At 65.9% G+C, this 110,732-nt stretch carries 109 protein-coding genes (1 of these 109 running past the window's edge); 42 read left to right on the plus strand and 67 right to left on the minus strand.

The features are described from left to right. Positions 1 to 98: 98 nt before the first annotated feature. From CupriaWKF_RS28470 to CupriaWKF_RS28500, 7 genes are all read right to left on the minus strand, one after another. A complete protein-coding gene (locus CupriaWKF_RS28470; RefSeq protein WP_276101758.1) occupies positions 99 to 1,100 on the minus strand; it encodes a tripartite tricarboxylate transporter substrate binding protein in 1,002 nt (333 codons plus the stop codon). Positions 1,101 to 1,156: 56 nt separating this feature from the next. Beyond that, positions 1,157 to 2,026 (minus strand): amidohydrolase family protein, encoded by an 870-nt coding sequence (locus tag CupriaWKF_RS28475; protein ID WP_276101759.1) that lies wholly within the window; start codon positions 2,024 to 2,026, stop codon positions 1,157 to 1,159. Then, positions 2,023 to 2,946 carry an SMP-30/gluconolactonase/LRE family protein gene (locus CupriaWKF_RS28480; RefSeq protein ID WP_276103264.1) on the minus strand — a complete coding sequence of 308 codons (924 nt, stop codon included), beginning with the start codon at positions 2,944 to 2,946 and terminating at the stop codon, positions 2,023 to 2,025. Before CupriaWKF_RS28480 ends, CupriaWKF_RS28475 begins: the two co-directional genes overlap by 4 nt. A 24-nt stretch (positions 2,947 to 2,970) precedes the next feature. Continuing rightward, positions 2,971 to 3,942: a tripartite tricarboxylate transporter substrate binding protein gene (locus CupriaWKF_RS28485; protein ID WP_276101760.1), complete on the minus strand. Its 972-nt coding sequence runs from the start codon at positions 3,940 to 3,942 to the stop codon at positions 2,971 to 2,973. Between the two features lie 79 nt (positions 3,943 to 4,021). Then, positions 4,022 to 4,963, minus strand: a complete 942-nt coding sequence (locus CupriaWKF_RS28490; protein WP_276101761.1) for a hydroxyacid dehydrogenase — start codon at positions 4,961 to 4,963, stop codon at positions 4,022 to 4,024. Next, positions 4,960 to 5,655 carry an RraA family protein gene (locus CupriaWKF_RS28495; protein ID WP_276101762.1) on the minus strand — a complete coding sequence of 232 codons (696 nt, stop codon included), beginning with the start codon at positions 5,653 to 5,655 and terminating at the stop codon, positions 4,960 to 4,962. Before CupriaWKF_RS28495 ends, CupriaWKF_RS28490 begins: the two co-directional genes overlap by 4 nt. 48 nt (positions 5,656 to 5,703) lie before the next feature. After that, entirely contained in the window at positions 5,704 to 6,666 is a 963-nt protein-coding gene (locus tag CupriaWKF_RS28500) for a tripartite tricarboxylate transporter substrate binding protein (RefSeq protein WP_276101763.1), read from the minus strand. A gap of 161 nt (positions 6,667 to 6,827) precedes the next feature. Between CupriaWKF_RS28500 and CupriaWKF_RS28505 the strand changes: the two genes are divergently transcribed. After that, complete coding sequence (locus CupriaWKF_RS28505; protein ID WP_276101764.1) at positions 6,828 to 7,556, plus strand: IclR family transcriptional regulator; 729 nt, start codon at positions 6,828 to 6,830, stop codon at positions 7,554 to 7,556. A 362-nt stretch (positions 7,557 to 7,918) separates the two neighbouring features. Further along, a complete protein-coding gene (locus CupriaWKF_RS28510; RefSeq protein ID WP_276101765.1) occupies positions 7,919 to 8,857 on the plus strand; it encodes a patatin-like phospholipase family protein in 939 nt (312 codons plus the stop codon). Positions 8,858 to 8,868: 11 nt separating this feature from the next. On the opposite strand, the gene CupriaWKF_RS28515 is transcribed toward CupriaWKF_RS28510, so the two are convergent. From CupriaWKF_RS28515 to CupriaWKF_RS28540, 6 genes are all read right to left on the minus strand, one after another. After that, the gene (locus CupriaWKF_RS28515; RefSeq protein ID WP_276101766.1) at positions 8,869 to 9,867 is read right to left on the minus strand and encodes a tripartite tricarboxylate transporter substrate binding protein; all 999 of its coding nucleotides are present in this window, start codon (positions 9,865 to 9,867) and stop codon (positions 8,869 to 8,871) included. A gap of 51 nt (positions 9,868 to 9,918) precedes the next feature. After that, positions 9,919 to 11,718: an acyclic terpene utilization AtuA family protein gene (locus tag CupriaWKF_RS28520; protein ID WP_276101767.1), complete on the minus strand. Its 1,800-nt coding sequence runs from the start codon at positions 11,716 to 11,718 to the stop codon at positions 9,919 to 9,921. Continuing rightward, positions 11,715 to 13,715 (minus strand): acetyl-CoA carboxylase biotin carboxylase subunit, encoded by a 2,001-nt coding sequence (locus CupriaWKF_RS28525; RefSeq protein WP_276101768.1) that lies wholly within the window; start codon positions 13,713 to 13,715, stop codon positions 11,715 to 11,717. The genes CupriaWKF_RS28520 and CupriaWKF_RS28525 overlap by 4 nt, the downstream gene beginning before the upstream one ends. Positions 13,716 to 13,745: 30 nt before the next feature. Further along, a complete protein-coding gene (locus tag CupriaWKF_RS28530) occupies positions 13,746 to 14,591 on the minus strand; it encodes an enoyl-CoA hydratase-related protein (protein WP_276101769.1) in 846 nt (281 codons plus the stop codon). A 34-nt stretch (positions 14,592 to 14,625) separates the two neighbouring features. Then, on the minus strand, positions 14,626 to 15,786 hold the full coding sequence (locus CupriaWKF_RS28535; protein ID WP_276101770.1) for an acyl-CoA dehydrogenase family protein: 1,161 nt from the start codon (positions 15,784 to 15,786) through the stop codon (positions 14,626 to 14,628). 73 nt (positions 15,787 to 15,859) lie between these two features. Next, a complete protein-coding gene (locus CupriaWKF_RS28540) occupies positions 15,860 to 17,479 on the minus strand; it encodes a carboxyl transferase domain-containing protein (RefSeq protein ID WP_276101771.1) in 1,620 nt (539 codons plus the stop codon). 146 nt (positions 17,480 to 17,625) lie between these two features. On the opposite strand from CupriaWKF_RS28540, the gene CupriaWKF_RS28545 reads away from it, so the two are divergent. From CupriaWKF_RS28545 to CupriaWKF_RS28555, 3 genes are all read left to right on the plus strand, one after another. Continuing rightward, the gene (locus tag CupriaWKF_RS28545; protein WP_276101772.1) at positions 17,626 to 18,369 is read left to right on the plus strand and encodes a helix-turn-helix domain-containing protein; all 744 of its coding nucleotides are present in this window, start codon (positions 17,626 to 17,628) and stop codon (positions 18,367 to 18,369) included. A 176-nt stretch (positions 18,370 to 18,545) separates the two neighbouring features. Then, on the plus strand, positions 18,546 to 18,956 hold the full coding sequence (locus tag CupriaWKF_RS28550) for a FixH family protein (RefSeq protein ID WP_276101773.1): 411 nt from the start codon (positions 18,546 to 18,548) through the stop codon (positions 18,954 to 18,956). Continuing rightward, positions 18,953 to 20,239: a cytochrome c peroxidase gene (locus CupriaWKF_RS28555; RefSeq protein ID WP_276101774.1), complete on the plus strand. Its 1,287-nt coding sequence runs from the start codon at positions 18,953 to 18,955 to the stop codon at positions 20,237 to 20,239. Before CupriaWKF_RS28550 ends, CupriaWKF_RS28555 begins: the two co-directional genes overlap by 4 nt. Here CupriaWKF_RS28555 and CupriaWKF_RS28560 read toward each other — a convergent pair. From CupriaWKF_RS28560 to CupriaWKF_RS28580, 5 genes are all read right to left on the minus strand, one after another. Further along, on the minus strand, positions 20,227 to 21,036 hold the full coding sequence (locus CupriaWKF_RS28560; protein ID WP_276101775.1) for an AraC family transcriptional regulator: 810 nt from the start codon (positions 21,034 to 21,036) through the stop codon (positions 20,227 to 20,229). The two genes, CupriaWKF_RS28555 and CupriaWKF_RS28560, sit on opposite strands and share 13 nt — an antisense overlap. A gap of 397 nt (positions 21,037 to 21,433) precedes the next feature. After that, a complete protein-coding gene (locus CupriaWKF_RS28565; protein WP_276101776.1) occupies positions 21,434 to 22,132 on the minus strand; it encodes a hypothetical protein in 699 nt (232 codons plus the stop codon). Between the two features lie 214 nt (positions 22,133 to 22,346). Further along, positions 22,347 to 23,009, minus strand: a complete 663-nt coding sequence (locus tag CupriaWKF_RS28570) for an Hpt domain-containing protein (protein WP_276101777.1) — start codon at positions 23,007 to 23,009, stop codon at positions 22,347 to 22,349. Positions 23,010 to 23,021: 12 nt separating this feature from the next. Continuing rightward, complete coding sequence (locus CupriaWKF_RS28575) at positions 23,022 to 23,645, minus strand: response regulator transcription factor (protein WP_276101778.1); 624 nt, start codon at positions 23,643 to 23,645, stop codon at positions 23,022 to 23,024. A gap of 225 nt (positions 23,646 to 23,870) precedes the next feature. Beyond that, positions 23,871 to 25,901, minus strand: coding sequence for an ATP-binding protein (locus tag CupriaWKF_RS28580; RefSeq protein WP_276101779.1), 2,031 nt, complete (start codon positions 25,899 to 25,901; stop codon positions 23,871 to 23,873). Between the two features lie 262 nt (positions 25,902 to 26,163). On the opposite strand from CupriaWKF_RS28580, the gene CupriaWKF_RS28585 reads away from it, so the two are divergent. The 3 genes from CupriaWKF_RS28585 (at position 26,164) to CupriaWKF_RS28595 (ending at position 29,021) form a co-directional block, all read left to right on the plus strand. Continuing rightward, on the plus strand, positions 26,164 to 28,002 hold the full coding sequence (locus CupriaWKF_RS28585) for an ATP-binding protein (protein WP_276101780.1): 1,839 nt from the start codon (positions 26,164 to 26,166) through the stop codon (positions 28,000 to 28,002). Between the two features lie 421 nt (positions 28,003 to 28,423). Then, positions 28,424 to 28,675, plus strand: coding sequence for an isochorismatase (locus tag CupriaWKF_RS28590; protein WP_276101781.1), 252 nt, complete (start codon positions 28,424 to 28,426; stop codon positions 28,673 to 28,675). A 91-nt stretch (positions 28,676 to 28,766) separates the two neighbouring features. After that, positions 28,767 to 29,021, plus strand: a complete 255-nt coding sequence (locus CupriaWKF_RS28595) for a translation initiation factor 1 (protein WP_276101782.1) — start codon at positions 28,767 to 28,769, stop codon at positions 29,019 to 29,021. Between the two features lie 50 nt (positions 29,022 to 29,071). Here CupriaWKF_RS28595 and CupriaWKF_RS28600 read toward each other — a convergent pair whose 3' ends face one another. From CupriaWKF_RS28600 to CupriaWKF_RS28610, 3 genes are all read right to left on the minus strand, one after another. Beyond that, entirely contained in the window at positions 29,072 to 29,428 is a 357-nt protein-coding gene (locus tag CupriaWKF_RS28600; protein ID WP_276101783.1) for a hypothetical protein, read from the minus strand. Between the two features lie 84 nt (positions 29,429 to 29,512). Beyond that, positions 29,513 to 29,797, minus strand: a complete 285-nt coding sequence (locus tag CupriaWKF_RS28605; protein ID WP_276101784.1) for a hypothetical protein — start codon at positions 29,795 to 29,797, stop codon at positions 29,513 to 29,515. Positions 29,798 to 30,284: 487 nt separating this feature from the next. Next, positions 30,285 to 31,187, minus strand: a complete 903-nt coding sequence (locus CupriaWKF_RS28610; RefSeq protein WP_276101785.1) for a LysR family transcriptional regulator — start codon at positions 31,185 to 31,187, stop codon at positions 30,285 to 30,287. Positions 31,188 to 31,302: 115 nt separating this feature from the next. On the opposite strand from CupriaWKF_RS28610, the gene CupriaWKF_RS28615 reads away from it, so the two are divergent. The 6 genes from CupriaWKF_RS28615 to CupriaWKF_RS28640 all read left to right on the plus strand — a co-directional run bounded on the left by CupriaWKF_RS28615 (position 31,303) and on the right by CupriaWKF_RS28640 (position 35,756). Continuing rightward, positions 31,303 to 32,292, plus strand: coding sequence for a 2Fe-2S iron-sulfur cluster-binding protein (locus tag CupriaWKF_RS28615; protein ID WP_276101786.1), 990 nt, complete (start codon positions 31,303 to 31,305; stop codon positions 32,290 to 32,292). Positions 32,293 to 32,341: 49 nt separating this feature from the next. Beyond that, on the plus strand, positions 32,342 to 33,595 hold the full coding sequence (locus tag CupriaWKF_RS28620; protein WP_276101787.1) for an aromatic ring-hydroxylating dioxygenase subunit alpha: 1,254 nt from the start codon (positions 32,342 to 32,344) through the stop codon (positions 33,593 to 33,595). 4 nt (positions 33,596 to 33,599) lie between these two features. Continuing rightward, positions 33,600 to 34,070: an aromatic-ring-hydroxylating dioxygenase subunit beta gene (locus CupriaWKF_RS28625; RefSeq protein ID WP_276101788.1), complete on the plus strand. Its 471-nt coding sequence runs from the start codon at positions 33,600 to 33,602 to the stop codon at positions 34,068 to 34,070. Between the two features lie 23 nt (positions 34,071 to 34,093). Continuing rightward, positions 34,094 to 34,408, plus strand: coding sequence for a non-heme iron oxygenase ferredoxin subunit (locus tag CupriaWKF_RS28630; protein WP_276101789.1), 315 nt, complete (start codon positions 34,094 to 34,096; stop codon positions 34,406 to 34,408). A 75-nt stretch (positions 34,409 to 34,483) separates the two neighbouring features. Further along, positions 34,484 to 34,705, plus strand: a complete 222-nt coding sequence (locus tag CupriaWKF_RS28635; protein ID WP_211950750.1) for a DUF3820 family protein — start codon at positions 34,484 to 34,486, stop codon at positions 34,703 to 34,705. A 166-nt stretch (positions 34,706 to 34,871) separates the two neighbouring features. Further along, a complete protein-coding gene (locus tag CupriaWKF_RS28640; protein WP_276101790.1) occupies positions 34,872 to 35,756 on the plus strand; it encodes an oxaloacetate decarboxylase in 885 nt (294 codons plus the stop codon). A gap of 13 nt (positions 35,757 to 35,769) precedes the next feature. On the opposite strand, the gene CupriaWKF_RS28645 is transcribed toward CupriaWKF_RS28640, so the two are convergent. The 4 genes from CupriaWKF_RS28645 to CupriaWKF_RS28660 are packed head-to-tail and all read right to left on the minus strand — an operon-like array spanning position 35,770 to position 39,786. Further along, complete coding sequence (locus CupriaWKF_RS28645; RefSeq protein WP_276101791.1) at positions 35,770 to 36,831, minus strand: VWA domain-containing protein; 1,062 nt, start codon at positions 36,829 to 36,831, stop codon at positions 35,770 to 35,772. Then, entirely contained in the window at positions 36,828 to 37,859 is a 1,032-nt protein-coding gene (locus CupriaWKF_RS28650; RefSeq protein ID WP_276101792.1) for a DUF58 domain-containing protein, read from the minus strand. The genes CupriaWKF_RS28645 and CupriaWKF_RS28650 overlap by 4 nt, the downstream gene beginning before the upstream one ends. Next, a complete protein-coding gene (locus CupriaWKF_RS28655; protein WP_276101793.1) occupies positions 37,837 to 38,850 on the minus strand; it encodes a MoxR family ATPase in 1,014 nt (337 codons plus the stop codon). Before CupriaWKF_RS28655 ends, CupriaWKF_RS28650 begins: the two co-directional genes overlap by 23 nt. 12 nt (positions 38,851 to 38,862) lie before the next feature. Further along, complete coding sequence (locus CupriaWKF_RS28660; protein ID WP_276101794.1) at positions 38,863 to 39,786, minus strand: trypsin-like peptidase domain-containing protein; 924 nt, start codon at positions 39,784 to 39,786, stop codon at positions 38,863 to 38,865. A gap of 75 nt (positions 39,787 to 39,861) precedes the next feature. On the opposite strand from CupriaWKF_RS28660, the gene CupriaWKF_RS28665 reads away from it, so the two are divergent. The 5 genes from CupriaWKF_RS28665 to CupriaWKF_RS28685 all read left to right on the plus strand — a co-directional run bounded on the left by CupriaWKF_RS28665 (position 39,862) and on the right by CupriaWKF_RS28685 (position 44,827). Then, complete coding sequence (locus CupriaWKF_RS28665; RefSeq protein ID WP_276101795.1) at positions 39,862 to 40,926, plus strand: VWA domain-containing protein; 1,065 nt, start codon at positions 39,862 to 39,864, stop codon at positions 40,924 to 40,926. Between the two features lie 136 nt (positions 40,927 to 41,062). Next, on the plus strand, positions 41,063 to 41,830 hold the full coding sequence (locus CupriaWKF_RS28670) for a ParA family protein (protein WP_276101796.1): 768 nt from the start codon (positions 41,063 to 41,065) through the stop codon (positions 41,828 to 41,830). Between the two features lie 94 nt (positions 41,831 to 41,924). Next, the gene (locus CupriaWKF_RS28675; protein ID WP_276101797.1) at positions 41,925 to 42,539 is read left to right on the plus strand and encodes a TetR/AcrR family transcriptional regulator; all 615 of its coding nucleotides are present in this window, start codon (positions 41,925 to 41,927) and stop codon (positions 42,537 to 42,539) included. Between the two features lie 119 nt (positions 42,540 to 42,658). Further along, positions 42,659 to 43,627 (plus strand): tripartite tricarboxylate transporter substrate binding protein, encoded by a 969-nt coding sequence (locus CupriaWKF_RS28680; protein ID WP_276101798.1) that lies wholly within the window; start codon positions 42,659 to 42,661, stop codon positions 43,625 to 43,627. A gap of 9 nt (positions 43,628 to 43,636) precedes the next feature. Next, entirely contained in the window at positions 43,637 to 44,827 is a 1,191-nt protein-coding gene (locus tag CupriaWKF_RS28685; RefSeq protein WP_276101799.1) for a M24 family metallopeptidase, read from the plus strand. A gap of 77 nt (positions 44,828 to 44,904) precedes the next feature. Here the strand turns inward: CupriaWKF_RS28685 and CupriaWKF_RS28690 are convergent, their stop codons facing one another. Continuing rightward, on the minus strand, positions 44,905 to 45,708 hold the full coding sequence (locus CupriaWKF_RS28690) for a BPL-N domain-containing protein (RefSeq protein WP_276101800.1): 804 nt from the start codon (positions 45,706 to 45,708) through the stop codon (positions 44,905 to 44,907). Positions 45,709 to 45,787: 79 nt separating this feature from the next. Further along, positions 45,788 to 46,261 carry an Lrp/AsnC family transcriptional regulator gene (locus CupriaWKF_RS28695; protein WP_276101801.1) on the minus strand — a complete coding sequence of 158 codons (474 nt, stop codon included), beginning with the start codon at positions 46,259 to 46,261 and terminating at the stop codon, positions 45,788 to 45,790. A 410-nt stretch (positions 46,262 to 46,671) separates the two neighbouring features. Here CupriaWKF_RS28695 and hppD point away from each other — a divergent pair, with 410 nt between their 5' ends. The 5 genes from hppD (at position 46,672) to CupriaWKF_RS28720 (ending at position 52,683) form a co-directional block, all read left to right on the plus strand. Further along, the gene (gene hppD, locus CupriaWKF_RS28700; protein WP_276101802.1) at positions 46,672 to 47,751 is read left to right on the plus strand and encodes a 4-hydroxyphenylpyruvate dioxygenase; all 1,080 of its coding nucleotides are present in this window, start codon (positions 46,672 to 46,674) and stop codon (positions 47,749 to 47,751) included. Between the two features lie 140 nt (positions 47,752 to 47,891). Next, complete coding sequence (locus tag CupriaWKF_RS28705; protein WP_276101803.1) at positions 47,892 to 49,277, plus strand: amino acid permease; 1,386 nt, start codon at positions 47,892 to 47,894, stop codon at positions 49,275 to 49,277. A gap of 119 nt (positions 49,278 to 49,396) precedes the next feature. Further along, entirely contained in the window at positions 49,397 to 50,596 is a 1,200-nt protein-coding gene (locus CupriaWKF_RS28710; RefSeq protein WP_276101805.1) for an amino acid aminotransferase, read from the plus strand. A gap of 231 nt (positions 50,597 to 50,827) precedes the next feature. After that, positions 50,828 to 51,622, plus strand: a complete 795-nt coding sequence (locus CupriaWKF_RS28715; protein ID WP_276101806.1) for an SDR family oxidoreductase — start codon at positions 50,828 to 50,830, stop codon at positions 51,620 to 51,622. Positions 51,623 to 51,852: 230 nt separating this feature from the next. Then, the gene (locus tag CupriaWKF_RS28720; protein ID WP_276103266.1) at positions 51,853 to 52,683 is read left to right on the plus strand and encodes a MipA/OmpV family protein; all 831 of its coding nucleotides are present in this window, start codon (positions 51,853 to 51,855) and stop codon (positions 52,681 to 52,683) included. A 227-nt stretch (positions 52,684 to 52,910) separates the two neighbouring features. Here CupriaWKF_RS28720 and CupriaWKF_RS28725 read toward each other — a convergent pair whose 3' ends face one another. Next, positions 52,911 to 53,090 carry a hypothetical protein gene (locus CupriaWKF_RS28725; RefSeq protein WP_276101807.1) on the minus strand — a complete coding sequence of 60 codons (180 nt, stop codon included), beginning with the start codon at positions 53,088 to 53,090 and terminating at the stop codon, positions 52,911 to 52,913. A 281-nt stretch (positions 53,091 to 53,371) separates the two neighbouring features. Between CupriaWKF_RS28725 and CupriaWKF_RS28730 the strand changes: the two genes are divergently transcribed. From CupriaWKF_RS28730 to CupriaWKF_RS28740, 3 genes are all read left to right on the plus strand, one after another. After that, entirely contained in the window at positions 53,372 to 53,845 is a 474-nt protein-coding gene (locus CupriaWKF_RS28730; RefSeq protein ID WP_276101808.1) for a hypothetical protein, read from the plus strand. A 204-nt stretch (positions 53,846 to 54,049) separates the two neighbouring features. Then, entirely contained in the window at positions 54,050 to 54,379 is a 330-nt protein-coding gene (locus tag CupriaWKF_RS28735) for a DUF3175 domain-containing protein (protein WP_276101809.1), read from the plus strand. A gap of 27 nt (positions 54,380 to 54,406) precedes the next feature. Next, on the plus strand, positions 54,407 to 55,438 hold the full coding sequence (locus CupriaWKF_RS28740) for a class I fructose-bisphosphate aldolase (protein WP_276101810.1): 1,032 nt from the start codon (positions 54,407 to 54,409) through the stop codon (positions 55,436 to 55,438). Positions 55,439 to 55,448: 10 nt separating this feature from the next. Here the strand turns inward: CupriaWKF_RS28740 and CupriaWKF_RS28745 are convergent, their stop codons facing one another. Further along, positions 55,449 to 55,982, minus strand: coding sequence for a cytochrome b/b6 domain-containing protein (locus CupriaWKF_RS28745; protein ID WP_276101811.1), 534 nt, complete (start codon positions 55,980 to 55,982; stop codon positions 55,449 to 55,451). Between the two features lie 25 nt (positions 55,983 to 56,007). After that, positions 56,008 to 56,274, minus strand: coding sequence for a PepSY domain-containing protein (locus CupriaWKF_RS28750; protein WP_276101812.1), 267 nt, complete (start codon positions 56,272 to 56,274; stop codon positions 56,008 to 56,010). 263 nt (positions 56,275 to 56,537) lie between these two features. Between CupriaWKF_RS28750 and CupriaWKF_RS28755 the strand changes: the two genes are divergently transcribed. Both CupriaWKF_RS28755 and CupriaWKF_RS28760 read left to right on the plus strand, forming a co-directional pair. Continuing rightward, positions 56,538 to 57,167, plus strand: coding sequence for a hypothetical protein (locus CupriaWKF_RS28755; RefSeq protein WP_276101813.1), 630 nt, complete (start codon positions 56,538 to 56,540; stop codon positions 57,165 to 57,167). Then, the gene (locus tag CupriaWKF_RS28760) at positions 57,148 to 57,762 is read left to right on the plus strand and encodes a hypothetical protein (RefSeq protein WP_276101814.1); all 615 of its coding nucleotides are present in this window, start codon (positions 57,148 to 57,150) and stop codon (positions 57,760 to 57,762) included. The genes CupriaWKF_RS28755 and CupriaWKF_RS28760 overlap by 20 nt, the downstream gene beginning before the upstream one ends. Before the next feature lie 97 nt (positions 57,763 to 57,859). Here the strand turns inward: CupriaWKF_RS28760 and CupriaWKF_RS28765 are convergent, their stop codons facing one another. From CupriaWKF_RS28765 to CupriaWKF_RS28840, 16 genes are all read right to left on the minus strand, one after another. Continuing rightward, positions 57,860 to 58,339, minus strand: a complete 480-nt coding sequence (locus CupriaWKF_RS28765) for a nuclear transport factor 2 family protein (protein WP_276101815.1) — start codon at positions 58,337 to 58,339, stop codon at positions 57,860 to 57,862. A gap of 10 nt (positions 58,340 to 58,349) precedes the next feature. Further along, positions 58,350 to 58,952 carry a TetR/AcrR family transcriptional regulator gene (locus CupriaWKF_RS28770; protein ID WP_276101816.1) on the minus strand — a complete coding sequence of 201 codons (603 nt, stop codon included), beginning with the start codon at positions 58,950 to 58,952 and terminating at the stop codon, positions 58,350 to 58,352. A 122-nt stretch (positions 58,953 to 59,074) separates the two neighbouring features. Further along, on the minus strand, positions 59,075 to 59,842 hold the full coding sequence (locus CupriaWKF_RS28775) for an IclR family transcriptional regulator (protein ID WP_276101818.1): 768 nt from the start codon (positions 59,840 to 59,842) through the stop codon (positions 59,075 to 59,077). Between the two features lie 44 nt (positions 59,843 to 59,886). Further along, complete coding sequence (locus tag CupriaWKF_RS28780; protein ID WP_276101819.1) at positions 59,887 to 61,044, minus strand: CoA transferase; 1,158 nt, start codon at positions 61,042 to 61,044, stop codon at positions 59,887 to 59,889. 13 nt (positions 61,045 to 61,057) lie between these two features. After that, a complete protein-coding gene (locus tag CupriaWKF_RS28785) occupies positions 61,058 to 62,224 on the minus strand; it encodes an acyl-CoA dehydrogenase family protein (RefSeq protein ID WP_276101820.1) in 1,167 nt (388 codons plus the stop codon). Positions 62,225 to 62,245: 21 nt separating this feature from the next. Then, positions 62,246 to 63,226, minus strand: a complete 981-nt coding sequence (locus CupriaWKF_RS28790; protein ID WP_276101821.1) for a tripartite tricarboxylate transporter substrate binding protein — start codon at positions 63,224 to 63,226, stop codon at positions 62,246 to 62,248. 91 nt (positions 63,227 to 63,317) lie between these two features. After that, the gene (locus CupriaWKF_RS28795; protein ID WP_276101822.1) at positions 63,318 to 63,707 is read right to left on the minus strand and encodes a cupin domain-containing protein; all 390 of its coding nucleotides are present in this window, start codon (positions 63,705 to 63,707) and stop codon (positions 63,318 to 63,320) included. Between the two features lie 118 nt (positions 63,708 to 63,825). Further along, entirely contained in the window at positions 63,826 to 64,419 is a 594-nt protein-coding gene (locus CupriaWKF_RS28800; protein ID WP_276101823.1) for a uracil-DNA glycosylase family protein, read from the minus strand. 120 nt (positions 64,420 to 64,539) lie between these two features. Beyond that, the gene (locus CupriaWKF_RS28805) at positions 64,540 to 65,286 is read right to left on the minus strand and encodes an SDR family NAD(P)-dependent oxidoreductase (protein WP_276101824.1); all 747 of its coding nucleotides are present in this window, start codon (positions 65,284 to 65,286) and stop codon (positions 64,540 to 64,542) included. A gap of 1,050 nt (positions 65,287 to 66,336) precedes the next feature. Then, positions 66,337 to 67,497: a porin gene (locus CupriaWKF_RS28810; RefSeq protein ID WP_276101825.1), complete on the minus strand. Its 1,161-nt coding sequence runs from the start codon at positions 67,495 to 67,497 to the stop codon at positions 66,337 to 66,339. A gap of 151 nt (positions 67,498 to 67,648) precedes the next feature. Further along, a complete protein-coding gene (locus tag CupriaWKF_RS28815) occupies positions 67,649 to 68,497 on the minus strand; it encodes a TauD/TfdA family dioxygenase (RefSeq protein WP_276101826.1) in 849 nt (282 codons plus the stop codon). Between the two features lie 12 nt (positions 68,498 to 68,509). Then, complete coding sequence (locus tag CupriaWKF_RS28820; protein ID WP_276101827.1) at positions 68,510 to 69,490, minus strand: tripartite tricarboxylate transporter substrate binding protein; 981 nt, start codon at positions 69,488 to 69,490, stop codon at positions 68,510 to 68,512. Between the two features lie 62 nt (positions 69,491 to 69,552). Next, positions 69,553 to 70,524 (minus strand): quinone oxidoreductase, encoded by a 972-nt coding sequence (locus tag CupriaWKF_RS28825; RefSeq protein WP_276101828.1) that lies wholly within the window; start codon positions 70,522 to 70,524, stop codon positions 69,553 to 69,555. Positions 70,525 to 70,590: 66 nt separating this feature from the next. Beyond that, positions 70,591 to 71,337 (minus strand): SDR family oxidoreductase, encoded by a 747-nt coding sequence (locus CupriaWKF_RS28830; RefSeq protein WP_276101829.1) that lies wholly within the window; start codon positions 71,335 to 71,337, stop codon positions 70,591 to 70,593. A gap of 105 nt (positions 71,338 to 71,442) precedes the next feature. After that, positions 71,443 to 72,501 carry a 3-keto-5-aminohexanoate cleavage protein gene (locus tag CupriaWKF_RS28835; protein WP_276101830.1) on the minus strand — a complete coding sequence of 353 codons (1,059 nt, stop codon included), beginning with the start codon at positions 72,499 to 72,501 and terminating at the stop codon, positions 71,443 to 71,445. A gap of 101 nt (positions 72,502 to 72,602) precedes the next feature. Next, the gene (locus CupriaWKF_RS28840) at positions 72,603 to 73,538 is read right to left on the minus strand and encodes a 3-keto-5-aminohexanoate cleavage protein (RefSeq protein ID WP_276101831.1); all 936 of its coding nucleotides are present in this window, start codon (positions 73,536 to 73,538) and stop codon (positions 72,603 to 72,605) included. Between the two features lie 163 nt (positions 73,539 to 73,701). Here CupriaWKF_RS28840 and CupriaWKF_RS28845 point away from each other — a divergent pair, with 163 nt between their 5' ends. Beyond that, on the plus strand, positions 73,702 to 74,736 hold the full coding sequence (locus CupriaWKF_RS28845; protein WP_276103268.1) for an AraC family transcriptional regulator: 1,035 nt from the start codon (positions 73,702 to 73,704) through the stop codon (positions 74,734 to 74,736). Positions 74,737 to 74,857: 121 nt separating this feature from the next. Here CupriaWKF_RS28845 and CupriaWKF_RS28850 read toward each other — a convergent pair whose 3' ends face one another. The 6 genes from CupriaWKF_RS28850 to CupriaWKF_RS28875 all read right to left on the minus strand — a co-directional run bounded on the left by CupriaWKF_RS28850 (position 74,858) and on the right by CupriaWKF_RS28875 (position 82,923). Beyond that, positions 74,858 to 75,859, minus strand: a complete 1,002-nt coding sequence (locus CupriaWKF_RS28850; RefSeq protein WP_276101832.1) for an NAD(P)-dependent alcohol dehydrogenase — start codon at positions 75,857 to 75,859, stop codon at positions 74,858 to 74,860. Positions 75,860 to 76,024: 165 nt separating this feature from the next. Beyond that, entirely contained in the window at positions 76,025 to 79,351 is a 3,327-nt protein-coding gene (locus tag CupriaWKF_RS28855) for an error-prone DNA polymerase (protein ID WP_276101833.1), read from the minus strand. Further along, positions 79,348 to 80,955: a DNA polymerase Y family protein gene (locus CupriaWKF_RS28860; protein ID WP_276101834.1), complete on the minus strand. Its 1,608-nt coding sequence runs from the start codon at positions 80,953 to 80,955 to the stop codon at positions 79,348 to 79,350. Before CupriaWKF_RS28860 ends, CupriaWKF_RS28855 begins: the two co-directional genes overlap by 4 nt. Then, the gene (gene imuA / locus CupriaWKF_RS28865; RefSeq protein WP_276101835.1) at positions 80,888 to 81,751 is read right to left on the minus strand and encodes a translesion DNA synthesis-associated protein ImuA; all 864 of its coding nucleotides are present in this window, start codon (positions 81,749 to 81,751) and stop codon (positions 80,888 to 80,890) included. Before imuA ends, CupriaWKF_RS28860 begins: the two co-directional genes overlap by 68 nt. Before the next feature lie 162 nt (positions 81,752 to 81,913). Beyond that, complete coding sequence (locus CupriaWKF_RS28870; protein WP_276101836.1) at positions 81,914 to 82,366, minus strand: VOC family protein; 453 nt, start codon at positions 82,364 to 82,366, stop codon at positions 81,914 to 81,916. Positions 82,367 to 82,509: 143 nt separating this feature from the next. Beyond that, positions 82,510 to 82,923, minus strand: a complete 414-nt coding sequence (locus tag CupriaWKF_RS28875; protein ID WP_276101837.1) for a DUF427 domain-containing protein — start codon at positions 82,921 to 82,923, stop codon at positions 82,510 to 82,512. Between the two features lie 231 nt (positions 82,924 to 83,154). On the opposite strand from CupriaWKF_RS28875, the gene CupriaWKF_RS28880 reads away from it, so the two are divergent. Beyond that, positions 83,155 to 83,436, plus strand: coding sequence for a hypothetical protein (locus tag CupriaWKF_RS28880; protein WP_276101838.1), 282 nt, complete (start codon positions 83,155 to 83,157; stop codon positions 83,434 to 83,436). A gap of 90 nt (positions 83,437 to 83,526) precedes the next feature. After that, positions 83,527 to 84,393 carry a hypothetical protein gene (locus tag CupriaWKF_RS28885; protein WP_276103270.1) on the plus strand — a complete coding sequence of 289 codons (867 nt, stop codon included), beginning with the start codon at positions 83,527 to 83,529 and terminating at the stop codon, positions 84,391 to 84,393. Positions 84,394 to 84,435: 42 nt separating this feature from the next. Here CupriaWKF_RS28885 and CupriaWKF_RS28890 read toward each other — a convergent pair whose 3' ends face one another. Then, positions 84,436 to 84,915 carry an SgcJ/EcaC family oxidoreductase gene (locus tag CupriaWKF_RS28890; RefSeq protein WP_276101839.1) on the minus strand — a complete coding sequence of 160 codons (480 nt, stop codon included), beginning with the start codon at positions 84,913 to 84,915 and terminating at the stop codon, positions 84,436 to 84,438. A gap of 355 nt (positions 84,916 to 85,270) precedes the next feature. On the opposite strand from CupriaWKF_RS28890, the gene CupriaWKF_RS28895 reads away from it, so the two are divergent. Then, entirely contained in the window at positions 85,271 to 86,149 is an 879-nt protein-coding gene (locus tag CupriaWKF_RS28895; RefSeq protein ID WP_276101840.1) for a sterol desaturase family protein, read from the plus strand. Between the two features lie 110 nt (positions 86,150 to 86,259). Here the strand turns inward: CupriaWKF_RS28895 and CupriaWKF_RS28900 are convergent, their stop codons facing one another. After that, the gene (locus CupriaWKF_RS28900) at positions 86,260 to 86,862 is read right to left on the minus strand and encodes a glutathione S-transferase family protein (protein ID WP_276101841.1); all 603 of its coding nucleotides are present in this window, start codon (positions 86,860 to 86,862) and stop codon (positions 86,260 to 86,262) included. A gap of 233 nt (positions 86,863 to 87,095) precedes the next feature. Between CupriaWKF_RS28900 and CupriaWKF_RS28905 the strand changes: the two genes are divergently transcribed. Further along, the gene (locus CupriaWKF_RS28905; protein ID WP_276101842.1) at positions 87,096 to 87,725 is read left to right on the plus strand and encodes an FMN-binding negative transcriptional regulator; all 630 of its coding nucleotides are present in this window, start codon (positions 87,096 to 87,098) and stop codon (positions 87,723 to 87,725) included. Between the two features lie 280 nt (positions 87,726 to 88,005). Then, on the plus strand, positions 88,006 to 89,082 hold the full coding sequence (locus tag CupriaWKF_RS28910) for a BON domain-containing protein (protein ID WP_276101843.1): 1,077 nt from the start codon (positions 88,006 to 88,008) through the stop codon (positions 89,080 to 89,082). Between the two features lie 109 nt (positions 89,083 to 89,191). Here the strand turns inward: CupriaWKF_RS28910 and CupriaWKF_RS28915 are convergent, their stop codons facing one another. From CupriaWKF_RS28915 to CupriaWKF_RS28925, 3 genes are all read right to left on the minus strand, one after another. Beyond that, the gene (locus CupriaWKF_RS28915) at positions 89,192 to 89,560 is read right to left on the minus strand and encodes an SRPBCC family protein (RefSeq protein ID WP_276101844.1); all 369 of its coding nucleotides are present in this window, start codon (positions 89,558 to 89,560) and stop codon (positions 89,192 to 89,194) included. 211 nt (positions 89,561 to 89,771) lie between these two features. Next, a complete protein-coding gene (locus CupriaWKF_RS28920) occupies positions 89,772 to 91,142 on the minus strand; it encodes an APC family permease (RefSeq protein ID WP_276101845.1) in 1,371 nt (456 codons plus the stop codon). Between the two features lie 115 nt (positions 91,143 to 91,257). Continuing rightward, on the minus strand, positions 91,258 to 92,064 hold the full coding sequence (locus CupriaWKF_RS28925; protein WP_276101846.1) for a lysozyme inhibitor LprI family protein: 807 nt from the start codon (positions 92,062 to 92,064) through the stop codon (positions 91,258 to 91,260). Between the two features lie 307 nt (positions 92,065 to 92,371). Between CupriaWKF_RS28925 and CupriaWKF_RS28930 the strand changes: the two genes are divergently transcribed. Further along, positions 92,372 to 92,935, plus strand: a complete 564-nt coding sequence (locus CupriaWKF_RS28930) for a hemerythrin domain-containing protein (protein ID WP_276101847.1) — start codon at positions 92,372 to 92,374, stop codon at positions 92,933 to 92,935. 26 nt (positions 92,936 to 92,961) lie between these two features. Here CupriaWKF_RS28930 and tolA read toward each other — a convergent pair whose 3' ends face one another. Both tolA and CupriaWKF_RS28940 read right to left on the minus strand, forming a co-directional pair. Continuing rightward, positions 92,962 to 93,750 (minus strand): cell envelope integrity protein TolA, encoded by a 789-nt coding sequence (gene tolA / locus CupriaWKF_RS28935; protein ID WP_276101848.1) that lies wholly within the window; start codon positions 93,748 to 93,750, stop codon positions 92,962 to 92,964. Between the two features lie 245 nt (positions 93,751 to 93,995). Then, positions 93,996 to 94,166: a hypothetical protein gene (locus tag CupriaWKF_RS28940; RefSeq protein ID WP_276101849.1), complete on the minus strand. Its 171-nt coding sequence runs from the start codon at positions 94,164 to 94,166 to the stop codon at positions 93,996 to 93,998. 310 nt (positions 94,167 to 94,476) lie between these two features. Here CupriaWKF_RS28940 and CupriaWKF_RS28945 point away from each other — a divergent pair, with 310 nt between their 5' ends. Further along, positions 94,477 to 95,715 carry an MFS transporter gene (locus CupriaWKF_RS28945; protein ID WP_276101850.1) on the plus strand — a complete coding sequence of 413 codons (1,239 nt, stop codon included), beginning with the start codon at positions 94,477 to 94,479 and terminating at the stop codon, positions 95,713 to 95,715. A 3-nt stretch (positions 95,716 to 95,718) separates the two neighbouring features. Next, on the plus strand, positions 95,719 to 96,447 hold the full coding sequence (locus tag CupriaWKF_RS28950; protein WP_276101851.1) for a hypothetical protein: 729 nt from the start codon (positions 95,719 to 95,721) through the stop codon (positions 96,445 to 96,447). 30 nt (positions 96,448 to 96,477) lie between these two features. On the opposite strand, the gene CupriaWKF_RS28955 is transcribed toward CupriaWKF_RS28950, so the two are convergent. The 5 genes from CupriaWKF_RS28955 to CupriaWKF_RS28975 form a co-directional block, all read right to left on the minus strand. Continuing rightward, positions 96,478 to 97,242, minus strand: coding sequence for a fumarylacetoacetate hydrolase family protein (locus CupriaWKF_RS28955; RefSeq protein ID WP_276101852.1), 765 nt, complete (start codon positions 97,240 to 97,242; stop codon positions 96,478 to 96,480). Positions 97,243 to 97,300: 58 nt separating this feature from the next. Then, a complete protein-coding gene (locus CupriaWKF_RS28960) occupies positions 97,301 to 98,749 on the minus strand; it encodes an MFS transporter (RefSeq protein WP_276101853.1) in 1,449 nt (482 codons plus the stop codon). 113 nt (positions 98,750 to 98,862) lie between these two features. Further along, the gene (locus CupriaWKF_RS28965; protein WP_276101854.1) at positions 98,863 to 100,362 is read right to left on the minus strand and encodes an amidase family protein; all 1,500 of its coding nucleotides are present in this window, start codon (positions 100,360 to 100,362) and stop codon (positions 98,863 to 98,865) included. An 80-nt stretch (positions 100,363 to 100,442) separates the two neighbouring features. Then, positions 100,443 to 101,747, minus strand: a complete 1,305-nt coding sequence (locus CupriaWKF_RS28970) for an MFS transporter (protein ID WP_276101855.1) — start codon at positions 101,745 to 101,747, stop codon at positions 100,443 to 100,445. Positions 101,748 to 101,950: 203 nt separating this feature from the next. After that, positions 101,951 to 103,171, minus strand: coding sequence for an aminotransferase class V-fold PLP-dependent enzyme (locus tag CupriaWKF_RS28975; protein ID WP_276101856.1), 1,221 nt, complete (start codon positions 103,169 to 103,171; stop codon positions 101,951 to 101,953). A 180-nt stretch (positions 103,172 to 103,351) separates the two neighbouring features. Here CupriaWKF_RS28975 and CupriaWKF_RS28980 point away from each other — a divergent pair, with 180 nt between their 5' ends. The 3 genes from CupriaWKF_RS28980 to CupriaWKF_RS28990 all read left to right on the plus strand — a co-directional run bounded on the left by CupriaWKF_RS28980 (position 103,352) and on the right by CupriaWKF_RS28990 (position 106,607). After that, positions 103,352 to 104,080 carry a GntR family transcriptional regulator gene (locus CupriaWKF_RS28980; protein ID WP_276101857.1) on the plus strand — a complete coding sequence of 243 codons (729 nt, stop codon included), beginning with the start codon at positions 103,352 to 103,354 and terminating at the stop codon, positions 104,078 to 104,080. Between the two features lie 153 nt (positions 104,081 to 104,233). Beyond that, a complete protein-coding gene (locus tag CupriaWKF_RS28985; protein WP_276101858.1) occupies positions 104,234 to 104,500 on the plus strand; it encodes a hypothetical protein in 267 nt (88 codons plus the stop codon). 400 nt (positions 104,501 to 104,900) lie between these two features. After that, on the plus strand, positions 104,901 to 106,607 hold the full coding sequence (locus CupriaWKF_RS28990) for an ABC transporter ATP-binding protein/permease (protein WP_276101859.1): 1,707 nt from the start codon (positions 104,901 to 104,903) through the stop codon (positions 106,605 to 106,607). Positions 106,608 to 106,634: 27 nt separating this feature from the next. Here the strand turns inward: CupriaWKF_RS28990 and CupriaWKF_RS28995 are convergent, their stop codons facing one another. Both CupriaWKF_RS28995 and CupriaWKF_RS29000 read right to left on the minus strand, forming a co-directional pair. Continuing rightward, entirely contained in the window at positions 106,635 to 107,216 is a 582-nt protein-coding gene (locus CupriaWKF_RS28995; protein WP_276101860.1) for an HD domain-containing protein, read from the minus strand. Between the two features lie 124 nt (positions 107,217 to 107,340). After that, on the minus strand, positions 107,341 to 109,140 hold the full coding sequence (locus CupriaWKF_RS29000; protein WP_276101861.1) for a sulfatase-like hydrolase/transferase: 1,800 nt from the start codon (positions 109,138 to 109,140) through the stop codon (positions 107,341 to 107,343). A gap of 263 nt (positions 109,141 to 109,403) precedes the next feature. On the opposite strand from CupriaWKF_RS29000, the gene CupriaWKF_RS29005 reads away from it, so the two are divergent. After that, positions 109,404 to 110,246 (plus strand): N-acyl homoserine lactonase family protein, encoded by an 843-nt coding sequence (locus tag CupriaWKF_RS29005; protein WP_276101862.1) that lies wholly within the window; start codon positions 109,404 to 109,406, stop codon positions 110,244 to 110,246. A 28-nt stretch (positions 110,247 to 110,274) separates the two neighbouring features. Here CupriaWKF_RS29005 and CupriaWKF_RS29010 read toward each other — a convergent pair whose 3' ends face one another. Further along, positions 110,275 to 110,732 carry the final stretch of a DNA polymerase II gene (locus CupriaWKF_RS29010; RefSeq protein WP_276101863.1) on the minus strand. It continues 1,918 nt past the right edge of the window, so only the last 458 of its 2,376 coding nucleotides appear in the window; its start codon lies off the right edge, out of view; its stop codon occupies positions 110,275 to 110,277.

Consider the following 110,732-nt stretch of genomic DNA (forward strand, 5'->3'; position numbering starts at 1 on the left):
CCGTAGGCCGCTTCAAAGGTCAGGCAGCCTGTCGGTTAATTGCGCAATTGCGGCACCCAGGCCCGGGATGCCTCGATGAGGGACGAACCGAACACCGCTTACTCCAGCGTGATATTGGCGGCCTTGGCCACGCGGCTCCACTTGGCGATGTCAGCCCTCTGGACCTCGGTCAACTTCTCGGGCGGACCACCCACGATCCTGATGCCGAGCTTTCCTAGCTGCGCCTTGACCTCCGGGTCCTGCAACGCACGATTGATCTCGGCATTCAGCCGCCGCACGATGGCGGGCGGTGTGCCCGCGGGTGCGAATACGCCCTGCCATTGCTCGGCCTCGAAATTCGGCACGCCCGCCTCGGCCATTGTCGGCACATCCGGCAGGCTCGGCACGCGCGCAGCCGTGGCTACCGCCAGCGCACGCAGCTTGCCGGCCTTTACATGCGGCAGGATCGGCGCCGTAGGTGCAAACATGAAATCGACGTGGCCGGCCATCACGTCCTGGATCGCCGGAACATCGCCCTTGTAGGGCACGTGGGTCATCCGCACGCCCTTCTGCTCCTTGAGCAGTTCGGCGGACATCTGCAGGATGGTGCCGCTTCCACCCGACGCATAGCTGACGGCGTCGGGCTTGCGCTTTGCGGCCGCGATCAGGTCGCTGACGTTCTGATAGGAGCTGTTCGGTCCGACGATCAGCACACTCGGGATCGTTCCATACAGCGCCACCGGCGTGAACGCCTTTACAGCGTCATACGGCAGCTTCGGGTTCAGCGCCGGATTGATCGCGTGCGATGCGGTGGACGCGCCCAGCAGCGTGTAGCCATCTGGCGCGGAGCGCGCGACGAATGCCGAGCCAATGGCACCCGTGGCACCAGGGCGGTTCTCCACGACGATGGTCGTATGGAGCGCCTGTCCGACTTTCTGTGCGATCAGTCGCGCCAGGATGTCGGTCGTGCCGCCCGCCGGATATGGCACGATGTAGTTGATCACCTTGTTGGGCCAGTCCGTCTGTGCACGCGCGGTCGTTGCGCACAGCGATGCGGCGGCGATGAGCGCGACGGCACAGAACGTTTGCATGCGCATCGGCTGGAACAGCTTGTGGAACATCTTTGTCTCCAATACTTTCTTGCTATCTGAATTGGCCGCGCTCTGGCCGACCGAAGTCATGCAGGTTTGGCGTCGGGGAACCCGTAGAGCACCTGCGGATTGCTGACCAGCACGCGCTGGGTGGCGGCCTCTATCGAATCGCACCAACGCAAGAACGTTTGCAGCACCGTCCGGTCGTCGATCGGTTCCCCTCCTTTTGCATGCACGGAGGGGTGCGGCCAGTCCGATCCCCAGACCACGCGCTCTGGTGCCAGCACCATGTAGCGCACGGCCAACGTACGCATATCGCCGTAATCCGGCGCCCCTTCGCGGGACTCAAGGTACGGCCCGGACAACTTGACCCACGCCTTGCCCGCCGACACCAGGTCGGCAATCACGCGGTATGCCGGTTCGGCTCGTGGCGTACCCAGCCGCAGATGACCGTAGTGATCGAAGACGAGCGGCACCGGCAGGCTGGCCAGTTTTCCGCCGATGTCGGGCAACCATTCCGCCGGCAAGTTGAGCTGGACATGCCATCCGAAGGCAGCGATCCGGGCGGCGAGCGTTGGCAGATCATCCAGCGTAAGCGGAGCCGGCAGCCTCAGGTTCAGGCGAATGCCGCGAATGCCTGACCGATGCAGGTGATCGAGTTCTGCATCGGTCACGCTTGCCGGGACGACCGCCACACCGCGCGCGCAGTCGCCAAACGCCGAGATGGCATCGACGGTGCTGGTGTTGTCCGTCCCGTAGGTCGACGGCGTGACGACGACGACCCGTTCAGTGCCGAGCATACGCTGAAGTTGGCGGTAGTCGTCCACTGAAGCATCGGGGGGGCGCAGCTGCGCCCCCGGCGCCACCGGATAGTGGCTGCCATAGACGTGCATGTGGCAGTCGCATGCGCCTTCGAAGCCGAGGACAGGGAGGACAGGCCTGTGCGTCGCGCTCATGCCGGTTGTCCTTCGTACACCGGCGCACCGCGTTCATCCATCTCTGCGCACAGGATCGTGCCCGTGGTGGATTCTGTCATCAGCAGCGTCTTGCCATCGACACCGCCAAAGCACAGGTTGGTCAGGGACGCCCCGCTCGGGCTGCGCAGCACTTCGACCGGCTCCGCGCGATGGTTGAGCACCCATACGTAACCCAGCCCCGGATTGGCGACCAGCAGGAAGCCGTCGGCACGCATGGCCAGCCCGTCGGGACCGCTCGGTCCGTACGACGTGAAGAACTGGCCGACCTTGCTGACCGAGCCGTCGGCCTGCAGCGGCACGCGCCACACGCAGTTGCCGCGCGTCATGGCGACGAACAGTACTTTCTCGTCGGGCGACAGCACGAGCCCGTTCGGGCTGGGGCAGTTGTCCAGCAACAGGTCAAGCTTGCCCGCCGGCGCCAGGCGATAGACGCGGCCGGAGGGGTCATGCATGCCGGTCTGCCCCTGGTCCGTGAAGTACAGGTTGCCGGCCGAATCGAATGTCAGGTCGTTGACGCCACGAAAGCGCTCGGAATTCCGGCGCTCGAGGAAAGGCGTGACCGCACCGGTCCTGGCGTCCAGCCGCATCAGCCCGTTGCGGTAGTCGGTGATCAGGAAGTCGCCGCCGGCCAGGTGCTTCATGCCGTTCGGCTCGCCGTCGTACTCGGCCACGAGTTCCCAGTCGCCCTGCAGCGATACGCGGAACACGCGGCCGTATGGAATATCGGTCACCCACAGATGGCCGTCCGCCCACACGGGGCCTTCTAGGAACGAGTCGGTTACCGCGCCACCACGGTTGGCCAGCGACCAGGCATTGTCCCAATCCCTGCGACGAAACGATTCCGGCAGCCGGGTGAGCATCTTGGCGTCACGGACGGTGGGTTGCTGAAGCAGCAGCATCATGGCTCTCCGCGAGGCATCCGGTTATTGCTTTTCAATATTGGCCTTCATTGCAACGGTAGCCCACTGCGCGGTTTCTCGCTGGATCAGTTGTGCAAACGCGGGACTGTCCAGATTGCCCGGCTGCGCACCCATCTGCGCCAGGAATTCCTTCATGTCGGGCGCCTGGAGGGCCCTCTGGATTTCAGCCTGCAGACGAGCGACGACCTCCTTGGGCGTGCCCTTCGGCGCGGCCAGACCCGACCAGTTGAACAGGCTGAAAGCCGGTACGCCCGCTTCGGCAAATGTCGGCACGCTCGGGAACACACCGACGCGGCTCTTGCCGCTGATGGCCAGCAGGCGCATCTGATTGCCCTTCACCGGCGCCAGTGCGGTCGGCGTGGAGACCACCAGCAGATCGACGCTGCCGCCCAGCAGCCCAACCATGGCTTCGCCGGCGCCCTTGTACGGCACGTGCATCAGCTTGATACCGGCCGCTTGCTGAAAGGCCTCGGCGGCAAAGTGCGGCGAGCTGCCGGGGCCGCCTGTGCCGAACGTCACTTCACCGGGATGCGCCTTGGCGTAGCTCACCAGCGAGGCCAGGTCCTTGAAGCGCGAATCGGCCTTGACCCCTAGCACGACCGGCGAGAATGCGAATGGCGCGATGGGAACCAGCGCGCTCTGGTGATCCCAGTTCAGCTTCTTGAACACATAAGGCAGCGTCGTGTACGAGTTGTCGTTCGCCAGCAGCGTGTAGCCGTCAGCCGCTGCGTTGACCACTTGCGTGGTACCGATGGTGCCCGACGCACCCGGCTTGTTCTCGACGACAAAGCTCTGCCCCATCTGCACGGTAAGCTTCTGCGCGATCTTGCGCGTCACCACATCGACGGCGCCGCCGGGCGGGTTGGGCACGACGATGCGTACGGGCTTGTCGGGATAGGCCGCGAACGCGGGTAGCGTGCCAGCGCCCAGCAGCGTCGCGACGGCGGCAAACAGAGGGATTGCGCGATGAAACATCGTTGTCTCCTGCTGTCGCGGTGGTTGCCTGGGCCAGACCACCAGGTCGGACCAGCCCCGCGACGATCGTTATCTCAATTCAAGCGGGCGCCGCAGCACCCTGCAGCACCGCGATCACGTTCTTCGCCGCGCCCACGCCCATGTTCACGTAGGCCGCGTCGCTGACGCCACCGATGTGCGGCGACAGGATCAGGTTGGGCACCTGCTGGAACGGATGCGGCACGGGCATCGGTTCGACCGCAAAGCTGTCCAGCCCCGCGGCGTACAGCTTGCCGTTCTGCAACGCCTCAACGAGCGCTGGTTCATCGATCAGGCCGCCACGCGCGGTGTTGACCAGGATGGCGCCGTCCTTGAACGTGGCCAGCGTTTCGCGGTTCAGCATGCCGCGGTTCTCGTCGGTCAGCGGGCAATGCAGCGACACGACATCCGACTCGCGGAACAGTTGCGCCAGATCGACCAGCGTGACGCCTTCGGGCACCGTCTTCGCAAACGGATCGAAAGCGATCACGTGCATGCCCAGTGCCACACCGGTCATCGCCGCCCGACGACCAATCTCGCCGAGGCCGACGACGCCCAGCGTGCGGCCGTTCAGCTCGATGGTCTTGTGCGTCGACTTATCCCAATGGCCGCCGCGCATGCGGTCGTTCAGGTGAGGCACGGCCTTCGCGCACGCCAGGATGAGCGCCCAGGCGTGCTCGGCCACGGCTGCGGCGTTGGCGCCAACCGCGGCTTTCACCGCGATGCCACGCTCGGCCGCGGCCTTCTGGTCGATCACGTCGATGCCGCTGCCATGCTTGGAGATGACCCTCAGCGACGGTGCGGCGTCCATCACGCTGGGGCCGACCTTGCCGTAGCGCACGATGATGGCGACAGGGTCCTTCGCCTTCGCCATGGCCACCACCGTGTCTTCGCTGCACTGCCTGCCCGCGAAGCACACTTCGAAGTCCTGGAGCAGTTCAAGCGCCTGCGGTGCAAGGTCATTGCCCGTGACCAGCAGAGCGGGTTTCTTCACGGCATTCACAGCGTTTCACCCTCGGCCAGCACACCAGCGGCGCGCAGCTCCTTGTCCAGCCAGCCCGGGCGCAGGTCGCCACCCTTGATGGCGGCAATGCGCTTGGCTTCCGCATCCACCTTCTTTTGCGCCAGGTCGAGGATCGCGGGCACCTCTTCACGCGGAATCACCACCACGCCGTCGGCATCGCCCACGATCAGGTCGCCCGGGTTGACCGCGACGCCAGCCACCGACACCGGCCAGTTCACCAGGCCGCCGATCGCCTTGGTCGGGCCGCACGGATTGGTGCCCGCTGAAAACACCGGAAACGCGCCGCCGGCCAGCTCGTGCGAATCGCGCACGGCGGCATCGATCACGAAACCCGCCACGCCGGATGCCTGGGCCTGCGTCGCCATGATTTCGCCGCACAGCGCGGCGGTCTGGTCGCCCTTGCCGTCGACGACGATCACATCGCCTGGCTTGGCCAGCGCCAGGCCGACGTGGAACATCAGGTTATCGCCGGGACGCACTTCCACGGTCAGCGCGGGGCCGACCACCTTCATCGACGGTGACAGCCCTTGCACGCGTGCATTCAGCGTGCCGCGACGGCCCACGACGTCCGCGAGGATGGCGGCCTGGAACTTCGATGCACGCTCCACCAGTTCAGGAGAGACGCGCTCGAAATCGCGACGTATCGCGGGGGATGCTTTGGGGGTGCTCATGTACGACTCCAGATATGACGGACAAACAAAGTGGATTTACTCAAGGGGTCACTTCGTGGAAGCGATCTTCCAGAGGCTTTCGAACTTTCCGCGCTGCGTGGCCATGTGCTCGGTCCACGCAGCGCCAGACAGATAGGAGATGCCGCGCGCCTCGTTGACGGCGCGGGCCAGGAATTCCGGGTCCTTCGTCGTGGCTTCGACGGCGGCCTGCAGACGCCTGGCGATGTCCGGCGGCAAGCCGCGCGGCGCCGCGAAGCCACGCTCCGACGAGATCGTGATGTCGAGCTTCTGCTCGCGTGCCGTGGGCACGCCGGCCACCACGCCCGGGCGCCGTTCATCGCCCAGTTGCGCCAGCACTTTCACGTCCTTCGAAGCGCGATCGGCCTCGGTGTATTCCGTGGTGCTCATTGCCATCACGTCGATGTGATGGCCCAGCAGGCTGGTTTTAGTCTGCGACGTTCCGGCAAAGGGAATGTGGTTGACCCTGGCGCCCGTCGCCTGCTGCAACGCCAGGGCGGCCATGTGCCCGTTCGTGCCAATGCCGTTGCTGCCCATCGACAAGCCCTCCGGGTTGGCCTTGAGCTGCTTGACCAGGTCCGCCATGGAAGCGAGCTTGCTGTCGCCCGCGACCACGAACATGGTCGGGTCATCGATCACGCGCGCCAGTGGGACGATGGCCGCGGGGTCGTACTTGGGCTTGCGCTGGATGGGGATGGTCAGGAACGATGGCGTGGACACGATGCCGATGGTGTAGCCGTCCGCCGCCGCACGCGAGAGCGCCGAATAGGCGATTTCACCCGATGCGCCGGGCTTGTTCACGACCACGATGCGGGCCTTGCCTCCGACATGCTTCTGAAGAAACGGGGCCATGGCCCGCGCCAGCAAATCGGTCCCTCCCCCTGCGGCGAACCCGACGTACACCTCGATGGGCCGGTCATCGGGCCAGGCCGCATGGGCCGACATCGTGGTCGTAGCCAGAGCCGCCAGGAGGAGGGATCGGATTGGACGCATTCGTTGTCTCCGTTTTGCGTTGTACGTGGTACAACGACGTTTCATAAATATGAGGCAACTATAGTCCGTTAAGGTCGTCGTTCCACTTGGCGTTTACCCCTGTACTCTGCAAAATGACGTTGTACACAGTACAATCATCGAAATTCGTATGAGGACAAACGATGAGTAACCATGGGGTGGCCGCAGTCGAAAAGGCGCTCGGCTTGCTGGACTGCTTCCGACTTGGCGCCGAGATTCAGTCGCTTGCGCAACTCTCCAATGCCTCCGGCATGCACAAGACGACAGTCTTCCGTCTGCTGAATTCGCTCGAGCGGATGAGCTATGTGGTGCGCACGGCCGATGGCCGCTACGCACTTGGGCCGCGCCTGCTCTATCTCGGCAAGCTTTACGAGCAGTCGTTCCAGCTCGGCTCGATCATCGAGCCCGTGCTGCAAGAGCTGGCATTGGCGACCAAGGAAAGCGCGTCGTACTACGTGCTCCACGGCGACGAGCAGCGTATGTGCCTCTATCGCGCCGAGCCCAGCGAAGGTTTGCGGGAGACGCGATTGCCCGGCACGATCCTGCCATTGGACGATACCGCAATCGGTTCCGTGCTCAAGTACTGGGGAAAGGAAGAGCAAGCGGCAAAACGCGACGAGGCGCTGCCATGGTTTACCGCTGGTGTGCGGGACCTCTACACCGCCGCTTTCGCGACACCGCTGTTCGGCGCCGGCGACAAGTTCATGGCCTCGCTCACACTATCTGGCCCCGCCACGCGTTTGCAGGCCGCGGATCGCACCGAGATCGCACGGGTGCAATTGGTCGCGGCCGCAAAGCTGTCCAGGCTTCTCGGTGCAAGTTCCGGATGGTGCGAGAAGGTCTACGGCACAGGCAATTACGTCCACGACTAAAGCATCCGCGCTGCACCGTCGTTGTCGCCCCCTGCCGAACTGACTTCTCCTGGTTCTCCGTAGCTTTGGCGTCGGATCAGTTCGGCGACTTTACTGTCGTGCGGTGCATATAGGTCAGGCGTTCGCCCCACGGGCTGCAGCGACCTCGCATAAGAGGTCGCCTTAGAGGTGGAAGTACTGTCACGTCAGTTAATTGCACAATCGGCCCGGACGCGGTTTCCCGACCAGCATCCGCTAAGCAGATGTGAGCCACCTGCCGTGGGATTTTCGAGCGGCCAGTCGCTCCACCCGCTTCGGTGTCGCCTAAGCTTTGCTCAGGACGACTTCCACCAACCAGCGCGGATATGCGCCGGACCCATATCATGGAAAAAACCGCTTTCGTCTTTGCCGGCGGCGGCAGCCTGGGCGCGATCCAGGTCGGCATGCTGCGTGAACTGGTAGCGTCGGGCCTGACTCCCGACCTGGTGATCGGTGCTTCGGCCGGTGCCATCAATGGCGCCTACTTCGCCTGCAATCCCGGGCGCGATGGCGCGGCACGGCTGGAACAACTCTGGCGCGCAATCCGCCGCACGGAAATCATGCCGTGGTCATGGCGCAGCGTACTGGGCATGCTCGGCGGCAGCCGCGGCTACCTGGTGGACGCATTCGGCCTGCGTGCGCTGCTAAGCCGGAATTTCGGCGATGCACGCGTGGAAAATGCCGCGCTGCCGCTGCACGTCGTGGCCACCGACATGCAGAGCGGCGCGGAGGTCCTGCTCTCCAGTGGCGCCATTGTCGACGCGGTGCTGGCCAGTGCAGCCATTCCCGGCGTCTTCCCGCCGGTGCAGTTCGAGGGACGCACGCTGATCGATGGCGGCGTGGCGAACAACACCCCCGTTTCGACCGCGGTGCGGCTCGGCGCCACGCGCGTGATCGTGCTGCCGGCGGGCTTCACGTGTTCCGAGCGGCGCCCGCCGCGCGGGGCATTGGAGCACGCGTTCAACGCGCTCTCCCTGCTCGTCGCGCGCCAGCTCGTGCACGACCTGCAGCACTGGGGCAGCTACGCGCATATTTCTGTGGTGCCCCCGCTTTGCCCGCTCGATATCTCGCCCTATGACTACTCGCGCTGCGGCGAACTGATCGACCGCGCGGCCAGTACCACCGCGCTGTGGCTGTCGCACAATGGCCTGGAAAGCCAGAACGTGCCAGGGGCGCTTCATCCGCATACGCATACGCACGATGCGGAATCGCCGAGCTGCAGTGCCGACCTCACGCCGCCACCGCCTCCGCAGGCATCGTCCGGCACGCATCACCACTTATAGCGGCCCGGCCTTTACTCCACTTTCACGCCGCCCTTCCTTACCACCTCGCCCCAGCGTACCGACTCCTCCCTGATGAAGGCCTGGAACTGATCGGCCTTGCCGCCGACGGGGTCGATGCCGTATTCGATCAAGCGGGTCCGGACCTCCGGCTGGCGCAGCACGGCATCCATCTCCGCGGAGATCTTCGCCAGCACCGCAGGCGGCGTTTTGGCCGGCGCGATCAGGCCGATCCAGCTGCTGGCCGTCACGGACGGATAACCGGCCTCGGCCATGGTCGGCACGTCCGGCGCGGCCGGCCAGCGCGTCGGGCTGGAGATCGCCAGCGCGCGCACCTTGCCGGCCTTCACCTGCGGCATCATGGTCTGCACCGAGTCGAAGATGATGGCAACCTGCCCCGAGAACAGGTCAGGCAGGGCCGGGGAGATGCCCTTGTACGGGACATGGACCATCTTCACGCCCGTGGCCTGCGCGAACAGTTCGCCGGCCAGATGGGCACCCGAGCCGTTGCCGCTCGAAGCAAAGGTCATCTTGTCCGGATGAGCCTTGCCCCAGCTCACGAGTTCCTTCACGCTGGCAGGCGGCAGTTGCGCGCTCGACACCAGCAGCAGCGGAATGCGGCCGATCAGGCTGACGCCGGTCAGGTCCCTGACCGGGTCATAGCTCATGCGCGGATACAGGCTCGGGTTGATCGCGTGCGCCGCCACCACGACCAGCAGCGAGTAGCCATCCGGCGTGGACTTGGCCACGTTGTCCGAGCCGATCATGCCATTGGCGCCGGGGCGGTTCTCCACCACCACCGGCTGGCCGATGCGCTCGGCCAGCTTCTGCATCACGAGCCGCGTGACGGCATCGGAAACGCCGCCCGGCGTGTAGGGCACGACCACGCGCACCGGATGATTCGGCCAGTTGTCGCCCTGCGCAAAGGCCGGCATCGCGCCGGCGACCAGGCCGGCGAACAGGCCAAGCCCCAGCAGCCTGCGGATGCGCCCGTTGGGCTTGTGTTGCGTCATGTCTCCTCCTTGTCGGATGGGCGCCTGTTGCCGGCGCGTCGGTTCAGTCAGTCAGTGGCCCGCATCCTGTACCCAGCCCTGCGGCACGGAAATCGGGAAATCGAGCAGCATCTGCGCGTAGCTCTTGCCAAGCGGGTCGGAGCGCAGGCTTGCGACACCGCCGCCGGCCAGCGCGCCATGCATCAGGAAGTTCAGCGCATGCAGGCCGGGCACTTCGAAACGCTCGACCTCCCCATGCACGAGGTGGGCGAAGTACGCGTGCACGGCCTGCGGCGTCATCTGTTCGCGCAGCAGAGCCAGGTACTCCGGCCGCCGCGCGATCACGCCGATGTTTTCGTCGTCGCCCTTGTCGCCACTGCGTGCGTAGGCCAGCGCGACCAGCGGGCGCTCGACGCGCGGTCCGGCGGGCAGCGGCTGCGGCACGGGCATGTCGATGGCCGCGGGCGGCCCGGCATCGCCGCTTTGCGCGGCATTGGCCAGCACGACCTCGCCACCCTCGAAACCCACGCGCATCGGCACATCGGCCTTCGGTACGAGGAAGGAAAAGACCTTGACCACCGGCTGGATGTCGACCCGCCCCGAAAACGACGAGCGTGTGCCCGCCGCCATCGACGTGCCGGCCGACGAGCATTCGCGCTGCAGGAAGCCCAGTGCCCTGGCCTGTTGATGGCGTGCGCCGATACGCAGGACCACCTCGCGCGTCGGCAGGTCGCGCGCATGAGGCCCGTACTGCGACTCACAGCCAAGCAACTCGACAATGGTCTCGCTGTAGTCCGGCAGCCCGCGCGCGGCCAGCATGTCGCGCGTGCGCTTCAGCAGCGCATCGGCCGTGCGGCGCGCCTTGGCGGGGGCATCGATGCCGCGGATCGCCATCATCAGGCTGATCTGGTAGCCGTCCTGCCAGGTCGCGTTGCCCTTGTAGTGGCTGCCCGGCGCACGGCCGCGCGCGCCCCACACGCGCACCTGGCCCGGTGCCGCCAGTTCCGTGCGCACCGCGCGGAAGTCGCAGGTGACGTCGGGCATCAGGTAGTTGGCGGGATCGCCCACCTCATACAAGACCTGCTCCGCCACGGCGGCCGGCTCGACCAGCCCGCCGGTGCCTTCCGGCTTGCCGAGCATGAAGCTGCCGTCGTGCGCGCAATCGATGACCGGATAGCCCATGCGATCCCAGTCGGGCACGCGCTGCCAGTCGGTGAAGAGCCCGCCCGTGGCCTGGGCACCGCACTCGATGACATGGCCGGCCAGCGTGCCTGCCGCCAGGCGGTCCCAGTCGGTCCAGTCCCATTCGAACTCGTGGGCCAGCACGCCGACCACCACGGCGCTGTCCACGCAGCGTCCGGCGATGACGATGTCCGCGCCAAGCGCCAGCGCGCGCGCGATGGCCTGCGCGCCGGTGTAGACGTTCGCGGACCACGGCTCCGTGGTCGGCACCGGCTGGCCGTCCAGGTCCGTCAGGCCCTGCCCGCACCATTGCGCGAACTGCGCCCGCACGTCGTCGCCCGTGATCACGGCGATGCGCGGCGACAAACCCTGCTGGGCGGCTGCCTTCAGCAGAGCGTCGCGGCAGGCTTGCGGATTCAGGCCACCGGCGTTGGCGACCACACGGATGCCGCGGCGCAGGATCTCGCCAAGGTTCGGGGCCATCGCGGCGTTCACGAAGTCCGTGGCGTAGCCCAGCGCCGCATCCCTCGCGCGGGCGCGCGCCAGGATGGACATGGTGGTCTCGGCCAGGTAGTCATAGACCAGGTACTGCATGCCCGGCACTGTCAGCAGTTGCGGCGTGGCAATCGCGGAATCGCCCCAGAAGCCCGAGGCGCCGCCAATGCGGATGGTCCTGGCGGTATCGGTCATGCGGCCTCCTTGTCAGCATCCGCTTCGACACGGGCCAGCAGCGCCCCGGCGCTGGCCTGCCCGCCCGTGCGCGCCGCCAGTTCAGCCACCACGCCCGCAAACGGCGCGGCAATGATGTGCTCCATCTTCATGGCTTCCAGCACCACCAGCGGCTGGCCGGCCGCCACGCGCTCGCCTTCGGCGACGTGCACGGCCACGATGCGCGCGGTCAGCGGCGCCTGCAGCAGGCCATCGGCATCGCCGGCGTCGCGGCGGCGGCGCGGGTCATGGCGCTGGAACTTCCACGCGCGGCCGGCCTGGAACAGGTGCAGCGCATGCTTGTCCGCGGCGAACACCAGCGGGTAGGCGACGCCGTCGCACTCCACCAGCGCGGTGCCGGCCTGCGGATCGGCACGCAGCACGCGCACCATGCAGGCTTCGGCCGGCGCGTCGCCGTCGCGCTCGCGCAGGCTGACATGCCAGCCGTCGCCCGCGGCACGCAGCATGGCCTGCCATCCCTGCCCCGCCGCATCCAGCGCAACGCTGGCCGCTGTGCGTGCCAGCGCAGCCGGCTGGCTGCCACCATCCAGCACGCCTGCGGCGGCCAGCGCGGCGCTCGCCGCCACGTGCCGCGGCGGCACCGTGGCCTGCAGCGCGGCCTGCATATGCGTCTCGACAAAGCCGGTGTGGACGTCGTTGCCGGCAAAGGCCGGACTTGCCAGGCAGTCGGCCAGGAATGCCTGGTTGGACGGCACGCCCAGCAGCACACAGTCTTCCACCGCGCGCAGCAGCTTGCGCCGCGCTTCTTCGCGGTCGGCGCCGTGCGCCACGAGCTTGGCCACCATCGAGTCGTAGTGGGTGGGAATCGCGCCGCCCTCTTCCAGCGCGTGATCCACGCGCACATCGCGGCCCGAAGCCGGCGGGCGCCAGCGCATCAACGGCCCGCCCTGCGGCAGGAAGCCGGCGGGCACGTCTTCGGCCGTGAGCCGGACTTCGATCGCGTGGCCCTTCAGCCGCACTTCGTCCTGCGTGACCGGCAGCGGCTCGCCAGCCGCCACGCGCAGTTGCCACTCGACCAGGTCGAAACCGGTGATCGCTTCGGTGACCGCATGCTCGACCTGCAGGCGCGTGTTCATCTCCATGAAGTAGAAATTGCCATCGCCATCGAGCAGGAACTCCATGGTGCCCGCACCGACGTAGCCGATCGAACGCGCGGCGCGCACGGCGGCGTCGCCCATGCGCGCGCGCAGCGCAGAGCCCACTGCCGGCGACGGCGCCTCTTCGATGACCTTCTGGTGCCGGCGCTGCACCGAGCAGTCGCGTTCGCCAAGGTGGATCACGTTGCCGTGGGTGTCGGCGAACACCTGGATTTCCACGTGGCGCGGCGCCATTACCGCACGCTCCAGGATCAGCTCGCCCGAGCCGAACGCGGTCTGCGCTTCGGAGCGGGCGCTGGCCAGCGCGGCGGGCAACGCCGCGGCATCGCGCACCAGCCGCATGCCGCGCCCGCCCCCGCCGGCGGCAGCCTTCACCATCATCGGGAAGCCGATCTGGCCAGCCTGGGCGAGCAGCGTGGCATCGTCCTGCGCGCTGCCCTGGTAGCCGGGCACGCACGGCATGTCGGCGGCCAGCATCAGGCGCTTGGCCTCGGCCTTGTTGCCCATGGCACGAATCGCCTGCCCCGGCGGACCGACAAAGACCAGGCCCGCGGCCACCACGGCTTCGGCGAATTCGGCGTTCTCGGCCAGGAAGCCGTAGCCAGGGTGCACGGCGTCCGCGCCGCTCCCGCGCGCGGCGTCAATGATCGCCGCGATATTCAGGTACGACACGCGCGGTGCGGAGGGACCAATGCATACGGCGCGGTCGGCGCAGGCCACGTGCGGGCTGTGCCGGTCGGCCTCGGAATAGACTGCCACCGTGGCCAGGCCGAGGCGGCGCGCGGTACGCATGATGCGCACGGCAATCTCGCCGCGGTTGGCGACAAGCAGCGTATGGAAGGGTCGGCAGTTAGCAGACATGAAGGGAATCCCGTGAATCTCTTTGAAGTCTCAGGCGATGGCCTGCGCGGCGCGCACGGTATCGGCATCAAAGCGCGCCACCCAGTTCGCGTCGCGCTTCTCGCGGAAAGCCGCCACGCCTTCGGCGCCTTCGCGCCGCATGCACTGCGCGAACAGGCGCGAGGCCTCATCCAGCAGCGGCACCACCGGCTCCTGGCCACAACGGCCCACCAGCGTCTTGAACACGCGGTTGGCCTGCGGGCCGCAGCGGCCAATACGCGTCAGCCATTCGGCAATCAGGGCATCCAGTTCGGCACTGTCCTCGGCAAGCTGGTCGACCAGGCCGATGGCCACCGCCGACTGGCCGTTGATACGCTCGCCGGTCAGCCCGAGCCGCCGCGCGGCCACGGCGCCCAGGCGCTGCACCACGAACGGCGCAATCTGCGCGGCGATGATGCCCAGCGTCGTCTCAGACAACGCGAAGCGCGCGTCGCGCGTGGCCAGCACGATGTCCGCCGCGCACGCCAGTCCCATGCCGCCGCCCATGGCCGCGCCGTCCACGGCGGCGATCACGGGCACCGGCAGCACCGACAGGCGCTCCATGAAATAGCCGAACTGGCGGTTGCGCGTGGCGACCGGGTCTTCCTGGCTGGCGTCCGCCTGCAGGCGCGCCTGGAAATTGCCGACGTTGCCGCCGGCGCTGAAGATGCCGCCGGCGCCGCGCAGCACCAGTGCACGGATTTCAGGGTCGGACTCCGCCTGTTCCATGGCGCCGGCCAGCGCCGCCACGACTTCGGGCGCGAGCGCGTTGCGCGTGGCGGGGATGTTCAGCGTGGCGAACAGGACGCCGCCGGCGCGGCGCACGATCACGCCGTCGTTCTGCGAGGTATCTGGCATGGCAGTATGTCGTTGAGGATGGTCGGAGCTGCGCTCAGCCGCGCGACATCAGGCCCATCTGCTTGGCGATGACCTGCAGCATGACCTCGTCGGCGCCGCCGCCAATCGAACCGAGGCGGAAGTCGCGATAAGCGCGCGAGGCATGGTTGTCCCAGGTGTAGCCCATGCCGCCCTGGAACTGCATGCACCAGTCCGCGACCTCGCGCGACAGGCGCCCGGCCTTGAGCTTGGCCATCGACGCCAGCTCGGTGACCTCGCCGCCGTCGATATAGGTCTGCGTGGCCACGTAGACCAGCGCGCGCAGCGCCTCCATCTCGGTCTTGAGTTCGGCCAGCTTGAACTGGATGAACTGGTTGTCCAGCAGCGGCTTGCCGAAGGCGATGCGCTGGCGCAGGTAGTCGGCGGTTTCCTCGATCAGCGCGGTGCAGGCCAGGCGGCGCGCGGCGCCGTTCAGGCGTTCCTCCTGGAACTGCTTCATCTGGTAGATGAAGCCCATGCCCTCTTCGCCGATGCGGTTGCGCACCGGCACGCGCACTTCGTCGAAGAAGATCTGTGCGGTGTCCGAGCACCACATGCCGAACTTCTTGATCTTCTGCACTTCCACGCCCTTCGCGCGCTTGCCGTCTTCCTTGAGCGGCACCACGATCAGGGACTTGTTCTTGTGCGCCGGGCCGTCGGAGGTGTTGCACAGCAGGCAGATCCAGTCGGACTGGGTGCCGTTGGTGATCCACATCTTCGAGCCGCTGATGACGTAGTCGTCGCCATCGCGGCGCGCGCGCGTCTTGAGCGAGGCCACATCGGAGCCCGCCCCCGCTTCCGATACGCCGATCGAGCACACCATGTCGCCGGCAATGGCGGGCGCCAGGAATTCGCGCTTGAGCGCATCGGAGCCGAACGCGGTCAGGGCGGGCGTGGCCATGTCGGTCTGCACGCCCACGCCCATGCCGATGCCCTGGGCGCGTGCATAGCCGAGCGCTTCGGCCGCGGCGATGGCGTAGGAGAAATCCAGGCCCAGGCCGCCATACTCGACCGGCTTGGTAATGCCCAGGAAGCCCAGGCTCCCCATCTTCTTGAACAGCTCATGCGCCGGAAAAATCTCCGCGGCTTCCCACTCGTCGACGTGCGGATCGATCTCCGCCGTCACGAAGCGGCGGATGCTGTCCATGATGTTGCGGTGGTCTTCGGTGTAAAGCATGCTGGTCTCCAGGAATTCTTGTTGGCTTGATTTCGTTGCAGTGTCGCAGGGTCGTGGTGTCGCTGCAGGCCGCTTACAAGCGGGCTACGCCGAACTGCACGGCGCGCGGCTGGCGCAGGTTCGCTTCACGCGCGGTGGCCAGCACGAAGGCCAGCACGGCACGCGTATCGCGCGGGTCGATCACGCCATCGTCCAGCATCAGGCCGCTGGTGACGAAGGCGCTGGCCTGGCGTTCGAAGTTGGCGACGATCTCGGCGGTCTGCGCCGCGAGCTGGGCTTCATCGACCGTCGTCCCCTTGCGCTCGGCCTGCTGGCGCGCCACGATCTCCAGCGTCATGGCAGCCTGCTCGCCGCCCATCACCGCGGTGCGCGCATTGGGCCACGAGAAGCAGAAGCGCGGGTGAAAGCCGCGGCCGCACATGCCGAAGTTGCCCGCGCCGAACGACGAGCCGCAGTAGATCGTGACCTGCGGCACGCTCGAGTTGGACAGGGCCTGGATCATCTTCGCGCCATGCTTGATCATGCCCGCCTCTTCCGATGCGCGGCCGACGATGAAGCCGGTGGTGTTCTGCAGGAACACGATCGGCGTGCCCGACTGGTTGCATAGCTGGATGAACTGCGCGGCCTTGGTCGCGCCGGCCGGGTCGATCGGGCCGTTGTTGGTGATGAAGCCGACGGCGTGGCCTTCGATGCGCGCGTGGCCGCACACGGTGCCAGGGCCGTAGTCGGGCTTGAACGGCAGCCACGCGGAATCGTCGACGATGCGCGCGATCACCTCGCGCATGTCGACGGGGCGCTTCATGTCCAGCGTCATCACGCCATCCAGCTCGGCCGGGTCCTGGCGCGGCGCACGCACCGGCTGTGCCGGCGCCGGCGACACGTCCGGCCAGTCGAGGCTGGCCACTATGTCGCGCGCTGTGGCAATCGCGTGCTCGTCGTCCTCGGCCAGGTATTCGGCCAGGCCGCTGACGGTGGCGTGCAGCTCGGCACCGCCCAGTTCCTCATCCGTCGCGACCTCGCCGGTGGCGGCCTTGAGCAGCGGCGGGCCGGCCAGGAACGCGCGGGCACGATTGCGCACCATGACCACGTAATCCGACAGGCCTGGCATGTAGGCGCCGCCTGCGGTGGACGAGCCGTGCACCACGGTGATCACCGGCAGCCCTGCCGCCGACAGGCGCGCCAGGTTGTAGAAGATGCTGCCGCCGCGGATGAACTTGTCCACGCGGTACTTGCGCAGGTTGGCGCCGGCCGACTCGACCAGGTGGATGAACGGCAGCCGGTTCTCCAGCGCGATCTCCTGGCAGCGCATCAGCTTCATATTGCCGGCCTCGGTCATGGCCCCGGCGTCGATGCCGGAATCGGTGGCCAGCACCATGCAGCGTACGCCGCAGACGATGCCGATGCCGGCCACGAGCGAACCGCCCGGGATCGACGTGTCGGGGTTCGGGTCGTCCATGCCGAAGCCTGCCAGGCTGGCGATCGGCAAGAAGGGCGCGCCGGCGTCGAGCAGGCGGCCGATGCGCTCGCGCGGCAGCAGCGCGCCACGTTTGGCAAAGGCCGCACGGGCGCGCTCGGAGGCGGCCACCGCACGCTGCTCCAGGCTGCGCAGACGCTCGATCAGGGCCTGCATGCCGGTGCGCTGGCTGGCAAACGAGTCGGAAGACGGGTCGATGCGGGTCTCGATGGGAATCATGGCGCTGGCTTGGTTGGCTTGATTTGCTCGGTTTGCATGATGAGCCGATTGCAAACCACCGCGTCGCGCGGGACAACCTCAATCGCTCAGTTTGTGCATAATGTGCACGCCCAACCCAATGCTCCGCCGCCGGGAGCCCGCCGCGCATGCCTGCCAAGCCATCCACGCCCAACGGCGTCCAGAGCCTCACACGTGCCTTCGCCCTGCTGGAACTGCTAGCCGAGCATCACGACACGGGGTTAACCCTGGCGGACCTGGCCATCAAGGCGGAGATCGACCGCACCACGGCGCACCGCATGGCGCGCTTCCTGGAGGCTGCCGGCTACATCGAACGGGAATCGGGCAGCAAACGCCTGTTCCTGGGCACCACGGCCATGTCGCTCGGCCTGCGCGCGATGAACCGCCCCCCGCCCGGCAGCGCACTCGTGACCAAGATGAAGGCGCTCGCGCGCCTGACCGGCGACGCGGTCTTCCTGATCGTGCGCATCGGCGACCATGGCCACTGCCTGCATACCGAACAAGGCAGCCACCGCATCAAGTCCTTCCATATGCTGACCGGCAGCTCGCGCCTGCTGGGCCAGGGTACCGGCAGCATGGCCTTGCTCGCGCGGCTGGACGATGACGCTGTCCGTGCGCACTACGAACGTCACCGCGCCGAGTACGAAGCCGGCGGCCTGAGCCTGATGAAGCTGATGCGGGGCGTGGAACGCAGCCGCACGTGCGGCTACGCGCTCGCCGGCGCCGACGGCGTGGCCGGCGTGGGCTATGCGCTGCCCATGGCCATGCACGCCGAGGCTGCCATCAGCATTGTGTCGGCCGCTTCACGCATGCCGGTGGCGCGCCGGCACGAGATGGGACGGATCATCGGCGGGATGTTTGCGGGGGACTGACGGCACCCGCGCTGCATTGCGATCCCATCGTTCCTGCGGCAACAAGCGAACGCCCGGCTTGAACGAAAAGGCTGCGGAATCAGCCTCTTCGTTCAAGCGCCGGGGAGCACGCGTGCGGAAAAATCTGCGGACCGAAACACTCTTTTCAGGAACGCATGATGGTTCGCACGTTAGCAATGTTCTCCATCCTTCTTGCCGGCTACGGCTGCACCACCCCGCCCCAGGACCTCGACCTGTCCCGCGACAAGTCCTCCGACGGCGGCCGCTACCAGGTCGCGATCGTCGCGCCGACGCCGTCCCCCGCGGTCAACCAGATGCATAGCTGGAAGGTCCGGTTGACGACGCCCGACGGCCATCCCGTGCGAGGCGCGCAATTCTCGGTGGCGGGCGGCATGCCGCAGCACGGCCACGGCTACCCGACGCAGCCGCGGGTGACGCGCGAAGTCGACGACGGCACCTACCTGCTCGAAGGCATGAAGTTCAGCATGAGCGGCTGGTGGGACCTCAAGCTTGGCATTCGCGCGGAGCCCGGACCGGATCAGGTCGCCTTCAATATTGTCATCGACCCCCGGTCGCAGCGCCCGTGAAGACGCTCGGCATCAAGGCCGGCATGGCACTCGCGGGCGTGCCGGTGGCCATGGCTATCGCGGCGGGCGTGTCGACGCCGGCACCGCAGGCGGCGCTGCGCGACGCCTGGGTGCCGGAAGACCTGCAGACACTGGCCACCATGCAGCTCGCACAAGCGGGGCCGCGCCCTGCCGACCCATCCAATATCCACGAGCGCAGCGGCAACGCGGCCAGTCTGGGCCGGGCATTGTTCAATGATCCGCGCCTGAGCCGCAATGGCCATGTCTCGTGCGCAAGCTGCCACGCGCCCGCCGCGCAGTTCGAAGATGGACGGCCACTGGGCCAGGGCCTCGGGACCGGCAAACGGCGGACCATGCCGGTGATGGGTGCGGCGGGAGCGCCGTTCCTGTTCTGGGATGGCCGCAAGGACAGCCTGTGGTCGCAGGCGCTGGGGCCGATGGAGGACGCCGCCGAACACGGCGGCAACCGGGTACGGTTTGTCCGGATCATGCAGGCGCACTACGCCGCGCAGTATGAGCAGGTCTTCGGGCCGCTGCCGGCAATGCCAGCGCTTGCGCCGGACGCCTCGCCGCTCGGCACGGAGGACGAGCGTGCGGCCTGGGCGGCCCTGCCGCCCGCCACACAGCAGCAGGTGAACCGCGTCTTCGCCAATATGGGCAAGGCCATTGCCGCCTATGAAAGCCGCGTGCAATATGGCCCTTCGCGCTTCGACCGCTATGTCGGGTCCACCCTCGCCGCGGACTCGCGCGGCCAGGATGTGCTGACTGTCCAGGAGGTACGCGGACTGCGGCTCTTCCTGGGCAAGGGCCAGTGCATCACCTGCCACAACGGCCCGATGCTCAGCGACCATGCCTTCCACAACACGGGCGTCCCGCCGCTGGATCCGGGGCATCCCGACCGCGGGCGTGCCGACGCGATTACAAAGCTGCTCCGTGATGAGTTCAATTGCCTTGGCCCATACAGCGACGCAAAGCCCGAACAATGTGGCGAGCTGAATTTCCTGGCGAAAGACGACCCTGCGCATCTTGGCGCGTTCCGCACGCCGAGCCTGCGCAACGTCGCGGAGCGCGCGCCGTACATGCACGCCGGGCAGATCACGACGCTGCGGGACGTGGTCCGGCACTACGTGGAAGCGCCAGACGCCGTGGTCGGGCAAAGCGAACTGGCGCGCCCTGGCGAGGCACCGGGACAGCGCCAGGCTGTGCGGCTGTCACCGCGCGACGTCGAGGACCTGGTGGCATTTCTCGGCACCCTGTCCGGCGCGATCGATCAGCCGAGGTAGGAGGACGAGGCGCGCAGCCGCTCGCTCAGCGGCCCCCTCATCTGCATGGCCGAGGGGGCCAGGCCGAACATGGTGCGACAGGTGCGCGACAGGTGCGCCGAGTCCGCAAACCCCGCTGCGTGGGCGGCATTCGCGAGGTTGTCGCCCTCCATGAGGATTTCCCAGGCCTTCAGCAACCGGCGCCAGAGCTGGTAGGTCCGCAGCGGCATCCCGGTCTGCTCGACAAAGACATGGCGAAACCGGCTGGCCGACAGGTGCACGACCGCAGCCACGTCCTCCAGGCTCGGTGGCTCGCCGCGATGCGCCCGGAGATGCTCGATCGCCTTCAGCACGCGTGGATCCGACGGCACGTGCGGGATGGTCCGCGACAGCGAGCCCACCAATGCCTGCGCGACGTCCTGTACCGCCTCCACGGTTCTGGTCATTCGCCAGGCGTGCTCCAGCCGGGACAGCACGCCCGCCAGCACCGCTTCGCCCAACAGCTCCACTTGCCCCTCCATCCGCGCCGACAGCGCACGACCCTCGCGTGTCTCCGGCTCGATGAACAGCACCGCGCTCCAGTCGCACGACGAGACATCTATGCTGTGCACCGCGCGGGATGGCACGAGCGCGCCCTGGCAAAGCATCGCTTGCCCGCGATGGCCGGACTGGACCCGAAGACCCGACGGGGCCCCGATCACCAGCTGGATCGCGTAATGCGCGTGCGGCGCCACGGGGCCGCCCCCTGAACCGATGAACAGGCAGCCACCGGTCCAGGCGACGTAGTCGCCCTGGTATCGCTGCGGCTTGCCACTCACCGGGCGGCTCCCGGCAGCCGGCGGCCGGGCGACGCCGCCGCCCTGTCCCGCACGCGTTTGATGCCGCGGCCCGCCGCAAGGCCAGCGCTTGCCCGACCCTGATTCAGGATCGGCGCCCTGATCGTCCCGCAGACCAGCGCACCGCCCTGCCTGTTTGCCCTGACGATCGGGTCACGTCCCGAATCGCGTCGATGCATGCCTTGTCCTGATGTCAAGTTTTCGTGTTCCAGCCGTGCCCGGCCGCGAGGGCACAAAGCCGCCAACGCAGGCAGAAGCCTCTGCTCCGATATTGGGAAGCCGCACGCGGCCAGGCGAAGTGCCCGCAAGTGTCGCATGCCCAGGCTTCCAAAGCGCTATCCGATGCCGCGATCCCACAGCACCGGGCTGACGGCGGTACTCAGCGAGTCGCCCGCTGCTGGTAGGCAAAGGTGGCGGCAAAGACCTCGTCCACGCCGATCAACTCGCCCACGGTTCCGCCCCCGGCACGCAGCTTTTCCTGGAGCACATGCTCGGTCTCAAGCAACTGCTCGGCCTTTTGCAGTATCTCCTGCGCACGCGCCTGCGGCACCACGACCACGCCGTTCTCGTCCCCCACCACGATGTCGCCCGGGTTCAGCGCGATGCCGCCGCATTGCACCGGCACGTTCACCTCGCCATATCCGGCCACTGCCGCCACGTTGGGCACGATACCGCGGCATACCACCGGGAAGCGGAGCCGGCGGATCTCCGTGACATCGCGACAGGCACCATCGACGACGGCGGCGACCACGCCGCGGTTCATCGCCGACAGGGTCATGTTCTCGCCCCAGAATGCCGTGCTGGCAGCCATATGCGCATCGACCACGACCACGTCGCCGGCCTCGCTCACGTCAATGGCCTTGAGCGGCGCGGCCAGGTCGGAAGCCAGCGTGCGCGCGGTGATCGCAGGCCCGGCGAACGACACGGGTTCGAAGACCGGCCGCATGGCCGCCGACATGGCGCCGAAGCGCCCCATGCAGTCAGACAATGCGCAGGTGACAGAGTCGTACATCTGCAGCAGCCCCCGGTACGCCTCGATGACTTCGCGGGCGGGACGTTGCACGGTTGGAATCAGCATGGCGGCCCCCTTCTTGCTACCGCCGGGCGGCAGTAGCGGCTGTGATCCTGTCATCCAGCATAGGCAAATAGCCGCGCCCTGATAGCGCCAGGTACCGCTCAGGGGAGGCGGGCCAGCAAGCGCTCACGCAAGGTCGGCGGCAGCACCAGCCTGCCCTTGCCGTCGACAGCGCCGGGATCGAAGATCTCGGCAACTCTGCCTTGCAGGATTCCGGTCATTCACCTGCTCCGGCAATCAGCATGGCGTGGAATTCGCGGGCGGTCGGCGTGAAAATCGCGGCCACCGCCCCCGCCAGCCCGGCATCGCCGCTGCGGGCTGCGTTCTCCAGCCTTTGCGAGAGCCGCTGAAAGCCCTGGCAGTCGGCAAGGTGTGCCGCTGCCTTGACGCGGTGCGCCACGCTGCCCAGGCTTTCCAGGCTGTCGCCTTCCGCCTGCAGCCTTTCGAGGTCGGATTCCGTTGCGGTCGCCAGCGCCTGCACCAGTTCGGCGGCAAGTGCGGGGTCGCCAAAGGTCTGGCGCGCAATGGCATCGGCCAGGCCAGCGCGCTCGCTGCCTGAAATGGCCACGTAGCCGTGCCTGGCCAACAGGCGGAATACGGCTTCCTCGGTGACTGGCTCGGCCAGAACATCGTCGCAGAAGTCCGGCTGCGCCTGGCCTACGCAGACCAGCAGCGCTCCATCCCGGCGTGCGCGCTGCAGCAACGACGTGGCGACTATGTCCGGCGCGCCGACGATCAGGCGAGGCACGGCGGCGGCGAGTACCGCATCGGCCTCGGCAGCCGTCACGCATTGCGCCGACAAGCCCGCGTCGCCAAGCCATTGCGCCAGCAACTCGCTCCAGGCGCTGCCCGACTGGGCCAGGACGAATGCATCAGGCATGGCAGTCCTTTGTCACCCGATGGCGATATGGTGCCGCCGGGCGAAATCGATCACATCGACCAGCGAACGCGCGCCCAGCTTTTCCATGATGCGGGTCTTGTGCGTACTGACGGTCTTGTTGGAAATGAACAGCACCTCGCCAATCTGCTTGTTGGACATGCCCTTGGCCAGCATCTGCATGATCACCAGCTCCTTGTCGGACAGGCTGCCCAGCCGGCGCGCCTCGTCCAGGTCTTCGGCGCGTCCGTTGCCAACCTCCGGCATGACCGAGTAGCCGGCCAGCACGGATTCCACGCAGCGGACGATCTCCGGCAGCTCCTGGGTCTTGCTGACATAACCATTCGCGCCGGCCTGCCGGGCACGCGGGGCAAAGGTGCTCTGGTCCTGGCCCGAGATCACCAGGACGCGTACGTTCGGCTGGATCGCCTTGAGCCGCGGGATGACATCCAGACCGCTGATGCGCGGAATGTCCAGGTCGAGGATCACGACATCGGGCGCATACTGGCGCACTATCTCGATGGCAGCCTGCCCATTGTCCGCCTCCAGGACATGCGTCACGCCGAGGACCTGCGACAGGTGCGTCTTCAGCACGACCCGCACTGCGGGGTGGTCGTCGACGATAAGGATTGTGACCACGCAAGCACTCCATCTCTAATGGCATTGCCCGCTGATGGCATTCGCAGGCATTTATTGTCTGGCGCATCATTGTGTTCAGCATTTTTCCTCACGGGGGCAGGAAATTTCCGAGTGCCAGTACGACTTTTCCCGATTCGGCGCCAAAAGCACGGTAGGTACCGCGACGCGCACCTGTGCATCATGTGGGCCGGCGATGCCCTGCGCACGGTCACCTCATGATGCGCCCTAACGCGCCCACCGGGCAATGCAGGCACGCAGGTCCTCCACGTGCACAGGCTTGAACAGGCATGCGTCCATGCCCGCCTCCAGACATTGCCGGGCGACATCGGTACCGACCGATGCCGTCAGCGCGACGATCGGCACATCGGCATTGGCGTCCGGCCTCGCGGCCCGGATCCGGCGCGCCAGCTCGAAACCGTCCATGCCGGGTAGCTGGCAATCCGTGAGCACTAGTGCAAACGATTGCTGCCTCAGCAGTTCCAGCGCTGATTCTGCGCCAGGCGCCAAGGTACAGTCCTGACCCAGCATTTCCAGCTGGCGGCGCATGATGACCTGGAATGGCAGGTAATCCTCCACCAACAGAATGGCCTTTCGCGCGCCGAGCGGTTCGATCGGCGCAGGCTGCGGCACGGCCGCTTCTCCGGTCGCAGGCGCTGATACGGGCTCAGCCACCGGCAACGTCACGCACAGCGAGACGGTGGTACCCGTGCCAGGCGCGCTGTCGAGCGTAAGCGTGCCGCCCATGCCCTGAGCCAGACGCCGGCAGATCGCCAGGCCCAGCCCGCTGCCGCCGAAGCGGCGCGAAATGGAGCTGTCCGCCTGGGAAAACGGTGCAAACAGCTGTTCCTGCTGCGCGGGCGGGATGCCGACACCGGTATCGGCAACGCTGAGCGCCACGCGCTGGCGCTCGCCCAGGTCTTCCAGCAATGCCAGCCGCACCGTGATGCCGCCCTGTGCCGTGAACTTGACCGCATTGCCGATCAGGTTGAGCAGGATCTCCTTGAGCCGCGTGGGATCGCCGAGCAAGGCCGGGGCGATGCGCGGATCGGCGTCGAACTCGAACGCCAGCCCCTTGGCTGTGACGGCGGGCCGGTGTACCGCCATCACGGATTCCACAAGCGCGCGCGGCTCGACCGGCAGCGATTCCAGCTCCAGTTGCCCGGCCTCCAGCCGGGAGTAATCGAGGATACCGCCAAGGATCTCCATCAGCAAACGCGCGGCATTGTCGGCCAGGGTGACCTCCGCGGCTTGCTGCGCGCTCATCGGGCTGCCGCGCAGCAATTCCAGCGCACCGATGACGGCGGCGAGCGGGGTGCGGATCTCATGCGTCATGGCGGCCAGGAAGCGCGCCTTGGCCTGTGCCGCCTCTTCCGCCGTGGCACGTGCCGCCGCCAGCGCGGCGAGCTGGCGGTGTTCGTCCGTGGCATCGCCGGCATAGCCGCTCCAGCGCAGCTGGCCCGATGCGCTGCGCACGGGTGCGCCCACGAACAGCCTCAGCCAGCGGGTTTCACCCTCGACCAGGATGCGCAGCTCGAACTGGGCCGCCGACTGCGCGGCCGCGGAGCGGCGCAGAGCCTCTGCCATTTTCAGCCTGTCGTCGGGCAGTACCGACGCATACCGCCCGTCGACCACGGCAAGCAGCCGCTCGGCGGACCAGCCGCGGTACCGCTCGGCCTTGGCAGAGAAGTACGAGAACCAGTGCCGGCCGTCGGGATCGGCGCAGAGCTGGAACGACGCCACCGGCAAGGCATCGGCGATTTCGTCGAGCACGCGCTTGGCATCGTGTGCGGCCTGTTCCGCGGCGAGCCGGTCCGTGATGTCGATCGTTGCGGAGACGGTGCCGGCCTGGGCGCCATCCGGCAGGCGCAGCGGCTGGGTGGCGAACAGCAGGTCGTGCCAGACGCCGGCGGCATCCCGCACGCGCAAGGTGGCGTCGACACGCTGGCCGGACGCCCGGGCTTGCTCGATCGGCGGCGTCACGGCGGCGATGATATTGCCCGCCACCCCGGCCTCCTCCATGGTCCGCCCCAGCATTTGCGCGCGGCCGGTTCCAAGAAATGTCTCCAGCGCCGCGTTGATCACGACAAAACGCCCACCCTCGTCGCGCGCGGCGATCGGGCAGGGCGCGGCGTCGACAATGGCGGCCAGCACATCGCGCTGGCCGCCCAGCGATCGCAGGCGCCGGTACATATGAAGCAGGCAGGCACCCATCAGCACCAGGCAGGCTGCCAGCAGGCCGGTCAACGCAGTCGGCATCGGAAGCTCCATCGCGAAAGGAACACGCAGGGAACACGCAGGACAATGATAGCGTTGTGCGGTGCCTTTCCCGACGCACCGGCGACCGGCAGGCACTCGCCTCGGCATGGGCGGCTCACAAATAAATAGGAAATTTCCGCATATAAACTCAGACGATTCAGAAACAGCAGCGAGTCAGGCATCCATAGAGTGTGTAGAGATCGCGCACCGCGGCCGCAACGCCATGCAGCGCGGTCCTCCATGCCCGTTGCCTGCACCCTCGATGCTGTCCGCCCTGCCCCCGCTAATCTTCTGGCTGGCCATGTGCCTGCCACTGCTGCTCGCGTCCGCGCTGCTTGCTGCGCGCCTGCGCGTGCTGCGGCGCCGGCTTGCACGCAGCCAGGCGTCCGCGGCAAGGCTGCGGCAGCGGCTGGCGCTTCATACGGCAGTGCTGGACAGCATCCCGCAGCCCGTCTACGTGCGCGACGCCGATCAGCGGCTCATTACGTGCAACCGTCGCTACGAGGAACTGGTCGGGGCTTCGCTGGCCTCGCTGCGCGGCCAGCCTCCGGACGCCCCCGAACAGCTGGCAGGCGTGATCGAGGACATCGAGGCGCTGTCGGAAGACTATCGCGACGTCATTGCTTCGGGCCGCCCGCTCAACAAGGACCGCTGCCTGCACATCCACGGAGCAAAACGGCACGTGCTGAACTGGGTCGCGCCATTGCCCGGCCCTGGCGAGGCGGTGACCGCGCTGGCGGGCGGCTGGGTGGACCTGACCGAGCGCCACGACATGCTGGCGCAACTGGCCGAAGCCAAGGCCCGTGCCGAAGCGGCCAGCCGTGCCAAGTCCACCTTCCTCGCTTCGGTCAGCCATGAAATCCGGACGCCGATGAATGCCGTGGCCGGCATGCTCGAGCTGACCCTGGAACGGCCTGGTTTGTCCCCCGACGACCGCCGCATGCTTTCCATCGCGCATGATTCAGCGCTGGCACTGCTGGCGCTGATCGATGACATTCTCGATCTGTCGAAGATGGAAGCCGGCAAATTGCGCATCCATCCCGTCCCCACAAGCCTGCCGGGACTGGTGGACGAAGTGCTGCAGATGCTCGGGCCAGTGGCCGCGCAGAAGCCATTGCCGCTGGTACCGGTGATCGATGCGGGCGTCGCGCCCGCGCACAAGATCGACCCGCTTCGCTTCCGGCAGATTCTCGGCAATCTGGTTGCCAACGCTATCCGCTTTACCGACCAGGGCGAGGTACGCGTGCGCCTGCGGGGCGGCCCGGTGCACGCGGGCCGGCAGGAAATCGAACTGACAGTCTCCGATACCGGCATCGGCATTGCCCGGGCCGACCAGGCCCGCCTGTTCCAGGCGTTCGAGCAGGCGCACGACCGCTCGCGTCCCCAATCCGGCGGTACCGGACTGGGCCTGGCGATCTGCCGCCGCCTGGTCGCGGCCATGGGAGGCCGCATCCGCCTGGACAGTGAGCCCGGCTCCGGCACGCGCGTGCAGGTCAACTTGCGGCTACCCACGGCCTGCGCGCCAGCGGCTCGTGCATCTTCCGCGCCGCCTGACTGCGCTGCGGCCACCGCTTCCCTGCATGTCCTGGTTGTCGACGACCATGTCCCCAACCGCCTGCTGCTGAAGTGGCAGCTCGAACACCTGGGCCATCGTGTCGACACGGCCGCCGACGGTTGCGAAGCGTTGGCACGGCTGGTCACGCCCGAGCCCGGGCAGGCCGATCCGTTCGACCTGGTGGTCTGCGACTGCGCCATGCCTGTCATGGATGGACTCGCGTTTGCACGGGCGCTGCGCGAGCGCAACGACACACTCGCACGCTTGCCGTTGATCGGCTGCACCGCCAGTGCCGTGCCCGAGGATCACCACGCCGCGCTACAGGCCGGCATGGATGGTGTACTGGTGAAACCCGTCGGACTGCGGGCGTTGGGCGAGGCTGTGCGCACTTATGCATGCGCAGGCCGCCGTCCTGACGCTTCCACGACTGTGCCGCTGCCCTGGCCTGCCAGCCAGGCGGACCCGCTGCCCCCGGCACCCGGGTCCGACGGATGGTGCGAGGTCTGCCACGCCATGAATGTGCAGTGCGACCGGTTCCGGCAGTAGGTCCCGTGGCCGGCAACTCTCCTGCGGCAAAGCGCTCGCAGGAAGTGGATGTGCCAGCAGTGGTATCATTGGCTCTCATTGCCATTCATCGACAGGTGTCGACCTGAATGTGCTGGCCGCCAGACCTCATGGGTCGAACAATATCGGCGGCCTGTCGGGCGTACACCCGAATTCTTCAGGGCAACCCGCCCACAACCCTACCCGACCGGCGGCACGTCCGCTCCGCAATGCTCGCGCATGTACCAGGTGCGCCGGCTTGCGCAAGCACGGTCCTCCAGCGCCAGTTCTGCCGCCCGTGCCATTGCGCGGGACGCGACACTGACGCTTCATCAACGGCACCCGGTTCGCCAGGCAGGCATGCGCGGCACAAGGCCGTGCAAGATGCTGCCCCAGGATCGAACGCGCCCAAGCAGGAGACAATATGAACCCAAGCATCACGCCCTTCAACGTTTCGGTGTATCCAATCCAACAGCAACCGGGTGTCTGGTTTGCGAACTACATGATCGCCGAATACCGGAATGGCGCCGAGCGCATCGTGGCCAACGTCTCGATGCGGCATTGCACGCACCGCTCTGAAGCCGAAGCCCGAAAGGCCGCCCACCGCGCCGGGGAAAGCGCCGCCGCGCGAATGCGCGCGCAGCGCTCGCCGCACCGGCAAGCACAGGCAACTTGAATCACTGACTGACACACGGGCGCAGCGTGGCCTCATGCCGGCACGCTGCACCCACCTTCACCAAACCCGTCCACTGGAGAGCAGATAGATCATGCCGAATAGCGAAGAATGGGAAGAATTGCACCTGACTCCCGCAGGCTGGATTGCCGGCAGTTACCGGCACACGCCCTGGGCGCCGGTTGAGGTTGCGCCGCCCGATGCTGGCGTCTTGACGGTGCGCCGCCACGTGACCGCAACCTACTGCGGTCCGTCGCGCGCCATCGAGGACCGCACGCCGCAAACGCAGGATATGGCACTGATCGAGTCGTTGCTGACGCGCTACGGCGGTCCTGAATTCAGCATCTGAAGGGCAGCCCCAGCGCTGAAAAGCGCAACGCATGGCTGCATGGGAAGGCCCTATCGTGCGCGGCCCGGTGCACCGCCACCTACCGGCCTGAGTTCGCCTTCCCATGGCACGGCTTGCAGATCCAGCACGGACTCACCCTCTCGCGTCTTCTCGTAGAGATGGTCCCGGATCGCCTGCCCGATTGCCAGGCGGCATAGTGTCTCGCAATTCTGTGGGATCGCGTCCGGAGACGAATCCGCCGCGACCATCACCCCGAACGAACGCCTGCCATCTCCGACAAAGCTGGCGAACCTGACGCCGGTCGGATGTCCCGCTGACGCAAAACACGCGGCAACATGGTAGGCAATCCCTTTGCCTGCGCCTGGCAGCGTGCACAGGAAGCTCGACGATACCGCGACATTGTTCATGGTTGTACCGGCGCTCCAGGCGGCTTCGCGCCGCTGTTGCCCTGTGACCTCTTGGGCGCGATTGACAACACCCGTCGACTACGCTCAGAGCGAGACGACGGATTGACCGGGAATGGCACCGTTGATGATGTCTTCGGCATAGCGAAGCACTGCGCGCCGTGCCGCGCCAACGTTGTCCCAGGGTGTTGCATCAAGACGGAAGGTGCGCGCCGTCTCGCCTTCGGGCTGTCCGCCCTCGCGACAGATCACAACTGCAGCGTTGAAGGATCGATCTGGCCTGGGCTCCAGCCAGGCGCGTTCCGCGGTATGCCTGTAGACCAGAGGGTAAAGGTCGTACCCCTTGTAAGTGGCAGTCGGGTAAGCATCCATGACACGCTCCGGGGCGTTTGCGGTGTATCGCCCACTCTACTCCTCTTGTGAGGCCGGGAGTGCCTTTATTTACCGGGGATAGCAACCGTACGACAGTACTTGCGAAAAGCCTTTGCAATACGAAGCCATCTGTGGCCATCCTCACGCGATCCCGCGAGGCCGGATGTGCAAGCGAAGCCGGTGATGCGTGCTACAGTGAGCCTCCCCCAATGCAAGAGGGGCAGTATGTCGCTCTGTGCAAACTGTCTCGCACTGATCCCTGACACACCCGGCATCGCTGGCCACCGCGCACTGCGCATCGTGGATACCCAGCGACGCAGGATGCCGCGGGCGGCCACGGTCACCCTGAGCACATTCCGCTGCGCGGACTGCGGTGCCATCTGGCGTTACCGCGAGGCGAAGGACGACGGCCCGCAAGGCTGGGCGCTTCTCACGACAGAAGCTGCTGGCGAGGGCCCCTGACTGCCCGGCGCCAGAGTCGCCAGCCTCAATCCGAGAACAGGCCGACGAACTCCTTGCGCAACCACTGGTTCGCGGGATCGCGATGATATCGGGCGTGCCAGAACAGGTTGATCTGGATTTCGGGCAGGTCGATCGGATGCGGGATGTGCCGCAATCCAAAGTATGCGGCGCTGCGCCGGGCAAAGGTCTCGGTGACCGTCGCGACGAGGTCCGTGCTCGCGACAATGTCAGCCAGCGCGGCAAAGTGCGGCACGCGCAAGCGGATCTTCCGCTGCACGCCGCGCTGAGCCAGGATTTCGTCGACGCGCGCATGCCCGGTGCCTGCCGCGGTCACCACCACGTGCTCCGCTTGCTCGAAGTCGCTGCGGCTGACGGTGCCCTGGTCCAGCGCATGGCCTGGCCGGAACATGCATACGTAGCGCTGGCGGAACAGCCGCCGCTGGAAGAACTCCGAACCCAGTTCCGGCAGCGGCCCCACTGCCAGATCGATCTTGCCGAGGCTCATTTCCGATGCAAGGTCGACGGCCGTGTTGCGCACCGTTGCCACCGAGACACCCGGCGCACGCTCCCGCAGCGCTCCCATCAGCCGCGGAATGAAGTGCACCTCGCCGATATCGGTCATCGCAATCCGGAAGGACCGGTCACTGCGCAACGGGTCGAACGAGACCTTCTGGCTCAGCGCGACCTGCAAGGACTCGAGTGCGTAAGCAACCGGCTCCGCCAAGTCCTGCGCGAGCGGCGTCGGCAGCATGCCCTTGCTGCTCCGCACAAACAACTCGTCGTCGAACATGCGCCGCAGCCGCGCCAAGGCGTTGCTGACAGCGGGCTGGCTCAAGTTCAGTGTCCTGGCCGCGCCCGAGACCGTCCGCTCGCGCAACAGGTGCTCGAATACGACCAGCAGGTTCAGGTCCACATCCTTCAGTTCCACGGCGCACCTTTATTGATTTTGTGAATATTCGATATTGCCGTGATTCTATTGGTTAATTTTGCCCGCTGCACCATGATTCCCCCAAGCCAGAACACAAGCACTTGCCGGAGACATCATGGAAGTCCTCATCCAGCCACTGGGCAAACGCCTCGACGTCGCCGGCGGCGAGAACCTGCTGGCCGCGCTGCAGAAGCACGGCATCCCCATTTCGCACAGCTGCATGGCCGGTCGCTGCGGGACCTGCCGCTGCCGGGTGATCGACGGGGACATCCATGAAGCCGGCGGCTACGAATTCCACAATGCCGACCACGCGTCGCAGCGCCATGTGCTGGCCTGCCAGTCGGTAGTAGCCGGCAACTGCACCATCGAGATTCCCGAGCCGGACGAGGTGGTCGTGCATCCCGCGCGCATCGTCAAGGCGACCGTCACCGCGCTGACCGACCTCACCCACGATATCCGGATGATCCGGCTGGCACCGTCCAGGCCGTTGTCGTTCTCGCCGGGCCAGTACGCGATGCTGCAGTTCACGCCGGACCATGTCCGCCCTTACTCGATGGCGCGCCTGGCCAGTGACGGCGAGCTGGAATTCCATGTGCGGATGGTGCCCGACGGCCGCGTCACCCGTTACATCCGCGACGTCCTGAAGGTAGGCGACACCGTCCGCGTCAGCGGTCCGCTGGGCACGTCGTACCTGCGCACGCGCAACGACGATCCGATCCTCTGCATTGCCGGCGGCACCGGACTTGCCCCGGTACTGTCGATCGTGCGCGGCGCCATCGCGGCGGCGCTGAAGAATCCGATCCATCTCTACTTCGGCGTGCGCGCGCCGCGCGATGCCTATGGGCTCGACTGGCTGAGCGAACTATCGCAGGGGCACCCGCAACTCCGAGTCGAGGTCGTGTCGACGTTGCCGGGCGACGACGCCGGCTTGCGCACCGGCCTGGTCACCGAGGCTGTCGCGGCGGACTTCTCCGACCTGCAGGGCTGGCGCGCCTACCTGTGCGGCGCACCGCCGATGGTCGATGCCGCCACGCTGCTCCTGCGCAGCAAGGGCGTGCAGCCCGCACACATCTACGCAGACGCCTTCTATGCAACCGGCACCTGACCACCGCGCAACACCCAGACATCCAGACATCACAACGACGGAGACATCCATGGCGAGCGACCCCGCACAAGACCGGCCGGTATGGGCCGACGACGGCATCAGCCGCATCCCGTTCCGCGTCTACACGGACCAGCAGCTTTACCAGCGCGAGCTGGAACGCGTGTTCTATCAGGGCCACTGGAACTACATGGGCCTGGAGGCGGAAATTCCGCATCCGGGCGATTTCAAGCGGACCACCATCGGCGAGCGCTCGGTCATCCTCGTGCGCGACCAGGAAGGCGGGATCAACGTGGTCGAGAACGTCTGCGCCCATCGCGGCATGAAGTTCTGCCGCGAACGCAGCGGCAACCGCAAGGACTTCCATTGTCCTTACCACCAGTGGAACTACGACCTGAAGGGCAACCTGCAAGGCGTGCCGTTCCGGCGCGGCGTGAAGCAGGACGGCAAGGTCAACGGCGGCATGCCGGCCGACTTCAAGCCGCAGGACCATGGGCTCACGCAACTGAAGGTCGCCTCGCGCGGCGGCGTGGTATTCGCGTCGTTCGACCATGGCGTGGAGCCACTGGAGGATTACCTCGGGCCGGAAATCCTCGGCTATTTCGACCGCCTGTTCAACGGCCGCAAGCTGAAGGTGCTCGGCTACAACAAGCAGCGCATCCCGGGCAACTGGAAGCTGATGCAGGAGAACATCAAGGATCCGTACCATCCCGGGCTGCTGCACACGTGGTTCGTCACGTTCGGCCTCTGGCGCGCGGACAACAAGTCGCGCCTGGTCATGGACCCGCAGTTCCGTCATGCGGCCATGGTCTCCACGCGCGGCCAGGGCGGCAAAGGCGAGGTCACATCGGGCGTGGCCAGCTTCAAGGACCAGATGACACTGCAGGACGACCGCCTCCTCGACATCGTCCACGAGCCCTGGTGGGGCGACCCGACCGCAGTGATGATGACGGTCTTCCCGAGCGTGATCTTCCAGCAACAGGTGAACTCGGTGTCGACGCGCCACATCCAGCCCAACGGCCCGGATTCCTTCGACTTTGTCTGGACGCATTTCGGCTTCGAAGACGACACCGAGGAAATGACGCGCCGACGCCTGCGCCAGGCCAACCTCTTCGGGCCCGCCGGCTTTGTCTCCGCCGACGATGGCGAGGTCATCGAATGCTCGCAGGAAGGCTTTGCGCAGAAGCCGTGGCACCGCGTCGTCGCGGAGCTTGGCGGCAAGACCGTGGAGAACACCGAACACATGGTCACCGAGACCCTGATCCGGGGCATGTACGCCTACTGGCGCAAAGTCATGGAGATCTGACGACATGGAATTCGCAACGTATCACGCGCTGCTGTCGCTGTATGCCGACTACGCCAGCGCCGTCGACCAGGGCGAGTGGGACCGCTGGCCCGACTTCTTCACCGACGACTGCCTCTACCGCATCCAGCCGCGCGAGAACTTCGAACGCGGCCTGCCGCTGGCCACCATGTCGCTCGAGAGCAAGGGCATGCTCAGGGACCGCGTCTTCGGCATCCGCGAAACGCTGTTCCACGATCCCTACTACCAGCGCCACATCATCAGCGCGCCGCTGGTGCGTGAAAGCACCGGCGAGCACATCGTCACGGAAGCAAACTACGCGGTACTGCGCACCAAGCCCGACCAGGTGAGCGAGGTCTTCAACACCGGCCGCTACCTCGACCGCATCGTACCCACGCCGCAAGGCCTGCGCTTCGCCTCGCGCCTTTGCATCTTCGACAGCGAGATGATTCCCAACTCGCTGATCTATCCCATCTAGCCACGACAACCGGAGACAACACCATGACCGAAACCTGGATCGAGGCCGCCGCGCTCGCCAGCGTACCGCAGGACGATGTGATTGCCGTGGAGGTACAAGGCCGCGAGATCGCCCTGTACGGCGTCGATGGCGAGGTGTTCGCCACCGACAATCTCTGCACGCACGGCCATGCCCGGCTCTGCGATGGATTCCTCGACGGCCACGAGATCGAATGTCCGCTGCACCAGGGCAAGTTCGATGTGCGGACCGGTGCGGCAATGTGCGCACCGTTGACGGAGGCGGTACGCGCCTATCCGGTGAGGATCGAGGGCGGCAAGGTGTTTCTCGACCTGGGCTGAAGGCGCACCGACGGGTGCGTTCCGCCTGCGGCGGTGGCGCTACAATGCCTGCAACACCCCGAGGAATCACCCGTCATGCTGCCAGACAGCGAATCCCTTCTCCTGCTTGTCACCCGCCAGATGCCGTTCGGCAAACACAAGGGAACGCTGATTGCCGACCTGCCCGGCAACTACCTGAACTGGTTCGCGCGGGAGGGATTTCCTCCCGGCGAAATCGGGCGGCTGCTGGCGTTGATGCACGAGCTGGACCACAACGGACTGACGGACCTGCTCAAGCCGCTGCGCGGCAGGGCCTGAACCTCGGGCTGGGTGCCCGGCCATAGTGTAATCTACAACCAGTCCATCCCCCTTTTTGCGGTGCCCGCGCGACCCAAGATCCGCTGCAGTCGCCGCACCGCCCCGTCACGGCGCTCGCCCCTCCCGATGATGCCGCCGGCATTCCTACCAATCCCGGAGACGCCCCATGACCTCCACCACCTCCTCCCGCAGACGAGCATTTCGCCAGCAGGTCGCGTCGAAGCAGGGCCTGCTCATGCCCGGCGCATTCAACGCCATGAGCGCAAGGGTGATCGAAGACCTCGGCTTCAAGGCGCTCTACCTGACCGGCGCCGGTGTTACCAACATGTCATTCGGCCTGCCCGATCTCGGCTTCATTGGCCTGAGCGACATCGCCGAGCACACCGCGCGGGTGCGCGATGCCGTCGACCTGCCGCTGCTCGTGGATGCCGACACCGGCTTTGGCAACGCGCTGAACGTCCGGCATGCCGTGCGCACGCTCGAACGTGCCGGGGCGGACGCGATCCAGCTCGAAGACCAGGTGATGCCGAAGAAATGCGGGCATTTCGCCGGCAAGGACGTCGTCAGCACGGACGAGATGGCGGCAAAGATCCGGGCCGCGGCCGAGGCGCGCGACGATCCGGATTTCCAGATCGTTGCACGCACCGATGCCGCCGCCGTGCATGGCATCGAGGATGCGATCGAACGTGGCCATCGTTTTGCCGAAGCCGGCGCCGATATCCTCTTTCTCGAGGCGATCGAGGATCTCTCCGACATCGCCCGCCTGCCCGGCCTGTTCAAGGTGCCGCTGCTGATCAATATCGTCATTGGCGGCAAGACGCCGGTGCAAGGCCGCGATGCCCTGCAGCGGTTTGGCTACGGCCTGGTGCTCTATGCCAACGCCGCGCTGCAGGGCGCCGTGCGCGGCATGCAGCAGGCTCTCGGCAGCCTGCAGTCGAACGGCCGGATGGACGAGGACCCTGCCATGGTCGCGCCCTTCGGCGAACGCCAGCGCCTGGTCCGCAAACCGATGTACGACGAACTTGAAGCGCGGTACAAGACCGAGGACTGAGCGCTGGGCCGACCTATAGCACCCGCCCGAACCACCATAACGACAGCAGCCCGGCACAGGCTGCCAGCAGCGCGCCCAGCGCCGCGAAGAACGCCGTCACTTCGACCTGGTCGCGCTTGTCGAAGGCAAGCCTTGCATTGAGCGCGCGGTATACCTTCTTCAGCGAGGCGGCATCCTCGAGGCGGAAGTACTCGGCCCCGGTTGCATCGGCGACTTGCTTCAACGCTTTTTCGTCGAGCCTGACACGCGCCGACCAGCCGTCCGCCGACAGCACCACGCCTTCGGTGGTGCCGACGCCGACGGTATAGACGCGCACACCGTACCTGGCGGCGAGTTGCGCGACCTGCTCCGTGCCAGGGCCCGCGTTGTTTTCGCCATCGGAGAACAGGACGATTGCGCCCGACGCATAGGAACCAGGCGTCGCGGGGCCATCGTCTCCGGGTGCCCCGGGCTTTTTCGGCGGCGCGACGTCGATGCCGTTCATCAGGCGTTCAGCGTCGCCGGCAGCCTCCGGCAACAGCGTTGTCAGCGCAACGAGCAGGCCATTGCCCAAGGCCGTGCCGCCTTGCGGCTTCAGCCCTTCAATGGCCGCGGCCACGTCGTCCTTGCTGCGACTGGGCGCCTGTGCCAGCGCAGCGGTGCCCGCCATCGCCACCACCCCCACGCTGACGCCCGCTGGCTGGGCGTCGAGCAGGACCTTTGCTGCCTGCTGGGCAGCGCGGATGCGGCTCGGGCGCACGTCCTGAGCACGCATGCTGCCCGACAGGTCGATGACGAGGATCACGGTCTTGATACGCGAAGGCAGCATCAAGACCGCCTGCGGGCGGGCCATGGCAAAGATCAGCGTGCTCAAGGCCAGCAGTGTCAGCACGGCAGGCACGTGACGGCGCCAGCCGGTCCCGCCCTTGATGGCCGCGCCGACGGATCTCAGCGCGGGACGGTTCACCGCCGCACGCCGCCGGCGCAGGTCGAGCCAGAGGTAGCTTGCGGCCAGTACCAGGACCAGGGCGAGCAGCCAGAGCATGCCGGGCCACAGAAAGCTGAATAGCGGCAACCGGTTCACGGTCTCGGTCATATCGCCCCCATGGCCGCCATTCTGTCCGCTCCCCTGGCTGCCCCTTGCCGGAATCGGCGCTCGCGCGTGAACTGCAGCAGTGCCAGGTCGATCGGCGCGTAGGTCGAAAGCGTCAGGCATTCCACGCCCGCGCACGCGAACGCGCGGCGCAGTTCGGTCTCGCGCGCCTCGGCAGCGGCAGCGAAGCGCTTGCGGAATGCAGGATCATGCGTGTCGACGAACATCTGCTCTGCGCTTTCGGCATCCTGCAGCACCACCAGCCCCAGGTCGGGCAAGGCCATCTCCAGCGGATCGACCAGCCGCACGGCGACGACTTCATGGCGCCGGGCCAGCATGGCAAGCGGCACTTGCCAGCCCGGGGTGCTGATGAAATCGGAAACGACGAACATCACCGAGCGCCGCTTCGCGACGGCGCGCGCGCGCTCGAGCAAGTCGCGCAGGCGGGTCTCGCCCGGGCATGCGGCCGGGGTCGCGTGCATGCGGTTCAGCAGGTGCAGCAGCTGGCGCCTGCCGGAGCGCGGCGGGATCATCGATGCCTCCGCCCCGCCTGCCCCGCCTGCCCCGCCATAGAGCACGGCGCCGACGCGGTTGCCATAGCGCGTCAGCAACAGCGCCATGACGGTGGTGAAGTCGCTCAGCAGGTCGCGCTTGCGCACCGCGCCCGAGCCGAATTCCACCGACCCGCTCAGGTCGAGCACGAACCACGCCGAGAGGTCGCGGTCTTCCTGGAACTCGCGCACATGCGGCGTCTGCAGCCGGGCCGTCACGTTCCAGTCGATATGCCGCACATCGTCGCCGGGACGGTACTCGCGCAAGTCGGCAAGATCCAGCCCGAAGCCGCGGAACAGCGTGCGGTAGTCGCCTTGCAGAAGACCGTCGAGGCGCCGCACCACGGTCCACTCCAGGCGCCGCAACAGCGTCTCGGCCTGCCTGGCGCCGACACTTGCCAGCGCCGCGCCGGCACGCGCGGCCTCGGGGGCGACCGCCCCCGCGCCGTGCCGGCGCTTACCGAGCCACCGCCCGAACATGGGATTCGAGCGGGCGCTCCGGAACCGGCAACGCCTGCAGGATGCGCGTGATGAGCTGGTCCGCCGTCGCGCCGTCCGACATGGCCTCGTACGACAGCGACAGGCGGTGGCGCAACACGTCGGGCACCAGGTCGACCAGGTCTTCCGGCACGGCATAGTTCCGGCCGCGCAGGAACGCCAGCGCGCGCGCGCCTTCGACCAGGCCGATGGTCGCGCGGGGACTCGCACCGAACGCAATGTAGCGCCCCAGCTCCTCCAGGCCGCAGCTCGCCGGCTTGCGGGTGGCGGCCACCACGCGCACGGCATACTGGACCAGCGACGGGTCCACATAGACGTTGCGGCATTCCTCCTGCAGGCCCGCCAGATGCTCGGGCGTGGCAATCGCACTCACGCTGATCCTGGGTCCGGTGACGCGGTTGACGATGACGACCTCCTCCTCCTCGCTCGGATAGCCGACCAGCACCTTCATCATGAACCGGTCGACCTGCGCCTCGGGCAAGGGGTAGGTGCCTTCGGTCTCGATCGGATTCTGCGTCGCCATGACCAGGAACGGCGTGGGCACGCGATGGGTCTCGCCGGCAATGGTGACCTGCTTCTCCTGCATGACTTCCAGCAGCGCGCTCTGCACCTTGGCCGGCGCCCGGTTGATCTCGTCGGCCAGCAGCAGGTTGGCGAAGACCGGCCCGCGCACGGTCGAGAACTCGCCGGTGCCCTGGTTGTACATGCGCGTGCCGACCAGGTCCGCGGGCAGCAGGTCCGGCGTGAACTGGATGCGCTTGAAGGACCCGCTCATGGTCATGGCCAGCGTGTTGACGGTCAGCGTCTTGGCCAGGCCAGGCACGCCTTCGACCAGCAAGTGGCCGCCCGCGAGAATGGCCACCAGCACGCGTTCGAGAAAGTGGTCCTGCCCGACCACGATCCGCTTCACCTCGTACAGCAGGCGCTCCATCAGGTCGGCGCTGTCCATCGCGCCATGGGCTTGATCGTTCATAGGCCTCCGCGTCTAGAAAGGAGAAGTTCCAAGGGAAGCGCCGGCGCTTTCGATGGTGACGGCAAAGCCGATCCCGAGGAAGGTGCCGCTCTGGTTGGGGTTGAGGATGGCGGTGACGATCCCGACCACTTCGCCGTCCATGTTCACCAGCGGGCCGCCCGAATTGCCGGGATTGGCCGCTGCGTCGAACTGGATCAGGTTGTCCAGGCTCTGCTTGTTGTCGGGCGACACGAACTGCCGGTCGAGCCCCGACACCACGCCGGCGGACACCGACGGCCCGATGCCGAACGGAAAGCCGACCGCGACGACTTCGGACCCCGGTGCAAGGTTGCGGCTGGAGCCCAGTGTCGCTGCCGGCAGGTCGTCGGGGATGGATTTCGGCCTGACGAGGGCAAGGTCCTTTTCCGGTATCGCCTGCATCACCGTCGCCTCGGAAGTCAGGCCATCGTGAAACCGGACCTCCACGCGCTTGGCATCGGCAACCACGTGGTAGCTGGTCAGCACCAGCCCGCTTTCGGTCACGACCACGCCCGAGCCAATGTGACGCGCTTCACGCCCGCCTTTGGCCGGATCCTTGCCGGCAGGCGGATCTGCCTTGGCCTGCTCGTCGGGCGGCGAGCGCCGTGATGGCGGCAAGGCTCTTGGGCGTGTGGCCGGCGGATCACGCCTGGCGCGCGGCGCGGGCGCAGCTTCGGGCACTGGCTCCGCCGGCGAGAAGCTGCGCACTTCCACCACGGATTCGCGGATGGCCTCGGCCGCCCGCGCGGTGCGCGACGGCAGGCTCTTGGTCTGCAGCGTGTGCAGCACGGCCGCGTCGATATCCGCCTGCGTCAGTACCCGTGGCGATGGGCGCGACAGCCACGCAAAGGCCAGCGCCGACGCCACCAGCGCCGTGACCGCCGCCGAGACCCATCCGTAGATCGTCACACGCTTCATCGCACGCTCCCGAGGTCCCGTGCCGCCTTAAAAAATACAGTACCATCCCCTTAACCATGCGCCAAGGAGCAGGGCATGCAGTTTCTCTGGCCGCAAATGCTCTGGCTGCTGCTCGCGCTTCCGTTGCTGGCAGTCGCTTACCTGTACCTGATCGCGCGACGCAAGAAGGCCGCCCTGCTTTACGCCAGCCTTGCGCTGCCGCGCGCCGCGCTCGGCCCCGGCCAACGGCTCCGGCGTCACATTCCCCCGCTGCTCTTCCTGTTTGCCCTGGGCGCCGCCCTGCTGGCCTGCGCGCGGCCCACGGCTACCATCACGCTACCGTCCGACACGATCACCCTCGTGCTGGCCATGGATGTCTCGCGCAGCATGGAAGCCACCGATGTGGCGCCCACGCGCATCAGCGCCGCACAGCAGGCGGCGCGCGACCTGATCGTCGGCTTGCCGGGTAGCGTTCGCCTTGGCATCGTCTCGTTCGCCGCCACGGCTACCGTGGTGCTGCGCCCCACCAGCAACCGGCAGGACATGATCGACGCGATCGACCGGTTCCAGCTCCAGCGTGGGACGGCGACGGGCAGCGGACTGATCCAGGCACTGGCCGTGCTGTTTCCGGACGATGGCATTGACCTCGAAGCGATTCTCTTCAGCGACGACCCGCCCTTCTCCTCGGCGCGCGGGGCCAGGCCGCTCGACGAAGCGGCCGCGGCCGACGCCGCGCGCAAGCGTGCGCAGGAGCGGCCGCCGGCGCAGCCGGGCTCCTACCGGCACGGCGCGGTCATCCTGCTCAGTGATGGCCGCCGCACCACGGGCCCGGACCCGCTCGACGCGGCGCGCATGGCGGCACAGCGTGGCGTGCGCGTCTATACCGTCGGCTTCGGAACGCTGGGCGGCAACGCGCCCGAGACCAGCCTCTCCTACTACATGCAGCTCGATGAGCCCACCTTGCGCACGGTGGCCACGCTGACCGGAGCGGAGTACTTCCAGGCAGGCTCGGCGGCGGACCTGAGCCAGGTGTACCGCGAACTCAGCGCGCGCTTCGCGATGGAGCGCCGCGAGACCGAGGTCGGTGCGCTGCTGGCCGCGGTGGCAGTCTTGCTGCTTGTGTCGGCTTGCGCACTTTCGATGCTGTGGTTCCGGCGCTGACGTTGCCTGGCAGGCAAGGTCCTGACATACCGGAATCCAGGTGTCAACGCGTGCCTGCTGCCTTGTGCACCGTGTCCCGACGCCATGTTGTTGAGGTATGCTTCCGCCTCCAGAACGATCTTCTCCAGAGGGGCAAATGCGGCGCGTCGTGTTCAATCAGAAGGGTGGCGTGGGCAAGTCGACCATCGTGTGCAATCTCGCCGCGATCAGCGCCAGCAAAGGCTTGCGCACGCTCGTCGTGGACCTGGACGCGCAGGGCAACTCCACCCAGTACCTGATGGGCGCACAGGCCGCCGAGGCCAGCCCCACCGCCGCCCACTTCTTCGAGTCGTCGCTGACCTACAGCTTCAAGCCGGTCGACCTGAGCAGCTTCATCCATGCCACGCCATTCGAGAACCTCGATGTGATGCCGGCGCATCCCGACCTCGATGCGCTGCATGGCAAGCTGGAATCCCGCTACAAGATCTACAAGCTGCGCGATGCCCTGATCGAACTGGAGTCGGTCTACGACGCGATCTACATCGACACGCCGCCCGCGCTCAACTTCTACACGCGCTCCGCGCTGATCGCGGTGGAGCGCTGCCTGATCCCGTTCGATTGCGATGACTTCTCGCGCCGGGCCCTGTACACGCTGCTCGACAACGTGAAGGAGATTCAGCAGGACCACAACGAGGCGCTGCACGTGGAAGGCATCGTCATCAACCAGTTCCAGCCGCGTGCGAGCCTGCCCGTGAAGCTGGTCGAAGAACTGGTCAGCGAAGGGCTGCCGGTGCTGGGCTCACGGCTGTCGTCGTCGGTGAAGATCCGCGAATCGCACCAGCACGCTACGCCCATGATCCACCTCGATCCGCGCCACAAGCTGTCGCAGGAGTACCTGGCGCTGCACAGCGAGCTGGCAGGCTGAGGCATCGTCGGGGATCGTCGGAGCCGGATCACGTAGAATTCCGGCCTGCCGCCCTGCCCCCGCTTTCGGGGCGGTGCACGACGACCACCGAGCCATGCCGAAATCCAAAGCCACCGCCATTGACCGGTCCACCAGCGAGCAGGCACTCCAGCTGCTCGACGCCGCCACCGGGCAGGTGCTTGCCAATGGCCTCGGGGACCTGTCGCTGCGCAGCATGGCCGATGCGCTCGGCACCAGCCACCGGATGCTGATCTACTACTTCGGGTCCGCCGATGGCTTCTGGCAGGCGCTGCTGCACCGTATCCGGCACGCGGAGCAGGACGCGCGCCAGCGCGTGATCGTCGACGGCATGGAGCCCCAGGCCGCGATGGAAGCCGCTTGGGACCGCTACTCCGCGCCCGGCTACCTGCCGATCATGCAGTTGCTGTTCGAGATCTATGGCAAGGCCATCCGGGATCGCGAGCGCTTCAGCGGCTTCCTCGAGGACGTTGTCGGCAGCTGGACCACGATGCTCGCCGAGCGCTTTCGCCAAAGCATGGACCTTGACGAGGACGAAGCGCGCCTGCGTGCGCGCGTCGAAGTTGCCACGATGCGCGGCCTGTTGCTGGACCTCGTCACCACCGGCGACCGCGAGGGCACCACGGCTGCACTGAAGTATTTCGCCAGCCGCATGGCAATATCCCCCACCTCCGGCAAATCCTCCACGTAGCTCCCGCTTCGCTGACGAGATCGGCGTAAACCCCGATTTCGCCCTTCGATGTACCACATGGTACATTGCTTCCACGCTCCGGCGGTCGGGGCGTCTCTCGCAATGAATCAAGGTGGAATATGGACCGGCGACAACTACTGGCCTGGGCGGCCGGTACCGCGGCAGCGATGACGCTGCCGGGTATCGGGCTGGCGCAGGTTTTTCCCTCGAAACCCGTGCGGCTCGTGGTGCCGCAGGCCGGAGGCAGCGGCAACGACGTATTGGCCCGCGCGCTCGCGGAAAAGCTGGGGCAGGCCTGGAAGCAGCCTGTGGTCGTGGAGAACAAACCCGGCGCCAACGGCACGCTGGCGATCGGCTACGTGCTGGGCCAGCCGGCCGATGGCCACACGCTGTTCTTTGCCGGCGTCTCCAACCTCGCGTTCAATCCCTTCCTTTACCCGAAGCTGCCTTACAGCCCGACCCGCGACCTGACCGGCGTGGCGATGCTGGCCAATTCGCCGTTCGTATTCGTCGCGGCGCCATCGCTCAAGGTCGGCTCGTTCCAGGATTTCGTGCGCATGGCGAAGGCGCATCCGGGCGAGATCAGTTTCGCATCGGGTGGCATCGGCAATTCCACGCACCTGGCCATGGAACTGGTCGCGGAACGCACCGGCATCCGCATGCAGCACGTGCCGTTCAACGGCACCGGCGGTTCCACCAGCCTGATGAGCGGACAGACGCCCGTGATGATGAACGTGATCGCCGGAGTGCAGCCCTTCTTTGCCGGCAGGAAACTCGTCCCGCTGGCGGTTACCGGTGACAAGCGCCTGCCGGCCCTGCCAGCCGTGCCCACCTTCAGGGAACTTGGCTACGACGTTCAGGTGCCGGGCTGGTACGCCATCGTCGCGCGGGCGGGCACGCCGGCTAGCGTGATCCAGCAGGTCAATGCCGACATCAACCACGTGCTGGACGACCCCGGATTCAGGGAGAAGCTCGGCTTCCAGTTCCTTGAGCCGATCAAGGGGCCGCCGTCGGAAGTCGAGCGCTACATCCAGCGCGATGCCGACACCTGGGGCCCGATCATCCGGCGCCTGAATATTTCTCTCTAGGACATCGATATGGCATACCTGAGCAAGGCAGTACACGACTATCGCCTGGCGGCGATGCATCGGCTGATGGACCGCCTGCGCGTCGACGCGCTGGTCTTCGGCACGCCCGACTTCTTCCAGTACGCGACCAATTTCCAGCTCGACGTCTGGCCGTGGGAACGCCCCGTGTTCGTGGTCGTTCCGCGCAACGGCGAAACGTTCGCGGTGATGAACGAACTGTCGACCAACCACCTGCGCTTCGCCGCCAGCAAGGGCACGGTATGGCTCACGGACGTGACCTTTTATGCCGAGCATCCGCGTATGTCGAACCGGCTGCCGTTGCCCGCGCAATTGCCTGAAGTCGTCGCGGCGATGCTGGGCGCAAAGGGGCTCGGCATGTCGCGGATCGCCGTCGACGTCCAGCATCCGATCCTTGCCGGCGCGCAGCGCTACCTGCCGGAACTGACCTTGCGCCAGTCGCTCGCGGAAATGCGCAGCCTGCGCTGGGTCAAGCACGCCGAGGAGCACCAGGTCATGCGCAACCTGGCCGCGCTGACCGACTGGGTACAGGACCGCTACCGCGAGAACATCCGTGCGGGCCGGCTGGTGCAGGAACTCGACCACGCCATGGCCGCGCTGATGGTGGAAGAAGCGGCGCGCCGCTTCCCGGGTGAGGACTTCGACATCCTTAAATGCTGGACGCTCACCGGGCCCGCCTCGGCCTCGCCGCATGGCGACGGCGCCGCATGCGGGGCACGGATTGCGCGCGGCGACACCATCGTCAACCTCGTGCTGCCGCGACTGAACGGCCTCCATGTCGAGAACGAACGCACCTGGTTCTGTGGCCAGCCCGACGCCGAACAGTCGCGGCTTTACCAGGTCGCCGCGCAGGCGACCGACGCCGCGGTGGCCGCCGCCGTGGTCGGCAACCGCGTCTGCGATATGGATGCCGCGGCCCAGGCGGTGATCGAAGCAGCCGGCTGCGGACAGTACGTCTTCCACCGTACCGGCCATGCGGTCGGCCTGCTGCTGCACGAGTATCCCGAAGACATGGCGTTCAACACGCGGGCGCTGCTTGCCGGCGAAGTGTACTCATCCGAGCCGGGACTCTATGTCTATGGCCTTGGCGGCTTCCGGCTCGACGATACGGTGATCGTCGGCGACAAGCCGGAAGTGATCGTCAATACGCCGAAAACGCTCGAGTATGCGACGGTGAGGTAAGACGCGCAGGGTTGGAGCGGGCGCCTGGCATCCCAGCCGCGCCAAACCCTTCCGGGATTGCCCGATGCGGCTGCCGGTCAACCCAGCGCCAGCCCGCCGTGCGCCAGCACTTGCCGGAACACCTCAAGCCGGGCGTCGCCGGTCGCGGCCAGCTGCTGGCAGACGTGCATATGCTTGTCCATGTCGCTGTGTCCGCGCAGCGCTTCCTCGCACTCCTGCTCGGAAATTTCGAGGTGGACGCCGGTCAGGATCGCGCGTCCCTGGCCGACCCGCGAACTGACGATTGCCGGTGGCGTGCCCTCGATATCGGCATAGACGGCCAGCACTTCCGTGCCGGCATCGGCCGCTTCGCCAAAGTCGAATCGGCAGCCGCCATGGTAGTGGGTGTAGACCGACATCGGCACCGCGGCCAGCCGGTCGGTGGTGCGCAGTTCGACCGCTGCGGTGGTGCGCGGCGTCCCGTCATAGAGCCGGCCGCCAGTGAGCTCGGGCAGCGAGCCGACCGCGACCGCATCGACGAAGCTCAGTTCGCGCGGGCCGCAGATCGCGCCTTGGGTGCCAGCGTGGAAGGCCAGTTCCCGGCACGCGTAGTAGGCGCCCGCGCAGATCCCCAGGTAGACGCCGCCCTCCTCGACGAAGCGCCGGATGCGCGCATTGGGCGCGCCATTGAGCTTCGCGCAATACGGCAGGTCGGCACCGCCCGGCATGACGAACATGACGGCGTCGTCGAACAGCGTCGGATCATGCCGGATGTCCGATGCCATGACCGCGCGCATTTCATAGGCGCCGGACTGTAGCTGCTGGCCGATCGTGCGCATCAGGCACGCGGTCCAGTCGGAGGCACCGGCATCGATGTAGGTCAGGATGTGGGGCTTTGGCATCTTGGATTGCAACCGGTCGGGCCACCATGGCGCTTTGCACCGAGTGTATGCCACATACGGATCGGCATCCGCAAAGGCTTCACACCTCCATCGGCACGGCGCTGGTGCACTTGATCTCGTCGAGGCACACGCTGGACTTCACGCCGCTCACGCCTGGAATGCGCATCAGCGTATCCAGCAGGAAGTCCGACAGCGACTTGAGATCCCTGGCGACCACCTTCAGCACGTAGTCGATATCGCCAGTCACCGAGAAGCACTCCTGGATCTGCGCGAGTTCCGCCACCAGGCTCTTGAAGTTGGACAGGTCGCGGATATGGCCGCGCTCCATGGTCACGTGGATGAACGCCACGACGCCGAAGCCCAGGGCCGCCGCATCCAGCCGTGCCTCGTAGCGCTTGATGATGCCGCTCTCCTCCAGGCGGCGGTGGCGGCGCAGCGTTTGTGCCGGCGACAGCGCAATGGCTTCGGCCAGCTCCAGGTTCGAAGCCCGTCCCTGCTCCTGTAGCACCCCCAGCAAACGGCGATCCGTGCGGTCCAGCTCGATGGTTTGCACTTTTGTTTCCCCTATATTCGATTACATGCAATCAGATTTCGTAATTCAGGGTTTCCCTGCGTGAGTTATGAAATCCAATTTTGTCGGCCAGAATATACACTGCATCCAAGATTGGCAATGCCTACGAGGAGCCAGAGAGACTTCCAGACATTGCCAGCGCGCGCCGCAGGTCACGATCGTGGCGCACCGTTCGCAATATTATTTCCCGGCCAACCGGCCGGCCTGCAAGCGCCCCATGACCACTCGCCTACCGTCCCTGCCACGTCAGAACGCCCACCGGCACGACCCCGGGCTCCGGACACGCGTGCGCTGATTCCAGCGCTTGCCCGCTTTTCCCTTTTCCCCCACGCTGCCGGGCACCCTATCCGGCGCGTGAGATCAAAACACTTACCTTCCCCGTGAGACAAACCATGGCCGACCTCTTTGACAACCCGATGCAACTGATGGGCTTCGAATTCGTCGAATTCGCCTCGCCCACCCCCAATGTGCTGGAGCCGCTGTTCGAGAAGATGGGTTTCTCGCTGGTGGCCCGCCACCGCTCCAAGGACGTGCTGCTGTATCGCCAGGGCGAAGTCAACTTCATCGTCAACCGCGAGCCGCACAGCCACGCCGCCTACTTTGCCGCCGAACACGGCCCGAGCGCCTGCGGCATGGCGTTCCGCGTGAAGGATTCGCACAAGGCCTATGCCCGCGCGCTGGAGCTCGGCGCGCAGCCGGTGGAAATCCCGACCGGCCCGATGGAACTGCGCCTGCCCGCGATCAAGGGCATCGGCGGCGCGCCGCTGTACCTGATCGACCGCTTCGAGGAAGGCAAATCGATCTATGACATCGACTTCGAGTTCATCGAGGGCGTGGACCGTCACCCCGAAGGCCACGGCCTGAAGCTGATCGACCACCTGACGCACAACGTCTACCGTGGCCGCATGGCCTACTGGGCCAGCTTCTACGAGAAGCTGTTCAACTTCCGCGAGATCCGTTACTTCGACATCAAGGGCGAATACACGGGCCTGACCTCCAAGGCCATGACCGCGCCGGACGGCAAGATCCGCATTCCGCTGAACGAGGAATCGTCCAAGGGCGCCGGCCAGATCGAGGAATTCCTGATGGCCTTCAATGGCGAGGGCATCCAGCACATCGCCTTCCTGACGGACAACCTGATCGAAGTCATCGACAACCTCCAGCTCGCCGGCGTGGAACTGATGACGGCGCCGAACGACTACTACTACCAGGCCCTGGATACCCGCTTGCCCGGCCACGGCCAGCCGGTGGACCAGCTCAAGGCCCGCGGCATCCTGCTGGACGGCACCACCGAAGGCGGCAAGCCGCGCCTGCTGCTGCAGATATTCTCGAAGACCGTGCTCGGCCCGGTGTTCTTCGAGTACATCCAGCGCAGCGGCGACGATGGCTTCGGCGAAGGCAACTTCAAAGCGCTGTTCGAATCGCTGGAGCGCGACCAGATCGCGCGCGGCACACTCAAGGTCGAGGCCTGACCGGCCCCGTCCTGTCACCGTCGCCGGGCACCGCACCCCATGCCCGGCGATCCTTACGGCCCAGGCGTCCCACCCGCACAGCAAGAGACGCCAGGTCTGCGCATGCCATTCCATAAGAATGGGTAGAGGAAACAACACAGATGGTTGCAAGCAACAATGACGGCACGCTCAAGCGTGGCCTCAAGAACCGGCACATCCAGCTGATCGCCCTTGGTGGCGCCATCGGCACCGGGCTGTTCCTGGGCATCGCCCAGACGATCAAGATGGCCGGCCCCTCGGTCCTGCTCGGCTATGCCGTCGCGGGCATCGTGGCCTTCTTCATCATGCGCCAGCTCGGCGAGATGGTGGTGGACGAGCCGGTTGCCGGCTCCTTCAGCTACTTCGCCAACAAGTACTGTGGCCACTTCGCCGGCTTTATGTCGGGCTGGAACTACTGGGTGCTGTACATCCTGGTGAGCATGGCCGAGCTGTCGGCGGTCGGCATCTACGTGCAGTACTGGTGGCCCGGCATTCCGACCTGGGTCTCGGCGCTGGCGTTCTTCCTGATCATCAACGCCATCAACCTGTCGAGCGTGAAGTCGTTCGGCGAGATGGAATTCTGGTTCTCGATCGTCAAGGTCGCGGCCATCATCGGCATGATCGGCTTCGGCGGCTACCTGCTGGTGTCGGGCAATGCCGGCCCGCAGGCCAGCATCACCAACCTGTGGCAGCACGGCGGCTTCTTCCCGAACGGCCTGGGCGGACTGGTCATGGCCATGGCGGTGATCATGTTCTCGTTCGGCGGCCTGGAACTCGTCGGCATCACGGCGGCGGAAGCCGACCAGCCCGAGAAGAGCATCCCGAAGGCGACCAACCAGGTCATCTACCGCATCCTGATTTTCTACGTCGGCGCGCTGGCGGTGCTGCTGTCGCTGTACCCGTGGGAAAACGTCGTGACCGGCGGCAGCCCGTTCGTGCTGATCTTTCACGCGCTGAACAGCAACTGGGTGGCCAATGTGCTGAACGTGGTGGTGCTGACGGCCGCTCTGTCGGTCTACAACAGCGGCGTGTACTGCAACAGCCGCATGCTGTTCGGCCTGGCCCAGCAGGGCAATGCACCGAAGTCGTTGCTCAAGGTCAGCAAGCGCGGCATTCCGCTGACGGCGCTGGGCGTCTCGGCGGCGGCCACCGGCCTGTGCGTGCTGATCAACTACTTCATGCCCGGCAAGGCGTTCGAACTGCTGATGGGCCTGGTGGTCTCGGCCCTGATCATCAACTGGGCCATGATCAGCATCATCCACCTGAAGTTCCGCGCCGATAAGCGCAAGGCCCGCCAGGAAACGCGTTTCCAGAGCTTTGGCTACCCGCTGACCAACTATCTGTGCCTGGCATTCCTGGGCGGCATCCTGTACGTGATGTACCTGACCGACGGCCTGCGCATCTCGGTGTACCTGATCCCGGTGTGGCTGGCCGTGCTCGGCATCAGCTACCGCCTGCGCCAGAAGAACGCCGTGCCGGCCCTGCAGGGCAGCGTTTCGGCCCGGTAAGTCCCCGGCAAGACAACGGCGGGGCGCCATGGCGCGCCGCCGGTTACACTTCAGTCTGTGCGCCCGGCGCCCGGCCGGCCGCGCACGCTCCAGCCCCGACCCAGAATCCTGAGAATCCCATGTTTGCACATATCGAGGCCTTTCCCGGTGACCCGATCCTTTCGCTCAACGAAGACTTCCAGAAAGACCCGCGCACCGAAAAGGTCAACCTGAGCATCGGCATCTACTTCGACGACGACGGCCGCCTGCCGGTGATGCAGGCCGTCGAAAAGGCGGAGGCCGCGCTGCTGGCCGACATGGGCCCGCGCCCCTATCTGCCGATGTCGGGCCTGGTGGCCTACCGCAATGCCGTGCAGGCCCTGGTGTTCGGCGAGGACAGCCCGGCCCGCGCCGCCGGCCGCGTCGCCACGCTGCAGACCCTGGGCGGCTCGGGCGCGCTGCGCGTCGGTGCCGACTTCCTCAAGCGCTACTTCCCGCAGTCGCAGGTATGGATCAGCGACCCGAGCTGGGAAAACCATCGCGTCGTGTTCGAGCGCGCCGGCTTCACCGTCAACACCTATCCCTACTATGACGATGCCACCGGTGGCCTGAAGTTCGACGCCATGGTCGACGCCATTGGCAAGCTGCCGAAACAAAGCATCGTGCTACTGCACGCTTGCTGCCATAACCCGACCGGCGTGGACCTGAACCAGGACCAGTGGCGCCAGCTCGTCGGCGTGCTCAAGGCGAAGGAACTGCTGCCGTTCGTCGACATGGCCTACCAGGGCTTCGGCGAAGGCCTGGAGGAAGATGCGTTCGCGATCCGCGAACTGGAGCGCCAGGGCGTGCCGTGCCTGGTGGCCAACTCGTTCTCGAAGAACTTCTCGCTGTACGGCGAGCGTTGCGGTGGCCTGAGCGTGGTGTGCAACAGCGCTGGCGAAGCGGCCAACGTGCTGGGCCAGCTGACCGGTGCGGTGCGTGCCAACTACAGCAACCCGCCGACGCATGGCGCACGCGTGGTGGCCAAGGTGCTGACCACGCCTGAGCTGCGCTCGCTGTGGCAGCAGGAACTGGCGGAGATGTGCAACCGCATCGCACGCATGCGCCAGGCCATCCACCACAACCTGCGCGACCATGTCAGCGGTGAAGCGCTGTCGCGTTACCTGACCCAGCGCGGCATGTTCACATACACCGGCCTCACCGCCGGCCAGGCCGACCGCCTGCGTGAAGACCACGGCGTGTACCTGCTGCGTTCTGGCCGCATGTGCGTGGCCGGGCTCAATGAACGCAATGTGACGGTGGTCGCCAAGGCCATCGCCAGCGTGCTCGGCGGCAAGTAAATCCCCCGCCGCTTGCGCGGTCCGGCCTCTGTTCCGGACCGCGTTCCCTCCTTCAGGGCCCACGGCCACCGTGGCGCCTGCGCTACATCCTCCGCATTCCCCTCGCCTGCAAGCCTTGGCCGTTCGTAGTACAAACGCAGGGGCGGCGGGCGGCGCCATGCCAGGTGCCGTCCATGCCATCCTCCGAGGCCTCCTGCGCCGCGTTCGGCGCACATCCTGAAAGGTACCGCCATGAAGATCGATCTGTCGGGCAAGACTGCCCTGGTCACGGGTTCCACCGCGGGTATTGGCTTTGCCACGGCGAGGGGCCTGGCGCAGGCCGGCGCGCGCATCATCCTGAACGGGCGAAAGGCCGATGCGCTGGCGAAGGCGGCGGACACGCTGCGCGCCGAAGTGACCGGCGCGGACGTGGTCACGTTCGCCGGCGACCTGGCCACGCCGCAAGGCGTGCAAGCGCTGCTGGCGCAAGTGCCGGCCGTCGACGTGCTGGTCAACAACCTGGGCATCTTCAACCCTCAGGATTTCTTCGAGACGCCGGACAGCGAATGGACGCGCTTCTTCGAAACCAACGTGATGTCGGGCGTGCGGCTGTCGCGTGCCTACGCACCCGGCATGGTGCAGCGCAAGTGGGGACGGATCGTGTTCATCTCGTCCGAATCCGGGCTGAACATCCCCGTGGAGATGATCCACTACGGTTTCTCCAAGACCGCACAGCTCGCGGTATCGCGCGGGCTGGCCAAGCGGCTGGCCGGTACCGGCGTGACGGTGAATGCGGTGCTGCCCGGACCAACCCTGTCGGAAGGCGTGGAGGAAATGCTGGCTGATGAAGTCAAGCGCACCGGTAAACCCGTGGAGGAAGTCGCGGCGGATTTCGTCAAAGCGCATCGCAGTTCATCTATCATTCAGCGCGCGGCGACCGTCGATGAAGTGGCCAACATGATCGTGTACGTGTGCTCGCCGCAGGCGTCCGCGACGACCGGTGCCGCGCTGCGCGTGGATGGCGGCGTAGTCGATACCATTGCATGACCGGTGCCGATGCAGATTCTGCGAGCGGCAGGGAAGTTTGAGATGGCTTGCACGGCTTTGCCGGGCCGCGCGAGCCGCATGACCAGCTGAGGCATCGGGCATCGCGCTTGCTCGGCCAGATACAAGAAAAAGACCGCCCTTGCATGGCATGCGGTCAGGAGGAATACGTGAAGAACGTGAAAACCCCGGGAATCGCAATTGCTTCCAGTACACCACGCGCCGGCTGCCGCATGCGCGTGTCAGCGTACCTGCTGGCGCTGGGCGCTCTGGCGTCGACGCAAGCGCAAGCGCAGACGCCGGCCCCGCTGGCCGAATGGCAGTTCTCCGTCGGCGTGCCGCTCGAAAAGCTGTTCGAAGAGACCATTCCGGAATGGGAAGTCCGCCTTGGCGCGGCGGCAATGCTGCGCCCGCACTATGACGGCTCGTCGAAATACATCGTGATCGGCGGACCCAGCGTCGATATCCGCTACCGCGACATCGCGTTCGCCTCGATTGGCGAAGGCCTCGGTGTCAATGTCCTGCGCGGCAAGAACTACCGGGCAGGTATTGCGCTGACCTACAACCTGGGCCGGCGCGCCGAGGAAAATTCCCCGCTGCTGGACGGCATGAAGAACATCAACCCGGCGCCGGAAGCCAAGCTCTTTGCAGAATACGCCGTGTCCAAGGAATTCCCGCTGGTGATGCGCGTCGACGCGCGCCGCAGCCTGGGTGGCTCGGATGGCTGGATCGGCGACATCGGCGCCTACATGCCGTTGCCGGGCAGCTCCGAGAAGTTCTACTGGTTCGCGGGCCCCACGCTGACCCTGGCGGACTCGCGCTACATGAACGCCTGGTACGGCGTGAGCGCATCGCAGGCACGGCCCGGACGGCCGCAGTTCAGCCCGGGCGGCGGCGTACGCTCCTACGGCTTCGGCCTCAGCGCGGTCTGGTTCTTCGACAAGCACTGGTTCGCCACGACCGATGTCTCGGTGCTGCAGCTCGTGGGCGATGCCAAGCGCAGCCCCCTCACGCAGACTGCGACGGGCGGGGCCTTCGATCTGTCGATCAATTACCAGTTCTGAGCGGCGCGGCAAGAAAAAAGGTTCTTTGCCGGATTGCGGGGGATGGGGAATGACGGGGTTGTCGTTCTTGGCAGGCGCCGCTGTTTCGCCGGCTACGCCGGCGAAACAGCGGCGCCTGCCAAACACGCCCCCCTCCCCCATTCCCGCAATCCGGCGAAGAACCGAAAAAAAAGCGGCGGAGCCTCCTGCCGAGGCTGCGCCGCACGGCAAACCCATCAGCCCGGCACTTATTGCGCCGTCTTGTCGGCGGCAGGCTTCTTCGCGTGCTTGTGAGCGTGGGTCTTCTCCTTGTGGTTGCTCTTCTCCACCTTGGCAGGCTCCTTCGACTCCGGCGCGGCAGCCGGCGCTTGCGCAAATGCACCAGCGGCAAACAGGCCCAGGGTCAGGATGGCAAGGACTTTCTTCATTGTCAGTCTCCGGAAGGACGCGCGAGGTTGCGCGTTGCTCCTGAAAACGTCGACCGGCAGCGTACTGTTGACGGGCCGCCCGCGGAGTGTGTAACGGAATATTTCCGCCGCACGGAGGACTTTGCGGTACCGCAATATCCCGTCGATGTGATTTAAAGCTGGCAATCCTGTGCCGATAACGCTGGCATCCCCCGCATATTCCGTTCCCCAGCCTCGTACGTACGTTGCCCCCGGCGTGGCGTGCAGCAAATCGCAAGCAGTCCCTCAACTGGAGCATCACCATGAGCCTGATCGAATCCGCCACGGCAAGCCCGCCCGTCCCCTCCTCTGCGGATACTCCCGCCATGGCAGCGGACGCGGCTGCCGATACGCCGGGTAGCGCCACGGCGCGGCCCGGTGCCGATGTCCGGATCTCCATGCCCGGGAGCATCCTGGGTTCCGGACGCGCGGCGAAGGAGGCAGCCGCCAAGGACAGCGAAATCGACAACAGCAACCTGCCCGACAACGTCAAAAAGCTGGTCAAGCGGCTGCGCGAACTGCGCGAGAAGCTTGAGCAGAAGGTCCAGGAATTGCAGGAGCTCAGCAACAGCACGACCGGCAACCCCGAGCAGCGCCGCATGTGCATCGAGGCGCTGCGCACCGAGGTTGACGGGCTGACGGCCGCCATGGCCAGCGTCAGCGCCGACCTCGCCGAAGCTACCCGCAAGTTCAGCAGGGATCAGAAGACGCTCGTAGCCAGCCTGATCATGGGCTGAGGCCACGCCGTATCCGGCTGCGGGCTCAATCGGGGCATCAAGCGGGGCATCAAGCGGGGCATCAAGCGGGGCAGCGACATCGGGCCGCCTTGTGATGCCCCGCCCTGATGTAACCGCTCCCACGCAAAGGAGCGCCCCTGGCACCCACATTGCACCTGGAATCGCCTAGTCTGGGATAGAGAGCAGCCGTTTTGGGGATGCACAGTGGCCGCAGCCAGATCCACACGACAGTCCAGCAAGCAGCGCCGCCATGGCCGCCATGCGCGCCGCTGGTCAAAGCAGGTCGGTGAACACAGTGACGCGCTGGACCTGGAACCCGACACCTTCAAGCGCACCGACCCGAAGGAAATCGCCGCTTCGCTGAAGCGCTCTGCCGAACACAGCCGCCGGCGCAAGGGCACGGCGTTCCAGTCAGCGATGTCGATGCTCAATTTCTACATCAACCGCGCGGGCCGCAACCTGCCGAAGACGCAGCTGAACGTACTCCAGCGTGCCAAGGGCAAGCTGCGCGAAGCCTTTGGGCGCGCGCCGTGACAGGACAGCTGGAGAACCGGAGAAGCTATGGATACCGCAAGCGAACTGCAGGCCACGGTGAAAGCCATGGTGCAGCCGGGCAAGGGATTGCTCGCCGCCGACGAAAGCGGCCCCACCATTGCCAAGCGCTTCGCCACCATCGGCGTGGAGTCGAATGAAGAAAACCGCCGTGCATGGCGCAGCCTGCTGTTGTCGACGCCAGGGCTTGGCGCGCATATCAGCGGCGTGATCCTGTATGAGGAAACGCTGGGCCAGCGCGCCGACGACGGCACGCCGCTGCCCGAGCTTTGCGCGCGCCAGGGGATCGTGCCCGGCATCAAGGTCGACAAGGGCAAGGTGCCGCTCGTGAATGCGCCGGGCGACGAGATCACGGAAGGGCTGGATGGATTGCCGAAGCGGCTGGAGGGCTACCGCCAGCAGGGCGCACGCTTCGCCAAATGGCGTGCGGTGATCAATGTTTCGGACACCTTGCCCGGCGCGCTTGCCGTGCAGGCCAACGCGCAGGTGCTGGCCGCGTATGCGGCGATCTGCCAGGCAGCGGCCATCGTGCCGATCGTCGAGCCTGAAGTCCTGATGGACGGCGACCACAGCATGGCGCGCTGCGCGGCCGTGACCGAACGCGTGCTGCATGCGGTGTTCCATGCGCTTCATCGCTATGGCGTGGTCTTCGAACACATGGTGCTCAAGCCGAGCATGGTGATCGCCGGCAAGAAGTGCGCGCAGCAGGGATCCGTGCAGGACGTGGCCAGCGAGACCGTGCGCGCGCTCAAGCGCACGGTGCCGGCGGCGGTGCCCGGCATCTTCTTCCTGTCAGGCGGACAGACCCCCGAACAGGCGACCGCGAACCTCGATGCCATGAACCGGCTCGGCCCGATGCCGTGGCCGCTGAGCTTCTCCTACGGACGCGCGCTGCAGGAGCCGCCGCTCGCCGCATGGCGCGGACAGGCGGCTAATCTCGGAACGGCGCAGCAGGCACTGCTGAAGCGCTCGTTGCTCAATGGCAAGGCTTGCCTGGGGCAGTATGAAGCGGCGCAGGAGACGATGAAGGAAGGCGCCTGACCGCTGGATGCTAAGCGTCGTGGTTCCGGCGCTTGCGCCCCGTCAGCATCGCCAGCACCAGATTTTCCTTGCCGGTCACGCTGAACACCACGGCGGCAAGCACGTGGACGATGATCAGCGCGGTCAGCATGTCCGCGAGCGCGCCATGGATGTCGATCGGCCAGTCTTCGCCCCACAGGGCATCGAGCCGCGACATCCATCCGGTGACTGCCAGCGCCAGGATCAATGCCCACATCAGCAGCATCATGACCGCGCCAAGCGGCGTGTGGCTGAGGAAGCGCGGCGCGCGGCGCTGCACCAAGGCCTTGCTGTAGGCCAGCACGCCAGCCGGCTGCGGCACCCACGCACGGAAGCGTGCATGCTCGCTGCCGACAAAACCCCAGAGCATGCGCAATAGCACGAGACCGGCGGCCACATAGCCAAGCGCGCGGTGCAGGCGGCCGCCGGAATCCTCGATCAGGTCCCAGAAGACCAGGACCGCCACGCTCCAGTGCGTGACACGGACGACCAGGTCCCAGACTCGGAACGAAGCCTTGTCCTGCATGGCGGAACCGATGAGGCAGAGGACCTTATTTCCCAATCTCGGACTTCACGATATCCAGGGTCTTGGTGTCGAAGTAGATCTCCGCTTTCTTGCCGTCCTTGGTCGTGCCGTAGATCTCGTAGCAGTTGCCATCCACCTTGAACTTCTTGATGACATAGCCCTGCGCCTCGATCTTGGCCCGGGCGTCGGCTTCCGCCATCCATTCGGATTTTGGATGAGACACGCACTTGGCACTGGCGAGTGCACCGGTAGAAACCGCAGCGGCGGCGGCGAAGGCGATGATCTTGAGCATGGGAGTCTCCGACAGTAAGCCCGTGACAGGCGATGGCGAGATCGTACCGTTAAACGGGAATTGTTCTCAATATCGGGTTTCCCCAGATTGCCTGGAATCGCCGTTTCACCGTTGCTTTACCCCCTGCCTCAGTAGGGTCAGCTCCCGGCCCACCCGGCCGATAGTCTCTTAACGACGGCTGACGTCAGGGAGCGATGCATGGGAAAGCCCGCATCGGGAACCGGCCAGCCGGCGTAGGAATCCCTCAAAACAAAAGAAGAGCCATGCAAAACAGTTCAGGAAACCACTCTGGTCGGTCCGTTGTTCGTCGAATTTCCCTCGCCCTGGCAATATCCGGCGCCGCGCTGCTGTCCGGCTGTGCCACCAGCTATGTCGATACGGCGACCAAGGAAATCCCCGCAGCGAGCATGAAGAAGCCCGAGCAACCCAGGCCGGTCCAGCTCGCTTTCGAGTTCCAGTCGAAAGGCGCGCCCAACGCCCGGGCCACCAACTTCCTTAAGGAAGATGTCACGAAGCAGGTGGCGGAAAGCGGGCTGTTCTCGAAGGTCACCACCGAGCCGACGCCAGGGGCTTCCCTGCTCAGCGTGACACTCAACAACATTCCCCTGACCGACGACGCCGCCAGCAAGGGCTTCGTCACCGGGCTGACATTCGGACTAGCAGGCAGCGCAGTGTCCGATGGCTATGTCTGCACAGTCAGCTATCTTCCGGCCGGTCAGTCGGCAGCAATCGTCAAGACAGCGCGCCACGCGATCCACACCACGGTCGGCAATGCGAACCCTCCCCCCGGCGCAGTCAAGTCCGAAAGCATCGCGGCGGCGGTCCACCAGATGACGCGCGATGTGCTGAGCAACGCGCTGAAGGAACTGTCGGATGACGCGTCGTTCCACTGACATCGCCATTGCCGGGCGCCCCGTCCGCCTGACTGTTCTGGTGGCCCTCCTCGCCGGCTTGCTGCAACTGGCCGGCTGTGCAGAAATGCAGATGGGGCAACCGAAGGCAACGGTGGAAAACGCCACCGTCATGCGTGGCGCCGGCTTCGCGCCTGTCGACGTCGGGCGGTTCGTCGCCGACGACGCGAAAGGCTCTGGCATGGACCGTGGCGTCAGCATCCGAAGCAATTCGTTGCGCTCGCCCGTTGACGGTTCCCTCGCGCAGTATTTGCGGGAAACCTTGCGCGTGGAGCTGGCTTCCGCAGGGTTATTGGATCCCAAGGCCGGAACAGTGGTGACGGGCGTCCTGTCGGACAGCGAGGTGAATGCCCCCGTAGGCGAGGGTACCGCATCGCTCGGCGCAAGGTTCGTCGTCACGCGCGCCGGCACGGTCCGCTATGACAAGCAACTCGGTGTCAGCGCAAAGTGGGATTCGCCTTTCATGGGCGTGTCGGCTATCCCGCAGGCCGCGGGCCAGTATGAGGCGCTCTATCGCAAGCTGGTGGGCACGCTGCTGACCGATCCGGCATTCCGGTCGGCGATGCGCGAGCCTTAAAGCCAGTCCGCGCCAGTCCAGACTTCAACCGGCAGCGCATCAGGCGACGCAGTCTCCCCGCCCCGGCCTGCACGCCGGGGCACGCTTCCAGTTGCCGTCAGAGCCCCAGTTCCGACAGCCCCGGATGCTCGTCCGGACGACGGCCAAGCGGCCAGTGGAACTTGCGATCCGCCTCCCTGATCGGCATGTCGTTGATGCTGGCGTACCGGTTGATCATCAGTCCGTCCTCGCCGAACTCCCAGTTCTCGTTGCCGTAGGAGCGGAACCAGTTGCCCGAGTCATCGTGCCATTCGTAGGCATAGCGCACGGCGATGCGGTTGCCGCCGAAGGCCCACAGCTCCTTGATCAGGCGGTAGTCGAGCTCCTTCTTCCATTTCCGCTCCAGGAAACCGCGTGCCTCTTCGCGGTTATTGGCGAACTCGGCGCGGTTGCGCCAGCGAGTATCCAGGCTGTAGGCCAGCGAGACTTTCGCGGCATCGCGCGTATTCCAGCCGTCTTCGGCCAGGCGGACTTTCTCGATGGCGGTTTCGCGCGTGAACGGCGGAAGCGGCGGACGGATTTCGGAGTTGGATGTCATGGGGAGCACCTCAATGGTGGGACGAAGACGGTCCATTGACGGACCGGGAAGATTCGAGCAGCACGGCCGCGGCCCTGCCGGCGCTGTCGGCGGCACTGGCATCGCCGCTGACCATCGCTACGGCAGTCGCGCCGTCGATCAGTACGAGTAGCTGCCGCGCGGTTTCGCCGGGATCCGGCAAGCCACAGGCCTGCGTCAGTTCATTGAGGTAGGCCAGCAGGCGCTGCTTGTGGAACCTGGAAACGGCGCGGATTTCGCTTTGCGGATCCTCTGTCTCGCCCGTCGCGTTGATGAAGGCGCAACCATGGAAGCCTTCAGACTCGAACCATTGCCGCATTGCCGGAAAGATCGACATCACGCGGGCAAACGCTTCACCCGTAGCCGGGGTCGAGCGCATGAACCACGCCATCCAGCGCTCGTCACGGTTTTTGAGCGCCGCTGACACCAGCGCTTCCTTGGTCGGATAGAGCCGGTAGATGCTCTTGCGGGCCACCCCCGACGCCTTGACGATGGCATCCATGCCAGTGGCGTGTATGCCACCCGAATAGATGAGCTGCTCGGTGGCTTCGAGCAACCTGGATTGCGCGGAGAGATCTTCGGTATCTTCGGTCATGGTCTTTCGCTCACGCGAGAATGATCGTTCTCTATAGGAAGCTATAGTAGAACGACCATTCTCCACAGTCAAGCATTGCCCGCGACCGCGTGTAGCCGGCTCCCAGGCGCCGGCCTATCCCCCTATCCCCTCAGTGAAGCCTGTCCGCTGCGCAGCGCGTCGACGATCGGCCCCACGCTGGATTCGACGCGATGGATCGGCCCGGCCACGGACATCCCATACACCACCCCGCCGATGTCCACTGGCACGGCGATCGCGCCCAGGTCGGGAAACGACTCGCCGAAGTTCGGATACCAGCCTTGCTGCTGCCACTGCGCGATGCCCTGCTCCAGCGCTGCACGGGAGGCCACGGTGCGCTCGGTGCGGGGCCGGAACGAGACCTTCGCCAGCGCCGCGTCGCGCGCCTCTTCCGGCATGGCGCCAAGAATCGCGCGGCCGATCGAGTTGACATGCACGTCGCGCAGTTCGCCCGGCGTGGCGATATAGCGCACGGGGTTCTGGGACTCCCGCACTTCCAGGTACAGCACGCGCCCGTCATCCTGCAGCTTGCCGAAGATGACGGTTTCGCCGGTGGCATCGCGCAGCGCTTCGAGCACGGGCTGCACGCGCTCCAGCAACGGGTCATTGCGCGAGATGCGCTGGGCGATATTGAGCAGCCGGCTGGTCGGGTAATAACCCTGCCGCCGCCCGGTCTCGTAGAGATAGCCGAGCGACGCCAGCGTGCGGATCAGGCCGAGGCAACTCGACATCGGCGCGCCGAGCAGCTTTGCCAGTTCCGTCAGCGTGAGCGAGCGGCCTTCGCGCGCGTAGATCTCCATGATCTCGATCACGCGCAGTGCCGTCTTCACGCTGGCCTGCCCTGCCTTGTCGCCCGTCTCGGATTCCGCCATCTCCCTGTTCCTTCAGCCTTGCCGTGCGCGGATTGTACGCGTCTTCATGCATCGTCCGGCGACGGCAGCGCCTGCGCCCATGTGCGGATATTGCCGGGCGTGCGCGAGAAGCGCGTCGGGATGCCGATGCCGCGCAGGCGCCCTTCGGTCGGATGCTCGTACTCGAACACCATGCCGGTGGCGCGCAGGTGCGGGTCCTGCACCACGTCTTCGAATGCCGGCACCTCGCTGTGCGGGATGTCGGCATCGGCCAGCAGCGCGAGCCACTGCGCCGTGGTCTTGCGGCTGACGATATCGGCCAGCGTGGCATACAGCTCGTCGATATTGGCACTGCGCGCCGCCGGGTCGATATAGCGCGGATCTTCCGCAAGTTCCGCATGACCGGACAGCGCGAAGAAGCGCGCCCATTGCGGCGTGGTATATGGCAGCAGCGCAATATAGCCGTCCAGCGTGCGGTAAGGCTTGCGGTGCGGCGACATCACGCGCGGGTAGCCGCATGCGCCCTGCTCTGGCACGAACGTATGCCCGGCAAGCTGTTCCGCCGCAAGGAACGACACCAGCGTCTCGAACATCGGCACCTCGATGGCCTGGCCCTGCCCCGAGCGCTCGCGCTCGTACAGCGCCATCGGGATGGCATAGGCCACCGTCAGGCCGGCGACCTTGTCGGCGAGGATAGTGTTGACGTACTGCGGACCCTCGGTGCTGTTGGCACCCTGGAACTGCGCCAGGCCGCTGCGTGCCTGGATGATGTCATCGAACGCGGGCATGCCGGCGTACGGCCCCGTTTCCGAGTAGCCGTAGGCACCGCAGTAGATCAGGCGCGGGTTGGACGCGCGCAGCGACTCGTAGTCCAGCCCCAGCTTGCGCAGCGACTGCGGGCGCACGTTGGAGATGAACACGTCGGCGCCGGCAATCAGGTCCTTGAGCCGCGCCAGGTCGTCCGCGCGCTTCACGTCGAGCACCAGGAACTGCTTGTTGCGGTTCAGGTTGAGGAAGGTGGCGCCCATGCCCGCGTGCAGCGCGGGCTCGGCATGCCGGAAGACGTCGCCGGCAGGCGCCTCCACCTTGATCACCTCGGCACCCATGTCGGCGAGGATCTGCGTCGCGTACGGCCCCATCCCGACCGAGGTCATATCCACTACGCGCACGCCTGCCAGCGGCCCGGTGGCCCTCGGGGTTGCTGCCGCGTTCTGCATCGTCATCGTGGCCTCCCGCTCAGTACGACTTGGGCAGGCCCAGCACGCGCTCGGCAATGAAGCACATGATGAGCTGCGGGCTCACCGGCGCAATACGCGGGATATACGACTCGCGCAGCAGCCGCTCGACGCGGTACTCGCGCGAGTAGCCCATGCCGCCCAGCGTCAGGATCGCGGTCTGGCAGGCATTGTGGCCCGCTTCGGCCGCCAGGTACTTGGCGGTGTTGGCCTCGGCGCCGCAGGACTCGCCCGCGTCGTAGCGCGCGGCGGCCTTGAGCATCATCAGGTTGGCCGCTTCAAGCTGCATCCACGCCTGCGCGAGCGGATGCTGCACGCCCTGGTTCATGCCGATGGGCCGGCCGAACACCACGCGCTCCTTCGCATACTGCGTCGCAATGGCCAGCGCCGCGCGGCCCAGGCCGATGGCCTCGGCGGCGATCAGGATGCGTTCGGGGTTCAGGCCATGCAGGATGTACTCGAAGCCGCGCCCTTCCTCGCCGATGCGGTCTTCTTCGGGGATGAACAGGTCGTCGATGAACAGCATGTTGGTATCGACGGCCGAGCGGCCCATCTTGTCGATCTCGCGGATCTCGATCTTGCTGCGGTCCACCTTCGTGTAGAACAGCGACAGGCCTTCGGTCGGCTTCTTCACCGATTCCAGCGGCGTGGTGCGCGCCAGCAGCAGCATGCGGTCGGCCACCTGCGCGGTCGAGATCCAGATCTTGCGGCCCGTCACCGAATAGCCGCCCTCCACCTTGCGCGCGTAGGTCTTGAGCTTGGTGGTATCGAGGCCCGCGTCGGGCTCGGTCACGCCGAAGCAGGCCTTCTCCTTGCCCGCGATCAGCGGCGGCAGGAAGCGCGCCTTCTGCTCGTCGGTGCCGAACACCACGACCGGGTTCAGCCCGAACACGTTCATGTGCACCGCCGACGCACCGCTCATGCCAGCGCCGGACTCGGAGATAGTCTGCATGACCAGCGCCGCTTCCAGGATGCCCAGCCCCGCGCCGCCGTACTGCTCGGGCATGGCCACGCCCAGCCAGCCGCCTTCGCACAGGGTCTTGTAGAACTCGTGCGGATAGATGTGAGAGACGTCCAGCTTGTTCCAGTACTCCATGTCGAACTGTGCGCAGACCTGCTGCACGGCTTCGACGATCGACTGCTGTTCGGCGGAGAGATCGAAATTCATGTCGGTGTTCCTCGTACTTTTTTATTCAGCCTCGATGCCGGCGTCCTTCACCAGCCGCGACCACTTCTGCAGTTCGGCCACGACGAACTGGCCGAGCTCGGCCGGCGTGCTGCCGAACGGTTCGAAGCCGAATGCGTGGAACTGCGGGGCGTACTGCTTGCTGGAGGCAATGGCCACCAGTTCATGGTTCAGGCGCTCGACCACCGGCGCTGGCGTGCCAGCCGGCGCAAAGATGCCGTTCCACGAGGTGATATCGAATCCCTTGAGCTCAGGCTGGCTGGCCAGCGGCGGCAGGTCCGGCAGCAGCGCGCTGCGCTGCGCGGTGGTCACCGCCAGCGCGCGCAGCTTGCCGGCCTTGACGTTGGCGATGCCAGCGGCAAAATCGACGAACATGACCTGCACCTGGCCGCCGATCACATCCGTCATCGCCGGAGGCGTGCTCTTGTAGGGGACGTGCAGCATCTTCAGCCCGGCCATTTTCGACAGCGTGGCGCCGGCCACGATGCCGGTGCTGTTGCCGCTCGCATAGGACATGCCCGGGTGCGCCTTGGCATAGGCAATGAACTCCGGCAGCGTCTTGACCGGCAGCGACGGGCTGACCACCAGCATGAACGGCAGGTTGCCCATGCGCGAGACCGGCGTGAAATCCTTCACCGGGTCGTAGCGCAGCTGCTTCATCAGCGACGGGTTGGCCGAATGCGTGGTGTTGGTGGTCATGAACAGCGTGTAGCCATCAGCCGGCGCCTTGGCCACGAACTCGGCCGCGATGGTGCCGTTGGCGCCGGGCCGGTTGTCCACGACCACCGGCTGCTTGAGCGATTCACCGAGGTATTTGGCCGTCAGGCGCGCCACCGCGTCGGTGCCGCTGCCCGCGGCGAACGGCACCACCAGCCGGATCGGCTTGGACGGATAAGGTTCCGCCGCGCCCGCCGGGGAAATCATGGCCATGGCGGCACCACAGCCCACCGCCAGGGTGAGCAAAGCCTGTTTTGCGAACTTCACGATGCTGGTCTCCTGTTTCAGCGTGTCAGTGCCGGTCTGTGGCGCCGGCTGTCGGACGGGGGAATTGGAATTCGGAAGCTGGGCGGCGGCGCTACGCGGGCCGCACGACGCGCTCCGGGGATTCTTCGTAAGGCGGGGAATAGATCACGAGGATCTTGGCCGGCTCGTCGCTCACCACGGTGAACACGTGCATGGTGTCCGGCGGAAAGTAGCAGCAGTCGCCCGGCCCCAGTTCCTTGCTCTGGCCGCCGACCTCGGCAATGGCGCGGCCTTCCAGCACGTAGCAGACCTGCTCGATGCCCGGGTGCGCGTGCGGCAGCGCGCCCTTGCCCTTCTCGATCGTGCCGTGCAGGACTTCGAGGTGGCGCGCGCCGACAGTCTCGGGGGAAATCAGCCGGCGGTTGAGGGTGCCGGTGTGGTTGGCCGGGTGGTAGCCCGGGGTATCTGCGGTGGAAACGAAATAGACGGGGGATTTCGGCATGTCGCGTGCGGCCCAAGGCCTCTAATTCATGTCTGTGAATTAAAGTTTATCATCATGAATTATTGAGGCAAGACCGATTAGGCGGATCCCGGGTTTACACCGGTGCCGGATGCGGCGTTCAGTCCGCCAGCGCCATGGCCACCTGCTGCCGTAGCCGCGGCACGACGTCTGCCTCGAACCACGGGTTGCGACGCAGCCAGAGCCGGTTGCGCGGGCTGGGATGCGGCAAAGGCAGGAAATCGGGCAGGTAGTCGGCGTAAGCGGCAACCGTGTCGGTCAGCGTCGGCCTGGCATGGCCCCTGAGGTAGTACGCCTGGGCGTAGCGGCCGACCAGGAGCGTGAGCCTGATATGTGGCATGGTCGCCAGCAACCGGGCGTGCCACAGGGGCGCGCATTCGGGCCGCGGCGGCAGGTCGCCGCTGGCACCCTTGCCGGGGTAGCAGAAGCCCATCGGCACGATCGCCACGCGTCTGGCGTCGTAGAAGGCGTCACGCGTCATGTCCAGCCAGGTGCGCAGCTGGTCGCCCGACGGGTCGTTCCATGGGATGCCGGTTTCATGCACGCGGCGGCCGGGCGCCTGGCCGACGATCAGCAGGCGCGCGCTGGCGGCTGCCCGCACGACCGGGCGCGGTCCGCACGGCAAGTCGCAGGCGCGGCAGCCGGTGATGTCATCGAGAAGGATGTCGAGGGGGGAACGGGACTTGGCGGGCAATGTGCGCGGGCGGTATCGGTCGGGAGGTTTCAGTGTAGTCCTGCCCCCCGTCCGCCGGCTCCCGCGGCCGCCCAGTCTGGCGACGAGTGCCGCGAAAGCTTTCCATGATTTGCTTTTCTCCTATTGGGCGGTATAGCCGCCATCCACCATCAGGCTGGTTCCAGCCATGAACGAGGCATCATCGCTTGCCAGGAACGTGATGGCCGCGGCAATTTCCTCTGCCCGGCCGAGCCGGCCGATCGGATGGAGGTTCGTGACCTGCGCGAGGAAATCGGTGCCGGCGCCAGCGATCAACGGTGTCTCGATATACCCGGGGCATACCGCATTGACCCGAATGCCCTCCTTTGCGCAGGCCACACCGAGCGAGCGCATCATGTTCACCACGCCGCCCTTGGCCGCGTTGTATGCCGTGGCGCCCGGCCTGCCGACATGGCCCAGCACCGAGGCGACATTGACGACCGCGCCGCCGCCTCCCTGCTGCTTCATCTGCGCGATGGCGTACTTGTTGCTGAGGAATACGCCGGTGAGGTTCACGTCCAGCATCTGGTGCCAGGCCTCGCTGGTAAGCGATTCGACCGGCACGGCTTGCTGCGCGATACCGGCATTCGCGACCATGATGTCGAGCCGGCCAAAATCCCGCGCCACCGCTGCCACCAGTTCACGCACCTCGTGCTCGCGCGTGACGTCCACGCGCGAGAATTGCACCGCATGCCCCGCGCCGGCCAGCTTGCGGGCCAGCCGCTCGCCGCGTTCCGACAGGTCCGTCAGCACCACCGTCGCACCTTCGGCGACGAACCGCCGCACGGTTGCCGCGCCAATCCCGCTGGCGCCTCCGGTGACAATCGCCACCCTGTTCTTCAGCTTCATCGATCCCTCTGCGGTTGTCCGCGGACTGGTTGCCTGTTGAAAACAAAGAAGAGGTCCCACAGGCGTTGCCCGTGGAACCTCCGAAACCCGGATGCCGGGAAAGTGTCATAAAGACCGGAGATCGGCATCCGGGGTGAGGAAGTTATGAATGTCCAATCTCAAAGCTCGCGGGGATGCCGTGGGCACAGGCTGCTAGCTGCCCGCGGCACCGCCGCCATGCGGGTCGATCGCGGTAGGAATGCTCATTACTGAGCACCCCCCGCACAGATCCGTACGAGCCCGATTCGGGCATACGGCTCCTACCTTGGGTGTTTGACGTCAAAGCGCCGGTCAGGCCACGGATGAAGGATTCGGGGCGGCGGGAGCCATGCATCCGCGATCCGCTCGACCCGCTTCCACGTCATGTGATCCTTTTGACTGCGACGCCGAAGCGCACGCCGCCAGAGGTCCATAACGTGGTAACGGAAAGCGCCGAGTGCTCGCGAATTCGTTGGTACTGCGTGGTACGCGAAGTATCCGCGCACCACAGTCCCTGTGGCACGCTTACCCGGTTCTGTGCCCGGCACGTGTTGGACTGACCCATGCTCCCCTTGGTCCCCGCCCTTCGCTCCACCCACTCCGGAGCCTTCACGGCGTTGTTCGCAGGCTTCTTCGCTACTACGGCGGAGTCTGACTTCTCCCGTCCGTTCATCATCGGCTACGGCTCCTCGCCTTCCCGATGCGGACCAGCCCATGCCGCGACTGGCCAGACGAGAGATCTCCCGGTTCCCGTGCAAAGAGCGTCCGTGCGTGCCAGGGTCTTCGACCACGCCGGGTCGTTGAGGCGCTCGCGCTCACGCGCCTCTTCGTATTGCCTTCCGCGTTCTGAACCGCGTCGGCACCCGGAATTGCATATCTATCGCGGCTCAATGGCTGGCCCGCACGCTCCCCTACCGACGCTTCGCCGACCACCTCGCGGCGGCCTGCGCACGGCTCGGGGCCGATGTGGTTCGCTATTCCTTCATCGTAGTGGACTCTCACCACCTACTCCTTGCCGGTCTCCCGGCGCACTCAGAAGATATGGCGGATGCCGACGGCCGCGCCATACATGGATTTCTGCCCGCTGGACAGCGAGTAGCTGTTGCCCAGCGACAGGCTGGTGGCGAAGCCGATTGCCGCCGAGTCCATGGCCAGGCCGGCGTTGCGCGTATATGCCGTGGTCAGGTAGACGTCGGTCCGCTTCGAGAACGCATAGTCGGCAATCAGGGCAATCTGCCACGGATTGGCCGCATTCGTGCTGCCGCCGAGGTTCTTCAGGTTCTGGTAGTCGTACTCCAGCGTGAAGTCCAGCGCCGTCGACACGCGGTACTGCCCACCGATCCAGTAGAAGTCGTCGCGCAGGAACTCTTTGCCGGTCTGGTCCTTGTTCTGCCCCCAGCGGTAGCCGCCCATCACCTTGCCCGCGCCAATCGCATAGCTGGCCATGACGGCCGCCTTTTTTATCGTGCCGTTGCCAGTGCCGATCGTCGGGTTCCACTGGTCATAGGCAACGCCCAGGCCGAGCGGGCCGTTCATGTAGGTCACGCCGGCACCGTAGGCCGAATCGCGCCGGAACTGGCCGGGCACTTCGCCATTGCCGCCCAAGGTGGGAATACCGGGATTGATCTGCGGCAGCGTGGTGCCGACGCCGAACGACCAGTGCGCCATGGCGGTCACGGGACCGAACGTGCCCGTGTACTGCGCCACGTTGTCCTCGCGGAAGTTCGCGCCGGCAATGACGCCCGCCGGTTCATACTGCGTGGCGAAGCGGGCCGGCACGAAGTTGGCCATCGACACGAACAGCGACGTGTACTGGCGGCCGAAGGTGACCTGCCCGTAGCTGTCCGACTTGACGCCGACAAAGGCCTGGCGGCCGAACATGCGTCCGCCCTGCTGCAGGGTGCCGGCATCGAGGTTGAAGCCGCTTTCCAGCACGAAGACGGACTTCAGTCCGCTACCGAGGTCTTCCGTGCCGCGCAGGCCCCAACGCGAGCCGGAGTAGCCGCCGGAGTTCTCGCGGACCACCGAATGGCCCGTGCCAGGATTGAAGCCGTTGGCCGGCGTCGGCACGACGCCGACCTTGTTGACGTATTCGATGTTGACGTCGGTCACGCCGTACAGCGTTACGCTGGACTGCGCCTGGGCTGCACCACATGCCATCGCGGCGGCCAGGGCAAGAATTGCTCTCTTCATCTACTCCCATCCTCCATGGTTCAACGTTTTGATTTGTTTGTTTTCAAGCTCAGTCACTACGACTTCCGGCGTCTGCGCGCGCCGTTGCTACAAAGAGGCGGACCTTGCGATCCGCCCCCTTTTTGGTCAACGATCACCAACCCGCCCCTGATCAGAAAGGACGGTCTCCGATGATCGTTGCGCGGTCCATCCTCCGGTGGCACGGCGGATAGTCCATGACGGCGTAATGCTGGGTCGACCGGTTGTCCCAGATCGCCACGCTGTTCTTCTTCCAGCGCCAGCGGACCTGGTATTCGGGGATGGTCGCCTGCGTCACCAGGTAGCGCAGCAGGTCCGCCGCCCCGGGGTTGTTGTCCTGGCCGAAACGCACGCGCGCCGGCGTGTGGAAATTGGTGAAGTGCGTGGTAAACCCGTTGACGAACAGCACCTTCTCGCCGGTCTCCGGGTGGGTCCGCACCACCGGGTGCTCGGCGTCAGGAAACTGGGCCTTCAACGCCAGGCGCTTTTCGATGGGCATGGCGGCGCCAAAGCTCGCCTCGATGCTGTGACGCGCGCGCAGGTCGGCGATCTGCTCCTTGACGTGGGCCGGCAGGTTTTCGTACGCCAGCGCCATGTTGGCCCACATGGTGTCGCCCCCGACCGGCGGGCACTCGCGGCACCGCAGGACAGCGCCAAGCGGCGGTGCTTCGCGCCAGGTAGCATCCGTGTGCCAGGCGTTCTCGTAGCGATCCGGCGGGTTCTCGGGCGTCTTGTAGATCTGCACCAGCCCCGGATTCTCCGGATCGCTGCCCGTCACGGGGTGATCCTCCAGATCCCCGAAGCGCCGGGCAAAGGCCACGTGCTGGGCGGCCGTGATGTCCTGGTCGCGCAGGAACAGCACGCGGTGCCTGAGCAGCGCCTCGCGAATGCCGGCGAACAGACCGTCGTCATGGATCGCATCGGCCAGGCTGACCCCGATGAGCTCGGCACCGATTGCGCAGGTAAGTTGTTCAACTCGCATGGTCGATCGGTGTTATTCCGGCTGGATATGGAAGGCCTTCACGATGCGGGCGTTGCGCTCGAAATCGGCGCGCAGATCCTGGCTGAGCTGGCCAAGGCTCTGCGGCTGCAGCGGCTCGAACCCGAGCGCGGCAATCCGTTCCTGCACGCTGGCCCTGGTGGCCGCCTTGTAGACCGCGGCCTGGATTTTCTCGGTCAGCTCTGCCGGCACCTTGGACGACACGAACACGCCGGTCCAGTTGCTGAAGTCAATGTCCGGATAACCGAGTTCGGCGAAGGTCGGCACCTGCGGGAGTATCGGCAGGCGCTGCTTCGCGGCCACGGCATAGGCCTTCAGCTTGCCCGCCTTGAGGTACGGCAGCGAGGTCACCATGCCGTCATACATCACGGCGATCTGCCCGCCCATCACCTGCGTCAGGGCCGGCGGCGATCCCGGGAACGGGATGTTCTGCAGATCCATCCCCGCCTTCTGGTTCATGATCATGCCGGCGTACTGCGAGGCCGTGCCCGGGCCGTAGGTGGCAAAGCTCAGGTTGCCCGGGTGCGCCTTGACGTAGCTGATCAGCCCCGGCAGGTCCTTCGCCGGCAGGCTCGGCGAGCTGACGAGCAGCAGCGTCGACTTGGCCGCGGCGGCAACCGGCTTCACGTCCTTCATCGGATCGTAGGGCAGCTTCATCACGTGCGGGATCTCCGCAAACACATTGGTCGCCGACACCAGGATGGTCTGCCCATCGGGCGGTGCCGCCAACATGGCGCCGACCGCGATGGCGCCGCCGGCTCCCGGCTTGTTGTCGACGATCACCGGTTGTCCCAGGTCTGCCGTGAGTTGTTCTGACAGCATGCGGGCCATCACATCCATCGTGCCGCCGGCAGGCGCAGGCACCAGCACCCGAACCGGTTTGTTGGTCCACGCCATGGCGGCAGGCATGGCAAGCGCCAGGATCGTCGCGGCGACGACGCGGCGTACGCGCAGGAAGGCAGGTCGATTCGACATCTCTAGTCTCCGTTTTGGAACTTCCGGCAATGTGCACTTGCCTTGTTGAAAGCAGTCTCGCCTTACGGCACCAGTACCGTTGCGCCGCTCGTCTGCCTGTTCTCCAGGGCGCGATGGGCCTGCGCGGCATCCTCCAGCGCGAACTGCTGCTTCGGTTCGCTGGCGATCTTTCCGGCCATCACCATGTCGAACACCTCGTTGGCCATGGCGAGCATGTGCGAGCGCGGCGTGGCGTAGTGCACCATGGCCGGACGCGTGACCCAGAGCGAGCCTTTCGCCGCAAGGGTGCGGCTGTCGATCTCGACGGGACCGGAAGTCGTGCCGTTGCTGACCAGCGTGCCGCGCACCTGCAGGCAGGAGAGCGACGCGTCCAGCGTCGACTTGCCGACCGAATCGAACACCACCGGGACCTTCTTGCCGTCGGTGATTTCCATCACGCGGTCGACGATGTTCTCGCGCGAGGTGACGATCACGTGCGAACAGCCGTTGGCCCTGGCAAGTTCCGCCTTCTCGTCGGTGCTGACCGTGCCGATCATGTTCACGCCGAGCGCGCGGGCCCATTGGCAGGCGATCAGACCCACGCCGCCGGCCGCGGCGTGATAGAGGATGGTCTCGCCGCCCTTGAGCGGATAGACCTGGCGGAACAGGTACTGCGCCGTCATGCCCTTCATGATGAGCGTGGAGGCGACGCGGTCAGAGACCCCGTCCGGCAGCGGGATCAGCCACTCGGCGGGCATGACCCGCACGTCCGAGTAGGCACCCTGCGGGCCGAGCAGGTAGCCCACGCGGTCGCCCACGCGGATGTCCGTCACGCCGGGGCCCACGGCCTCGACCACACCCACGGCGTCGGAGCCCAGGCCGTTGGGGAGGTCCAGCGGATAGTGGCCGGTGCGGAAATAGATATCGATGAAGTTGACGGCGATGTAGCTATGCCTCACACGCGCCTGGCCGGGGCCGGGATCGCCGACCTCCACGGTCTCGAGCTTGAGGACATCAGCGCTGCCCGTCTCGTGAAACCGGATTGCCTTTGCCATGACTTGTCTCCTGAAAACTTTGTTCATTGCGTCTGAGCGCGACTTGCAGGCCCAGCGCGTCGGCGGCTACATCGCTGTCTTGCCGCCATTGACTGCGAGAATCTGGCCCGTTATGTACCTGGACCCGGTGGACGCCAGAAACACGATGGCGTCGGCAACCTCCTCGGGGGTCCCAATGCGACCCGCGGGGATACCCGCGGCCACTGCCGCAACGTTCTCGGCGCCTCCCGCAATGCGGTCCAGCATTCCGGTCTCGATCGGGCCGGGCGCCACCGCATTCACTCGCACATTCGATCTGGCCACATCGAGTGCCGCAGCCTTGGTCAAGCCCTCGATCGCGTGCTTGCTGGCCACGTACATGGGATTCTTTGCATTGCCGCGGCTTCCCATGGTGGACGAGAGGTTGATCACAACGCCTTCCTTCTGTTCCAGCATGACGCGCAATTCGTGCTTCATGCTCAGGAACGTCCCAAGGACATTGGCGTCGAAAGTTGTCGCATAGGATTCAACAGTCTGGTCGACGATCGATCCTGGCGTGCCTTCAGTCCCTGCACTGTTCACCGCGACATCGAGCCGCCCAAAACGCGTGACGGTATGCTCGATGAGTTTGCGGACCTGCTCTTCATTGCCTACATCAGCGGGCACGAACTCGGCCTCGGCCCCGAGCTCCCGGAGTTGAGACACCAGTGCAGCGCCTGCAGCGGCATTGCGGCCGGAGCAAACCAGCTGCGCCCCCTGACGGCCAAATGCAAGCGCAGTGGCGCGGCCGATTCCAGACGTGGCTCCCGTAACGAGAACGACGGTACGAGTCATGACAATCCCTTTTGAATCAAGTCAAAACGAAGCGATCCGGTCACCGCAATCAGGCTGATGTGCGCACAGCAACCGGATCGATTTCCTGTCTGCGCCGTAGCCGGCTCAGGCTGCGTTGCGCAGCGGCACGTTCTTGACACCCGGCTTGCGGTTCGGGGTCATGCCGTTGGCGGCCAGGGTTTCATCGATATCGTCATACCAGGTGCCAATGCGGTAGATTTCCCGCGCTTCCTTGCCATTGGCGATCTCGCGTCCCAGTTCCTTGGCGATACGCACGGTCTGCTGGATCTGCTGCACCGAGGTGAAGCGATTGCCATGCTGGTCGATGAGGGTGTCCTCGATGCCGCAGCGCACGTGCATGCCCATGGCCAGCGCCATCGTGTTCCACGGCAGCACGTTCTTGAACAGCGATTCGGAGGTAATGGTGCAGCCATCCGGCGCACGCTGGATGAAGTCGAACAGGTTGTACGGATGCGGCCCATGGTGGCCGCCGCCGATGCCGATGCAGGTCAGGTTGAGCGGGCCCTTGTAGAGCCCCCTGCGCACCATGCGGTCCAGCGTCTCGAGCGCATGCATGCCGACCAGCTGGAAGTGCGGCTGGATGCCGGCTTCCTGCAGGCGGCGCAGGTGCTCTTCCGCCCAGGCCGGGCCGGCCGGAACAATCATTTCCCGGTAGGCGTCGTAGACGGCCGGGTTGGCCATGTGCGTGCTCTCGTAGAATTCCGGGTAGATCAACTCCATGATGTTCATCTGGATGGTGTTGAGTGCTACCGTCACCTGGTCCGGCTTGGGGTCGAGATCCGCCAGCGCGTGGCGCGTGTCATCATCGAGCCACTTCGCGGCCTGGCCTTCGTCTTCCGGCGCGAACGAGATCGAGCCGCCGACCTGGATGATCATGTCCGGCACCGCCTTGCGCACGCCGGCGATCAGCTCGTTGAACATGGACAGGCGCTTGGAGCCCTTGCCATCCGGCTCGCGCACATGCAGGTGCAGCACGCTGGCGCCGGCTTCATAGCAATCCACCGCCTTCTGGATCTGCTCTTCCATGGTCACCGGGATGTCCTCCGGGAAATCCTCCGGCATCCACTCGGGGCCGTACGGGGCCACGGTGATGACCACCTTGTCCATGTTCTCCGGGTGCAGCGAATCATCCAGGAATTGCATGTCTGTCTCCTTGATAAGGGATTTATTGACCGGCGTCGCAGCAGGTTGCGGAGGCCGGGTCGGGTATTGATCGAGTTGAAAGCCGGGCGCCGCGGGACGACTCAGAATGCGACCGCATGCCTGCCCTTCAGCTGGAGCATGTCGCGCGTCTCGTCCGGCGTGGCCACCTCCAGATTCAGGGATTTCAGGATCCCGACGATGCGCCTGACCTGGTCGGCGTTACTGGTCGAAAGTTGGCCCCGACCCTCCCAGAGCGAATCCTCCAGGCCCACGCGGACATTGCCGCCCATCGCGGCCGCCATGGAAGCGATCGGCATCTGGCTGCGGCCCGCTCCGAGCACGGACCAGTAGTAGTCCTTGCCGAACAGCCGTTCGGCGGTGCGGCGCATATGCATGACGTCATCGGGATGCGTGCCGATGCCGCCGAGCAGGCCGAACACGGACTGGATGAAGAACGGCGGCTTGAGGATGCCGCGATCAATGAAATGCGCCGCCGTGTAGAGATGGCTGGTGTCGTAGCATTCGATCTCGAAGCGAGTCCCGTTGTCGGCGCACGATTCCAGGATGTAGCGAATTTCCTTGAACGTATTGCGGAAGACGCGGTCCTCCGAGCCCTCGAGATAAGGACGTTCCCAGTCGTACTTGAACGCCTTGTGCCTGCCGAGCATCGGATACAAGCCGAAGTTCATCGACCCCATGTTCAGCGACGCGACTTCAGGCTTGAGTTGCAGCGCCGGTTGCAGTCGTTCCTCGACGAGCATGTTGGGGGCGCCGCCAGTCGTGAGGTTGATGATGACGTCGGTGCGCGCGGCGATCTCCGGCAGGAATTCCCGGAACAGTGCGGGATCCTGCGACGGCTGGCCATTCTCGGGCTTGCGCGCGTGCAGGTGGACGATCGAGGCGCCAGCCTGGGCCGCGCCGATTGCCTCGCTGGCGATCTCTTCTGCCGTGATCGGCAGGTAGGGGGACATCGTCGGCGTGTGAATACCGCCCGTTACGGCGCAAGTGACTATGACCTTGTTCTGAGGGGCTGCCATGGGGTTCCGTCTGTCGTCGATTTACGGGGACTAGTCTAGTAATCCCCAGTCGGCCGCCACCTCTCATTTCACGACATTCATGTCTCATTTCATGACAGAATGTCGGGTATTCGGGTTTGCCCGGAGCGAACGAATCCGGGTTAAACCGGATGCAGGAGAAGCAATGGGCACATTGATTCGCACTGGCGTGCTGACCCACTATTTCAAGATTGCGCAGCAACTCGGCCTGGAACCGAAACCGCTGCTGCGCAAGCTCGGGTTGAGCAGCGAGAAGCTTGCGGATCCCGAACACTGGATTTCCGGAAGTGCTGCCGTGACCCTGCTGGAAGCGTCAGCGCGGCTCACGCAATGCCCGACGTTCGGGCTGCGCATGGCCGAGCTGTGGCAGCTGTCCGACCTTGGCGTCGTCAGCGTTTTGCTCACGCATCAGAAGACGCTGCGCGACGCGCTTGGCACCATGATTCAGTACCGGCACCTGATGAACGAGTTCCTGGTCATCCGCATCGAGGAGAGTGGCAGGAAGGTCATCGTGCGCGAGGACGTCGTCGCGGATGAAGCCGGGCCGACCGTGCAGTCGGTCGAGCTCGCACTGGGCACGCTTTCACGCCTGTGCAGCACGTTGATCGGCACGTCCTGGCAACCCCTCGGCGTCCATTTCACCCATGACGCGCCCGACGACCTGCGGCTGCACCGCCGCATCTTCGGGGGGAAGCTGGAGTTCTCAAGCGCGTTCAATGGCTTGATCTGCCGCGCTGCCGACCTGGACTTGCCCAACCCTATTGCCGACCCCGTCATGGCGCGCCATGCGCAACGCCTGCTTGCGGGTCTGCCGGGCGCCAACGAGCCGTCGATCGTGCTCGAGGTGCGCAAGGCGATCTATCTGATGCTGCCGGCAGGGCGCGCGACGATCGAGCAGGTTGCCCAGGGCCTGGGAATGAACGTGCGTACCCTGCAGCGCCAGCTGGAAGGCGCCGGGAAGGTCTTCTCGGACATGGTCAATGGCGTGCGGCGCGATCTCGTCATCCACTATATGGACAACAGAAGCTACTCGCTCGGACGCATCGCCGAATCGCTTGGCTATTCGACGTATGGCTCGTTCGTGCGCTGGTTCGCGGCGCAGTTCGACATGACGCCGACGCAGTGGCGCAGTACCAGGCCGGCAAAACAGGTTCTTCGCCGGAGTGTGGGGGAGGGATAAGGATGGGGGTTCTTGGCGGGCGCCGCTGTTTCGCCGGCGTAGCCGGCGAAACAGCGGCGCCCGCCAAGCACGACAACCCCAACCCCCACCCAAACCCTCCCTGACGCATCCCACGCCACGCTCAGATATCCAGCACGATCTTCCCGAAATGCCGCTGTCCCGCCTGATAGCGAAACGCATCGGCGATCTCATGCAGCGGAAACTGACGGTCGATGACAGGCCGGATGCCCGTGGCATTCAGCGCCCGCACCATGTCAAGCTGATGGCGCCGGCTGCCAACAAGCAGCCCCGTGATCCGCAACTGCTTGCGCAGGATCATCCTGACGTTGAACGGCGAATCCGCACCCGACAAGACGCCGATGATGGCCACGTGCCCGCCGGTACGTACCGCAGCGACCGACTGTTCCAGCGTCGCCGCACCACCCACTTCAATAACGTGATCCACGCCGGCGCCGCCGGTCAGCGCCCGTACCGTCTCGCCCCACTTGGGGTCGTCACGGTAGTTGATCACATGGTCCGCACCAAGACTGCGCAGGCGCGCAAGCTTGTCCTCCGAGCCCGAAGTCGCAATCACACAAGCGCCTGCCGCCTTGGCGAACTGGAGCGCGAATATCGACACGCCACCCGTCCCCAGGACCAGCACGGTTTCTCCGGGCTTCAGAGCGCCGTCAACGAACAGTGCCCGCCAGGCAGTCAGTCCCGCAGTCGTCAGCGTCGCCGCCTCGGCATGGCTATAGCCGTCCGGCGCATGCGTGAAAGCCGTTGCGGGCAAGGTCACGAGGTCTCGTGCAAAGCCGTCGATGCCATCACCGGGAACGGTGGCAAAGTCGGACAGGGCAGGTTCACCATCGAGCCATGTCGGGAAGAACGTGCTGACCACGCGGTCGCCGACTGAAAATTCCTTCACGCCTGTGCCCACTTCCGTGATGATCCCGGCGCCATCTGACATCGGAATGCGCCGCACGGCCCCGACTCCGCGGCTGACGACGCCAAAGTCGTGATAGTTCAGCGAGCTTGCGTGAATACGCACCGTGATTTCGCCAGGGCCAGGCGGTTGCGCTGTGGCGGTTCCAAGGACCAGGCGGTCAAGCCCTCCAGGTGGATCGAGGTAAATGGCTTTCATGGCAGTCAATGGTCTTTCCTCCGGAGGTTTTCACAACAGTATCTGCTTCCTCGTCGCCACCCCTGAGTATTGGCGAAGATGCGGCTGGCCATTTGACCTTTCGGGACCGCCGCTTGATGCGTCGGGACACCCCCGGGGAAACCCGACATCAACGGTTCCGGCGGCTCAGTGAAAATCGCGGCTCTCCACCATCAGGCGGCCCAGCAGCGGGCTCAGGTCGATCAGCTCCTGCGCCACCAGGTGGCGCACCTCGCCCTGCCGCTGCCATGTGCCGACCACGCCCAGCAGCGTCGCGCCGAGCACTTCCTTGCGCTGCCGCTCGATCAGGTCGGGCCAGTAGATCAGGTTGACGGTGCCGGTTTCATCCTCGATGGTGGCAAAGATGGTGCCGCTGGCCGTGGCGGGCCGCTGCCGCACGGTGACGATGCCGCAGGCGCGCACGCGGCGGCCATTGCGGCAGTGGGAAAGCTGCTCCGCCGTGGCGTAGTCCATGGCATCGAGCTTCGCGCGCAGCAGCGCAAGCGGGTGGGACTTGAGCGACAGCCCCGTGGTGGCGTAGTCGGCAGCCACCTCCTCCCCGAGACGGGGCGCCGGCAGCGACAACTGGCGTTCGGTCAGCGGCGCTTCATGAAGCAGGTCCCGGTGCGCGACCTGCAGCGCCGCGGCGCTGGCCTGCCAGCGGGCCTGGCGCCGGTTGCCGGCGAGTGCCGCCAGCGCGTCGGAGGCAGCCAGCACATCGATATCGTGCCGGTCCAGGGCGGCGCGCAAGGCCAGGTCTTCCACGCTGTCGAACGGACGTTGCGCACGCGCGGCCTCGATGCGCAGCGCGGCCTCTTCGCGCATGCCCTTGACGCGGTTCATGCCCAGACGCACCGGCGGCTTGCCCGCGCCGGTCTGGCCGGGCGCGGGCTCCAGCGTGCTGTCCCAGTGGCTGACCGTCACGTCGACCGGCAATGCCGCCACGCCATGGCGCTTCGCATCCTGCACGAGCTGCGACGGCGAGTAGAAGCCCATCGGCTGGCTGTTCAGCAGCGCGCACAGGAATGCCGACGGGTGGTGGCACTTGAGCCAGGCGCTGATATAGACGAGCTTGGCAAAGCTGGCCGCATGGCTTTCCGGAAACCCGTATTCGCCGAAACCCTCGATCTGCTTGCAGATGGCCTGCGCGAAGGACATCGGATACCCGTGCCCGGTCAGGCCCTCGATCAACGCCTCCTGATGCCGGCTCAGGTCGCCGCGGCGGCGCCAGGCCGCCATCGAGCGGCGCAGCTGGTCGGCCTGCCCCGGCGTGAAACCGGCCCCGTCGATGGCCAGCTGCATCACCTGTTCCTGGAAGATCGGTATGCCCAGCGTGCGGCCCAGCACCTTTTCGATCACGGCGTCATAGTAGGCCGGTGGCTTCTTCGTGCGGCGCACGGCCTCGCGCCGCTTCAGGTACGGATGGACCATGCCGCCCTGGATCGGGCCCGGCCGCACGATGGCCACCTCCACCACCAGGTCGTAATAGTTGCGCGGCTGCAAGCGCGGCAGCATCGACTGCTGCGCGCGCGATTCGATCTGGAACACGCCGACGGTATCGGCGTGGCAGATCATCTCGTAGGTCTCCTTGTCTTCCTTCGGGATGTCTTCCATCCGCGCCGGCACGCCGGCCCTGGCAAGATCCTCATCCGGATTCGGCAGCAGCGCGAGCGCGCGGCGGATCGCCGACAGCATGCCCAGCGCGAGCACGTCCACCTTGAGCAGGCCCAGCGATTCGAGATCGTCCTTGTCCCACTGGATCACGCTCCGGTCGGCCATGGCCGCGTTCTCGATCGGCACCAGCCGCGACAGCTTGCCGCGCGCCATCACGAAGCCGCCCACGTGCTGCGACAGGTGGCGCGGGAAGCCGCGCAACTGCTCGGTCAGGCTGGCCCACTGCTGCACCGCCGGCGATTCGCGGTCCAGCCCGTAGCGGCCGATGCGGTCCAGGAAGCCCTGCCCGCTTTCCCACCAGGCCTGCCCCTTGACCACCTGCTCCACCACGCTGGCATCGATGCCCAGCGCGCGCCCCACGTCGCGCAGCGCGCTGCGCGAGCGGTAGGTGATCAGCGACGCGGCCAGCGCGGTGCGGTCGCGGCCGTACTTGCCGTAGATGTACTGGATGATCTCTTCGCGCCGCTGGTGCTCGAAGTCGACGTCGATATCGGGCGGCTCGTCGCGCTCGCGCGAGAGGAAGCGGCCGAACAGCAGGTTGGCCTGCTCGGGGCTGACCTCGGTCACGTACAGGCAGTAGCAGACCAGCGAATTGGCCGCCGAGCCGCGGCCCTGGCACAGGATGCCCCTTGCGCGCGCCTCGCGCACGATGTCGTGTACGGTCAGGAAAAAGTGCTCATATTGCATGTCCTCGATCAGCGTCAGTTCCTCTTCGAGCTGCTTCTCCCATTCCGGCTTCAGCCCGTGCGGAAAACGCACGCGCTTGCCGGCCTCCACTTCCTTGCGCAGGTAGCTGATCGGCGTCTCGCCCTTGGGCACCAGTTCCTCGGGATATTCGTAGCGCAGCGTATCGAGCGAGAAATCGCACAGCCCGGCAATCTTCAGCGTCTGCGCCAGCGCCTCGCGCGGATACAGGCGCGACAGCACCTGGCGCATGCGCAGGTGCTGCTCGGCATTGGGCGCGAGCGCCATGCCGCATTCGGGCAGCGGCTTGCCCAGCCGGATCGCGGTCAGCACGTCGGACAGCGGCTTGCGCGAACGCACGTGCATGGTCACCGCGCCCGCTGCCGCCAGCGGCACGCCGGACTGTGCCGAAGCGGCCTCGATCCGGCTGCGGTGCAGCGCATCGGCATGGCCCTGAAGCTGCTCCAGCGCGATCCACGCGCGTTCGCCAAAGACCTCGCGGCACCATTGCGCCTGCGCCAGCAAGTGCGAGGGATCGGGGCAGTAGTCGGGCAGCAGCAGTGCCAGGCAACCCGGCATGCCGCGCAGGTGTAACTGGCCTTCTTCGGGTGCCGACAGGTCGTCCGGATGCAGCCGGTAGCTGCCCTTCTGCGCGCGCATGCGGCCCAGCGTGATCAGCTCGCACAGGTTGCCGAAACCGTCGCGGTGCTGCGCGATCAGGATCAGCCGCAGCGGTGGCCGTTCGCCCTCGCCTGCCGGCGCGGTCAGGCTGAAGCGGCTGCCGATCAGCAGCTGGAAGGCATTGGCGGCTTCGGCGTGCTCCTTCAGCGCATTGAGTTCGCCGTCGTCCTGCGGGTCGCCGGCGGCCGCCTCGCAGCGTTCCACGGCATCCTTCAGGCGCGTGCGCAGTGTCTTGATGGCGTCGTGCGCGCGCGCGGTGCCCGCCACCGAGCATTCATCGGTCAGCACGATGCCGCAGTAGCCGAGCTGGAAGGCACGCTCGATCAGTTCGACCGGATGCGACGCACCGGTCAGGAAGGTGAAGTTGGAGATGCAGTGCAACTCCACGTAGTCGGGCAGCGTGGGCAGCCACGCGGACAGCTCGGGCACGCTCATGCGAACAACCCATGCAGGAACCAGCGGTATTCGCCGCCGTCGTCCTGCCCGTCACGCCCCGGATGGCCGGGGCGCTCGCGGTAGACCCAGCAGCGCAGGCCATCGGCGCGCTCGGCGATGAAGTAATCGCGCGTGGCCAGCGCGCCGTCCCACCAGCCGGCTTCGATCCGCTCCGGCCGGGTCAGCATGGACAGCGGCCCGCCGTGGTTCGGACGGTGGTTGCGCACCGGCAGCGGCTGCGGCTGCGGCAGCAGCCACAGCGGGCGCTCGGGCAAGGCCGGCAGCGGTGGCAGCGGCGCGCCCGCCGGCTTGCCGGCGGCCTCGTCGAGCGGGCACCAGCGGTTGGCGCACTCGGGCCGGTGGTCGGCCAGTGGCTGCGGCTGCAGCACGTTGTCGCGGCCCAGGCGCGCGACCAGCGTGTCGAGCACGCGGCCCAGCTCGGCCGGCGTGCCGCCGGGCTCGGGGAACAGCGCATCGCTCTGCGGCAGGTATTCGGCCATGGCCTCCACGCGCAGCGCCAGGCCGGTCACGGGGGCATGGAAATTCAGCTGGTCCAGCTTCTCGCGCAGCAGGCGCGACAGGTGCGCCGGATCGCGGCTGGGCTGGGCCAGGCCCACTGTCACGGGCGTGCCCACGGTATCGACGCCGAGCCGGTAGCGCTCATGCTCGAGCACCAGCACGCAGCGCGTGACCCCGGCCTGTTGCACCGCCAGCCAGCCGGCCAGCGCCAGCAGCAGGCGCTGCGCACCGGCCAGCACGCCTTCGGCCGATTCGATGCGGCCCGGCAGGTCCATGCGCTGCGCGAACGCAGGCGGCGGGGCAAACCAGGTGAAGCTGGCCGTGGCCTCGCCATAGGCCTGGTCCAGCCGGGCCAGCAGTGCCGGGCCCAGCCGGCGCGCGAGCCCGGCGCGCGGCAGGCGCCGCACCTCGCCCAGCGTGCGGCAGCCGATGCCGTCGAGCCAGGCCGGATCGGCCAGCAGGCGCAGCACCTCGACCGGCAGGCGGTCCAGCAGGCGGCCCATGCGCGCGGCCTGCACCGCCCGCCGCGCCGGCCGCACGATGCCGCGGCGGGTACGGCGCATGGGCTGGCGCGCGAGCCACGCCGCGCCATGGGCCGTGGCCCCGCTGCCCACCTGCGCAAACGTGCCGAGTTGCCGCACGCATGCGCGCACCGCCCGGCACAGCGCGCGGTGGCCGCCGAACAGGCGCAGGCTGGCGGTGACGTCGAGCATCAGCGTGGCCGCTTCCGGGTCTTCATCGAATGTCACCAGCGGCGTGAAATGCAGCAGCGCCAGCGCCGCCGCGTGCAGCAGCGCGGCTTCGGCGGCCGGGTCGCGCTCCAGTTGCACGACCTCGGCCGACAGCGCCTGCACGCCGCCGCGCCGCATGCCGAAACCCACGCCCAGCGCCATGGCCGGGGCGTTGGCCAGCATCACCCGTTCGCGCTCCATCACCACCACCGGCACGGCATGGTGCAGCGTGCCAAGGGCGGAGACGGGCGTGGAGGAAGACGCCGCGGAAGGCGGCATGGCCGGCTCAGGCCAGCTCGGCTGCAGCGCGTCCAGCGACAGGCGCGGCAGATGCACCGCGATCCAGTACGACATGGGCGGAACCTCCCGCAACAACAGGTGAAACAGCCGGGACAGGCGCGGCATGGCCGCCGCGGCGGGCGCCCTCCAGGCCATCCAGCCGCAGTCGCAGCGGGGCCTCGCGCACCGGCCCGCGCCGCTTGTGGAAGACGATGGACAGCGCGTTGCCCGGCAGCGGCGACAGCAGCAAGCGCAGCACCGCCGGCGACGACTCGCGCAGCGCCATGGCCGGCCGCATGGCCCACACCGCGGCGTCGCCGGCCTGCGCCAGCACTTGCAGGCGGCGCACCGCTTCCGGCCGCGCGGCCGGCAGCCATACCAGCACCGCGCCGAACGCCTGGCTGCGCAGCATCTGCTCGGCCGCCCACAGCACATCGGCCTGCTGCGCGTGCTTGCCGGCACCGGCGGCCGCCCGCACCCAGTAGAGCTGGCGCGCCGGCAAACCCGCCGCGGCCAGCCCCATCGCATTGGGCAGGTAAGGCGGCCCCACCAGCCCGATGCGCCGCCCCGCCGCCGCCAGCGCCCGCAGCGCCGGCAGCAGCAGGCGCAGTTCGCCCGCCCCGCCCTGCGTGGTCAGCAACTCCGTCACCCCGCCCACCGGCCAGCCGCCGCCGGGCAATTCCGCCGCCAGTCCGGCATAGCCGGCCGGCCACACCGGCTGGCTGCCGGCGCGGCCAAGCTGGCCGGCACGCCACAGGCTGGGATAGCGATGCTCGAGCGCGGCCACGGCCGCCTCCCGGCTTGGCGGGGGATGCTGGGCAGGCGCAGGGAAAGCGGGAGCCTCCGCGGCGGGGGCTGCGGGTGCGGTCATGTGAATGTTGAGTCTCGCCGGCGTGGCGGATGGCGTTTTTACGATAACTGTATATTTATACAGTATTCGAGGCAATGCAAGGGGGACGGTGGAATGTGATCGGATCGGTTCAGAAAGCCGACCCTAGCCGACCCTAGAACTCACAAACCGACGCGGGAGGCTCTAGCTCGCCGCCATCCCTTTTTCCGCCAGTTCCTTTTTCGCGTTCTCGTTCTTGGTCAGATGCATCAGACCCATGCCGCGCAGAACGTTCGGAGCCTTGGTGAACTGGATATTGTCATAGCCCACGATCTCGATGCGATTGCCCCAGGGGTCGCGGAAATCCAGAAACGGACCGCCGATCAACTGGACCCCTGCCGCCTTGAGAGCGGCACGCGCTGCCTCCTTGTCATCGACAACGAGGCCGACATGCCGGCCGTCATCGGGGGACTGTTTGCGTCCTGCCTGCAGCGCGATGAACTGGTCGCCAAGATCGATGAAGGCCATCGTCTCGCTCTTGCCGCGCAATTGAAAGTCGAAGATGCGGCCATAGAATGCCAGCGCTGCCTCGATATCGCCGACTTCCAGCGCTACATGGTTAAAGCCGATAGCGCGCGGCTTTGTGGAGTTGACCATCTGGCCCTCCTCTTGCAATCCGTGGATTTGTTTAAACCATTCTTGGACAGAGATCGCCCTCCATCCAAACGATCTGGTGATACTCGCCCACGTCGTCCACGCGGGGTGCTTTTCCGGCCACGCAAGAGCCGATCAAGTCGCCGTTATCGGCTGCGGCCTTCTGGCGGCATTTCTTCGATCGTGTCCACGCGGTCGGGATAGAACGCGAGGTGATTGCGGATCAGTGCGACGGCCTCGTACGGGTTCTCGTATGTCCAGACGGCGTTGACCGATCGCTCGCCACCTGCCGGAATCGAGAAGTACGCGCAATCGCCCTTATATGGGCAGTGCGTTGTGTGTTCGGTGCGCTCGAGCATGCCCATTTCAGCATCTTCGCGCGGGACGTAGATGACTGCCGGGTAACTGGCCTCGCGCAGCGTCAACGCATTGCGCGTATCGGCGACGACCTTGCCGGCCACAGTAACCACCACCCGTGACGGATTGCGTTCGATGGTAATCGGGTGGTCCTTGCCCGGAATCCTCACTGGCCGGGCTGTGTCAGCGCTGTTTCTGTCCATTTGCTTTTCCTTGAACTGGCTACTCAGGTGATTCGGCCTACTCGCACTGAGCCGAGCAATCTTCACATGGCGGCAAATGCAAAGTCATCTGCATGCAATGCAAACAAGGCCGGTGACGAAGACCCTATATTGACTCTAAGCGATATTCGACGGAGCGCGAGCGAGCACTTCAAGCGGCTTTGCGAACGTGGACTCCGGTGGATGTGTATCTGCAACCGTCAAGGATTGGAATTGAGTTTTCTTGAAAGGATCAAGTCCGCCGTCTATATGCTGGGCGGCCAACATGCAGCGTCGAGAGCGAGGATTCTCTCCAGGGATATTCGGGCAGTCATACGCGAAGCGGGTACCACCCCGAATGACGTGGACGAGAACTATCGGGTGAAGTCGAAGATCTGGCGGAGAACGCGTCATTGCTCCGAGAAGGAATTGCTGTTTCTCTATGCGGTGGACAAGGAGGTTGCGATGCTCTGCGAAAGGGTCGCGCGACAGCACCTGCAACTGGACCTGCTGTAGCCGCCCGCGGCTTGCTATGCAGGACCAACGAGAGGACTTGCCATGATGACAATAAGCGGCAAACGAATCGCGGCGGGCCTGATCCTCGCGATGATGGCATTGGTCGGCGTGTGCCCCGACCTGTTTGCCGAGGAAAGCGGCAATGCGGCGCGCCTGCGCGACAAGTACGCGAGCCTGGCGGAACCGTTGAGCCACAATCCGTTTCGGCGTCAGTTGTACCTGAAGTCAACGGAATCCGATTCCACGCTCACAGGGGATATTTATGCGGTGGTCGACTATCCGTTCGCCAGCGTCAACGGCACGCTCAACGATCCCGTGCAGGGTCCCGCCAACTGGTGCGACGTATTGATCCTGCACCTGAACGTCAAGTATTGCCATGCATCGGCCAGCGGAAACAGCGCCCGGCTTACCGTGAACCTGGGCAGAAAGGTCGAAGAGAAACTTTCCTCCAGTTACCGCGTGCAATTCAACTACCGGGCAGTGGCGACGGGACCGGAGTATTTCCAGGTCAACCTCGATGCGGATACCGGCCCGATGAGCACCAGGGACTACCGCATCGTGCTGGAGGCCACGTCCATTACCGCTACCCGCACCTTTCTGCATCTGACCTATTCATACAGCTATGGCGCGACCGGTCGCATCGCGATGAAAACCTATCTCGCGACCCTGGGCCATGGCAAGGTCGGCTTCACCACCGCGCGCGATCCGTCTTCCGGACAAGCCGAATACATCGGCGGCGTACGGGGACTGACAGAGCGCAATACGATGCGTTACTACCTGGCTATCGATTCCTACCTCGGCACGCTGTCCGTCCCCTCCGACAAGCGCCTGGATCAGCGTCTGGCCAAGTGGTTCGACGCGACAGAGCAGTATTCGCGTCAGCTGCATGAAGTGGATCGGGATGCCTACATGAGCATGAAACACAACGAGTACCCGAGGCAGCAAGTCATGCAGTGAGCCCGCGGTGCATTCCGATGGGGCGCCCCCTCACTGCTCCGGTCACTTTTCCGGCATCGCCGACGAGTGATGGCTCGTGATCAGCCATCGCGATCCATCCCAGCGGTAGGTGTAGGTATAGCGGGCCTTCACCACCGCGCCCGTGCGCGCGAAGGTGAATGTATAGAGCCCCGCATCCACCGCGGAATTGCATCCGATCTCGATCTGGCGGAAATCGATCTTCCCCGAAGGCCGGTCCTCCAGGAAGTGCTGGAAATAGTCTTCCCGCTCCGCGACCGTCACGCGAGGCTTGTTGGAAACCGTCGGCAGGAGAATCGACCGGTCGGCATAGTTGGCCACCACCTTGCGCGGATCGCCCGTCAGCAGCGACTGGTTCCACCGGTCGAACAGCGCCGCGATCTCCTGCTCCGAAGTCGCCTTGCAGCTTGCCGCGGGCGCCCCCTGCGCGCCGCCTGGCGATGCCTGGTTCATGGCGCATCCCGTCAGCACGGACGCCAGCACTGCAATGGAAATCAGCTTCATGGCAACGTTCCTCCGCTTGTTATTCGGCGCCTGGCCCCGGTTCAACGCATGAAGTATGGAACATCCCGCCAGCAATTGTTAGGCCCATCCGGCGCTCGCCATCACGAGGCAGCCGTGAACAAGGACTTCCGGATGATGGCGTGCACGCCCCAGTTGCCATTGACGACCTGCGTGATGCCGAAGTCGACCGTTGAGGATTCCCGCCTCCCGCGTGCGGCCCGATCTGCGGCCATGACACATGGCGACATATTTCCCGCGTGGCGCCCGGCGCGGCCGCCCGCTACATTAGCCTCACCGACGCAGCAATGCCGGCTCCGCAAGGCAAGGCGCCACCCGCTCCCCACACAGGACGATCATGCACAACCTCAACAAGATCACCCTCCTCGCCACGGCCTTCGTCGTATCGGTCTCTCTGGTCGAGGCCTTCTTCCTGGCCCGCAAGGCCCGCCGGCAAGGCAAGACCTACCCCTGGCATGAAATGGGGCTGTCGCTGGTCGACATGATCGGCCGCAAGCTGATGGTCCTGCTGCCGCTGTCGCTGGCCACGCCGATCTTCGCGTTTGCCTGGGACCATCGCCTCTTCACGGTCGAGATCAACAGCGCGCTGGCCGTGCTGCTGCTCTTCATCGGCCAGGAGTTCTGCTACTACTGGTACCACCGGGCGTCGCACCGCATCCGCTTCTTCTGGGCCACGCATGCCGTGCACCACTCGCCCAATGAACTGACGCTGGGCACCGCCTACCGCCTGGGCTGGACCGGCAAGATCACCGGTAACGCCGTGTTCTTCGCGCCGCTGGTCTTCCTGGGCGTGCGACCCGAGGTCGTGCTCGCCACGCTGAGCCTGAACCTGCTGTACCAGTTCTGGCTGCACACCACCTGGATCCCCAGGCTCGGCTGGTTCGAATACGTGTTCAACACCCCGTCGGCGCATCGCGTGCACCATGCCTCGAACATCGATTACCTCGATGCCAACTACGGCGGCGTGCTGATCGTGTTCGACCGCCTGTTCGGCACCTACGTCGAAGAGCGTGAAGACGAACCGTGCCGCTTCGGCCTGGTCCACCCGACCACCACGCGCAATCCGCTCGTCAACCAGTTCGAACACTGGGTCAGCCTGGGCAGGGACATGATGAAATCGGGCAGCGTGCTGAATGCGATCGGCTACCTGACGATGCCTCCGGGCTGGGCGCCGGACGGCAAGGGTCAGACAACTGAAGCGCTGCGCCAGCAGTAAGCCGAAGAGCGGCTGGTGGTGAGTGCGAGGTAACAGGAGCCAGGAGCGAATGGGGCAAAAGAAAACGGGCAGCGTGAGGTGCCCGTTTTGCTTAGGGAACCGCCACCCCCTCACTCCCCCGCCGCCCGCACAAATGCCTCCCGCGCGGTCACCCGCCCGACATAGTCCTGGATAACCCGGCTATCACCAATGCGCGGCGCCCCAAACCTGCCCGCCCAGGCAAGCGACGCCCCCAGGTAAACATCCGCGGCACTGAAAGCCGTACCCAGCACGAACGGCCCGGGCGTCAGGGCCTTCTCGATGGCGTCGATCACATCGTCGTAGTCGCCCCAGCCGACGGCCTGCCTCGACACCGGTGCGTCTGCCCGCATCATTCGATCGGTGAGTGCAGGCTCGAAGCAGCTGCCGCAGAAGAACAGCCAGCGAAGCACCGTGCCGCGCGCGGAAGAGCCCGGCGGCGGTATCAGCGCGGCCTGCGGAAAGGCATCCGCGAGCCAGGCGATGATCGCGCCGTTCTCGGTCAGGACCGTACCGTCATCGAGAACCAGGGTCGGGATCTTTCCCATCGGGTTGATGGCCAGGAAAGCCGGCGACCGGCTCTCCCCTTTGGTGAAATCGATGTGCTGCAACTGGTAGTCTGCCCCGACCTCCTCCAGCATCCAGCGCGCCACCGAGGCGCGGCTCTGGGGGTTGTAGTAGAGCGTCATGGTCATACCTTCCTCCTGCTGGCTGTTCGGTCAAGGTGATGCAACCGCAGCAGGATAGCACCATGGCCTGACTGGCCTGACTGCCTTACACAGATGGCTCCAATGGGCATCCTGGTCACCTGGCCGGATCAACTGGTCTGGTCAGATGTCATCAAACTGGCTATTCCCACCCAACCGGATGCGCGGCACACTTGCGCTCAGCGTCGCGCCGTGACGACGCCCGTTCACAGTGGAGTCCCATGTACCTGCCCGAACAATTTGCCGAGCCGCGCGCCGAAGCCCTGCATCGCATCATGCGCGAGCACGCCCTGGCAACGCTGGTCACCCATACGGCGGCTGGCTTCGATGCCAATCATCTGCCGTTCCTGTTCGACCCCGCCCAAGGCACGTGTGGCGTGCTGCAAGCGCACGTGGCCCGGGCCAATCCGGTCTGGCAAGAGGTTGCCGAAGGATCGCAGGTGCTGGTGATCTTCACCGGGGCGCAAGGCTATATCACGCCCAACTGGTACCCCGGCAAGCAGCAGACGCACCGCCGTGTCCCGACCTGGAACTACGAGGTGGTGCACGCCCACGGCACGCTTCATATCCGGGACGACGAAGACTATGTCCGCGGCGTCGTGGCCCGCCTGACCCGGCAGCACGAAGCCACTCAACCGCACCCCTGGAAGATGGGCGACGCGCCCGCCGACTACCTAGCCGAGCAACTGAGCCATATCGTGGGCATCGAGGTCCGCCTGTCGCGGCTCGAAGGCAAGCGCAAGCTGAACCAGCATCACGAGGCACCGGATCGCGAGGGGGCGATCCGCGGCCTTGAAATGTGCGGGAACCCTGGCCTGGCCCGGGCGATGAAGGAAACCGCGAAGTCCTGACGCTAGCGGTGACGGTCGCACGCCGCGCTTGACGCATGCGTGCCCGGCATCCCTTACATGCTCTGCAATCGTTGCAATGCCTCGGGGGCCACAAAGCCCCCACAAAGCTCCCAAAAAGTCCCCAAAAAGCTCGCATAACACGCCGCGAGCGCCCGCCACGGGACGACACTGCCACACGGTACGAATCTTGCCGTTTCCTGGATACACGTGCACATGCGCACGCGGGCGCGATCGTGCCGGCCGTGCGCGTTGGGCATTCCCCATCTTTCAGGACACGAGCATGAGCAACTACTACGATGACGAGCGCGAACGCGGCAGGCAGTGGGACGATGACGACTGGCAACCCGAATCGGGACGCGAAACATGGCAATCCGAGCGCATGCGCCGGCGGATGACGCCGGGGCAGACCAGTTATGGCGGACCGGCGCGGCAGAGAGGCGGCGAGCCCGAGGCATACCGCAGGTGGTCCGACGAGCGCTATGGACGCCAGGATACCGACGACAGGTACCGCGAATATGGCGCGGCGCGTCGCCCGGACTACCCGACACGCGGGCGCTATGGCGACCGCTACGGCAGCAGCGACCAGGGAAGCTACGAGACCCAGGCGTCTTACCGCGGCGGCGATCGCGGGGACGAGGGCGGCCGCTATGGCAGCGACCTGCGTGCTGGCATGAACGGTGGCTACGGCTGGGAGCGCGCCAGGGAATGGCGGCGCGATCCGCAGGCCTGGCAGCGCGACGACAGATACGCCGAGCGTGAATGGCGCCGAAGCACGGAACGCGCGCGCGCATCGGACCGCGGCGAGGGCGGCCGGGACACCTACTTCAGCGACCTGCGCAGCGACACCCGCTACTGGACCGATCCGGACGACGAGCGGCTGGAAGACCGGCGCTACGGCCGGCACTATAGCCGTGAAGCGGCGCAGCGGCGCGGCTGGGAGGTCGACAACGGTCGCGACGACAATCGCGACGACGATGAACATGGCACGCTGTACAACCTTGGGCGCCGCATCGGCGAAGCCGTGGGCGACTGGTTCGGCACCTCCGAACGGCACGAGCGTCCCACTGGCCCGCGTGGCTACCAGCGCACCGACGAGCGCATCCGCGACCATATCTGCGAGCGCCTGAGCTACGCGCGGCGCCTCGACGTCAGCGATGTCAGTGTCGATGTCAAGGACGGCGTGGTGACGCTGTCCGGCACGGTGAACAGCCGCAGCCAGAAGTACTACATCGAAGAACTGGTGGATGACACCTATGGCGTCCGCGAAGTCAACAACGACATCCACGTGCGCCGCGATGCCGGCAGCCCGTCGCAACCGGGCAGCGGCGAGGTGACGGGCAGCACCTGGCGGGCCTGACCCGGGAGCCGGTCGCCGATGCCGCTAATGCGCGGCGTCCCCAGGACCAGGTGCTGGCGCTGCAACGTCAGCCTGGTCCTTGTTGCGCTTCGCCGGCTCGCGTCTGCCGCTAGCGCGCTTCGACATGCTTCTTGAAATTGTTCAGGATGCTCTGCCACCCGCTTTGCTGTTGCTCGACCGGATACTGGGATTCGGCATCGAAACTCACGCGCACCGTAACGCCCTGCGGCGCATCCGAGAATTCAACCTGCGCGGTCCGGTCGCCAAAGGCATACTCGATCAGCTGGTGTTCCACGATCTTCGTGTAGGTTCCCGCAAAATCGAACCCCATGCTGCCATCCTTCGCTTCCATCCGCGAGGAGAAGGCGCCGCCAACCCGCAGGTCGACCGTGGCGGCAGTGGTATGCCAGTCGTCGGAAGCGGCATTCCATTGCATGATGTCTGCCGGCGTTGTATAGGCTCGCCACACCTTCTCCATGGGGGCTGCCACGGCGGCTTCTACCTTGATCTTCATAGTCTCCCCTGATTAGTCAATCTTGCTCCGTCATGCGCCCCGCCGGAGATGTCGAGCGGGTGGTGATCGTCTCACCTTCCGAGCTGGTTCAGCGGTGCATAGTACCTCGACTCGCGCCAGTCTGGCACTGTATCCCTGGCGGGTTCCGGGACCGGCGAGCACGGCAAACGGTGACTCACGCCGCGGGCGTCGTCCGGATATTTTTGCCATTCAGCAGCAGCGGGATGGCCCCGATGGCAATGCCTCCCATGCCGACCACATTGGTGACCCAGTCAAAGGTCGGAATGCTGTAGAGCGCGATGAAGAACAGGAATATCCCGCTCGCCGATGGCCAGATGACGTGGCTCACGGCAAGCCACGGTCCGCGCACCAGCATCTTGCGGTAGTACCAGCCACAGGCGAGTCCGGTCAGCCCGAGATAGAAACAGATCTGGAAGCCGATGGCGGTGATCGAATCGCGCAGGATGACGTTGATCGTCGGCAGATAGGACGACATGAACAGCAGCGCGAGTCCCGTGATCCAGATGAAGAAGATCGCGATGTACGGCGTGCGCCAGCGCGGATGCAGGCGCGCAAAGCGGGGATGGAGGGCGCCATCGCGGCTCTTGGCAAAGAGGGTTCGCGTGAACTGCAGGATCTGCGTCTCGACCGTGCCAACCGTGCTCAGCAAGACCGCGATGATCGCGACATAGCCCCACGCGGGCCCGAAGAGCTTCTCCGCGATGGCGAAGATGATGTTGGTGTTGTAGTGCTGGATCTCCGCATCCGACAGGCCGATCAGCGTGATGACGATAAAGACGAGGAAGAACGCCATCAGGAACACCATTGACCAGAACGCGGCACGGCCCGGGATGCGGTTCGCGTCCCGCGTCTCTTCGCTCAGGTTCATGGTCACGTCCCAGCCATAGAAGAAGAAGATCGCCACCAGGGCGCCGTTGGCGAACAGCTTTGGCGAGAATGCGAAGGGCGAGAACCACTCCAGCGAGAACGGGTGTTGCGGCGCGCGCGGGAACATGAAGAAGCTCGCGACGATGATCGCGAGCAGGATGACGCCTTCGATGACCGTCATCAGCACTTGCACGTAGCTGGTCAGCTTGATGCCCTTGACCACGATCGCGCTCACCACCGTGAGCCACGCGGCCGCGATCAGCGTCACGTAGTGCACGTTATTCATCTTTGGCCGGTCGAAGATGAGCAGCGTGGCGTTGGCTGCCGGGATCATGGCGGAAACCATGAACACGCAGCACAGCACCAGCAGCGCCCAGCCGGCAAAGAAGCCCAGCGTGCGCCCGAACACCATGCTCACCCACGAGTAGGAGGTGCCGGCGCTCACCAGGGCGCGGTTCATGTTGATGAATGCATACGCAATGCCGAACATGACGAGACCGCACACCAGGATGCTCGCCGGCGCAAGCGTGCCGGCCGTCCCGATGATCGTCGAAGTCGTGATCTCGACGCTGTAGGCAGGCGCCGTGCCGGCGATGCCCATGATCACCGACTCGACGATGCCCAGCGAATCGGCATTGAGCTTGGAGGGTTCGTCCATGGGCGTGCGACTCGCGGTCGGCATTGATGGACCGACTTTTACTCCGTGCGGGGGGGACTGGCAAGAGGGATGGCGTCCGGCCGGGCGCAGCCCCCGCCCGCCAGCTGGCAGGCGCTCACGAGCGCGCCTGCTTCAGTGCGTCGATGCGCAGGCGATAGCTTTGCAGCAGGCAGGCCTTGTCGCTACACCGGTTACGGGAATCACGAAGCCAGTCGCGCTGATCCGCACGCAGCCGCGCCTTGTTCGCCGATGCCTTCAGCTTCTGCTCGTAAAGTCCCGCCAGCGCCTTATCGGCGCGGGCCAGTTCCGCATCGCCGCAAATCAGCTGGGCGGGAACGGAAATAAGCTGGCTGCAATCAAAACTGCGCATCAACGCTGCCTTTGCCTCGCTTTGCGTTTCCAGCAGCCCCGCCTTGCATAGCCCCTGCAAGGACCGGCAAGCGACATTGCGCCGGACCCACGCCATGTCTTGCGCACCATACTGCTTGACGAACTGATTGATGGCGGCGTGGCTCACCCCGCGTTGCATGGCGTTTGCCGCGATGATCTCGTTGCAAAGCGAGTCCGCTGCGTAGGTCTTCCCGTCGCGCCGGTAGCAGCTGTGAAACCCCAGTTGCCCGCTGCCAACGACGCTGCGTCGCTCGCCGGAAGCAAACAGGATGGAAGCGCAAGCGGACGCGCACCTGGCGTTATCCGGAACGGCAGTATAGACGCGGACCTTGTCCATGGCATCGACCATCCGGAACGCGGCTTCGACATTCCCCCCTGGACTATTCAACACGAGAGGCACAAGTCCCTCGCGATCACGGCCGGCCATCCTGGCGACGGCAAGGAACCGGTCAGCGTCACCGTCCTGGATCTTCCCTGCGCCGATGATCATCTTCAGATCCAGCTGGGGTTGGTGGTAGATCTTGAATTCCATTCCCGACACCACACCCGGGGACACCAGCACGGCGAGACAAAGCCCGCGGAGCCAATCCCGGATCACGAGCCAAACCCCCACGCACTCCACTACTGGGTGCTCAGTGCTGCGCATAGAGTCTCCTCGAAATACGAAGGGAGCGAAGACTGGGAGCCGGCCCGCCATGGACGGCTCGGAGGGGTGGGGTCATCGGCAGTCCCTTGATCCAGATCAGAATGATCTCCGGATAGAAGCATAGGGTTCAAGCACGAGGCTTCGATACGACGTGGCCTCAAAGGCGACCGAACTTAATCGATGGAGCCCCGCCATGGCCACCGCGTTTTCCACCTGGCATGAAGACCATGTCCATTTCGCCCGGCTGCTTGACCTTCTGGAAAGCCAGGTCATCCTGTTCAACCGGGGGGAGCGGCCCAATTACAGCCTGATGGGGATGATTATCCATTACATGCGAACGTTCGGTGATCGCATTCACCATCCGCGCGAGGATCTTGCCTACGAACGGCTGCTTGAACGGGATCCTGACATGCGCCCCGTGGTCGGCCGTCTCCAGCAGGAGCACCGCGTGATTGCGACCGTCGGCGAAACGCTGCTGGAGCGTCTCAATGAAGCCGAGTGCGACACGATCAGTTCTCGCGCGGCACTGGAGGCGGCCGCGGCCATGTACCTTGTGTATTACCGCAATCATCTCTCGACCGAGGAGCGGTACGTCATGCCGCGCGCGGCGCAGTTGCTGACCCCGGAAGACTGGGATGCCGTCGACACCGCGGTGCCGGCCAGCGCAGATCCGCTCTTCGGGCAGGAGGTCCATCCGCGCTTCGCCATCCTTCGCGAGCAGATCGAGAGCGAGGCGCGCATGACCAGCCACGGCTAGAGACCTACGACGGCAGAGTGACGCCGCTACGAGCTACCCTGGTCCTTCGGCCAGAACGTGATCCGGATCTCGGGCGGGGCGACACCGTTCTCGTCGCGCGGCAACGGGTCGGAGAGCGTCACCGCGCGCAGGACGGCGTTGTCCCAGCCGGAATTGCCGCTTGACTTGGCCAGCCTGGCGGACAGGATCGATCCGTCGGGTGCCATGCGCACGGCGACGACGGCGGCCGGATTGCCGTTGATATCCTCTGCGAAGATGATGTTCGGCTTGACCCGCTGGCGCACGCGCTCGGCATAAGCGGAAGAAGGCTTCCCGGAAGTACCGGTGCCGGTACTCGCGTTGGCACCCCCCGCCTGCGCGCGCAAGCGCGACAGTTCGCTGGCCCGTTCGGCATTGGCGGCCTGTCGCTGCGCTTCCTGTGCCTCCCGCTGCGCGGCCTTGCGGGCGGCCTCGGCGCGCGCCTGCGCATCGTGTTGCGCCTTCTCTTGTGCCTTTTCCCTGGCCTTCTGTTCGTCCTGGGCCGCGCGCTCGGCCTTGCGCGCCTTTTCCTGCAGCGCGATATCGGCGTTCTCTTGTTCGACCGGCTTCACGCTCGGCGCCGGTTTGACTTCCGGCTGACTCTCGGGCTGACTCTGCACGGCCTCCGGGATGGGGTCCCACATTTCGGCGGAAACCCCTTCCGGCGCCGTGCTGCGCCAATGCACGCCGTAATAAAGCAGCGCCCCCAGCAGCAGGTGCATGAACAAGGCTGCCAGGAAGCAAATCAAGGTCCCCCGTTCCCGCACGGGCTGAAAGGGAAATGCACCGGTCTGCATGGATCACCTGCCTCGCCGCTGTTCGCCGTCGGGATGGCCCGCCATCTCCTACGATGCGACGTGCGCGCCCGGCCAGTCCGGCTTCCGTTTAGGCGATAAAGCAGGACAGGCCCGAAGGGCCGCACCCCCAGACACAAGTACATTCTACGAAGTGCAGCGCAAGAGGGGGAGTGATCCGGATAGCCGGCGAAGCCAGGGCCGGGACCGGTCGCCGGCGCGCCAGGCAGGCCGCCGGCCGGGCGTGGCTATGAAGGGTCTTTGGTGCGAGTGCGGGACACGGCAGCCATGATGCCGAGGCCGAGGATGACCAGGCATGCAATGCCGATATAGACCGAGGCCAGGCCCGCGACCGACAGTCCCCAGGCGATCCCGCCCACCAGCACCAGCAATCCGATCAGATAGAGCGCGAATGACATAAGGTTTCTCCGGCAGTGAGTCGGATAAGGTCAATGTAGATCCCGGTGTATCGCTGGGGCATCGGAGGCCGGCGCGCCGGCGCGTAGGCGGGTTCTGACTTCCGGTGTGCCGCAACCGCCACGCAGGCGCTGCCGCGCGCGCTTTCGCCGGACTGCGTGCGGCGCATCAGGCACTGTCTGCAGGAAATGACGTTTTCCGTCACAATGCGGCCTCGCGCTGCGCCGGAGCGCGCTGGCAACGCATGAGGCGGGACGCAGAATCCCGCCCGCCAGCGAGCAGCGACTGGAACAACAAGACTTCGCGCTCCCCATGACGGCTCCGCACGGCACACCCGATACGCTCCCCGCTTTCTGCAGCAACCCGACCCTCGCGCCCGCCCAAAGCCGCCGCGCCCTGCTCGCGCTCGGCGTGGGCAGCTTCGGCATTGGCACCGGCGAATTTGTGATCATGGGCCTGCTGCCCGACGCCGCGCGCGATCTGGCCATCTCGATCCCGCAGGCCGGCCACCTGATCAGCGCCTATGCGCTGGGCGTGGTCATCGGCGCCCCGCTGCTCGCCGTGCTGGGCGCGCGCTGGCCGCGGCGCAACCTGCTGATCGCACTGATGGCCGCCTTCGCCGCCGGCAATTTCGCCAGCGCGGCCGCGCCCGCCTACGCCTCCATGCTGATTGCGCGGCTGCTGACCGGCTTTCCGCACGGCACCTACTTTGGCGTGGCAGCCCTGGTGGCGGCCGGCCTGGTCGCTCGCGAGCGCCGTGCCCAGGCGGTCGGGCTGGTCATGCTGGGGCTGACGGTGGCGACGCTGGTGGGCGTGCCGATTGCCGCTACCGTCGGCACCTGGCTGGGCTGGCGCGCGGCGTTCCTGATCGTGGGATCCATCGGCGCGCTCACGGCCTGGCTGGTGTGGTGCTGGGTGCCGTTCTTCCCGGGCGATCGCCGCGCGAGCCCCCTGCGCGAGCTGACGGCGTTGCGGCGCAAGCAGGTATGGTTGACGCTCGGCATCGGCGCCATCGGCTTTGGCGGCATGTTCGCCGTATTCAGCTACATCAAGCCCACCATGCTCGAAGTGGCACAGTTGCCGGCAAGCGCCATCCCGGTGGTCCTGGCGCTGTTCGGCGTGGGCATGGTCGCCGGCAACCTGGCCGGGGCCTGGCTGGCGGACAAGGCCCTGACACCGACCATCGGCGGCGTGCTGGCGTGGTCCGCGCTGGTGCTGGGCGCGTTCACCGTGACGGCGCCGCATCCGTGGCTGGCCAGCGCCAATGTGCTGCTGATCGGTACTGTCGTGGCACTGGGGCCGGCGCTGCAGATCCGCCTGATGGACGTGGCAGGCGACGCCCAGACCCTGGCCGCCGCCCTCAATCACTCGGCGTTCAATCTGGCCAATGCGCTGGGCGCCTGGCTTGGCGGCGTGAGCATCGCTGCCGGGCTGGGCTGGACTTCTACCGGCTGGGTCGGCGCGCTGCTGGCGGTGGGCGGCCTGGCAGTGTTTGCCTGGTCGGCGCTGGCCATGCAGCGCGGCGGCGCGACCCTGCCGCAGGCTTCCTGATCCATGCCGCCACGTTCCGCGGACGCCCTGACGTCATTCTTCTGGAGCGGCGACGCCATCCGCAGCCGGAGCGTGAGCGGGATCGTGCTGTCCGGCACACTCGACGTTCCGGAGCCGCCGGCGCGGCTGCTCGCCGATTGGGCCAGGGAAATATCGTCGCGCCATATGACCCTGGACGTGGGAGATGTCGAGGTCATGCCGCTTGCCCGCGCGCGGGCGCGATGGCCCGAGTACTCGCACTGCGTGCGGGCCGTGGCCGACTGGACGAGCAGGCTCGGGCTGCCCGGCGTACTCGCCTCCAGCGAGGTTGCCCTGATGGTCTGCCGCGGCGCGCGGTATCACCACGACGGCGAGCAGTATGGCGGCGCGGCCTTCTGCAACCTGTTCCTGAGCGAAGACAAGGGCCAGGACGTACATCTCCCGGCACTGGACCTGCGCATCCCGCTGCGCCGCGGTACGGCCCTGGTATTCGACACCTGCCAGCCTCACGGCGTGATTCGACGCGGCAGCCATGGCTTTGACGAGGCCGACTTCCCGGGCGACCAGGATTGCACCCAGCTATTCCTGACCTGGGAGCTTCCCATCGAGGATGCCCATGTCGCACGCGCGCTCGATATCGCCTTCGACACCGCCCCGTCCGCCTCGGCCACCATGAGCGAGGAGCAAGTCTGGCTGCATGGCGAACGGGTCAGCGTCCGCCAGGAGTCGGGGCGGTGGCGCCGCGCTGACTAGGCAATCCAGGCCGGGGCCGAGCCGCGCCGGTCAGAACTGGATCGACGCGTGGCCAATGCCGTCGAACTCCGCCGTGACCAGGTCGCCCGCCGCAGCGGGCAGGATCCCCACCCAGGTTCCCGTAGTGACGACGGTGCCTGCCTCCACGCGCTGGCCATGGCTCGTCGCGTGGCGCAGCCAGGCCCCGAGTCCGTACGCCGGATCGCCGAGGGCATGGGTACCCTTGCGCTCGAAGCTTTGCGCGCCAATCCGGACATGGCAGCGTTGCGCCGCCCAGTCGCGCGCCTCGTAAGGACGCCACTCGCCGAGTACGAGCGCGCCGTGTGCCTGCAAGTCCGCAAGCTTCAGCAGCGCCGGCGCATCGGTGAACTGCTGCCAGCGCGAATCCACCACTTCGATCGAGACGGCCATGGCATCCACCAGCGTGGCAGCGCTGTCGCCATCGAGCGCCGCCGCGTCTTCCGGGCTGACCGGGCGTGCGAGACGCAGCGCGATCTCGGCCTCGATGCCGCGCCAGGTGAAGTGCCGGTCCCCGGCCATGGCCGGGCTGCTCCAGACGCCGTCTGCGGGCAACTGCGCGTGCGTCAGCCGGGCCTGCCGCGACGGTCCGCCCGACTTCCAGTAACCGGGGCCGGCCGCGTGCCAGCCCAGCGAGCCGGCGACCGCCGCCTGTACGGCGTAGGCCTCCTCCGGTGTGGCCAGTGCGGTGGCGAAAGCCTGTGCATCGGCGCAGCGTTGTTCGCGGCGAGCGCGGATCAGGGTCTGGGCGACTGCATCAATCTGGATTTCGTTCATGCCGGCGACGGCTCCTTGACGAGAATTCGGGTGGATCGGAAGGACGGTCAGTTGGAAGTCAGGACCTGCTGACGCTGGCCGTGCGCGTGTCGGCGGCCAGTTGCGGCTCGTCTTCCAGCTCGGGTTCGCCCATGGGCCTGCCAAATGTCTCTGGCGCGAACTGCACGCTCAGGGCGAATACGGCGTACATCGCAGCCAGCATGCTGAACATGCCGCCAACGCCGTAGGTTTCGAACACGCGCCCGCTTACCAGCGGCGTCAGCGCACCGGCCAGTGTACCCAGCGCAAGGATGAGCGAGGTGCCGAAGGCGCGTACGTCGGTCGGATACTGTTCTGGCGCGAAGATCCAGATCGAGGTATTCAGCAGCACCACGCAGAACGTAAAGCAGGCGCCGAACAGCAGCACCAGCCCCACGTTGAACGTCAGGAAGCCGAAGCTCAGGCCCGCGGCGCAAGCCAGCCCGGCGCCAAGGGTCAGCACGCGCTTGCGCGGAAAGTGATAGCCGCAGTACGACGCCGCCAACGCACCGAACAGGCTCCCGCTTTGCATCACCATCGTGAACAGCAGGCTTTTCGAGATGGTGTAGCCCTGCGACATCAGGATGGTTGGCATCAGCGTCAGCACGGAAATCTGCGCACCGTACGTCATCGACACCGCGACACCCAGCGCCACCGTACGCCGGCCCAGGCGCCCCTGGAACACATCGCGCAGCCGCACCCTGGCACGGGGCGCCTCGTCCTGGACGGCGTCCCGGATGTACTGCGTCGGCGCACCGCGCAAGGTACCCAGGCGTCCGGAAGCCAGGCCGGAGAGCACACGGTTCGCATCATCGACCCTTCCCTTCGACAACAGGAAGCGCGGAGTCTCGGGGATAAAGCGGCGGTAGAACACGACGAAGATTGCGGGCACTACCAGGCAGCCGAACAGCCAGCGCCAGTTGTCCGGCCCGGGGAACAGCGCGAACACGGCCAGTCCGAACGCGGGTGCCAGCATATTGCCCAGGCCGCCGCTGCCCACGCTGACCAGGCCGACCGCGGTGCCGCGAAAGCGGGTGGAGCACAGCTCGGCAAGGATCGTCACGGCGACCGAAATTTCGCCACCGAGCCCGATGCCGACGATGAAGCGGCCGGCCGCCAGCACCGTATAGTTGGGCGCCAGCGCACAGATGATCGCACCCAGCGTGAACAGCAGCAGGTTCGCGTTCAGCATGGCGCGACGGCCGTAGCGGTCGGCGATAAAGCCCGATGCCACGCGCCCCAGCGCGGCCGCGCTGAACGTCAGCGTATTGAGAAAGCCGATGTGCGCGACCGATATACCCCATTGCTCGCGCAAGATTGGCCCGACCAGGCCAACGGCGTTCTGTTCGAAGACGTCGAACATCACGCCCAGCATGATCAGGAAGATGATCTTCTTGTGTGCGGCGGTAACGCCGATGCCATCCATTGCCCGGTCGAGTTCGTGCTGCTGGGGCGAACGCGACGATTGAACATTCACTTCTGCGCCCATCTTGTCTCCTCCTCGGAATGAGGTCAGTCACGGTGTGTCCGCAAACTTGCCGCCGGCATCCTTGACCGGCTTTGGAATAGAGCAGTAAGGAAAGTACGGCTGTCGGCGCGGGGCTATGTCAGCGCCGGCGCGCACAGCGGTGGCCGGCGCGCGTCCAGGGCGTGCTCCGCCGCATGCGCCAGCCGCAGCAACACGGCTTCCGAGAATGGCCGGCCGAAGAACTCCAGCCCGACCGGGACGCCTTGCGGGGCGTTGCCATCCGGCTCGGAGAAGCCTGCCGGGATGACGATGGCCGGGAAGCCCGTGGCGGACGCCAGCACGCCATTGCGCTCGGCCTGGGCCTGGCCCACCGGCACGACCAGGCGGCGCTGGTGCGGAAACGCCAGCGCGTCGAGACGGTGTGCCGCCATCAGCCCGAGGATGCGATCGCGCAGGGCCTGCTGGCGTTGCAGCCGCTCGCAGTATTCGGTCTCGTTGCCCGCCAGCGCCATGGCGCTCTTCAGCGTGCCGGTGACGCCGGGATGCACGCTTCCTGCAATGATCATGTCTGCCATCGAGCGGACCGGCACGGCGGCCGGAACGCCGGCAAGGTACGCATCGAGATCGCCCTTCATCTCGTACAGATGCACCAGCGTGTCCGCCAGCAGCGCGTCGGGATGGATCGCTTCTTCGATCTCGACCAGTTCGGCGCCGCGAGCGTCGAGGGTGGCAAGCGCCCGCTGCATGACGGCATTGACGGCGCGATGCCCGGGCCCCTCGCCAAAGAAGGCGCGCAGCACGCCAATGCGTGCGCCCCTGAGCCCGTCAGGGTCCAGCGCTTCGGCGTAGCTGCGCGGCATATGCGGCTGCGCCTGGCGGGTCGCCGGGTCGCCCGGGTCGTGGCCGGCAATGATGTCGAGCAGGACCGCCGCATCGGCCACGGTACGCGTGATCGGCCCGATGGTGTCCTGCGTCAGCCCGCACGGGACCAGCCCGGTACGGCTGACCAGCCCCATGGTCGGACGCAGGCCGACGAGGTTGTTCGCCGAAGCGGGCGATCGGATCGAATTGATGCCATCCGTGCCGATGCCCAGCAGGCCCAGGTTGGCCGCGATGCCGGCGCCGGTGCCGCCGCTGGAGCCGCCCGGCGTGCGTGTCAGGTCATACGGATTCAGGGTCTGCCCGCCCAGCGTGCTGACCGTCTCTCCGCCCGAGGCAAGCTCGTGCAGGTTGGTCTTGGCCAGCACGATGGCGCCAGCCTCGCGCAACCTGCGGACGATGAATGCATCCTCCCGCGCGAGATTGCCCTGCAGGCAGCGCGCGCCCGCGGTCGTCTCGATGCCGGCGCATTCGATGTTGTCCTTGATCAGCACCGGAATACCATGCAACGGCGCAAGCGGCACGGACGGGCTTGCCGCGGCCTGCGCATCCAGCTGGTCGGCTTCCGCCAACGCCTGCGGATTGAGCTGCAACACGCTGTTGATGCGGGGGCCGCTCTTGTCATAGGCCATAATCCGGTCCAGGTAGGCCTGGACCAGCTGGCGCGCGGTGAGCCGGCCAGCGCGCATGGCGGCATGGATGCCAGCCACGGTGGCCTCCAGCACGCTGATGCCTGAGTCGGGGGATCGATTCATGTCTGTGTTCCTTGCGTCCGGGACAGCGGACGCCGGGGGGTTGATTCCTTGGGGGAGCGGCACGCCGCTCCCCGCCTGCGCTAACGGTTGACCAGCTTTGCCGGCAAGGTCCAGATCGCGAACGCGCCAAGGATGAGCATGCCCGCGATCATGTAGTACGCGCTGCTGCCGCTCTGGGTCACGTCACGGAGATACCCGATCATGTAGCCGCTGGTAAAGCCGGCCAGGTTGCCGATCGAGTTGCTCATGGCAATCGCCGTGGCCGCCGCCGCGCCGCTGAGGAAGGCGGTGGGCAATGACCAGAACAGCGGCGAACAGGTCAGGATACCGGCCGCGGCGATCGACAGGAACACCAGCGACAGGGCCGTGCTGTGCATGATCCAGGGCAGGGCCAGGAAGCCGATGGCGCCCATCGTGCAGGGCACGATCAGGTGCCAGCGCCGTTCCCGGTGTTTATCTGCGCTCCTGGCGAAGAAGTACATGGTGATGATCGCCGCCACATACGGGATCGCGCTGAGCAGTCCGATATGCAACGGGTCGGAGACGCCTGTCGACTTGATGAACGTGGGCAGCCAGAGCGTGATGCCGTACTGGCCGGTGACATAGCAGAAGCAGATCAGGCTGATCAGCCAGACCCGCGGGTCGGTGAAGACCTTGCCGACGCGCGCCTCGGGGCCTGCCGCCTTGTTGTCCTCCGCCTTGGCCCGTTCGAGCACCTGCTTCTCGTCCTCACTGAGCCACCTGGCCTTGGCGATGGAGCTGTCCAGGTACCAGAAGCAGGCCAGCCCGAGCAGCACGGCGGGCACGGCTTCGATGAAGAACATCCACTGCCAGCCCGCCCAGCCCGCAATGCCGCCCATGCTGCCCATCAGGAAGCCGGACAGCGGGTTGCCGATGATGCCCGACAGCGGCGAACCCATGCAATAGATCGCCATGATCTTGGCGCGGCGGTGCGACGGGTACCAGCACGACAGGTAGTACACAATGCCGGGCGTGAAGCCTGCTTCCGCCAGGCCCAGCAGGAAACGCAGGGTGTAGAAGGCGGTCGGGGTCTTCACAAAGACGAAGCAGGCGGACAGCAGCCCCCACGTCACCATGATGCGCCCGATCCACACCTTGGCGCCGAACCGGTGGAGCGCAAGGTTGCTCGGGATCTCGAACAGGAAGTAGCCGATGAAGAAGATGCCGGCGCCAAGGCCGTAGACGGTTTCGCTGAAGCCGAGATCCTGCGACATCTGGAGCTTGGCAAAGCCCACGTTGACCCGGTCGAGATAGGCAATAAGGAAGCAAAGCATCAGGAACGGTACCAGGCGCCAGCTTACCTTGCGATAAACCGCGTCCTCGTACGAACCTACCTTTGCCCCGGCCTGCAGGGTAGTTTCCACAGCGTCTCCTTTTGTATGGTCAGGTACGTCAGTGCTGCCGCGCCGATCCTGAATCGATCAGTGCTGTGTGGAACGGGCCTGTACCGCCGGGGCCTGCGCCCGCGTGCGTGCCGCGATGCCCGCACCCCGCTTGCTGCCAGGCCCTCCCCGGCCCTGGCATGCGAACGGGTGCGCGCCGCGGGCGCGGGACCCGGCGGCCTGCGTCAGGCGGCGGCCCGCAGCGGCAAGGGGCTCGCGTGGGCCGCGAGATAGTCCATGGCCGCGGCCACGCCGCTGGCGGCCACCGGAACGCCCGACAGCTTCAGCCCCATCTCGCAACCTGCAAGCGTGGCCATCAGCGTGAGATCGTTGCAGTCGCCGAGATGGCCGATGCGGAACATGCGGCCCTTCATCTTGCCCAGCGCCGCGCCGAGCGACATGTTGAAGCGGTCGTAGATGACCCGGCGCACCGCGTCCGCATCGATGCCATCGGGCATCATCACGCCGGTCAGCACCGGGCTGTAGACCGACGGGTCGGCGCACTGGATCTCCAGGCCCCACGCACGCACCGCGCGGCGGCAAGCCTCGGCCAGGCGCTGGTGGCGCGCGAACACGTTGTCCAGCCCTTCTTCCAGGATCATGTCCAGCGCTTCCGACAAGCCATAGAGCAGGTTCGTGCTCGGCGTGTAGGGCCAGTAGCCGGTCTGGTTCATGGCGATGATCTCTTCCCAGTCCCAGAAGCTGCGCGGCAGCCGGGCCGTTTTGGCGGCTTCGAGGGCCTTCGGCGAGACGGCGTTGAAGCTGATGCCCGGCGGCAGCATCAAGCCCTTCTGCGAGCCGGAGACGGTCACGTCCACGCCCCACTCGTCATGGCGATAGTCGGCGGAAGCCAGCCCGGAGATGGTGTCGACCATCAGCAGGGCCGGATGCCCGGCGGCGTCAATGGCCTTGCGCACGGCGGCGATATCCGACGTGACGCCCGTCGAGGTTTCGTTGTGCACCACGCAGACAGCCTTGATCGCATGGCCGCCGTCCTGGCGCAGGCGGGCTTCGATCAGGTCGGCCTGCACACCGCGGCGCCAGCCCTCGATGCCCGGCAGGCCTAGGAATTCCGGACGCAGGCCGAGCTTCTCGGCCATCTTCTTCCACAACGTGGCGAAGTGGCCGGTCTCGAACATGAGCACGGTATCGCCGGGGCTCAGCGTGTTGGACAGCGCCGCTTCCCACGCCCCCGTTCCGGAGGCCGGATAGATCACAACCGGTTGCTCGGTCTTGAAGATCTTGCGGATGCCCGCCAGCACCTTCAAGCCCAGGGCGCCGAACTCGGGCCCGCGATGATCAATGGTCGGGTAGCTGATGGCGCGCAGGATACGGTCCGGCACCGGGCTCGGTCCGGGGATCTGCAGGAAATGACGGCCGGCGGGATGGAAGTCCAGTTTCAGCATTTACTCCTCCTGTTGAATTTTGCATTCAAAATACTTTAGCAGGCGGAGACCGGAAGGGAAGCCGTCGGGAACCACAAAACAGAGCGGTGTTTACCCCGATTCATCAGGGACTTGCGTCTTGTCGGCAGTGTGCTAGGCGTCTGATAGAATTCCCGGAAAACGACCGTCGTTGGACTTTGCATGCAAGATCCCATTTCTTCCGGCGAACCTTCCCTTGCTTCCGTGCTCCCCAAGGTCGAGCGCCAACGCCTGCATGACACGGTGGTGAATCACTTGCGCAACTTCATCGTGGAGGGCGTGCTGAAGTCCGGCACCAAGCTCAACGAGCGGGAGCTGTGTGAAACGCTCGGCATCTCCCGAACCCCGCTGCGCGAGGCGTTCAAGGTGCTGGCGGCCGAAGGGCTGATCGACATCTCGCCCAATCGCGGCGCCTCGGTGGCAAGCCTGTCGCCGACCGAGATCCTGGATACCTTCGAGCTGATGAGCGGCCTCGAGGCCCTGTCGGGCGAACTCGCGTGCGAACGCATCACGCCCGTGGATCTCGCCGAGATCAAGGCCCTGCACTACGCCATGCTGGCGTGCCGCGCGCAGGACGACCTGTCGGGCTACTACAGCTACAACCGGCAGATCCACGACCGCATCAACCAGGCCGCGCGCAACAGCGCGCTGCGCCAGACCTACCTGGCCGTGAACCGCAGGCTGCAGGCCCTGCGCTTCCGCTCGAACTTCCAGAAATCGAAGTGGGACAGTGCCATCCGCGACCACGACGAAATGCTGGTGGCGCTGGAAGCCCGGGACGGCAAGCGCCTGGCGGCGATCCTGCGCCAGCACCTGCTGGACAAGCGCGACGCGGTGCTGAACATGCAGGCGGCGGAGGCCGAGGCGGAATCCGCGGCGTCAAAGACCTGAAGCCGGCGACCGCCTGCGGGGATCCGCGAGCGGACCGGCGATGGCCACCACGCGGGCCTGCCTCACAATCCGTTACAACCTCGTCTGCGCGGAGCCCCTATGCTCTCGCCCGCATGTGGCCAGTGGTGGCCATTGCGTGACGAGGAGAACGCAATGAGGAGGATCCAGGTATTGGGTCTGGTGGCGTCCGTGGCGACGCTGTTGTGTGGCGGGGGCAACGCGCTCGGCCAGCAGGTCGTGGGCGGCATGGGCGAGCCAGTTCATATGGGTGCGTTCGGTGCCCACGCGGACAGTCTTCCCGCGAAGCGCAATCCGGCAGCGATGCCATCGGCCAGGACACGGCGCAAACCCAACCCTGAAATGCCCGGCGCGCAGTCGCGGCAAGTGACACCAACCTTGCCCGGAAGGCATCTGCGCTAGTCTGCGACGCGCGCGCTCTGGGCACTACAATCATTGCCGCAATCTGATCGGGGGCCGGCAGAGAAAGCGGCCTCGGCGAGCAAAGCCCGGTCCCGGCGGCCCCCTGCGCAAAAGAGGTCTGACAAGCTCAAGGTATTCGGCATGCAGCGGGCACTGATTTCGCATGCCATGACCTATCATGAGGAACGGTCAGTCTTTTGCACGGGGCGGCAGGCAACAGCGCACCGATGCAATCCGGTTGTGACGGGGCCCGTTCGGTTGCCGGGCCAGGCTGCCAAAGACGTGTGCAATGCCGGCAAGGTTCGCTGGCATGTGAAATGCGTGGTCACAGGCTAACGGAGGCCTGAGCCGTGGCAGGTCTGTCCTGCCCCGCCCCAGGCCTTGCCAACACGACACGGTCATGTCAACGCGCGGCGCCAACCTGTGGAAGCGGTTCCTGGACATCGCCAAGCCATATTGGCTATCGCGGGAAAAGTGGCGGGCGTGGGCGCTCATGTTAATCCTCATCTGCCTGCTGCTGGGCCAGACCTGGACCAATGTGCGCTTCAACGAGCAAACCGGCGAGTTTGCCTCGGCACTCGCGGCCGGGGACGCCGATCGCTTCTGGTATGCCATCGAGATCTTCGTCTATGTGCTGATCGCGGCGGTCCCCGTCTACGCCCTTTTCTACTACACGCGTAACCGGCTGTTCATGCAGTGGCGGTCCTGGATGACGCATCACTACCTGAACAAGTATTTCGGCGGCTGCGCCTTTTATGCGCTGAACGCCAGCACGGCCATCGACAACCCTGACCAGCGAATCTCCGAGGACATCAGCACCTTCACCCAGCAGTCCTTGTACTTTCTGCTGCTGATGCTGGGCTCGTTGCTGCAGCTGATTGCCTTCAGCGAGGTGCTGTGGTCGATCTCGCGCGAGCTTGTGGTGTTCCTGGTGCTCTACGCGGTCTGTGGCACGGTGGTTTCAGTACTGTGCTTCGGCAAGGTGCTGATCGGGCTCAACTTCTACCAGCTCAAGCGCGAGGCCGACTTCCGCTTCAGCCTGATCCGGGTGCGCGAGCATGCGGAGTCGATCACCTTCCATCGCGGCGAGCAGCATGAGTTCCATCATGTACGCGGCCGCTTCCTGCATGTGTTCGCCAACTACAACCGCCTGAACCGCTGGCAGCTCAATCTCTACCTGTTCCAGTATGCCTATTCGTTCCTGACGCTGATGCTGCCCAGCGTCATCGTCGCCAACCGTGTGCTGGATGGCGAACTGGAAGTCGGTGCCGCGATCCAGGCCGCGGGGGCCTTCGCCGCCGTGCTGGCGGCGCTGACGGTCATCGTCGACAACTTCGAAAGCCTGAGCCGCTTCGTGGCGGGCGTGGACCGGCTGGCGACGTTCGCTTCCACGCTGGCGCACACGCGCGTGCTGCGCCGCAAGCCCGGCAGCCAGGTCCAGCGCCGGCGGGGCGACACACTGTCGCTGCAGCACCTGACCCTGCACACCCCCGACTATGACCGTACCCTGCTGAAGGACCTTACCGTGACCGTGGGGCCCGGCCAGAGCCTGCTGATCGTCGGGCCCAGCGGTGGCGGCAAGAGTTCGCTGATGCGGACCATCAGCGGCCTGTGGAACAGCGGCAGCGGTTGTATCGTGCACCCCGAGCCCGAGCAGATGCTGATCCTGCCGCAGCATCCGTACATGGCCGTTGGCAACCTGCGCTGCCAGTTGCTGTATCCGAACCACCACGAGCGCCGCACACCCGATGCCGAGCTGTTGAAGCTGCTGGAGATGGTCAACCTGCCCGACCTGGCAGAGCGCCTCGGCGGCCTGGACGCGGAACTGGACTGGGGCAAGGTCCTGTCGCTCGGCGAGCAGCAACGCCTGGCATTCGCGCGCCTGCTGCTGGCGCGTCCGCGCTACGCCCTGCTCGATGAAGCTACCAGCGCGCTCGACGCTGGCAACGAGGCCAGGCTTTACAGCCAGCTCGCCGCCGGCCATACGACCATCGTCAGCGTCAGCCACCGCCCGACCCTGCTCAAGTATCACGTCCAGGTACTGGAGCTGTGCGGCAACGGCGAGTGGCAGCTCCATCCGACGAACGAATACCGTTTCGCCTGGTAGGGGGTAATGGCAGTACGGGCGGGAGCCCTATGACTTGTCGAAATACGCCTGAATCAGCCTGGCGGACGCTTCCCAGAGTGCGGGGGCACCGCGCTCGATCGGCGGCCGGTAGCGCGCAAGAGCCTGTGCCTCGGTGACCTGGCACTCCACCCAGCTACCGCCTCCCGTTGCGGCGTTATGGAGCAGTGGCTGAAAGCGGTCCAACGCTTTCGCAAACCGGGCGTCATCGCTTTCGCCCGCCTCGAACTCGCTCCAGAGGCCGCGAAACTCCGTCGCCTGCGCATCCGGCAACAACGAAAAGATTCGCTCGGCCGCCTGCTGCTCCAGTTCCGCCTGGCCGGCGCGCGCCGACGGGTCGTGGAACGGAACATCGCCGGCATCGATCTCCACGATATCGTGGATAAGAAGCATCTTCACGACGCGCACCACGTCAACCGGCGCGGCCGCATGCTCCGACAGGACGAGGGCATACATGGCGAGATGCCACGAATGTTCGGCGCTGTTTTCGCGGCGCGACTGATTGATCAGCGGCGTCATGCGCACGACGCTCTTCAGTTCGTCGATCTCCCTGAGGAAGGAAAGCTGGCGTTCAAGGTTGGCAAGGTTCACGTTGAATGCAGATGGCCTGGGGGACTCCTCGCGGAGTTTAGCAGCCGCCTGCCGGGGCATGCCGGGGCATGCCGGGGCGCCAGCGAATCTCCCGCGGCTCCTGAAGCCGGGGCACGCAGCCAGATCACGCGCCTGCCATCGTTTCCGCCGACACCTCCCATCCCGCATCGATGCCTCCCGGCAGCATTTGCCCGCGATCCTCCCCGACCTCAGTGTCGATCAGCCGGTTCAGCTTCTCGTTCATGGCAACGATAAGTTCGCGATTGGGCTTGCCACTGGCCGCCAGGTTCACCAGCTCATGCGGGTCGGTATGCAGGTCGTACAGCTCGAGGTCGTTGAACCGCGTGAGATCCTCCAGCGTCGTCGGCCGGTTGTGCTGCTTCGGCGAGAAGTAGCGCGCGAAGCTGTAGCGGCCGTCGTACACGGCGCGCACCGCGCCGCGCTTCATCAGATCGGGACGGATGCCCGCGCTCTTGATCTGGTCCGGCTTGCCGCCGTTCTGCACGAACGCCGTGGCCTTGAGCAGGAAGTCGCCGTCGAGGTAGGCCAGCATGTTGTAGCAGAACAGCGCGCCGTCACGCACGGCAGTCACGTCGGCCGTGCCGGGCGCGGCCAGCAGGCCCGACAGGTCCTTGCCCGGCAGCCCCTTGAGCAGGCGTGCACGCTGCTCCGCGGGGCTTCCCGTCATGGCGACCACGGTAGGCACGATATCCACGTGCGAAGTCACCGCGCGGCACTGCCCGCCGCCGCGATGGGCAGGATGCGCGATCACCAGCGGCACGTTGTTCTGCTCGCGGTAAGAAACCGCCCCCTTGGCGTGAAGCTGGTGCGCGCCGTCCATGTCACCGTGATCGGAGGTCATGATGACGATGGTCTTGTCCGTCAGGCCCGCCGCATCGAGTTCCGCGAGCACGGCTGCAAGATTGCGGTCCACGTCCCGCATGCAGTTCAGGTAGTAGTTGTGCCGCCGGCGCCAGCGGCCGGGCTCGTTTGGTATCTCGCCGACCAGCGCGTCGTGCGAGCGCAGGAAATCGCGATGCGCGGGCGGGCGGCCAGGCGCATCCAGCGCCTGGCCGTGGCTCGCCGGCAGCTCGAATTTCCACTGCTTCGCGTAGAGCGGATCGAGCGGGTCCCTCGCCACGTGCGTGATGCCGCGCTGCGTCTGCACCGGCGAGTCCGGCGGATCGGTGTCGTAGAACATGACGTCGTGAGGATTCACGAGATTGACCGCGAGGAACCACGGCTTGCCCTGCGCGGCCAGGTCGCGTCCCTTGCTGCGCAGCCAGCTCGTGCTCATGGCGGCAATCACGCCGTCGTGGTTATATCCGCCGCGAGTGTGGGCAATGATGTCGCCGATGCCGACATAATCGGAGAAGCCGTATCCTTCCATCTCCGCGGTAAAGATCCTGGTCGGCGTGCCCAGCTTGTTGACCGTCTCGAATTCCTTGGTAAGGTGCCACTTTCCCTTGTAGGCGGTGTAATAGCCGGCTTGCCGCAGCAGATGTCCCAGTGTCGGGATCTCCGTCGACATGCTCGTGATCCACGGAAAGTTGGTGTTGTCGAACATCCGCGTGTGCTGGATATGCTGGCCGGTGTAGATCACCGAGCGCGATGGCGTGCAGACGCAGGAATTGATGCGATGGTTCACGAAGGTGGTGCCGCGCTTCATCAGGCGCTGGTGTGCCGGCAGCTCGAACCCGGCCGGCAACTCGCCCGGACCGAAGAAGCGCTCCTGGTCGACGAGAATCAGCAGGATATTGTAGGGGCCCGCCCCCTGCCCACCCTGAGACTGGCGCGCGTCACCGGACGCCGTTGCCGCGCTTGCACTGCCCGCATCGAGACCCGCCGCCACGGCGCTGGCCCCTGTAACCCGCAGGAAATCCCGCCGGCTCAGCCGGGCGCCCTGCCGTTCGTCGTTGCCCATGGATTCCCCTTATGAGGTAGCAGCGGCCAGATGGTACGCCCCGGCGCGCGATCGCAGTAGCGCGGTAGCGCAGGCTTTGGCAACTGGACGCCGACAGTCTAGCAACGGCGGAACGGGTCCTGTGTTGGCTGGCGCACCGATGCCGGCGCCGTCGGGATCGCATGCTGGCGTGCCGATGGCGCCGGTTGCTATAGCATGTCCGTCTCGCTTGTTCGAAAGCTCGCCGCCCCGGGGAGTAAAGATCGTGCCTGGAGGAGCCTGTCATGCTGAAAGGTCCGCGGATCGCCATCCAGCTCGCGCTGGCTGCCCTTGCCATCGTCCTCATCGGGTGCGCCGGCATGTCGCCGCAACGAACGAGCGTTGTCGAGCGCCTGTACGTCCTCGACTGCGGCGAAGGCACCGCCATTGACGTCTCGCGCTGGACGCCTGGCGTGGATATCGGCAAACCCGCGGCGTTCGTCGACAACTGCTACCTGATCAAGCACGCGCAGGGCTGGCTGCTGTGGGACACGGGCGTGGACGATGCCGTCGCCAAGCTGCCCGACGGGGCGGTGCCCGCTGATCCGAAGTCCATACTCTGGCGCCGGCCCAGGACGTTGGCGAGCCAGCTCGAGCAGCTCGGCGTGAAGCCATCGGACATCCGCTATGTCGCGATCTCCCACACCCACCCGGACCATATCGGCAATGTCGAGATGTTCCCGCAGGCCGTGCTGCTGGTCCAGAGGGCCGAGTATGAATGGCCTGGCGCCGGCAACGCGCCGCGCTTCAAGCCCGGGCATCCGGTCACTCTGCTCGATGGCGACAGGGACGTGTTCGGCGACGGCAGCGTTACGATCCTCTCGACACCTGGCCATACGCCTGGCCACCAGTCCCTGCTGGTGAACCTGCCGAAAACGGGGGCGGTCGTGCTGACCGGCGATGCGGTCCACTTCCGCAGCAACTGGGACCAGCGCCGGGTGCCTTCCATCAACTTCAGCAAGGAACTGACGCTGAGTTCGATGCAGCGCATCGCCGATCTGATGGCACGGGACAACGCACAACTCTGGATCAACCACGACAAGGACCAGCGCAATACCATGAAAATGGCGCCGGCATACTACGAGTAGGCGAGGCGCCCGCCCTGGACGCCCCGCTCTACCCCGGAAACAGCGCCATCTGCCCGGTCAGCAAGGTCTCGAAATCGTCGTCGAGGAACGGCAGGATGGCGTCGGCAACGGGCTGAAGCTGTCTGGCGACGTAATGGCCGTAGTCGATCGGCGCCGTGCGGACCTCCAGCGGTTCCGGCCCGGCCGTGGTCATCACATAGCTGATCCAGCCGCCACGCTGGTACTGCGGTGGCCGGCCCTGGCGTTCGTTATGGGCATCGGCCATGCGGGCGGCGCGAACGTGCGGCGGCACATTGCGCTGGTATTCATCGAGCTTGCGGCGCAAGCGCTTGCGATAGACCAGCTGCTCATCAAGCTCGCCGGCCAGCGTGCGGCGCACGATGTCCCTCACGTAGTCCTGGTAGGGCTCCCGATTGAAGATCTTTTCATAAAGCGTCTGCTGGAACTGCTGGGCAAGCGGCGACCAGTCCGTGCGCACCGTCTCCA

This window comes from Cupriavidus sp. WKF15 (assembly GCF_029278605.1).
In the GTDB taxonomy this organism is placed as follows: Bacteria; Pseudomonadota; Gammaproteobacteria; order Burkholderiales; family Burkholderiaceae; genus Cupriavidus.

What these genes read in the sequence shown, in the direction of transcription:
- CupriaWKF_RS28470 (WP_276101758.1), bottom strand. Translation starts at nt 1,100, where the DNA reads ATGTTCCACAAGCTGTTCCAGCCGATGCGCATGCAAACGTTCTGTGCC.
- CupriaWKF_RS28475 (WP_276101759.1), bottom strand. Translation starts at nt 2,026, where the DNA reads ATGAGCGCGACGCACAGGCCTGTCCTCCCTGTCCTCGGCTTCGAAGGC.
- CupriaWKF_RS28480 (WP_276103264.1), bottom strand. Translation starts at nt 2,946, where the DNA reads ATGCTGCTGCTTCAGCAACCCACCGTCCGTGACGCCAAGATGCTCACC.
- CupriaWKF_RS28485 (WP_276101760.1), bottom strand. Translation starts at nt 3,942, where the DNA reads ATGTTTCATCGCGCAATCCCTCTGTTTGCCGCCGTCGCGACGCTGCTG.
- CupriaWKF_RS28495 (WP_276101762.1), bottom strand. Translation starts at nt 5,655, where the DNA reads ATGAGCACCCCCAAAGCATCCCCCGCGATACGTCGCGATTTCGAGCGC.
- CupriaWKF_RS28500 (WP_276101763.1), bottom strand. Translation starts at nt 6,666, where the DNA reads ATGCGTCCAATCCGATCCCTCCTCCTGGCGGCTCTGGCTACGACCACG.
- CupriaWKF_RS28505 (WP_276101764.1), top strand. Translation starts at nt 6,828, where the DNA reads ATGAGTAACCATGGGGTGGCCGCAGTCGAAAAGGCGCTCGGCTTGCTG.
- CupriaWKF_RS28510 (WP_276101765.1), top strand. Translation starts at nt 7,919, where the DNA reads ATGGAAAAAACCGCTTTCGTCTTTGCCGGCGGCGGCAGCCTGGGCGCG.
- CupriaWKF_RS28515 (WP_276101766.1), bottom strand. Translation starts at nt 9,867, where the DNA reads ATGACGCAACACAAGCCCAACGGGCGCATCCGCAGGCTGCTGGGGCTT.
- CupriaWKF_RS28520 (WP_276101767.1), bottom strand. Translation starts at nt 11,718, where the DNA reads ATGACCGATACCGCCAGGACCATCCGCATTGGCGGCGCCTCGGGCTTC.
- CupriaWKF_RS28525 (WP_276101768.1), bottom strand. Translation starts at nt 13,715, where the DNA reads ATGTCTGCTAACTGCCGACCCTTCCATACGCTGCTTGTCGCCAACCGC.
- CupriaWKF_RS28530 (WP_276101769.1), bottom strand. Translation starts at nt 14,591, where the DNA reads ATGCCAGATACCTCGCAGAACGACGGCGTGATCGTGCGCCGCGCCGGC.
- CupriaWKF_RS28535 (WP_276101770.1), bottom strand. Translation starts at nt 15,786, where the DNA reads ATGCTTTACACCGAAGACCACCGCAACATCATGGACAGCATCCGCCGC.
- CupriaWKF_RS28540 (WP_276101771.1), bottom strand. Translation starts at nt 17,479, where the DNA reads ATGATTCCCATCGAGACCCGCATCGACCCGTCTTCCGACTCGTTTGCC.
- CupriaWKF_RS28545 (WP_276101772.1), top strand. Translation starts at nt 17,626, where the DNA reads ATGCCTGCCAAGCCATCCACGCCCAACGGCGTCCAGAGCCTCACACGT.
- CupriaWKF_RS28550 (WP_276101773.1), top strand. Translation starts at nt 18,546, where the DNA reads ATGTTCTCCATCCTTCTTGCCGGCTACGGCTGCACCACCCCGCCCCAG.
- CupriaWKF_RS28565 (WP_276101776.1), bottom strand. Translation starts at nt 22,132, where the DNA reads ATGCTGATTCCAACCGTGCAACGTCCCGCCCGCGAAGTCATCGAGGCG.
- CupriaWKF_RS28570 (WP_276101777.1), bottom strand. Translation starts at nt 23,009, where the DNA reads ATGCCTGATGCATTCGTCCTGGCCCAGTCGGGCAGCGCCTGGAGCGAG.
- CupriaWKF_RS28580 (WP_276101779.1), bottom strand. Translation starts at nt 25,901, where the DNA reads ATGCCGACTGCGTTGACCGGCCTGCTGGCAGCCTGCCTGGTGCTGATG.
- CupriaWKF_RS28585 (WP_276101780.1), top strand. Translation starts at nt 26,164, where the DNA reads ATGCTGTCCGCCCTGCCCCCGCTAATCTTCTGGCTGGCCATGTGCCTG.
- CupriaWKF_RS28590 (WP_276101781.1), top strand. Translation starts at nt 28,424, where the DNA reads ATGAACCCAAGCATCACGCCCTTCAACGTTTCGGTGTATCCAATCCAA.
- CupriaWKF_RS28595 (WP_276101782.1), top strand. Translation starts at nt 28,767, where the DNA reads ATGCCGAATAGCGAAGAATGGGAAGAATTGCACCTGACTCCCGCAGGC.
- CupriaWKF_RS28600 (WP_276101783.1), bottom strand. Translation starts at nt 29,428, where the DNA reads ATGAACAATGTCGCGGTATCGTCGAGCTTCCTGTGCACGCTGCCAGGC.
- CupriaWKF_RS28605 (WP_276101784.1), bottom strand. Translation starts at nt 29,797, where the DNA reads ATGGATGCTTACCCGACTGCCACTTACAAGGGGTACGACCTTTACCCT.
- CupriaWKF_RS28615 (WP_276101786.1), top strand. Translation starts at nt 31,303, where the DNA reads ATGGAAGTCCTCATCCAGCCACTGGGCAAACGCCTCGACGTCGCCGGC.
- CupriaWKF_RS28620 (WP_276101787.1), top strand. Translation starts at nt 32,342, where the DNA reads ATGGCGAGCGACCCCGCACAAGACCGGCCGGTATGGGCCGACGACGGC.
- CupriaWKF_RS28625 (WP_276101788.1), top strand. Translation starts at nt 33,600, where the DNA reads ATGGAATTCGCAACGTATCACGCGCTGCTGTCGCTGTATGCCGACTAC.
- CupriaWKF_RS28630 (WP_276101789.1), top strand. Translation starts at nt 34,094, where the DNA reads ATGACCGAAACCTGGATCGAGGCCGCCGCGCTCGCCAGCGTACCGCAG.
- CupriaWKF_RS28635 (WP_211950750.1), top strand. Translation starts at nt 34,484, where the DNA reads ATGCTGCCAGACAGCGAATCCCTTCTCCTGCTTGTCACCCGCCAGATG.
- CupriaWKF_RS28640 (WP_276101790.1), top strand. Translation starts at nt 34,872, where the DNA reads ATGACCTCCACCACCTCCTCCCGCAGACGAGCATTTCGCCAGCAGGTC.
- CupriaWKF_RS28645 (WP_276101791.1), bottom strand. Translation starts at nt 36,831, where the DNA reads ATGACCGAGACCGTGAACCGGTTGCCGCTATTCAGCTTTCTGTGGCCC.
- CupriaWKF_RS28650 (WP_276101792.1), bottom strand. Translation starts at nt 37,859, where the DNA reads ATGTTCGGGCGGTGGCTCGGTAAGCGCCGGCACGGCGCGGGGGCGGTC.
- CupriaWKF_RS28655 (WP_276101793.1), bottom strand. Translation starts at nt 38,850, where the DNA reads ATGAACGATCAAGCCCATGGCGCGATGGACAGCGCCGACCTGATGGAG.
- CupriaWKF_RS28660 (WP_276101794.1), bottom strand. Translation starts at nt 39,786, where the DNA reads ATGAAGCGTGTGACGATCTACGGATGGGTCTCGGCGGCGGTCACGGCG.
- CupriaWKF_RS28665 (WP_276101795.1), top strand. Translation starts at nt 39,862, where the DNA reads ATGCAGTTTCTCTGGCCGCAAATGCTCTGGCTGCTGCTCGCGCTTCCG.
- CupriaWKF_RS28670 (WP_276101796.1), top strand. Translation starts at nt 41,063, where the DNA reads ATGCGGCGCGTCGTGTTCAATCAGAAGGGTGGCGTGGGCAAGTCGACC.
- CupriaWKF_RS28675 (WP_276101797.1), top strand. Translation starts at nt 41,925, where the DNA reads ATGCCGAAATCCAAAGCCACCGCCATTGACCGGTCCACCAGCGAGCAG.
- CupriaWKF_RS28680 (WP_276101798.1), top strand. Translation starts at nt 42,659, where the DNA reads ATGGACCGGCGACAACTACTGGCCTGGGCGGCCGGTACCGCGGCAGCG.
- CupriaWKF_RS28685 (WP_276101799.1), top strand. Translation starts at nt 43,637, where the DNA reads ATGGCATACCTGAGCAAGGCAGTACACGACTATCGCCTGGCGGCGATG.
- CupriaWKF_RS28690 (WP_276101800.1), bottom strand. Translation starts at nt 45,708, where the DNA reads ATGCCAAAGCCCCACATCCTGACCTACATCGATGCCGGTGCCTCCGAC.
- hppD (WP_276101802.1), top strand. Translation starts at nt 46,672, where the DNA reads ATGGCCGACCTCTTTGACAACCCGATGCAACTGATGGGCTTCGAATTC.
- CupriaWKF_RS28705 (WP_276101803.1), top strand. Translation starts at nt 47,892, where the DNA reads ATGGTTGCAAGCAACAATGACGGCACGCTCAAGCGTGGCCTCAAGAAC.
- CupriaWKF_RS28710 (WP_276101805.1), top strand. Translation starts at nt 49,397, where the DNA reads ATGTTTGCACATATCGAGGCCTTTCCCGGTGACCCGATCCTTTCGCTC.
- CupriaWKF_RS28715 (WP_276101806.1), top strand. Translation starts at nt 50,828, where the DNA reads ATGAAGATCGATCTGTCGGGCAAGACTGCCCTGGTCACGGGTTCCACC.
- CupriaWKF_RS28720 (WP_276103266.1), top strand. Translation starts at nt 51,853, where the DNA reads ATGCGCGTGTCAGCGTACCTGCTGGCGCTGGGCGCTCTGGCGTCGACG.
- CupriaWKF_RS28725 (WP_276101807.1), bottom strand. Translation starts at nt 53,090, where the DNA reads ATGAAGAAAGTCCTTGCCATCCTGACCCTGGGCCTGTTTGCCGCTGGT.
- CupriaWKF_RS28730 (WP_276101808.1), top strand. Translation starts at nt 53,372, where the DNA reads ATGAGCCTGATCGAATCCGCCACGGCAAGCCCGCCCGTCCCCTCCTCT.
- CupriaWKF_RS28740 (WP_276101810.1), top strand. Translation starts at nt 54,407, where the DNA reads ATGGATACCGCAAGCGAACTGCAGGCCACGGTGAAAGCCATGGTGCAG.
- CupriaWKF_RS28745 (WP_276101811.1), bottom strand. Translation starts at nt 55,982, where the DNA reads ATGCAGGACAAGGCTTCGTTCCGAGTCTGGGACCTGGTCGTCCGTGTC.
- CupriaWKF_RS28750 (WP_276101812.1), bottom strand. Translation starts at nt 56,274, where the DNA reads ATGCTCAAGATCATCGCCTTCGCCGCCGCCGCTGCGGTTTCTACCGGT.
- CupriaWKF_RS28755 (WP_276101813.1), top strand. Translation starts at nt 56,538, where the DNA reads ATGCAAAACAGTTCAGGAAACCACTCTGGTCGGTCCGTTGTTCGTCGA.
- CupriaWKF_RS28760 (WP_276101814.1), top strand. Translation starts at nt 57,148, where the DNA reads ATGACGCGTCGTTCCACTGACATCGCCATTGCCGGGCGCCCCGTCCGC.
- CupriaWKF_RS28765 (WP_276101815.1), bottom strand. Translation starts at nt 58,339, where the DNA reads ATGACATCCAACTCCGAAATCCGTCCGCCGCTTCCGCCGTTCACGCGC.
- CupriaWKF_RS28770 (WP_276101816.1), bottom strand. Translation starts at nt 58,952, where the DNA reads ATGACCGAAGATACCGAAGATCTCTCCGCGCAATCCAGGTTGCTCGAA.
- CupriaWKF_RS28775 (WP_276101818.1), bottom strand. Translation starts at nt 59,842, where the DNA reads ATGGCGGAATCCGAGACGGGCGACAAGGCAGGGCAGGCCAGCGTGAAG.
- CupriaWKF_RS28780 (WP_276101819.1), bottom strand. Translation starts at nt 61,044, where the DNA reads ATGACGATGCAGAACGCGGCAGCAACCCCGAGGGCCACCGGGCCGCTG.
- CupriaWKF_RS28785 (WP_276101820.1), bottom strand. Translation starts at nt 62,224, where the DNA reads ATGAATTTCGATCTCTCCGCCGAACAGCAGTCGATCGTCGAAGCCGTG.
- CupriaWKF_RS28795 (WP_276101822.1), bottom strand. Translation starts at nt 63,707, where the DNA reads ATGCCGAAATCCCCCGTCTATTTCGTTTCCACCGCAGATACCCCGGGC.
- CupriaWKF_RS28805 (WP_276101824.1), bottom strand. Translation starts at nt 65,286, where the DNA reads ATGAAGCTGAAGAACAGGGTGGCGATTGTCACCGGAGGCGCCAGCGGG.
- CupriaWKF_RS28810 (WP_276101825.1), bottom strand. Translation starts at nt 67,497, where the DNA reads ATGAAGAGAGCAATTCTTGCCCTGGCCGCCGCGATGGCATGTGGTGCA.
- CupriaWKF_RS28815 (WP_276101826.1), bottom strand. Translation starts at nt 68,497, where the DNA reads ATGCGAGTTGAACAACTTACCTGCGCAATCGGTGCCGAGCTCATCGGG.
- CupriaWKF_RS28820 (WP_276101827.1), bottom strand. Translation starts at nt 69,490, where the DNA reads ATGTCGAATCGACCTGCCTTCCTGCGCGTACGCCGCGTCGTCGCCGCG.
- CupriaWKF_RS28825 (WP_276101828.1), bottom strand. Translation starts at nt 70,524, where the DNA reads ATGGCAAAGGCAATCCGGTTTCACGAGACGGGCAGCGCTGATGTCCTC.
- CupriaWKF_RS28830 (WP_276101829.1), bottom strand. Translation starts at nt 71,337, where the DNA reads ATGACTCGTACCGTCGTTCTCGTTACGGGAGCCACGTCTGGAATCGGC.
- CupriaWKF_RS28835 (WP_276101830.1), bottom strand. Translation starts at nt 72,501, where the DNA reads ATGCAATTCCTGGATGATTCGCTGCACCCGGAGAACATGGACAAGGTG.
- CupriaWKF_RS28840 (WP_276101831.1), bottom strand. Translation starts at nt 73,538, where the DNA reads ATGGCAGCCCCTCAGAACAAGGTCATAGTCACTTGCGCCGTAACGGGC.
- CupriaWKF_RS28845 (WP_276103268.1), top strand. Translation starts at nt 73,702, where the DNA reads ATGGGCACATTGATTCGCACTGGCGTGCTGACCCACTATTTCAAGATT.
- CupriaWKF_RS28850 (WP_276101832.1), bottom strand. Translation starts at nt 75,859, where the DNA reads ATGAAAGCCATTTACCTCGATCCACCTGGAGGGCTTGACCGCCTGGTC.
- CupriaWKF_RS28855 (WP_276101833.1), bottom strand. Translation starts at nt 79,351, where the DNA reads ATGAGCGTGCCCGAGCTGTCCGCGTGGCTGCCCACGCTGCCCGACTAC.
- CupriaWKF_RS28860 (WP_276101834.1), bottom strand. Translation starts at nt 80,955, where the DNA reads ATGTCGTACTGGATCGCGGTGCATCTGCCGCGCCTGTCGCTGGACGCG.
- imuA (WP_276101835.1), bottom strand. Translation starts at nt 81,751, where the DNA reads ATGACCGCACCCGCAGCCCCCGCCGCGGAGGCTCCCGCTTTCCCTGCG.
- CupriaWKF_RS28870 (WP_276101836.1), bottom strand. Translation starts at nt 82,366, where the DNA reads ATGGTCAACTCCACAAAGCCGCGCGCTATCGGCTTTAACCATGTAGCG.
- CupriaWKF_RS28875 (WP_276101837.1), bottom strand. Translation starts at nt 82,923, where the DNA reads ATGGACAGAAACAGCGCTGACACAGCCCGGCCAGTGAGGATTCCGGGC.
- CupriaWKF_RS28885 (WP_276103270.1), top strand. Translation starts at nt 83,527, where the DNA reads ATGATGGCATTGGTCGGCGTGTGCCCCGACCTGTTTGCCGAGGAAAGC.
- CupriaWKF_RS28890 (WP_276101839.1), bottom strand. Translation starts at nt 84,915, where the DNA reads ATGAAGCTGATTTCCATTGCAGTGCTGGCGTCCGTGCTGACGGGATGC.
- CupriaWKF_RS28895 (WP_276101840.1), top strand. Translation starts at nt 85,271, where the DNA reads ATGCACAACCTCAACAAGATCACCCTCCTCGCCACGGCCTTCGTCGTA.
- CupriaWKF_RS28900 (WP_276101841.1), bottom strand. Translation starts at nt 86,862, where the DNA reads ATGACCATGACGCTCTACTACAACCCCCAGAGCCGCGCCTCGGTGGCG.
- CupriaWKF_RS28905 (WP_276101842.1), top strand. Translation starts at nt 87,096, where the DNA reads ATGTACCTGCCCGAACAATTTGCCGAGCCGCGCGCCGAAGCCCTGCAT.
- CupriaWKF_RS28910 (WP_276101843.1), top strand. Translation starts at nt 88,006, where the DNA reads ATGAGCAACTACTACGATGACGAGCGCGAACGCGGCAGGCAGTGGGAC.
- CupriaWKF_RS28915 (WP_276101844.1), bottom strand. Translation starts at nt 89,560, where the DNA reads ATGGAGAAGGTGTGGCGAGCCTATACAACGCCGGCAGACATCATGCAA.
- CupriaWKF_RS28920 (WP_276101845.1), bottom strand. Translation starts at nt 91,142, where the DNA reads ATGGACGAACCCTCCAAGCTCAATGCCGATTCGCTGGGCATCGTCGAG.
- CupriaWKF_RS28925 (WP_276101846.1), bottom strand. Translation starts at nt 92,064, where the DNA reads ATGGAATTCAAGATCTACCACCAACCCCAGCTGGATCTGAAGATGATC.
- CupriaWKF_RS28930 (WP_276101847.1), top strand. Translation starts at nt 92,372, where the DNA reads ATGGCCACCGCGTTTTCCACCTGGCATGAAGACCATGTCCATTTCGCC.
- tolA (WP_276101848.1), bottom strand. Translation starts at nt 93,750, where the DNA reads ATGCAGACCGGTGCATTTCCCTTTCAGCCCGTGCGGGAACGGGGGACC.
- CupriaWKF_RS28940 (WP_276101849.1), bottom strand. Translation starts at nt 94,166, where the DNA reads ATGTCATTCGCGCTCTATCTGATCGGATTGCTGGTGCTGGTGGGCGGG.
- CupriaWKF_RS28945 (WP_276101850.1), top strand. Translation starts at nt 94,477, where the DNA reads ATGACGGCTCCGCACGGCACACCCGATACGCTCCCCGCTTTCTGCAGC.
- CupriaWKF_RS28950 (WP_276101851.1), top strand. Translation starts at nt 95,719, where the DNA reads ATGCCGCCACGTTCCGCGGACGCCCTGACGTCATTCTTCTGGAGCGGC.
- CupriaWKF_RS28955 (WP_276101852.1), bottom strand. Translation starts at nt 97,242, where the DNA reads ATGAACGAAATCCAGATTGATGCAGTCGCCCAGACCCTGATCCGCGCT.
- CupriaWKF_RS28960 (WP_276101853.1), bottom strand. Translation starts at nt 98,749, where the DNA reads ATGGGCGCAGAAGTGAATGTTCAATCGTCGCGTTCGCCCCAGCAGCAC.
- CupriaWKF_RS28965 (WP_276101854.1), bottom strand. Translation starts at nt 100,362, where the DNA reads ATGAATCGATCCCCCGACTCAGGCATCAGCGTGCTGGAGGCCACCGTG.
- CupriaWKF_RS28975 (WP_276101856.1), bottom strand. Translation starts at nt 103,171, where the DNA reads ATGCTGAAACTGGACTTCCATCCCGCCGGCCGTCATTTCCTGCAGATC.
- CupriaWKF_RS28980 (WP_276101857.1), top strand. Translation starts at nt 103,352, where the DNA reads ATGCAAGATCCCATTTCTTCCGGCGAACCTTCCCTTGCTTCCGTGCTC.
- CupriaWKF_RS28985 (WP_276101858.1), top strand. Translation starts at nt 104,234, where the DNA reads ATGAGGAGGATCCAGGTATTGGGTCTGGTGGCGTCCGTGGCGACGCTG.
- CupriaWKF_RS28990 (WP_276101859.1), top strand. Translation starts at nt 104,901, where the DNA reads ATGTCAACGCGCGGCGCCAACCTGTGGAAGCGGTTCCTGGACATCGCC.
- CupriaWKF_RS29000 (WP_276101861.1), bottom strand. Translation starts at nt 109,140, where the DNA reads ATGGGCAACGACGAACGGCAGGGCGCCCGGCTGAGCCGGCGGGATTTC.
- CupriaWKF_RS29005 (WP_276101862.1), top strand. Translation starts at nt 109,404, where the DNA reads ATGCTGAAAGGTCCGCGGATCGCCATCCAGCTCGCGCTGGCTGCCCTT.